Here is a 108,550-nt window from a genome sequence, read left to right on the forward strand (position 1 = left end):
CCCTGGATCGGGAAGGGCACGGTCACGCCCTCCGAGCCGAGGGCGGCCAGCAGCTCTGCGGGCATGGCGAGATCGGCGAAGGCCAGGGCGGCGGGAAGCGCGGGAGTGACCGTCTTCGGGAGGGCGAACTCGCCCTGGACCGCAGCGGGCCGGCGGCCGTAGCCGCCCGAACGGCTCGGACTTCCGGAACGGCTCGGGGTGGAGGAGCCGAAGCGGCCGCCCCGAGGCGAACCGGCGCCGCCCGCGCCGAAAGCGGAGCCGCCGGTGCGACCGCGGGTGCGAGAGGAACGGTCGTTCATACGTGTGCGGTTCATTCAGAACCTTCCTTGATGCGGCACATATCAAGGAATTCCCGCAGCAGAAACGCGGCGCGGGGAATCACAAGAACGGGCCGAATGGAATGCGAAAGCGACTCTGGCCTACAGGGATTCTGTACGGGCATATGCGCTGAGGTGGGTGGCGTCATGTGGACGCGAAACCAAGGAAAATCGAGGGGGCGAAGCGCCGAGCACGCTGTAACCCTGAATGCTTCGTCCTGCAGGTGGCATCACTGCGGGAAATGTGTGCAGCTGGGGCCCGCACCCCGAGGGATGCGGGCCCCAGCTACGAAATGCGCGCCAGTGTCAGGCGGGAACGATGTTCTCGGCCGTCGGGCCCTTCTGGCCCTGCGCGATGTCGAAGGTGACCTTCTGGCCTTCCATCAGTTCACGGAAGCCCTGGGCGGCGATGTTCGAGAAGTGGGCGAACACGTCAGCGCCGCCACCGTCCTGCTCGATGAAGCCGAAGCCCTTTGCTGCGTTGAACCACTTCACGGTGCCAGATGCCATGTCATATCTCCTTTGGGGCAGTACACCGGCACCCGCACTGTACGGACGCCGTGTCGCCGCGATGATGCCCCGCCGGAAAACGACCCGGAAATATGAAGCGCTCGAATGTGGCGCGGACGCCGGCTGGAGCGCTTGAAGTTTTTGGGTACCAAAACTGCAACCGAGATCGACAGTAGCATGCTGCAGCGGTTTGTGTGCGTTAAATATCTCCATCGTGTGCGGTACGGAAAAACTCTCCCTGCGGGGTCCATTAAACTCTCTGACCGCGGCGATAGATATTGATTCCCCTCGAGTGCAGCGTTCCGTGAGTAAGGGCGTCCGGCAGCTGCGACGGGCAGTCCAGGGGGGCGTGACCCGAGCCTGCGGGGTGGGTCTGCAGCGCCCTCCCGAAGGGATCCAGCTCGCAGGTGCTCCATGGTGGCCTCGGGGCGTCCACGGCAAGGCGGCGCGGCCGGCCCCGCACTCGCTACACGTCTGTTCCACAGCGCCTGACCGTCACTGCGGTCGTTCGCGAAGCCGCTCTCGCGGGTGGAGGAGAACCTCGGTGTCGGCGACGTCGACCAAGGCTGCCAACAGGACCCCACGTGAACGGCAGGACCAGCCGTGCCCGGTCGCTCTGCCGGACTGACCTGCTCAGGGTCACGAGTCCCGGTGCGCCGCTTTCTTCGAGACTTGCATCAGTGGGGGCCGGTGTGTGAAGCCTGTCCCGCTGAGAGGCGTGGCACTCGCGTCGCGAGCACCGCGGGGAAGGTGGCGTAGGTGATGGCTGAGCTGAAGTTCGAAACCCTCGTGTGCCCGCACTGCGCGGCCTGCCCGGCCGCTGGGCAGGCTCGTACCATCGCCGCCGACCGGCGCCGGGTGACGGTGACGTGGCACCTCCCTTCCTGCCCGCACTACGTCGCCGATCGCGTGTTGGCGGGTAAAGAGGACTAGGCAGTCCCGTCGAGGGCCCGAGCCAACCCCTCTGGCCAACCGCCCCTTTTTGAAAGCGAATTCACGCGACGGAGGCGGCGGTGTCACGCAGGTCATCGAGAACGCGTCTCGCGAGGCGAGATCGGCGTGGGCCCGTGTGGTGCAAGTGGTGCGCGGCAGACCCTCCGAGCAGGGCATTCCCTCCAGTTGGGGCACGCGGAGGGCACGGCAGGGTCTAACAGGTCTAGACAGCGACGAAGGCCCAGGTCTCTGACCTGGGCCTTCTCTCAAGAGCGGATGACGGGAATCGAACCCGCGCTATAAGCTTGGGAAGCTCATGTTCTACCATTAAACTACATCCGCATATCGATCCAGCTGCCTGGATCGGTATCTTCGGACACTCTACCCCATGATCGACCCCCGGTGAATCGGCCGCGGGGTCGTCGTCGTGTGTGGGGTACACGGAGGGTCGTGGGGGCGGGAGTTGGGGCGTACCGTACGGGTGCGCAGTGGTGCTCGAGGGCCGCTGGAGTGGCGGCTGGAGCAGGTCGCGATCATCCCCTAATGTGGCGATTCGTCGCAGTACAGCAGGTTGGGGAAAGGGACTCGATGGAGAACACCGTCGTCCGTTGTGCCGAAGGGCACGTTTTCAGTACCGCTTCGTTCCCGCTGCAGCACCTCGGTGCCGGCCGGATCGGGCCCGGGCGGCTGCTGCGGTGCCCGCGTTGTGCGCGGCTGCGCCATGCCGTGCCCGTCGGTGCGGCCGTCAAGCGATAGTCCGACAGGCGCGCGGGCGCCCGCTCTCGATTGCGGGAGGCCCGCGCGCACTGCGTATCCTCGGGACGTGCTTCTCTCAGACAAAGACATCCGGGCCGAGATCGACAGCGGACGGGTTCGCATCGACCCGTTCGAGGAATCGATGGTGCAGCCCTCCAGCATCGATGTACGTCTCGACCGCTTCTTCCGGGTGTTCGAGAACCACCGCTACGCCCACATCGACCCCGCCACCGAGCAGCCGGATCTGACCCGGATGGTCGAGCCGGACGGTGACGAAGCGTTCATCCTGCACCCGGGGGAGTTCGTACTCGCCTCGACGTACGAGGTCATCTCGCTGCCCGAGGACATCGCCTCCAGACTGGAGGGGAAGTCCAGCCTGGGCCGCCTGGGGCTGGTGACGCATTCGACCGCCGGGTTCATCGACCCCGGGTTCTCGGGGCACGTCACGCTCGAGCTGTCGAACCTCGCCACCCTCCCGATCAAGCTGTGGCCCGGGATGAAGATCGGGCAGCTGTGCATGTTCCGGCTCAGCTCGCCCGCCGAGTTCCCGTACGGGAGCGAGCGGTACGGATCGCGGTACCAGGGCCAGCGCGGCCCGACGGCCTCACGCTCCTTCCAGAACTTCCACCGCACCCAGGTGAGGCACGAGGCATGAGTGACGCAGTACGCGAGAACCTGAACTACGAGGGCTTCGGGCGCGCCGTCCGCGAGCTCGCTCAGACCATCGCCGACGACGGCTACGAGCCCGACATCATCCTGAGCATCGCCCGCGGCGGCGTCTTCGTCGCCGGCGGTCTGGCGTACGCGCTCGACTGCAAGAACATCCACCTGGTGAACGTCGAGTTCTACACGGGTGTCGGCACCACCCTGGTTGTCCCGAGCGCGACCTCGTGTAGTGATCACCGGGATGAACTCGGGACCACGTTGGTTGTCCCGAGTAAATCACACGGTCGGGCGTACGGGGGCGTGTCTCGTAAGGCCACCCGTCGCCCCGTTGCGGCTCGTCGCTGCACCCTCGGCCGCCCGTCGGCCGCTCGTACCTGAACCACCACAATGCGGCTCTCTGGGCTGCGGGAGACACCGTGAGCGACGTACGCGAGAACCTGAACTACGAGGGCTTTGGTCGGGCCGTGCGCGAGCTCGCGCAGACGATCGCCAATGACGGGTACGAGCCCGACATCATCTTGAGCATCGCCCGCGGCGGCGTGTTCGTGGCCGGCGGTCTGGCGTACGCGCTCGACTGCAAGAACATTCACCTCGTGAATGTTGAGTTTTACACCGGTGTGGGTCAGACGCTTGAAATGCCCGTTATGTTGGCCCCTGTGCCCGAGGCGATCGACTTCACCAATAAGAAGGTGCTGATCGCCGATGACGTCGCCGACACCGGGAAGACGCTCAAGCTCGTGCACGACTTCTGCCTCGGGCACGTCGCCGAGGTGCGGTCGGCTGTGATCTACGAGAAGTCGCACAGCCTCGTGAAGTGCGAGTACGTGTGGAAGAAGACTGATGAGTGGATCAACTTCCCGTGGTCCGTCGAGCCGCCCGTCGTGAAGCGCGAGGGTCAGGTGCTCGACGCCTGACCGGCGCCCGCCGCTGAACGTGACTCCGCCCGCCGAGCGCATCCTGCGCCGGCGGGCGGAGTCATGTTCAGGGGGCTAGATGGGGAGCGTCCAGCTCGCCCCGTGAGGTACGTCGAGCCAGACCTTTTGATTGTCCGGCGTGATCGTCATTCCGAAGGCGGACAGGTGCGGAGAGCCGTAGCTCTGCCACTGCACGAGCGAGTCCTCGATCGCAGCCCACAGGTTGAGCGGTCCACGCTGGACAACGATCCAGCCCGCGCCGTCGCCATCCGCGCGAGTCCGTACCTGCGAACCGGTGGCTACGTCGAGCAGGATCTGCTCGACTCCCGCGCCGAGGCGCTCGGCCGAGGGCGCGGCGAGCTGTGCGACGAATCGACCGGTCCAGTCGTCGAGCAGGGCAGGGTCGATCCGGCTCGGGCGTTCATCACCGGGCAGCAGCTCGAACGGGCCGTGCGGCGGCCGATCGTGGGGGCGGGCGATCATGAACGAGGTGTATCCGGGCAGGAAGCGGCCTTCCGCGACGCCGTTCGCCTCGACCGTGAGGCGAACGAGGCCGTGTGCGACTCCCCATCCGGCGATGGTGACGAGCAGGGTTCCGCCGGCCTTGATCTGATGTAGCAGGCCGTAGGGGACGTATCGCATCGAGCAGAACGCGATCACGATGTCGTATGGGGCTCGTTCGGGGTAGCCGCGCAGGCCGTCGGCCGTGATGAGCGTCGGGGCGTAGCCGGCCTCAGCAAGAGCCTTACGAGCGCGCTCTGCCGCGGCGGCGTCGGTCTCGATCGAGGTCACGTTCTCCTCGCCTGCCACCTCGCAGGCGTAAGCGGTCGACAGGCCCGTTCCGGCCCCGATGATCAGCACGCGCTTACCTCGGGCGACGCCCGCCTGCTCGATCATCCAGAGAACGACGCCCGGCAGGGTCGAGGATGACGTCGGGCTGCCTCCGGTCACGGGGCCGGTGGCGTCCTCGGCGAGCACGCCGTCGATCTGAGTCACCCACGTCTGATCCTGATAGGTGAGACGCAGCCACTCGTCGGCGGGCGTGTCGTCGCGGCGGGTGGGCGTCCAGACCGTGACGCCCGGGGGGCTGCTCGGCTTGTAGATCGCGGGGCCGAGGAACACCTCGCGGGGGACGGTCTCGGCCGCCCGTCGCACCTCGGGGTCGTGCAGCACGCCCTCGGCGACGAGCTGCTCGACGAGTCGGAGCCGCAGCGCGGCGGCGGTCTCAGTGGTCATGCGGTGTCGCCCTTCTGGAGGGTGTCGGCGAGTGCGCTCGCGATGGCACGGGTTGTCGGCTCGTCGACGAACGCCCACTGCCCATTCGGGTTGCATTCGAGGAACCACCATCGACCGTCGGCGTCGAGGGCGAAGTCGAAAGCGCCGAAGCTGAGCCCGAACGCATGAAGGAACGCGCGCACAGCCTCGCGAACTGAACAGGGGACCGCGATCGGGGAGCAGGTGACCAGGCTTTGGTCCTGGCGCCAATCGAGGTGATCGCCGGCGGTGTCGATCCGGGTCGCGAATGCGTCATCCCCGACGGCGGCGAGACGGATGTCGGCGATCTTAGGGACGCAGGCTTGGAAGAGATGGGGGCACAGTGCGATCGAGTCGTCGAGCTCGTCAGCTTGGACGGTGCGCACCCAGACAGTTCGGTTCCGTCCGTCCTCGCCGGCGAGGTGTACGCGGTGAACGGGCTTGTAGATCACGGCTCCGTGGTCGGCCGCGAACTTCCGGGCATCCGCCGGCACGTTCGTGATCAGCGTGTCAGGGAGGATGAAACCGAGGCGGGCGGCGGCGGCGAGCTGTAGCGCCTTGTTCTCGGCGTCACGGTTCCGCGAGGGGTGGTTGACGTACAAGGCCCCGGGAAGCGCGGTCAGTGCCCCCATGTAGCCGCGGCGCGATTGCTCGACCCCGAACCGCTGCTCGGGAGACTCGGCCGCCTGCGGGTCGCCGAAGGGGCTCGGGCGCCGCCAGTAGACGGAGCGGACGCCCGACAGGTCGAGGTGCCGAGTCGAGGTCGTGAGATCCCCGGTGAAGGCGCCCCGCTCGATCCGGGCGCTCATGCTGGCGGTGTTCAGGAAGTCGGCGGCGGGGTCGAGCCGTACGGCCGGGACATCCCGGCCGTACAGCTCTTCCATCACCAGATCCGCCGTGATGTCACCGAGTGCAGTGACGACGAGAACCGGTGCATCGGTCATGTCAGTCCGAGTCGCTGTCGTCGGTGAGGTCGGAGTCGGCGGGCGGGGGCGGGTTGGGGCCCCCGCCGTCGGACGACGTCGAGGTCGCGTTGGCCGTGGCCGTTCCGGTGCCGTGTCCACCCATCTCGACACGGTCGCCGTTCGCGTCGAAGTAGCGGGTCGTCTGCGTGTCCGGGTCGATCTCCGTTCGGACGTACGGCACTGCGGTGATGCTGGGGTACAGCGCTAAGCGCTTGGTCCCCCACGGTGCTACTGCGGTGGTCATCGTGTCTCCTGATCTCTGATCAACGGTCACATGCTCTGAGTTGCCATACGGTGCGCCCTCCTCAGCGCGGCGACAAGGCCGCGCCGAGGCGGTTCCCCGCGCCGGGGAGGCGGCGAGCCGCTCCCCCGATGCGGGAGTTCTGGTGCGACCCTGACCCGGATGGTCGCCATGGGCGCCGCAGCGCGGCGAGGGGTGGAGCAGTGCCCGGACGGTGGGGGCGCGCTTGACCGACTGTCCGGGCGCGGTTCACTCGGGGAGCTCCGGCCGGTACGGATAGAGCACCTGTCGGTCGTAACAGGCGTCTTCATCCGCGCAGACGACGGAGGAGAACCAGACGTCATCGATGTCATCGAGTTCGCGAGCGATGACGAGATCGTCTACGCGCGCCGCGACGTCGCAGGATGTGCACTTGACCACCCGGGCGCCTGGGGGAGGTTCGACGCCCACGGGCAATGAGCCCCCGAGGCGCTCCCATGCATCCGGGGTGTTGGTCCGGAGGAAGCAGGCAGCCGCATCTCGGCAAGAGCGGCGTTTCGCGACCCGCTCGCGTTCGTCCTCATCGAACCAAATGAACGTCCCCGACTCGACCTCGTCGTGCGGCACGAGCGCCTTGCAGAGTCCGCACCGTTCGAGTACGGCGGCCCTATCCACGGTGAACCACCGGGACCGGTGGCTGCACGTACGGGCGCAGGAAGAAGGCGTGTCCGTCGATCGGCGCCAGTCGGGCGCGAACGTGGTAAGGGAGCGGCCGGCGGGCATAGGCGGGAGGCGGAGGGAGGACCGAGGCGAGGCGCGGGGAGGGCGCCGGACGCCTGCGGCACTCGGATAAGCGCCGACGCGCGGTGCAGAGGGTCCGGCAGATGCCCGGCCCTAACCAGATCCAGAGGCAGGCGATAAAGTCGCGCATGTGTCGTCATCAGCTCCTTGTTAGCTGTTGGCGTCGCTGCCCGGCGGTCGTGTCCGCGGCCGTCGGGTCTTTGGATGTAGTGGCGAGAGTTGATCCGTCGGCGTCAGACGGGCGGACCACCTGCTCCGATGAACTTCCGGGAGGGCTCGGCCCGGGTCTTTCCGAGGAACAGCCGTCCGCGCTGCGCCCCGTCCGACACGTACGGCCTGACGGCATCGAATGGCGTGCGCGGTAGCAGGGGGTCGAACCCGACTGCTACGGCTACCGGGGCACCGGCCGTGACGAACCTCGACCACTCGGTGCTCACCGGGACATAGAGCGCGGTCTGACAGCCATCGAGACTCAGTACCGCGTATCGACCGTGAACGGCGAGCCGAGGCCCGATGTCGGGAAGCTGCGCCGAGGGGTGGGCTAGTTCCAAAGCCGAGGCGAGCCCCCGCATGCGGCCCTCGATGACTGCCGGCGACTCGCCTTCCCGACGAACGGGCGGATGGGCAAGCAGCAGGAACGCGACGTGACCAACCTCGGTGAGGTCAATCCAGAACCAAACGCCAAGCGAGGCCAGCAGGCCGGCCGTCGGTACGGGCACGCTTTCGATCAGCACGGGATCACGCCGATTGGTGTTTTGCTCTCCTGCGTCTTGAACTCCGTCCATACGGTCTTGCCGCACGGGTGGTGCGGCTCCACCCCCCATCCGTCCGCCAGTGACGACACGATCAGCAGCCCTCGCCCGTCCGTGTCGTCATCACTCGGCCGCCCGAGACGGGGAGCCCCCGCCCCTGCGTCGTGCACCTCGACACGCAGGCGGCAGTCGTCGAAAGAGACCTCGACGACGAAGCCACCGCGTGCGGCGTGGCGAACCGCGTTGGTCGCAAGCTCGGAGAGGCAGAGCACCGCGTCGTCGGAGCGGTCGCAAATCGCCCACTCCGCCAGTACGCCGCCTAAGAAGGAACGCGCCTCGGGTACCGCGCCGTCTGCACGCGGGAACCGCTGCGCCACCGATCTCGGCATGAGTTCAACCCCCTTGCCTGCGCCGTTGGTTCGAGCAACTAGGCAACCGCGGGGCGGACAGCGGGGGTACCGTCATGGGGGGTGGCAAAGGGTGGCACTTGAACGACCGTGCCTGTCGAAGGGGTAGGTACCGAGCATGACGTCGCCAAACACTGATCTTGCGCGGTGGCTGGAACGATCCGGCATGAGCAACAAAGAGTTGGCTCGCCGGATCAAAACCGCAGCTCAGGTATGGGGTCAGCCGCACGTTCAGCCCGACGCTACGGCTGTCCGGCGATGGCTGAACGGCCTTCAGCCGCGCCCGCCCGTGCCCGAGATCATCGCCGACGTCATCTCGGCGAGCGTTGGGTTCCGGGTCACTACGTACGATTTGGGCTTTCCCGAAGGCGGATCGGCAGACCGCGCGCTCGCCTACAACTCCTCTTTCGCCGTTACGGTTGAAGCCGTTGCCGATTTGGGGAGGGCCGACGTGGACCGTCGAAAGTTCCTGGCCGCGGCGCCCTTTGCCGCTGTCGCCGCTGTGGGGCCGTCGCGAGACTGGCTACTCAACACGCTTGACCAGCAGCCCGAGCCGGGCCGGCGCGTCCGCCTTGAAGACGTGTCCGCCGTCAAGAACATGTTCGGCGAGTTCCAGAAGATGGACGTACTGCAAGGCGGCGGCTCGGGCCGTCTCATCCTGGCTCAGTACATGAATCAACACGTCTACCCGCTGTTGCGTGAGACCCACTCCGAGGACGTTCGGCGGGCCTTGTGCGAGGCGGCAGCCGAGCAGACGTACCTACTCGGTTGGATGAGCTACGACAACGGGGAGCACGGGACCGCGCAGCGTTACTTGATCCAGTCGCTTCGGCTCGCCGAAGAATCCGGTAACGCAGCCCTCGGTGCACACGTCCTCGCCGGCATGGCTGATCAGACCACCCTGCTCGGCAACCCCACGGAGGGTCGGCGGCTCGCGCAGGCTGGTCGCGCTGGACTCGGCAAGGACACGTCGCCTGCGTGTATGGCTGATCTGTGGGCACTTGAGGCTCGGGCCCTCGCCAAGCTGGGCGAGAATTCCTCAGCAACCCGAGCGGTGGCTGAATCCGAAGCGGCTTACAGCCGGGTGCAGCTCAAGAACGAACCGGAGTGGGCGGCGTTCATCGACCCTGCGTACCTGCATGGCGAGCACGCGAACACCTTCCGCGACCTCAGCGACGCAGCAGCCGCCGAGGAACACGCACAACAGTCCATTGACTACGCCCGCAAGCAGCAGCGGGCCCGCCGCGGCGCGATGTCGCAGGCTGCCCTCGCCGTCTCGCATCTCCAGCGGAATGACCTCGAAGCGGCGCACTCGGCGGGGCTGCGAACGTTGTCTCTGTCGCGCCAGGTCAAGAGCTCGCGGTGTGTCGAAGCGGTGCAGGACTTGCAGCGCCGGATGCAGCCGTTCGGTACGCACCGCCTTGTCGCTGATTTCAACGAGCGCGCCCGGGAACTGGTTGCCGCGGCGTAGGGACCTCGCAACGACAAAGAGCGCCCCCGCAGCCGGCCCGAGGCCGGTCTGCGGGGGCGCTCTGAGTTCAGCGGGCGGCGGTCTGCCAGAGGGTGAGGGCGAGGCCGATCACGGCGACCATGGCGAGGACGCTTGGGAGCGGCCACCGGGTCTTTTCGAGCGCGTCGAGGCGAGCCTCGTGGTCGGCGAGCTGTCGATCGACTTGGTCGGATCGTTGCACGAGGAGCGCGAGCGAGCCGTCGATGCGGGCGAAACCCGCCTCGACGACGCCGCGCAGCCGTTCCAGTTCGAGGGCGACGTCGGACGGGGAAGGGTCGGTCACGGGCGCCCGTCCGGCCGACGGGCGAGGTCGAGCAGCTCGGCGTCGGCGCCCGGGGTGGCGCGCAGCCACTGCGGCAGCAGGGCCTCAACCAGGGGCAGCGCCATGACGCGGGTTACGCCACCTGCGACGGCGAGGGCGAGGCCGACGCCGGCGGCGGTCTGCGGGACGCCCGCGGCGTTGATGATCAGGGGGAGTCCGGCGGCGAGGGCGAGCACGGTCTGCACGATGGTGCGCACGGTGCGGCGGGAAGCGTCAGTCATGGGTGATTCCTTTTCCACAGGGTGGGGACGGCCCGCCCGCGATTGCGGGCGGGCCAGGGGGTGGGGGTCAGACCTTGGGGACCTTGAGCGCGGCCCACGAGGACGGGCCCGGCCATCCGTCGGCGTCGTCGCCGGAGTAGCCGAGGTGCCGCTGCCATGCGGCGTAGGACTGGCGATCGGACTCGGTCCACTGGGGGCCCGGTCCCTGCGAGTAGCGGCTGCACCCGACGGCGACGAGGCGGCGCCCCATGGCGGTGACCAGCGGCGAGCGGGGGTTCTGCTTGAACCATGTGACCCCGGGGAAGGGGGCGTACTGCGCGGCCGGCGGCTCGGTGGGCTTGGGCTGCTCGGGCGTGCGGCCGAGGCGGCGGTCGATGCGCACGCGCATGTCGTCCATGGACCAGCCGCGCGGGTCGCTCTTCCAATCCGACCACTCCTTGTGGCCGATCACGGATGCAGCCGACCATCCGTACGCGCGGCAGATCGCGGCCGAGGTGCGCTCGATCGCGTCGAGCTGCTCGGCGGGCCACGGGTCGCGGCCGTCGCCGAGGTTCACGCATTCGAACCCGTAGAAGTGGGCGTTACCGTCGATCGCGCCCGACGAGCCCTCGTGCTTGTTCGTCGCGGGCAGGGACTGCTCGGCGACGACGGCGGAGCGCACGCGGCCGTCGCCGCCTCCCGCGTGGTTCGCGCGGCCCGAACTGATCAGGTAAACGGTTCCGTCCTTGGCGATCACGCCGTGACAGAGCGGACCGGGCAGCTCGTCGTATCCGTCGTAGCAGAGCCGCACCGAGGAGTCGGTGCCGCTGGAAACGGTGTGGTGGATCATCACGCCGTTGATCGGGCCGAAGCTGCCCTTGTGGTTGCGGTTGTGGGTGCGCCAGTCGTCGACCTCGACGACGCGCACGCCCTCGGCGCGAAGGATCGAGACGAGTCGGTCAGGGCTGAAAGGGACTGCCATGTGTGGTGACTCCAGACATGAAAAAGGCCCCGGCCAGAGCGGCACGGGGCTTACGAGAAAGGGGAGTTAGGCGAGCGCGACCCAGAAGCGATTGGCGCCGTTCTCCATCGAGGCGACGGCGATCGTTGCGGGGGCCGCGGCGGCGCCGGCGGTGTAGACGCCGAAGCGGCGCACGGGGGTCTGCCCGAACACGTTCGGTGGGGCGCCGGCCCCGGATTCCGAGGCAAGGAGCATCGGCCCGTCGCCGGTGGTCGTGTTGTACTGCCACCTTGCGGCGACGTAGTACACGCCGGCGGGCGCCGCGTAGGACGCCGTCAGGGGCGAGCTGATCGTCGCCCCGCCCGCGGTATGGACCTCCGCCGGTTCGTACGTGGCGGTGGACATGTCGCCGGTCGCGGCCACGCGGGTACCGGCCGAGTCGTAGATCGCCGCCCACGATCCGGTGGTGAGTCCGCCCGCGTACCCGGTCGCGAACCACACGATCCGGGTCACGGTGACGGGTACGCGCAGGATCACGGCCGTGATCCGTATCGGTCCGCTACCGGGGTAGAGGGCGGTCGACTGGCCGAGGGCGGGGTCGAATGCCCACGTGAGCAGACCGTGATCGCTGGGCAGCCACTCGCCGCCCCCGAGCGCGTCAACGTACGACTTGCGGGCGAGGTGGTTCGCGGTGGTCGGCGCGGCCGTGGTCGAGGGAATGGCGCTGAACGTCTTTCCGCCGCTGATCGTCTGCGTTCCGGCGAGCAGGACGGCGGCCGAGGTCTGCGGGTACCGGGCGTCGGCGGCGGTCTGGTCGAGTGCGCCGACGTCTGTCGCGGTGAGGACGACGACGCCGGTTTTCGCGTTGACGGAGTCGACGGCGCCCCCGCCCGCGGCGGGGAGCTGCGCCGCGGGTACCTTGCCGTCGGCGCCGAGCGTGGCGACGCCGGATGGTGCGCCGGCCGCGGATGTTGCGACGGCGCCGACGTCGGCCGCGGTCAAGGTCACGGCGGCGGCGCTCTTGCCGTTCACGGACTGCACGACGCCGCCCGGTCCTGCGGCGCCGGTCGCGCCGGTCGCTCCGGTGTCGCCCTTGGGCCCGCGGAGATTGCCGACTGCGGTCCCCCACCCGCTTGCGCCGCGCTGCCACAGGTCCCCGGTATCGGTGCGCAGCAGCATGTCGCCCGGTCGGGTGCCGGTGCTCGGCGTGCTCGCCGTGTTGACGTACCAAGCGGCGCCGCGGACGTCGCCGCCGAGCTGCGTCCATGTTCCGGCGGTGCGCTGCCATGTCGAGACGGTCGTCGAGGTGACGCCGAGAACCGTCGAGGATTCATAGCGCACATAGAGGTCGCCGTCGACGCCGAGGCCGGCCGCGGGAGCGGCGGCGCCGCTGTAGATCCGCGACCCTGGGGTGCCGGTCGCACCCTGGGGACCGACGGGCCCCGGTACTCCGACGTAGTTCGGTTTCGCCGGATCGGTGGGGGCAATGTCGGCGAGGTCGGCCTCGGGCTGCGCCTTGGGCAACAGGATGTTGTACGAGCGGCCGATGGGGAGTCCGGCGAGCTGCTCGGTCACGATGTACGCCCACCCGGTCGGGTCCATGTCGGGGGCGTCGGTGGCGGGCAGGGTCACCTCGATCGATCCCTGCGCGTCGAGGGCGACGTTCACCGGTCCGCCGAGGATGACGTCGGCGGCGGGAAAGGTGAGCTGAGCGGGAGCGCGGAAGACGAGCGCCCCCGACAGCGGAGTGCCGTCGGGGGCGAGGTAGCGACCGCGCACGGTCACGGTGGGTATGGACGGGGGCAGCAGTGCGGGGCCCTCCTTAGTCTTCGATCGTGCGCAGCCCTGAGGGGGCGCGCACGGAGTCGAGCCGCTTGGGTTCGGCCGACGTCTCGCTCACAGAGGGGCCCGTTCCCCGTTGTGCGGTGGCCGTGGCCGTGGCCGTGGCCGTGGCCGTTGGGGGACGGGTCGGCACGCGGGGGGCCTCGTCGGGGGTATAGGTATGGCGGTAGAGGGCCGAGTAGAGCCGGGTCTCGATGTCTCGGCCCGCTTGAACGTTGCGGTGCTCGACCATCCACTCGACCCACTGCATGAACTCGACGTCGTGCATGGGCTGCGTAATGAACTTGTTGGTCCACGTGCCGGCCGGACAGTCGTACTCGGCGACCGTGATCGCGGTCCCGCCCTCGGGCCGCATGGTGACCTTGACCTGCCCGCCCCCGGCATTGGCGTAGGTGTACAGCTCGATCTCGGCGACCGCGTGGGTTGCCGGACCTGACCCCCACCATGCCGGCTGATAGGTGGTCTCGGGCGTGTTCTGCCGTTGGGTGGGGTGGAGTTGCAGGGGCAGCATGGGGCGGCCGAGGAATCGATCGCTGAACGCGTCATCCATGAGGATCGGGGTCGGCCGTTCCTTGTCGCGGCTCCAGATCCGGATCATCTGATCGTCTTCGAGGACGTCGTCGCCGACCGTGAGGGCTCGCGTTCCGTTGGCCCGACGGAGGAACAGCCCCCAGTCGCCTTGGGGCGTCTGGCCGACCTTGAAAGTCGCGATGCCCTCGGGCGTCTGGGCGATGAGCTGTCCACCCTCGCCGATGGTGATGTCGCCGTGCAGGATCTGATCGAGGGCGGGGCGCATGTTGGCGCGGCCGGTCAGCTCGCGCACCTTCCGTTCGAGATCGCGGATGCGGTCGAGCAGGTCAAGCGGGATTGCTGCCACTAGGCGGCCTCCAAGTAGAGCTTTGCGGTCTCGGGTCGGCCGCGCAGGGGGGGACTGATTGCGAGGCCGACGACGCGGTACCGCTGGTCGAGCCCTTCGGCCCACCACAGATCCCGGATGCGCACGCGGACGGTGGCGCCGAGTAGTGCGGGCGAGAGCGGCACGCGGTCGAGTGCGACGGTGAGTTCGGGAATCGGCCGCGGTGTGAGGGCGGCGGCGAGGTCGGCGCGGGCGTGCGCTGCGAGGGTGCCCGGATCGGTAACGGTGGTGTAGTCCGAGGTCCCGTCGAGGCGCGGCCATCCGGCGGCGAGCTGCTCGTCGTCGACGAGTAGCTCGGTCATCACGGGCAGGGACTCGGCGGCCTGGTTCTTGTTGTCGGACGCGCCGCGGGACTGCCAGACGTTGGCGCGCACGGTCGCGTCGATGGGCCAGTCGTAGGAGAGGATCGGGCCGGGGTGGTCGAGCACGATCTCGGACTCGCCCGTACGGATCACGGGAGTGCCGAGCTGCAAGCCCTTGATGCGTCGGCCGGTGTTTGGGTCGCGGTAGCTGGCGATCCGCCACTCGAACCCGTCCTCGACCGAGGCGAGTTGGTCGATGACCTCGCGGATTCGCGGCTGGTCATAGCGCCGGTACGTCCGGTCGCGCAGGACTCCCGAGAGCTGCTCGGCGTCGTACTCGATACCGATGTCGCCGCCGGCGAGGCTTGCGCTGTAGTCGATCAGCCCCCGCACGATGTCGAACTGATCGACTTGTGTCGCCTGCTGCGTGTGCAGGATCGCGCGATGGTCGAGGTAGCTAGCCCACCCGCCCGCCTGTACGCGCAGGCCGAGGTCGCCCCGCGCGTTGCTCGTGAGGCCGGCGGTCCATGGGATGCCGCCCCACCAAATGTCAGGGCCGCGCTCGATCCACATCGCGGTACGGCCGAGGTCGAGTGCGGAGCGGACGCGGGCGGCGATCTGTGCGTTCGGCAGGGGCACGGTCACGGCGGCCGACCCGATCTTGCCGAGGTAGTCGTCGAGCGACACGTCGCTCACGGGCAGGATGTCGAGGACTTGATCGGTGCGCAGGTCACACAGGACGACCCGGTACGCGGGGGCGATCATCGATCACCCCCTGTGCTGCTATCCGTCGAGCGGGTAGATCAGCCCCGATAGGGCCGCCCACGTGGTCAGGCTCGGGTTACCGACGAACTTGATGTGTCCGTCGCGCTGGCAGTCGACCTTGATCGGGACGCCGCCGGCCGCGATCGACGCCGAGGTGAGCAGCGCCGGCCGGACCGCGGCCGGCAGCGGCGCGGCAAGCGGCTGGCCACTGGCGGGCGGGGCGGCGTTGGTCGTCCATGACACGCCCCCGCGCCATTGCAGGTGGGGAACACCGCCGAGCGTGATCGCCCGGTACCGCAAGGGCCCTTGGCTGTTTCCGCCGTTGGTGTATCCGGCGGCGAGGGTGGGAGAGGTCCACCCGATGACCGGTTCGAGGGTCTGCCATGCCGCGCCGTCCCACCGATCCAACCCGCTGCCGTTGTCCCGGTACTGGCCCGGGTAGGCGCCGGCGAAGCTCAACCCCCAGCCTCGGGGGATGACCCCTCCGTATGCGGCGGTGTAGCGGCGGCGGTCGGCGAGCGCGCTCGCCCACGTGATCCCGCCGGTACCGGCGGAGGTGCCGGCCGGAACGGTGATCTCCCACAGGCGGAGCGTCGCGTTCGGCAGGTTGGGCGGGGTGGGGGTGGCGGTCGCGGCGCCTTGGATGATCTCGACGCGGGCGAGGGTCTGCTGCCCGTTGTCGTACTGCGGGTCGTAGACGCGCAGCACTACCGCGTCGATCCTTCCGTACTGTGCGTTCCCGTCGGCGATGGTGAGGGTTTCGGGGGCGGTGACGGCGACGGGGTAAGCGCCCTGCGCGTCGAGCCCTTGCACGAGGGCGCGGCCGACGGCGATCTGCACCTGCATGGCGCCGACGCCGGTCGCGGCGAGCGCGGTCCCGCCGGCGATCACGCCGTCGCGGGACGTCATTGCGGACTCGGGCGCCATGGCGCCGAGCGGCACGAGGCGGGTGTCTTCCCGGGTCTGGCCTGCGGGGAGCAGCCATCCGGCACGGACGGTCAAAGGGGGTCCCTCCTTACCAGTGGGCGGAGCGCCATCGGATCGAGCACGAGGCGCGGGCGTCGGCGACGCCGGGCGCCGAGCGAAAGAGGAGCGTCGTCGCGCCGGGGGCGAGGACGAACAGGTTCTCGGGCAGGCTGCGGGCGGTTGCGGTGTAGAGCCGTGCGGCGGTCGAGTTCAGCGTGACCGTGCCGGCGGCGGTGTCGACGAGCAGCTCGTCGTCGAGCGCGAGGTCGATGTCGTACTCGATCACGTCGCCCGTCCCGAGGTTGGTCAGGGAGGGGAGCGAGACCGGGCCCCGGATGACGATCACGGGATGGCTCGGTGCGTCGCCCGTGTTGACGGCGAGCAGCGCGCCCGTGCTGCCCGGGGTGCCGAATGCGAGCGGGTAGGTCAGTCGCTCCGGCCCGGGGCTCAGCTGCCAGTCGAGGCCCGGTTCGGCGATCGGCAATCCTGTTGTGGTCTGCTGCTCGGTGAGGCTGTACCGGCGCGGGTCGCTCGCCTCGAACTGGAGCGCCGCCCCCTGCACGACGCCGATCGCGTACCCGCCTACTCCGACGGGGATCGAGCGGCGCAGGCAGCGGGCGAAGGAGAGCAGCGGCGGCTCGTCGTCGAGCTGCACGACGAGTGGCTGCTCGTCGTCGCGCAGGGCGGTCGCCGCGCGCAGGGTGCGCACGGCGGCGCCCATCCGGCGCGGCTCGGTACGGATCACCATGTCGTCGAGGGTGATCGTCCGCGGCTGCGCGAGGAGTCGGCCGGGGTAGGCGCCGTGGGCGTCGGACCGGGCGACGGTGCCCGAGTCGACGCCGGGGGAGTCCTCCCACCCGGTGAGCGTCCGCCACCGGTAGGCGGTGCCGGGGCCGAGCAGCAGCTCGTCGCCGAACTGGACGTGTCCGGCGACGGCGACGCGATCACCTGCGGCCATCGCTCACCCCCTGCCCTTGGCGTGCCAGGCGAGCGCCGCCGCAGTCTGCTCCGCGGTCGCCGCTCCCGAGTGCCAGTTCTCGATATGGACAGCAGGGCCGCCCCAACCCCCGCCCGCGGTCGCGCCGTTGGCGGGCGCGCCCGCGGTGGCGAACTGCGGGGCGGCGGGCACGGTGACGAGTCGGCGCATGGTGCGGTCGATCGCGGGGGCGCCTGCTTTGATGCCCTCGACGATTCCCGCGGGAATGAACTTTCCGATCTTGTCGCGCATAAGGCGACTCGGAGAGTGAATTCCGAGTGCCTTAGCAATCGGCCCCGGGATCAGATTCTTAGCCCAAGACATCAGGGTTGAGCGCAGCCAACTACCCATTGCCCTTATGCCGTTCCACAGTCCCATGATCAGATCACGGCCGCTGTCGTAGAGCATCGAGCCAAAATTTCCGAAGTATCCCGCGATCATTCCGGGCAAGCCGCGGACCCAATCCAGCATTTCACCGGCCTTACGCACGGTGCCCGACTTGATCGAATCCCAGTGCTTGATAATCAGCCCTGGCAAAGTCCAGTTCAGGAAGAAGTCAACGATCCGGCCCGGGATGCCGCGCACCCATTCGACGGTTGCATTCCAGGCGGATACGGTGCCGCTCTTGATTGCGTCCCAGTGTTTGATAATCAGCCCGACCAACGTCCAGTTAAGGAAGAAGTCGAGGATCATCTGACCGACCCATTTGAGCTTGCCCCACACCCAATCCCAGGCGGCCGACGTCGCCGAAACGATGGTGTCCCAGTTGGCGACGACTAGCGCGACGATGCCGACTACGGCAGCGATGATCAGCCCTACCGGGCCCATGGCGATAAGCCAGGCCGCGGCCATGCGGGCGCCTTGGATCAGGCTTTGTGTGCCCATGAGCACCCATGCGCCGACCACCCGCAGGGCCGCAGCAGCCGCGCCCGCACCCTGCGAGAGCCAACCGGCGAGCATCATCACGTTGAGCGCGACGAACCGCGCCGCCGCTACTGCGCCGGCCGCGGTCTGTGTGGCCCATCCGGTGACAACGGCGGTGGTCGTGGTCCATGCGGTGATACCGAGCGCGACGAGCGTCGGGATCATCAGGATCGTGATCACGCCGGCGGCGATCGAGAGCGCCGTCGAGTGCTCGGAGATCCATCCGACGGACGCGCGCAGCGCGCCGCCGAGGCCACCCTCGCCGATGAAATCAGCGGCCTTTTCGAGGGCGGGTACAACGTAGTTTCCGAGGACGGTAACGACCTTGTCGATTGCCGCCCGCTTGAAAACCTCGAACTTTGTCGCGGCATTGTCGCGCATTGCGTCGCCCGCTGCGTCCGTCGCACCCTTCACGTTGCCGAGGGCAGCGACCGCGGTTTTCGGGTCGAGCTTGAAGAGCGCGGATTGCAGATCCTCGGCCTTGGTGCCGAACAGTGCGACCGCAGTTGCATTCCGTTCGGCAGGGTCCTTAATGGCCTTGATGCGGGTGAGGACTTCCCCAAGGGCTTTCGAGGCTTCCGGGCCGCCCTTGGTGAACGTCTTTGACATCGTGTCCGCGTTCAACCCGATGGCCTGGAAAGCCTCTACGCTTCCCTTGCTCATGTCCTTCGAGCGGATCGCGAACTCTTTCAGCGCGTCCGCGACCGTGTCGGCGTCGCGCGCACCCCCTTGCAGACCCTGCTGCATGAGGCCCATTGCGGTCTGAGCGTCAAGCCCCAAATCCTTGAACTGAATCGGATACTCGGCGAACGTGTCGAGCAAATCCTCAGCCGCATTGGTGCCCGACTGACTGCCCTTAACAAGGACGTCCATCGCCTCTTCGGCGTTCTTCGCGATGCCGGATTTCAGCATCACTCCGACCGCGCGACTGACCTTGCCGACGTCCTCGCCCATGACCGAGGCCGTGTCCGAGACACGGGTCGCCATGTCCTTGATCTGGCTCTGCGTCGCCTCGGGCGGCAGCAGACCCTGCTGCGCGATGCCGCGCAGGATGTCGGCGCCTTCCTCGACCGACTCGACGATCGCCCCGGAGTACAGAGCGCCGGCGGCCTTGCCGTATTCCTTGGCAACCGGGCCCGAACTGCCCATCTGCGCCTGTAGCTTCCCGGCGACCTTCCCGCGGTCCATGGCTTCGGCGATGCCGCCCATGAGCGCGGTGCCGATCGCGCCGCCGACCGCGGCGGCGGCGAAACCTTTCAGCGCGGCGCCCATACCGCCGGCCGCGCGGTCGGCGCCGTCGGCCGCTCCCTCGGCGAGACCGTCGCCGAGGGCATCGCCCGCTTCCTGTCCGGCCTGATCGGCGGCGGCCGCGATCTGGTCGCCGCCCGCCTGCACAGCCGCGCGGGCGCGCGCCATTCCGGCATCTGCGCCCGAGTCGTCGATCGTTATCGTTGCGGCGAGTTCGCCGACCATGAGGGCCACGGGTGGTCACCTCCTGGCGGTCGTGCCTCCCGTGGGGGAGGAGTCAGGCGGAGGGGTGAGCACCCGGGCGAGGCGAGACTCGGCCGAGAGAAGCGCGAGGATGCGTGTCCGCAGCCATCGCCAGGAACGGGCTTGCAGCAGCCCGGGGTCGCCTACGTCGATGCCGTAGACCTCGTGCAGATCAGCCTCGACGAGCGGCCACTCGGCGAGGATCGCCGCCCACGTCAGTGACGCTTGCGGCCCTTCTTGCCCGCGCCGCGGGCGGGTGCCGGGCGGGTACTCGTACCACTCGAAGAGCCCCGACTCGACGTCGAACTCGCCGCACCCGATTGGCTGCGGCGCGCCTGCCGGTTCGGGGCCAGACGAGAAGGGTCGCCGGCCGCGGTCCAGTAGCGCTCTGCGGCGGTCTTGTCCTGCGCGATCCACACCATGGCCGTGATTGCGGCGTGCTTGAGCGTCGGCCACTTCACGCCGTCGGCGATCATCTCGTCGTGAGCGGGGCCGAGTACGTCTCGGTACAGGTCGCGCTCGGCGGCGTCGCCGAGCACCTGCTCGTCGGCGCGCCCGCCGTCCGCGGCGACCGCCGCGGCATGGATGAGTGCCTGCGTCCGCAGGCCGATCTCGGCCGACGGCGCGGGCACGGTGTAGAGGCGACCGGCGATCGGCAGCTCGATCGACTCGTCGAGCAGTTCGCCGAGTTCCTCGAACGCCACTAGCTGTCACCCCCTGTCTTGGCCGCGAACGTTCCGCCACCGGCGGCGGGGTTGGTGATCTCGGCGAGCGGGCCGGACCCGGTCAAGGTGACCTTGATCGTGTCGACCTCGTCGGGGCCCCCGCCGTCCGGCTCCCACGTCACCAGGGCGAGGCCCTGCTGCGCGTCGTCCGCGCCGTTGCGGTCGTAGTAGCGGACGCTTACGTACGACTTGGCGCCGAAGCTGCGGGATGCCTTGCGCAGCGCCTCTTGGGCACTGTTGAACTTGCCGGTCACGGGGTGGGCGCGGTGGGCGATCGTGGTCTCGATGGACCACGCGAGCATGGTTACGGCCTGCTCGCTCCAGCCCTCGGCGTCGTAGGTCGTCACCTCCTGCTGCGTCGGCTCGATCTTCGGCGTGAACTCGGTGACCCCCGGAACGAGGGTCCAATTCGGGGTGCCGGGCGTCGTACCCATGTCCAGCTCAAGGCGGTAGCGGCGGGCGAGCGCGGTTACGGTCTCGGCCGGGGGCGTCGGGGTGCTCAAAGGGGGCGCCTCCTTATTCGAGGTGGGGGTGCGCCCGGTGGGCGCGGGCGTAGTAGTTGGCGGTCCGCTCCCAGCGACCGGCCGAGTCGGCACCGATCGGGGCGGCCGAGACGCGGTAGACGAGCTGCACGGGGACGGCGCCGAAGCGGTGCGGTCCGGACGCGTGCAGCACCTCGTGCACTTGGTCGTCGAGGGCGTCGACCTCGCGGGGGTCGACCCCCGCGCGGGTGCGCGCCTGAATCCCCGTGGTCGTGTCGGTGAGCACGGGGGAGTCGGTGACCGGGTAGGCGGCGAGGCAGATCACGCGGTCGGGGACCGGGGGAAGAGCGGCGATGGTGATCGCGGTCTCGCCCGCGGCGTACACGCCGTCGGGGCGGTAGATGCCGACACCCTGCTCGTGCAGCAGGCGGGCGAGACCGTCGAGCAAGTCGACGGTGTAGGTCATCGCAGCGCGCGCCGGATCTGCGCGGCGATCAGGGCCTGCACTTCGCCGGCGGTCTCGGGCAGCACGCTCTCGACGTACTTCGCGGAGCGGCCGGGGGAGTGCCGGGCGGTCATGTCCTCGTGCACGCGGGCGGCGTACGGGGTGTCGTAGGAGACGGCGGCGGTCATGGTGGCCTCGTCGACCGAGGTCGCGCCCGAGCGTTCGAGGGTGCCCTCGGCGATCGGCACGCGCTGCCTGCTCGCGGCGAGCACATGCTCGGCGCCGAGCAGCAGTCCACGGGTGGCGGCCTGCTTGATCGCCGCGGTGGCGGCGTCGCCGGTCCAGCGCAGGCGGGCACGGCTCACTCGCACATCACCTCCGAGCAGCTCGGTACGGGCAGGCCCGGGGCGGTGTGGCGGGTGATCGAGAGCGCGGTCGCCGTCCGGCCGTCGGGCAGGGTGACCCGCGATCCGGGCGGACAGGTGAGATCGGGCGCGGCGATGATCTGCGCGCTACTGGTGACCTCGCGTCCGTCGGGTGCGCGCACCATGCGGACGGCGGGCGAGACGAGGGCAGGTACTGCGGGGACGGGGGCGCCGTAGCGCGGCCCGTATGCGCCGTCGCCGAGGTACGGCTCGATCGTGATCCGGTGGCGCAGCAGCACCTCGGGGATACGGCTCACCATCCGATCACCCGCCCCGGGGTCAGACCCGCGCGGCGCAGCGCCCGGTCGGCGCGCGGAGCGAGTTCGACGCCGGCCGCCGCGGTGCGCGAGCTGCGCCCCGACAGGCTCACGGGGCCGATGCTGACCGAGTCCCACTGTCCGCCGGCGCCGGTCCCGTCGTCGCCGCCGGCGAGCTGGAACTCGACCTGCGCGCACGTGGCAGCGCTGAGTGCGGCGCTCACCTCGGGGTCGAGGGGGTCGCCGTCCTCGTCCACGGGGTAGATCGCGGTGAGCAGCGCCGAGTCGACGTCCTCGCCGGCCCGTGCGAGGAGTCGCTCGGCGTCCGCGGGGGCCGGTTGCCCGGTCCATGCGGCGAGCTGCTCGGGGGTCGCGTAGGGCTGGCGGGCCACGATCACCCCCTCTTGCTGCGGGCAGCAGAACGGCCCGTCGACGTGGTGTCGGCCGGGCCGTCCTGCTCGCTGCTCTGCTCGGTATCCGGCGGATCGTCGCCGAGGGGCTCGACGGTGTAGCCGGCCCCCTGGCAGTAGCCGATCACTGCGGGGTCGCTCGTGGTCGAGGTGCCGTCGACGAAGGGAATTCCGCCGGGGCCGTCGCCGGTGAAGTCGGCAACGGGTGCTGTGATGCGCATGATCACGGGCATCACGCGCTCTTGATGTTGCGCAGGACCGCGGCGGCCTTGGTCGCCTTGAGGACCGGGGCGACGGGCCCCATTTCGACTTCACCGGTCTTGACGGCGCCGGATCGGTCGAACTCGGGGAGCCACGTGCTCACGAGCGGCGAGCCGCCCCCGACCGAGGCGCCGTGGAAACCGTCGAGCCCGTACCGGACGGCGTACAGGTCGCCGAGACCGGTCACGTTCCCGCCCCCGCCGGCGCCGTCCGGGTCGCGGGTCACGAGGCCGATCACGTCGGCATTGCTTCCCGCCTTGCTCTTGAGGTCGACAAGGGGAATGCCGTTGTACGCGGTGACCGGGCGGCCGAACGAGTCGGTCGTCTTGTCGAGCTGCTCGGTCCATGCCGCAATCCGCTTGAAGAGCGACAGGGTCTTGCGGTTGCCGTAGATCACATCGGGGGCGTCATCCATCGCGGCGAGCCAGTTGTCGATGTGGGTCTGCGCGGCGAGCGCCGCAGCCTTGTCGTTGATCGCGGTCCAGTCGAGGAACCCCGCGGCGACGCCGTTCGCGAGCGGCAGGTACTCGGTCGAGCTGCCGGTGAGGATCTTCGAGAGACCGTCGAACCCGTTCGTCTCGACGGCCTTGTCGCCATTGATCACGGCATCGGCGAACCGCGCACGGCTCGCCTTGATGAGCTGCTGCATGTTGAGGGTGACAGCGCCCGACGCGGCCGGCCCGATGCGGGCGATCACGCGGTCGATCTGGAAGCTACCGCCGAGCGGCACGAGGTCGACCGTGTAGCGCTGCGTCTGGACCTCGGCCGGGGTGTACTCCGAATTGAGCGCGCGGAAGTCGGCCGAGCGCTGCGTGATCAGGCGCCGGTATCCGTAGGTGAGGGTGTCGCCGCCGGTCGGCGATACGACGTTGTCGAAGGTGAGGCGGTCGAGGATGTCGGACGACTTCCGGAACTCGTCGATCACCTGCACGTCGACGTCGTCCTGCGCGTTGTTCCGCGCCTCGGCAAGGGAGGTAGGCAAAGCGTTTCTCCTGGGGGGTTAGGCGCCGCTCATGCGGGCGGCGACGGCGTCGTGCAGCGTGGCGGCGCGGCGCTCGCCGGCCGGGGCGCCGTGGAACTCGGCGCCGCCGCGGGGCGGTCCTGCGGGCGCTGCGCGGTAGAGGTCGGGGTCGGCCGTGACTGCTGCGGTGATCGCGGCGGCGAGCTTGGTGTCGAACTCGGCCGCGGTCGGGTCGAGATCGGCGACCGAGGCGAGGAAGGCACGGGAGTTGAGCAGGCGGTCGCCGCGGGCGCCCTGGTCGGCCGCGGCGCGGGCGACTGCGAGTTCGACGCGGGCCGAGCGCAGTTCGCCGGCGTGCTCGGCGAGCAGCCGGTCGCGCTCGGCGACCGCCGCAGCGAGCTTGGCCGGGTCCTGCTCGGCCTCGCCCCCGTTCGGGTTGAGCGCCCGGGTCACGGCGTCGAGGGCGGCGCGCAGCTCGTCACGCTCGGCCGCAGCCTGCTCGGCGCGGTTCGTTGCCTCGGCGAGCTGCTGATCGCTGGCTGGATTCGCGGCGGGCGCGGCGGCGGGGTCGGCGTTCGGGGCGGTGGACGGGTCCGCGGCGGGCGCGGTGCCCGGGTCGCCGCCCTCGCCCGAGCCGCCCTTGATGGGCCAGATCGGGCGACCGTCGCGGCGGAAGCCGAGGGCATGCTCGCCCGTGCGGGGGTGGGTGGGCAGGGTGCCGGCGAGGGTGTTCTCGGGCATGGTGGGTCGGCCCTCCGGGGCTCGTGCGGGCATGAAAAAGGGCCGCCAGATCGGCGGCCCTATATAGGGGTGAGCGACTACGGGGCGGGCGGTGCGAGCTGCTGCTCGGCGGCGACGTAGCCGCGCACCCATGCGGCGCGCAGCAGCGGCTCGTCGCCGCGGTGCGGGCAGTCGGTTGCCGGGCGGCCAGCGACCGCGGCGGCGGCTCCCGCCTCGCGGGCGCGCACGGCGTCCTCGCGGAACCCCACGATCACCCCCTAGAACTTGTTGCGTTGGTCCTCGCGTGCGGCGCGTGCGGTGTCTCCTGCGGCGGTCCGGGCGCCGGTCACCTGCTCGGTGAACTCGGTGAGCGTGACGCGGGGCGAGACCTCTTCCCAGAAGCGGATCAGGTCCTCACTCGCTCTCGCGTAGGCGACGTGGGCGGGGCCGCTGAACAGGGAGAAGGGATCGACGCCGGCGGCGCGTGCCTTGCGGTTCAGCATGAATCCGCGGGTGTAGTCCTCGGCGGCGAGCACTTGCAGATAGACGTGCTCCCGGTACATCTCGCGGATTTCCTCGCGGCTGTACGCCTCGCGCGCCGCCCGCGCTTCGAGTTCCCGCTCGTACGCCCACCGTTCGACGGCGGACATGTGCTCGGTCCCGTCGGGACCTCGTTCGAGGTCGCGGCCGTAGGCGCCCCACTCGTCGGGGTCGGCCGGCGGCGGGTCGTCGAGGCGTACGGGCTGCATCGCCTCGTCGAGGGCGGCCCGGGTGGCGAGGGTGTCGGCGACCCGTGCGCCCGCAGGGGCGGGCGGCCGCGCGGCCGGGTACCGGCGGTCAATCTCGGCGGCGATCCGGGCGGCGTCCTCGGGGGAGGCGTAGCGCACCCCCCACACGAGCAGGTCATCACTGAACGGGGACAGATCGGCGGCGAGGTTACCCGTCGGTAGCAAAATCTCGAGCGCGGCTCGGCGGTGAATTTCGGCGCCGATCGCCGCCCGATCCTCGGGAACGTTGCGCGCTCGGGTGGCGAGGTCGCGCTCGGACATGCCGACGAGGTCGCGGCGGATACCCGGCATGGCGGCGTCGATGTCGCGCCGGTCCATCTCGCCCATGATCCGCAGCATGTCGTCGTCGCCGAGGTGGATAGAGACGCGGGCGAGCTCGTCGTCGCTGAACTCTGCGAGGTTGTCGACGAGTCGGCCCTGCGGCCGGATGCGGTCGAGCAGCACCTGCTCGTCGCGCCGGCCCGCCTCGCCGCGGATGCGATCGAGGTCGCGCTGATCGAGCACACCGGGCCGGATCGCCGCGCCGAGCTGCTCGTCGGTCATCTCCGGCAGGGTGCGCTCGTCGCCGGAGCGGACGCGCGCGGCCTCGAACGCGTCCTGCGGTGGGCGCGGCGCGGTGCTCGGCAGGTTGCCGGCGCCGGGCTGCTCGCGCTCGCGGCGCCGGATGAGTTCGGGGTGCTCGGCAAGGTGGGCGCGCTGCTTGGCCTGCCACTGCCTCACTTTGGCCTCGGCCGCCCGACGCGCCTCGGGGCTCGTCGCCGCGGCCGAACGGTTCTTGTACTTCCTGATCCCGCGCTCGATCGCCCGCTGCTTCTGTGTCGCCTCGTATCCGTCGGGGTCCTCGGACGCATCGACCGCGGCCCGGGTCACCCCGGGCAGGTAGGCGGCGACCGAGTGCCTGCAATTCGGGTGCTGGAAACCGCGCTGCCGCGCCTCGTCGAGGCTGCCCACGATGTCCACGCGGACGGTGCGGCCGTCCTCGACGGCGTGCTCGACCTCGACCGTGCGGGCGCCGCCCGGTCCGTCAAGGCTCAGCACCTTGCCCTCGAACGGCTTGCAGAGCGGGCACTCGTGCGGGGCGTTGCTGACGATCACGAGGTCGAGGCCAGCGGCGCGCAGCTTGTCGCCGTGCGCCTCGACCGCGGCCCTACCGACCGCCGTCCGTACGGCCATCTCGGCATAGCTCGTCATCTGCCAGGCGCGCCCGCCGCGGTCGACGAACGTCCGCAGCCCCCGATCGCTGAATCGCTCCATTGCGGATTGGGTGGCCTGCCTGCGGGTGTCGATGCCGAGCAGGGGAGTTGCGGACACCTCGGCGATCACCTGCCGGTATCCGTCCTCGACGCCGCGGAGAATCCCGCGGTGCGTGGCCGTGACGAGATCGAGGGTCTCGGCGGCGAGGCGGTCGACCGCCCGCGTGTTGGGCGTGGTGTCGGCGATCCGACGCAGGTCGTTGTCGTGCAGCGCGCCGAGTTCGGCGAGCCCGGATCGGGCGCCGACGTTGTACGCCTCGGCGACCGCGTCGAACACCTCCAACCGGGTGGCCTCGGCGAGGGCGTCGAGGACTCCCTGCGCACCGCGGCGCAGCGCCTGCACGTCCCTGAGTTTGTTGGTCGCCCACCCCGGGGCCTCGAACCCGTCGGCCAACTGGCGGGCCACGATGCCGAGCAGCCGCTGCTCGGCGTCCGCGTAGAGGTCGCGGACGCCGGCCGAGAGATCCTCGACCATTCCGGGGTGGATGGGCATCGCACCCCCTCACACGGTCAGACGAGGGCGCCGGCCTGCATGGGGTCGGGCACGGCCTGCCCGGTCTCGACGAGGATGCGGCCGACCTCGGCCTGCACCGCAGCCTCGTCCCACTCGGGGTGGATCATCCTCACTTTGGTGTCGACACTCACGGCCTGCGCCTGCTGGAACAGTGAGAGCGTCTGAGCGAGGGCGGCCGGGTCCTCGCGGACCGTGCTCCCGAAGTCGATCCGGGGACGCGCGGGCACGATGGCGCGGCCGAACATGAGGCGGTCGAGCAGCAGCATGACGTGCAGCATTTCGCCGAGCGGCGGGGAGTAATAGCGGACCTTCTTGCCCCTGGTCGTCATGCTCCGGCGCTGCTGCGCCTTGACCTCGGTCGCCGTGATCGCGGCGCCCTGGTCGTCGATGCCGAAGGTCTGCGCGCTGTATCCGGCGGACCGTACGGCCTGCCGGGTGGCTGCCTCGGACGTCCGCTCGTGCTCGTCGACCCTGATCGCGAACTGCGAAAGGGTGATCCCGCCGCCCTGCTCGGTGGGCGGGATGTTCAAGAGCTGCCAGATTTCCCGGTCGTCGTCGAACGAGGCGCCGCGGCCGGGGCCGTGGTCGCGCAGGTAGGCGTCGGGGATGATCAGGCGGGCGCGGGCGAGACGGATGTCGCGAATCCAACTCGTCCATGTCGTATCGAGGGCGTCGAGCACGTCGTACAGCGGGGCGGCATAGTCGGAGCGGCCGAAGTCCGAGCCGCGGTGCTTCCTGTTCGGGCCGATGTTGCGGACGTAGGCGGCGGTCAACCGGTCGATGCCGGTCTCGATCGACTCGCCGTCGGGGCCGAGGGCCTCGGCGAGTGAGGCGACCGCGGGGTGCTCGGTCAGCGGAACACGCCGGCCGAGGTTGTCGGTCGTGCCCTGGTAGAGGGCGTGCAGGATGCGACCGCGTTCGTGCCGTTCGAGGTGGCGGAGCACGGTCGCGCCGTCCGAGGCAAGCTCGTGCCAGAAGGTCACTGCCCGCAGGATGCCGAACGAGAACTCGGGTACCGCACTGTCGGGGTGCACGGTGGTGAGCAGCGGCCGGTCGACGAGCGAGTGATCCCACGTGATCCGCAGGTACACACCGCCAAGGGCGGCGGCGACCTCGGCGGATTCGAGCAACGTGTTCGCGATGCCGTCGGCGTCGGTCAGCTCGTCGAGCCGATCCTGAGTCGGGCGGTCCGGCACGGTGAACGTGGGCGGCTCACTGAACAGCAGGTCGGCGCTCGCGGTGGCGATGTCGCCGGCGAGGGGGATGTGCAGGCGGGCGTCGCGCTTGCCGGGCGTCGGGGTACGGCGGCGCCCCCACAGTCGCGAGGTGCCGTCCTTGCGCGTCGGGCTGTTGCCGTAGACGGCGGTCAGCTTCGCGGGGTCGCCCGAGTACCAAGCGTCATCGATGCGGATCTCGGCGAGGGTGGCGGCGAGGTGCTGCGGGGGCCACGGAACGTTGGCGTCAGGCAGCGGCACAGTCCACCCCCGTCCTGCTCCGAGCGCGCGTGCGGGCGCGGGTGCGCGCGGCCGTGCGGCAGGTGCGGCACTTGCGGGTGCCGTTGCCTGCTCGGTAGGTGTTGGCCTCGTCGAACGGGTGGCCATGGATGCACGCGGTCTGTCGGGCGCGGGCGGCGACATGCGACTCGCCTCGCAGTACGTTGACTCGCTGCGTGACCGGTTCGAGGTGGGCGGGGTTGACGCACCCGCGGTTGCGGCACAGGTGGTCGATCACGAGACCCTCGGGTATCGGCTCGACGAGGGCCTCGTACGAGGCGCGGTGCGCGTACTGGCGCTCGCCGCCGATGGTGATGCGGGCGTATCCGTTGGGCATGAGGTAGCCGGTCCACTGCCAGCAGCCGGCCGGGGTGTCGATGACGCGGGCGAGGAATCGGTCGGTGAAGTCGGCGCGCACGGGCGGCCCCCCTTGGGCATGGCAAAGCCCCCGCGCCAACTCGGCGGCGGGGGCCGGGTCGGATTGGGTTATGCGGCTTGGGCCAGCAGGGGGCGCCACTCGTGCGCCGTCGAATGGATCACGTAGCGCAGTGCGTCGACGCTGTGATCGTCCTTCTTCACCGGCTTGTCTTCACCGCGGGCGGCGGCCTCTTCGGACCACACGTAGTTGGGCAGTTCGCCGAGCAGCCCCTCGCACGAGCGATGGATGCGCAGCACGTCGGACGCGAGGGCGACCGACACGGACCTGATCCCGTCGATCACGTCGTTCACTGCGCGGGTGACCCCGGGGTGTCCGTCGGCCCAAAGCTGTGTGGAGTACGAGGCGGCGCTCGGGTCGATGAACGTCCATTCCGGCTGCACGTCCAGTCGGGCGAGCCAGTCGCGGACGGCGCGGCTGTATGCGGCGTCGGTCATCTGGCGGTGCGCGAGGCGGGAGTCGTGGCGCCATTCGCTCACCACGTACAGCCGGTCGTCGTCGCCGAGGCCGAGCAAGATCGCCGAGAAAGGGTTCGCGGTGCCGTAGTCGATGCCGACCCAATGGCGGCGCATCGGGGGCAGCTCGTCGACGACGTGCTGCTGCTCGTCGTAGGCGTCGAAGATCGCGCCCTCGGCGACGACCCACTCGCCGAGGATCATGCGCCGGCGCCAAAGGCCGGTGAACTCGGCGGCGAGCGCAGCGACGTACGCCTCGCTCAACGAGGGGTTGTCGGCGAGGCGGAAGTGAAAGGCGGCGAGGTCGAGGTCGCCGGCGCGGTCGAGGTAGTCGGTCCGCAGCCAATGCCGGGGACTGTCCGGGTTGGTGGTCCCGATCAGCTTTGCCCCGGGGACCGACAGGCGGGCGAGGAGCTGCCGGAAGAACGCGGCCGGCAGCAGCGTGACCTCGTCGCAGTAAGCGAGCGAGGCGGTCATGCCGCGCAGACGTCCCTCGGCCCGAGCGTCGGATGCGCCGACGAGGTGCACAACGCGTCCGAGGATGACGGCGGTTGTGGCGCCGCGGGTGTGGTGGACCTCGGCGGCGACGTCGCCGAACAGTTCCGCGTCGGCGAGGACGTCGAGACAGTTCCGCTCGATCGTCTGGAGCGAGCGCCCGCAGATGACGATCAGCCCGGACGCGGGGGCGCGCCGGATCATGAGCAGGAAGCAGACGAGCGAGGCAATCGTCTTCCCCGAGCGCACACTGCCGTGCCACAGGTTGATACGGGCGGTGGCGCCCCGGATCGACTCGATCTGTTTCGGGGAGAGCGGGGCGAGGGCGGTCACTAACCCCCCTCGTGGTCACCTCCGGCCGGGGGCCCGAGCAGGGCGTCGGCGAGGCGGTCGAGCATCGAGCCGCCGCTGCTTCCGCTGCTGCTGTGGCGGGCGAGTTCAGCGACGCGGGCGTGCACTTCGGTGAGGGCGCGGGCGGCGGTGGCATGGTCGCGGGCGTCGCGTGCGGTCTCGGCGGCGTTGGTGCGGGCGACCTGGCCGAGGGCGCCGTCGAGGGCCTCGTCGGCGAGCTGCTCGCGGCGTGCGCCGGCATCTGCTCGTCGGGCCTCGGTCGCCGCGGCGACGCGGGCGCCCCCTGCGAAGGTGAGCCCCTCGGCCTTGGCGATCTTGCTTACGGTCGCGGCGCTGCGCCCGGTGAGTCGGGCAATCTCGTTGCGGCTCTTGCCCTCGGAATGGAGGCGGCGCACTTGCTCGCGGTCGCGTTCGCGGATGGGCTCGGCCACGGGGTCACCTCCCGTCGGACATGCGTCCGCCCCGCCGCAGGGGGGGGCGCGGCGGGGCGGACGGGTTCGGGGGGTTTCCGGGCACGCCGGAGACGCCTCGAACAATAGGTCACGAACTGATAACGGCGCAAGTCCGTTCGGCGTCTACTCCTCCCGACTCCATCTCGGCGGCGAACCGAGCGAGCAGCACGCCCATGTCGGACCGCTCCCACACCCGGTGTCCGTCGAGGTCGAGGGGGGCCGGCGCCGAGCAGGACGGACCGCCCGAGCAGGTGATGCGCTGCACGTCCCCCGACGCCGAGTACGAGGTGAGAGGGGACGCGCACCACGGGCACGGGTACCGGCTGCTCGCCGACCGCTCGTCGTGGCGCAGGGTGCGCAGTACGCGGTCGGCGCACTGGCGGGCGACGCGGTGCGCCTCGTGCAGCGCCCACTCGGGCAGGGGGGCGAACAGCGGCTCGCCGAGCCCCTCGTCGTACTGGTCGTCGTAGGCGGTGAACTGGCCGAGCACGCGGCCCTCAACGAACACGCTCGCCCAGTGGGCGCCCTGCGCCCGTGATCCGGGCCCGTGCTGCGTGCTGTAGTTCCAGCGGTGCAGCTCGTCGAGGGGGGTGTGCTGCTGCGTCACAGCGGCGCAGGTGTCGGCGAGGTCGAAGAGCGCCCCCTCGACGGCGACCGCGGCATCGTGGGCGTCAAGGTTCAGCGGCGCGGGGTGCGCGCGCAGAGTGTAGGGGGGCCGGTCCTCGACGAGCAGCGGTGCCTCGGCGACCTTGTCGAGGAACGCGGTCGTCTCCCTCGGGGGCCAGTCGGCCGAGGTGGGCGGCGCCTCGATAGCGGCGCGCAGGTCGCCCCACTTCTCGCGCACGAGGCGCAGGGCGGCGACGGTCTGATCTGTGGCACGGGTCTGGTTCATCGGTCCCCCTTGGTGAGCTGCTCGCGCAGGGCCTCGGCCTCGGCGAGGGCGCCGTCGCGGTCTGCCTCGGTCTCGACGAGGGCCTGCTCGGCGGCCTCGATCCGCTTGTGCAGACGCATGGCCGCGGCCTGCTGTCCGCCGGCGCTGCGGCGGTGGGTGTCGCTCTCGGCGACCTCGGCCTCGACGTCGGCGCGCAGGGCGGCGCAGTCCTCGGGGGTGAGCACGCCGCGGTCGGCGCGGGCGAGGAGCAGCAGGAACCGCTCGCGACGGGCCTCGCGGGTGAGGTCGCGGACGAGGACTCGGCCGCGGCGGGAGTCGGTACGGGTACGGGCGTGCAGCGTCATGCGGGCGTGTCTCCGTTCGAGGCTCGGCGGTCGGCCGGCGAGCAGGCGGTGCAGTGGGGCGGGCAAGGGCGAGGGACGAGGGCTCGGGCCTCGCGGTCGAGGCGGCCGTCGAGCCGCACGGCGCCGGCGAGGACGGCGACGAGGACGAGGGCGGGCACGGCGACGAGGGCGAGCAGGACGTCGGTCATGCGGTTTCGTCTCCGTCCGCACGGGCACGGCGGAACCAACGGGAGAGGGAGCGCCGAGCGCGCGGCTTCCGCGCGCGAGGCGCGACCGGTCGCGCGTGGTTGCTGTTGATCTCCCATCCGTCGATGGCGAGGCGGTCGAGCAGGGATGCGGCGGTGAGCGTGGCGAGGTGGGGGTGCACGTCGAGCGTGTCGGTCAGGTGGGCGGCGATCGAGGCGCGGGCGGCGGGCGGGGTCATCGGTGCTGTCCTCCTGATGTGTGGCGGGCTCGGATTGCTCGGGGCGAGGGCGGGGTGCACATGAGGCGCACGAGGCGGTCGTGCTCGTCCTCGGCGTGGTCGGCGAGGATGCGGTCGCAGAACGCTGCGGTCAGTTCGGCGAGGTGGGCCTCGGCGCGGGCGCGGCGGGCGGCGTCCTGCTCGACGAGGCGTCGAAGGTGATCACTCACGCGGCAATCTCCTGTGCGGCTCGGATGCGGGCGGGGTGCGGCTCGGGCGCGGTGCAGTGCTGGCCGGGGGCGGCGCCACAGTCGGGGCAGGTGGTGACCTCGACGGCGTGGACGTCGCGGCGGCGGCCGTGGACGGTGCCTCGCAGCTCGACCCCTGCGCCCCGCTTGCAGAGTCGGCGGCGGCCGGCGCGGCAGGTTTCTACCGGGCACGGCACGGCGAGCGCGGGCAGTGCGGCCCGTTGGTTGGGCAGGGGCGCGCGCAGGGCGGACCGCTGCTCGGGAGTGATGTACGGGCGCGGTTCCTCGTCGACGGGGCGGCCGACTCCCGCGGCCAGTGCGAGGACGGCGGCCGGCGGGGCGGCGTCGAGTGCCTGCGTGATCGAGCGCGGGGGCAGGTGTCCGTCGGCCGCGGCGGCGAGCTGCTCGCGGCGGCGTGCGGTGAACTGCGCTCCGGTCTCGGTCGGGTTGCCGTCGTAGACCGGGTGGGCGGCGACGAGGCGGGCCTCGCGGATACGGGCGCGAATCCTGCGCACGTCCGCGGGGGTGGCTCGCTTCTCGGTCACGCCATAGTGGTCGGCGACTGCCTGTCGGGTGTCGTCGTCGAGGGGGAAGTCGCGCAGGGCGTAGGCCCATGCTCGGGCGTCCGCCTCACCGATGGTGCGCAGGTCGAACGCGGCGCACAGGGCGAGGACTTCGGCGGCGTCTGCGGGTGTCACTGGGCGTTCTCCTGTTCGCGGAGTTGGGCGGCGAGGTCGAGGCCGGCGCGCACCCGCTGATCGGTGGTCGAGGGGCGGGCGGCGCCCGGGTTGAGCGGAACGACGTTCGGGCCGGCCCCGGGTGCGCGCGGGGGCGGCGTCGGTAGGGAGCGCCACCCCGAGACGAAGTAGCGGGCGGAGCGGGGGCGGGTGCGTGCGGCCTGCCAGGCACCGCCGGCGTGGTCGACGAGGACCTGTACGCCGCACCGCTCGATCAGGGCGTGCAGCAGCAGCCACTCGGCGGATGACAGTTCCCAGGAGACGACCATTCCGGCGGCGCTCATGGCGTCGACGAGGGGCCGTACGGGCTCGGCGATCCGCGGTCCGTCGGGGCTAGCTTGTTCACCTCTACTTCCGAAGGAAGTAGAGGGGTAAGGCTTGGTGCTGGCTTGGGGGGCTGTGACGCTATCGACGGCGTCACGGTGTGACAGACCCTCTTGACCTGCGGATTCCTCCTGAAACGGGGGTACGTTTCGGTTCTGATTCGGCGCCGATCCGCGCTCATTTCGCGCACGATCCGCGGCCGATTCGCCGCCGATTCGAGCCTCGTTTCGCGTGCGGCTCTTCGCCTTGCGCTCCGCGGCGGCGGACCGGTTGGCCTCGACCTGCGCCCTCGTCGAGTTCCGCCCGCCCTCGAAAAAGTCGTGCACCATGAAGTCGCCGACGGGGGGCTGCGGGCAACGCGGGCAAGAATGACCGTGCTCGTGCCACAGACCGACCGCGACGAGCTTCCGGGCCTGCGGGGCGGTCCCGTACTGGCGAGCGACCACGGCGGGCACGGTGCCCTCGGTGAGGTGCTGCGCGGAGTAGGCGCCCGCCCGCACCCACAGACCGAGGGCGGCGTTACCCGCCTTGACGATCTTCGGGTGCATGTGCGAGCTGTCGTCGATCTTGAACCACGCCACGGTGGGTGACTCCTTCCTGATCTGCGGGGGGTGGGGTGCCTGGCTCGGGCCGGCCGGCGAGGGCGGCCGGGGTGTGCAGCGGGCAGCGGTAACCGGGCAGGTAGCGGCGGGCGCCCGGGGCGCCGCAGTAGCGACGCCCCGCCCCGCTCCAGTGCCGGCACCGGTAGTCGATGGCCGGCCCCGGGGTCACTGCGCGGCCGGCTCGGCGGCCTCGGGCCAACCGGCGAACTGCGAGGGCACGTCCTCGACCGACGACTGCTCGCCGCCCTGTAGGGACGGCTGCTCGACGATCTCGCCCTCGATGTACTCCCCGGGCACGTCGAGCCCCTCGGGCGTCGCATCGCGCCGTACGGTCCCGTCGTGAGCCACCGCGCGGGCGAGTTCAGCGGACTTGGGCAGCAGCTTGAAGAGCTGCCGTACGGCCGTCTTGCAGGCCATTGCGTCGTAGTCCGTGGACCACGGCCCGAAGTCCTTCGCCTTGCTCCGCTTACGGATCGCCTCGACGTCGTCGACGTCGAGCACGACGAACGCGCTACCGCCGTTGGCCAGTCGGGCAACGGCGTAGTAGTGCGTTGCCGGACCCCTCGCCGAGCCGCGCGCCGGAATGTGCCGCAGCTTGGGGTCGAGTCCGTACTCGTACTCGAACTCGTCGCCCTCGTGCACGGTGCCGGTGTCGAGGCCGGCGGCGAGCGGGTGCTGCCAAAACAGCTTGATCATGCCCTGATAGCCGATGACGAGCTGTACCTCGTACCCGCGGATCTTCTTGTTCCAGAACGGCAGCAGGTACGCCTCGCCGGACACGCCGCCCGGCTCCAGCCCGAGAGCCGAGCAGGTCATCAGGGCGCCGGCGAACGACTCGCGGCTGCACTCGGCGAGATGCTCGACCCTGCGCAGCTCGGTAAGCGCGATCCGGGCGATGCGGTCGGCGCCGCCCATGTGCGCGGGCAGCGCGCGCTCGATCTCCGGGCGCATCTGCTGCACGAACTGCACGAGCGTGGCGGTCGGTTGCGCGGCGCGGGTGGCGGGGACGGCGGGCGTACGGGTCTGCGTTGTACGGGCGGCGACGCGGTCGGCGAGATTGCTGGTCATGCTGCGGAACTCTCTTTCGGGACGACGAGGCGTCGGGCGCGGTGCGCCCGGAACTCGTCGGGGCGCTCGGCGGCGAGGCGCGCGGTATCGAGCGCGTCGACGCGGTGCGTGTACTGCTGCGCGAGGTCGGGGTGCGCGGCGGTGAATCGTTTCTGCGAGAGCGGCCCGTTCTGCTTCCACGTGAACGCGACGGCGCCCTGCGTCTTGACGACCTCGGCCCCGCCGGCGGCGGCTTTCAGGTGGTTGTCGACCTCGCGCAGCTCGTCGGCGGTCCGCTGCTCGCGCGCCTTGAGTTCGCGGCGGCGCTCCAGCAGCGGCAACACCTCGGCAGGGTCCGCCACGGCCACACCGCCGGCCGTGACCGAGTAGAGGTGATCGAGCAGGGCCTCGGTCGCCTCGGAACCGTCGATCGGCGGCGGAACGCGATCGAGCACGCCCTGCCAAAATCGGCCAACGATCTCGACGAGGTGCTCGACGAGGGCCTCGTCGCGCTCGACGCGGTGAATCAGCAGCCGGTTACCGCCGAGCAGCGCAGCGACGTGCGCGTGCCGGTACCCGGTGACGGCGAGGTACCAATGCGTCTGGAGCGCCGGGCCGTCCGGCACGCCGAGCAGCCACTCGTCGAGCTGGAACGCGCTACGGGTCTTGATCTCCAGCAGGCTCGACGGCGCCGAGGCGCCCTCGTCGAGCACGTACCGGTCGACGTTCGCCAGCATCCAACGGCGCTCGACGTGCGCGAGCGTCCCCGGACCCTCGACGACGCCGAGACCGGTCCGCGCCGAGAACACGCGGGCGACGGTCGGCTCGTGCTCGTGCCCCCAGAACGCGGCCTCGGCGAGAACCGGATCGAGCGGGCGGTCGAGCGGCAGCTCGCCGACCTTGTCGAGGTAGACCTCGGTCGGCGACGTGTACTTGCTCATTCCCAGAATCGCAGCGACCTCGGAGCCGCCAACTCCCGTGCGACGCACGGTCAACCACTGCTCGCGGTCGAGACCGGACGGTGCGACGACAACCCCCGTGGGGGTGACGAGCGACGGCGCCGCGGTGCCGCTCACTGCCCGCCCCCGACGTAGCGGGCATAGACCCGATGCTCGGTCGAGCCGCCCGAGGTGATCGTGCGGGCGACCGCCTCGAACGACCCTGGGGGCGAGTAGGAAGGAAGTCGGGCGTTACGGATGGCCTGCGCGGCAGATGCTGCGCGGGTGATGCTGGCCGGCTTCCCGACGACTCCCCAGACGTTCGGGTGCGCCCGAAGGTCTGCGGCGATAACGGCGTGCTTGGTGTTCCGCTGCTTGGGCGGCGGACCGACGAATTCAACGGTGCTCACGTGCTGCTCTCTCCTCACGCTGCGGACTGCTGCTCGGCTCGTGCTCGGTGGATGTGCGGGGCGAGGAGTCGGCGGATCAGGTCGATCTGCTCGGCACTCGGCGGCCCGGTCTCGTCCGGCTCGGTCGGCGTCTCTTCAGCGGTCACGGCTCCCCCTCCGTGTGTTGCATGACTCGAACAACCAAGGGCATGAACCAGTGCATAGCGCCCGGTTGGTTGTTGCAGATGTCGAACAAGGGCAACGGTAGGCGGCCGAAAAGTGCACGTCAACGACTTACTTCGGTGTGCAGTTCGGGGTAATGGCTGATTAGATGAGAGTGTTCGAGTTGTGCAACAAGAACAGGAGTAAGAGAGTGTCGGAGACCGACACCCCCTTCCGCGCCCCGTACGGCACCCCGTTTGGGGACCTGCTGCGCGCTGCGCGAGAAGAGACGGGGCTTTCGTACCGCAAGCTCGCCGCGCGGGCGATCGACCCGACGACCGGGGTCGAGGTGGGATACACGACTCTGCACCGCATAGCGGCGAACAAGTCGATCATGCTCTCGCCCGGCGTCGTGGGCGCCGTTGCCGCGGCCATCGGCCGGCCCGAGCGCGACGTTCGAATCGCCGCATCGCAGCAATACTGCGGACTCGTCGCCGACGACCCGTTCGGCATGAGCGACGACGAAACAACCGTCGTCGTCGTGCACGCCCCGGGGATGGGGCGCAGGGACATGCCGAGGGTCGAGGAACTACTGCGGCGCTATGCGGCGGGTGAGCTTCCGCCGGAACTTTCAGAGGGTGATCGCTCGTCTTCCTAAATGATCACTAGCTGTCGTATGCGCGTGACCTGCGGTGTTGGGTTGAGTAAGGTGGTTCGGGCGCCTTGACTCGTGCAAGTGTTCGAGTCGAGGTTCGTCATGCCACGAGGGGGGCACCACCTTGATCCGCGTTATCCGCACCCAACTCGATACCGGAGCGATCACCGTAGTCCGCGCCACCGAGCACGGACTCACGATCGACATGGACGGCCGCCACATCACCCCCACAGGTGCGGCAAGCCTCCAGCAAGCCCTGAACGGCCTCGCCCCCCACGCGGACGCCGAACCAGGAGACCAGCGCTCACGCCAGTCCGACGGCGACATATAGCGCAGGTGACGAAAAGGGCCGCACGGCGTACGCCGCGCGGCCCTTTCGCTGTCTGCCCTCTTACGCCGCCTTGGTGAGCTGCCCCCGCTCTGTGACGGTCGGCCGCAACGACTTGCGGACCACGGTCACGTACGAGCTGATCGCCACCCCCGCGCGACTGTGCCGGCCCTTCCCGACCGGGTGCAGCTTGATTTCGAGCAAGGACTCGATGACGAGCCGCTGCTGCGGAAGCGTGAGCCGCTTCCAAGCCTCCTCGACTTCCTTGCGCGACGGGGCCACGAGATCCTTCACCACATCAGGTGTCCGCAGCGATGCGGCGACCTTCTCGGCCTCGGCGATCTTCGGGGCGAGTCCGGCCTCGATCGCCGCGAAGCTGTCCGCAGACAGCTCGCCCGCGATGGCCTTGTCGCGGAACTCGACCAACCGGGTGTTGAGCAGCTCGGCGTCGGCCTCGGCCTCGGCGATCTTCTCCTGCAACTCCTTGTCGCCCGCGGTATACGCCTTGATGAAGTCGGGCGAGGACAGCCACCCGAACAGCTCGCCGAGCACGTACGCGTCGATTGGCTCCTGCTTCCCGCTGACGTGATACCCCGTGGCGCCGTTTTCCCCCCGGGTCTTGCACTGGTAGTTCATCCCCCAATCCGTCGGATTGGAGACCACCGGAACCCGGCACTCTGAGCAGCCCATGATCGACGACAGGAGATACCGCGCCATGCCGGGCCGTGAGTTGGTCGGCTTGCTCGCCCGCGCCTTGATCACGGACTGGCACTTGAGGTAGATCCGCTTCGACACGATCTTCGGCCATGCGCCGTCACTCGTCACGACCCCGTGGTGCGTACGGGCCCCGGTGTACCGGATGTCGGTCGCAAAATCCTTGATCGTCGCCCCATGCCAGACAGCAGCGATCAGCGGCTCGTCACGCTCGTTGAAGTCCTGCGCGATCGCGAGGCTCTCCTCGCCGCGGGCGAGCCGCGCCACGGCCTCTTCGAACAGCGCAGCGTGCGCCGCAACCACGGTTTGGAACCGCGACAAGCGCACGACCATGCCCTTAGTCCAGCGCAGCGCCGGCGCAGGTACGCACCGCTTCATAAGGTCGGTCGCGATGGTCTTGTACGCCTCACCGTTCGCGACGCGGGTGCAGATTTCCTTGACGATGGGTGCCTGCTGCGGGTCCTTCTCCTCACGCAGGAACGCCCCCGTCTTCTCGTCGTAGACGCGTCGGTACCCGTACGGAGAGATCCCGTGCGGCCGGCCCGTGACGGCGTTCGCGCGCAACGTCCGCTTGACGTTGTCGCGCAGCTCGTCGACCTCTCGCTCACCGATCAGAGCGTCGAGGCCAGTGCGGAAACGGTCGTCCTTGTTCGACAGGTCGTAGACCTTGCCGCCGTAGCACCACAGGACGCCGTGCTTCGCACACGCGTTACGCAGTCGCGTATACACGTCTAGCTCGCGCTGGAGTCGGGTGGACCCCCAAGCGAGAACGATGTCGAGCTTTCCCTGCTCGACCCACTCGATCATGCGCTCGAACTCTTCGCGCTCGCGGTCCCGGAAGCGAGAAGCCGAACGGTCATCGTCGACGAAGTCCTCGACGAGGTTTACGCCGAGGCGGTCGGCGTCGTCCTGCGAGCCTGCGAGCTGCTCGCGCACCGAGAACCCTCGGCGCCCGTTCTTCCCCCGGTAGGCACTCTTACGTGCGTACCTGCCACCGCGCAGACCGGCGAGAGACCGAGGGCCCTCGCCCCCACCCCGGTTTAGAACCAGCGAGCCGGGGACCTCGCGCTGACCAGCAACAACGGATGTTGTCATTGACCCACCCTCACACTTCAGGACTGGGTCTTGCACGGGATTACTCTCGAGATGCCGGTCATGCTGGCGCCCGTGCCCGAGGCGATCGACTTCACCGACAAGAAGGTCCTCATCGCCGATGACGTGGCCGACACCGGGAAGACGCTGAAGCTCGTCCACGACTTCTGCCTGGGCCACGTCGCCGAGGTCCGGTCCGCGGTGATCTACGAGAAGTCCCACTCGCTCGTGAAGTGCGAGTACGTGTGGAAGAAGACCGACGAGTGGATCAACTTCCCGTGGTCGGTCGAGCCGCCCGTCGTGAAGCGTGAGGGTCAGGTTCTCGACGCCTGATTCCGATGGATGCGAGAAGGGCCCCGGTGCTTTTGCGCCGGGGCCCTTCTCACGTCTCGTTGCCTACAGCGTGCCCAGCTTGATGATCGACAGCAGTGCGACCAGCTGGATCGCGGACGCGCCCAGCGCCTTCGGCCACGGCAGGTCGTGCGACTTGCTGACGAGCGAGGTGAACAACGCGCCGGCCGCCAGCCAGGTGACCCAGCCCAGCACCTGCACCAACATGTTGTCCCCGCCCAGGAACACGGCGAAGAGCAGACGCGGCGCGTCCGTGATGGACATGACCAGCATCGACAGGCCGACGGTCGGCTGCCACGCGCCGTCGCCGCCCAGCTGGCGGGCCAGGGTGTGCGTGACGGCGCCCAGGATCAACCCGCAGATGACGAAGGCCACGCCCGCGCTGAGGACGATCGGTACGGCGTTGGCGAGGGTGGCGTCCATGACGTCCTTGCGGGCGTCGTCGAGGCCGAAGACCGCGAGCAGGCCGTACAGGAACGTCACGATCAGCGCAGGGCCCCAGACGGCGTAGTCGCGCATCTGCAGGAACGTCGGCCCCGGCCGCATCACGATGCCGCGGAGCAGCTCCTTCCACGGCAGCCGCGGGCCCGTCGGCGCGGCCGCCGCGGCGCCCGCGTGGTAGGTCGCGCCCTGGCTGTACGGGTCCTCGCCGTACGCGAAGACCTGGGTGTGCCCCGGGTTGTCGTTCGCGTACGAGCCGCCGCCCGCGCCCCCCTGGCCGTACGGGGGTTGCTGCTGCCCTTGGGGAGGCTGCTGCTGTCCGTACGGCTGTCCGTACGGGTCGAAGTACTCGGGCTCGCCATGGCCTCCGGCGGCGGGCTGCTGAGGCCACTGCTGCTGGGGAGGGTAGGGCTGCTGGCCGTACGGCGCCTGCTGCGGTTGCTGCTGACCGTACGGCTGCTGCCGCGGGGGTTGTTGGGGAGCGCGGTTGTTGTCCCTGCCGCGTCCGATCCTGAATCCAGCCACGTGATCGAACGTACCTGGTCCGGGGAGCGGTGGTGGGCGGGCCGCCGGAATAAGCACTCTTTGCGGCTGACCTGTGACATCCCCTAGGGGAACCCCGGGGGGCTGTCCCCAGCCCGGGGGAGAGGTAGAAATTGTCTGGTTTACGCGGTTGTGAGGGAGCTTGCAGTAGTTCGTTACGTTGCCGACGGATTACGTAGATGTGGGGTCCGTAGCTTCGGTCCTGTCGCCGATCAGCCATCAGCCATCAGCTATCAGCACTGAGCACTGAGCACTGAGCACCGAGCTACGAGAAGAGCCCCCACATGCGCAGCGCCCGCCGTACCGCCCTTCGTACCGCCGCCGTCTTCGCCGGCGCGGCCACCGTTCTGGCCCTCCCGGTCGGGTCCGCGTTCGCGGACTCGCCGTCCGGGCCGGAGGCGGAGGTTCTGCCCGGGATCGAGCAGCCCGCGACCGACCCTGTGCCGCCGGTGGATCCGGTGGATCCGACGGTGCCGGCGGTGGACCCGACCGCGCCGCCGGTCGAGCCGGAGAAGCCGACGCGGGCCTTTGTGACCACGGTCAAGCTCGCGGACGGGTCGATCGCCAAGGTCTACAAGACCGGCAACGACCGCTTCGAGGCCGAGATCTTCGTCGGGCCGACGAAGCTGGACACTCTGGTCAGCAAGGGCGGCAACCCGGCGTACGGGCAGAACAACGGCATGCACGTCGTCCTGCAGCCGAACGGAACCGTGACGTCGTGGGTGGAGGGCGAGCCGAAGCCGAAGCCCACGCCGAAGCCGAGGCCGGTGGAGAAGCCGAAGCCCGTCGAGAAGCCGAAGCACGAGGTCAAGAAGGAGAGCTGGGTCCGGATCGCCATGCCGGACGGTCGGATCGCGAAGCTGATCGACGGCCCGAGGGGCAAGCGCGTCGAGATCTCGATGCCGAACGGGAACCTGCTCGGGACGGTCGACCTGAAGCACCCGAGCGCGCAGAACGACGGCTGGACGTACCGGATCGTCCAGGACGGGAAGCGCGTGAAGTTCGTCGTCATCGACGGGAAGGGCGGCGGGAGCAGCTGGGTGTACGGCTTCGACGGGAAGCTGATCGAGAAGTACGCCGTGGAGGGCAGGGCCGCGGGTGCCAAGGCGGCGGGGGAGCGGGTGGTGCCGAAGGGTGGCGTGAAGGCCGGGGCGGAGGGGGTTTCCACGGGTGACACGCCGATGGTGGTTGCCGCCGGCGGGGGGATGGCTGCCGTGGGGGCGGCGGGGCTGGGCTTCGCCCTGCTGAAGCGGGGGCGCGCCGACGGGTCCTGACGGGGCGGGGCCGGGGCCGGGCCGGCCGCCGCGCGGGGCCTTCCCCCCTACCCCGCCCCCTTCCCGGCTGGGCAGCATGTGCGGCTCCGCCGCGTGGGGTTCAGCCCCGGGACCGGGGCCCCTGAACGCCGAACGGCCGGCCCCTGAGCGGGGACCGGCCGTTCCGTCGTTCGCGTCGTACGGACGGGCTACTTGGCGCTGCCGCCTTCGGCCGAAGCCTTCGGCTCGGCCTCGGCGGCCTCTGCTTCCGGCTTCGCCTCGGCCTGGGCCTCGACCGAGGCTTCCGCCTCGGCGGCAGCCTCCGGCTCGGCTCCGGCCTGCGCCTCTGCAGCGGCCTCCGGCGTTGCGACGGCCGCAGCGGCCGTCTCGGCCTTCGCCTCCGCCTTCGCGGTGGCCTCCGGCTCGGCCTCGGCCTTTGCCGCAGCTTCGGGCTCTGCCTCGGCTTCGGCGTCGCTTTCCGCCGGAGCCTCGGCTCCCGCGTCCGCCTTGGCCTCGTCCTCCGCCTTGGCCTCGACGGCCTCAGCCTCGGCCTCGGCCTTCGCAGCAGCCTCCGCCTCTGCGGCGGCCGCAGCCTCCGCCTCGGCTTCCGCCTTCGCGGCAGCAGCAGCCTCGGCTTCCGCCTTCGCCTTGGCCTTCGCAGCAGCCTCGGCCTCCGCCTGCTCAGCGGCCAGCGCCTCGGCCTCCGCCGCCAGTTCCGCCTCCGTCGGGGCCGGAGCCTTCACCGACTCGAGCAGGAGCTGGGCCACGTCGACGACCTGGACGGATTCCTTCGCCTGGCCGTCGTTCTTCTTGCCGTTCACCGAGTCCGTCAGCATCACCAGGCAGAACGGGCAGGCCGTCGAGACGATGTCCGGGTTCAGGGACAGGGCCTCGTCGACGCGCTCGTTGTTGATGCGCTTGCCGATCCGCTCTTCCATCCACATCCGCGCGCCACCGGCGCCGCAGCAGAAGCCCCGCTCCTTGTGGCGGTGCATCTCCTGCTGGCGCAGCCCCGGCACGGCCGACATGATCTCGCGCGGCGGCGTGTAGACCTTGTTGTGCCGACCCAGGTAGCAGGGGTCGTGGTACGTGATCAGGCCGTCCACCGGCGTGACCGGCGTCAGCCGGCCCTCGTCGATCAGGTGCTGGAGCAGCTGCGTGTGGTGGATGACCTCGTACTCGCCGCCCAGCTGCGGGTACTCGTTCGCGATGGTGTTGAAGCAGTGCGGGCAGGTGGAGACGATGCGCTTCGCCGACTTCGGCTTCTTCGTCTCCGGGTCGTCGTCGTCCTCGCCGAAGGCCATGTTCAGCATGGCCACGTTCTCCTGGGCCAGCTGCTGGAACAGCGGCTCGTTGCCCAGGCGGCGCGGGGAGTCACCGGTGCACTTCTCGTCGCCGCCCATGATCGCGAACTTGACGCCCGCGATGTTCAGCAGCTCGGCGAAGGCCTTCGTCGTCTTCTTCGCGCGGTCCTCGAGAGCGCCCGCGCAGCCGACCCAGTACAGGTAGTCGTACTCGGAGAGGTCCTCGGCGTCCTTGCCGACGATCGGGACCTCGAAGTCGACCTCCTTGGTCCACTCCACGCGCTGCTTCTTGGCCAGACCCCAGGGGTTGCCCTTCTTCTCCAGGTTCTTGAGCATCGTGCCCGCCTCCGACGGGAACGCGCTCTCGATCATCACCTGGTAGCGCCGCATGTCGACGATGTGGTCGATGTGCTCGATGTCGACCGGGCACTGCTCCACGCACGCACCGCACGTCGTGCAGGACCACAGGACGTCCGGGTCGATGACGCCGTTCTCCTCGGCCGTGCCGATGAGCGGGCGCTCCGCCTCCGCCAGCGCCGCCGCCGGGACGTTCGCCAGCTGCTCCGCCGTCGCCTTCTCGTTGCCCTCCATGTCCTTGCCGCCGCCGGCGAGCAGGTACGGGGCCTTGGCGTGCGCGTGGTCGCGCAGCGACATGATCAGGAGCTTCGGCGACAGGGGCTTGCCGGTGTTCCAGGCCGGGCACTGCGACTGGCAGCGGCCGCACTCCGTGCACGTGGAGAAGTCGAGGATGCCCTTCCAGGAGAACTGCTCGACCTGGGAGACGCCGAAGACGTCGTCCTCGCCCGGCTCCTCGAAGTCGATCTCCTTGCCGCCGCTCGTCATCGGCTGGAGCGCGCCCAGCGCGGTCGCGCCGTCGGCGTTGCGCTTGAACCAGATGTTCGGGAAGCCGAGGAAGCGGTGCCAGGCCACACCCATGTTGGTGTTGAGCGAGACGACGATCATCCAGATCAGCGAGACGCCGATCTTGATCATCGCGGTGAAGTAGATCGCGTTCTGCAGGGTGCCGAGCGAGAGGCTCTTGAACGCCAGGACCAGCGGGTACGAGGCGAAGTACGCCGGCTCGTACGAGTCCACGTGGTGGATCGCGCCCTCGAGGCCGCGCAGCGTGAGGATCGCGAGGCCGATGGTGAGGATCACGTACTCGACGAAGTACGCCTGCCAGGCCTTGGAGCCCGTGAAGCGCGACTTGCGGCCCGCCCGGGAGGGCAGCGACAGCAGGCGGATGGCGATCAGCACGGCGATGCCGAGGATCGTCATGATGCCGATGAACTCGATGTAGAGCTCGAACGGCAGGAAGCCGCCGATGATCGGGAGCGTCCAGTCGGCCTGGAAGAGCTGGCCGTACGCCTGGACCAGCGTCGGCGGCAGCGTCAGGAAGCCGATCGCGACGAACCAGTGCGCGAAGCCGACGATGCCCCAGCGGTTCATCCGGCTGTGGCCGAGGAACTCCCGGACGAGGGTGAGCGTTCGTGCCTTCGGGGCGTCCGTACGGCTGCCTGCCGGTACGGGTTGTCCGAGCTTCACGAACCGGTAGATCTGCGCCACGGCTCGGGCGAGCAGCGCGACGCCGACCACGGTCAGGACCAGCGACACGATGATCGCGGCGAGTTGCATGGGAGGGCTCCTCGGGCGGGACTTACTAAGCGGTAACTTATTGAGTCAAGGCTTGAGGTTACCCATTCTCCGCGCTGCAATGTAGGTGGGCGTGCGGTGATCTGTGTCGCTCAGGCATGCCTCTGTCGGCACCGCTGTCGGTAGGCCGCCCGAGGGGTCTGAGCCAGGATCGCGAGATCCATCCCCAGCCAATGGCTCTCCACATAGTGCCGGTCCAGCAGGGCCATCTCCTCCCAGGGGAGGTCGGATCGTGCGCCGACCTGCCACAAACCGGTCATTCCGGGCCGTACGAAGAGCCGGTCGGCCCGGTCCGTACGCGGCTCCGCCCGCGGCCCGACCAGCGACATCTCGCCGCGGAGCACGTTCAGCACTTGCGGGACCCCGTCCAGGGCGCACCGCTCCACGGCCGCGCCGAGCCGCCCCGCCGCGTCCGTGCGCAGCCGCCAGGTCCGGAACGGCCGTCCGGCCAGCCCGGCCGCCGGCTCCCGTACGAAGACCCGGCCGCCCTGCGTTGCGTACAGCAGGGCGGCGACGACCAGCAGCGGCACCGCGAACAGCCCGAGCAGCACCACGGCCCCGAGGAGGTCGACCACCCGCTTCGCCGGGAGGGCCGGGCGGTACGGGAACGCGAACGGGCGTGGAGTCGCGGTTCGCCGCCGCACGGGGCGCCGGATCGGGGGGAGCGTGAGCGGCGGCAGCGGCATGGGGGCACCCTGCATGCGCCTCCGGCGGTTTCCGCGGTGCCGCGCAGTGGACCGGCCGAGCATCGCCCGCTCGGCCCCCCGCGCCGGGGTCGCCACCGGCTGCCGCTCGGTCGGCTTCGAGTGGTCCTGGAGCGCGTACCGGCCGGCCGCCGCAGGGGGCGTTTCCGCAGGTGGAGCCGCTGCGGCCGGGCGTTCTGCCGCTGCGCGTCGCCGCCCGGGCGCCCCGTGTGAGCGTAAGACCGGGATAAAAGTTGAGCCCCCTCGGCTCACCTCTGTTGACGTCGGCGCGGCGTTACGGCATGGTTGAGTCTGTTCCACTCAAGTCAGCTGGAGGAAATCAAAATGGCACGTGCGGTCGGCATCGACCTGGGCACCACTAACTCCGTCGTCAGCGTTCTCGAAGGCGGCGAGCCCACCGTCATCACCAACGCCGAGGGCGCCAGGACCACGCCGTCCGTCGTCGCCTTCGCCAAGAACGGCGAGGTCCTCGTCGGCGAGGTGGCCAAGCGCCAGGCGGTCACGAACGTGGACCGGACCATCCGCTCCGTCAAGCGCCACATGGGCACTGACTGGAAGATCAACCTGGATGGCAAGGACTTCAACCCGCAGCAGATGAGCGCCTTCATCCTGCAGAAGCTGAAGCGCGACGCCGAGGCCTACCTGGGTGAGAAGGTCACGGACGCGGTCATCACCGTCCCGGCCTACTTCAACGACTCCGAGCGTCAGGCGACGAAGGAAGCCGGTGAGATCGCGGGTCTGAACGTCCTGCGCATCGTCAACGAGCCGACCGCCGCCGCCCTGGCCTACGGCCTGGACAAGGACGACCAGACCATCCTCGTCTTCGACCTCGGTGGCGGCACCTTCGACGTGTCGCTCCTCGAGATCGGCGACGGCGTCGTCGAGGTCAAGGCCACCAACGGTGACAACCACCTCGGTGGTGACGACTGGGACCAGCGCGTCGTCGACTACCTGGTGAAGCAGTTCGCCAACGGCCACGGCGTCGACCTGTCCAAGGACAAGATGGCCCTGCAGCGTCTGCGCGAGGCCGCCGAGAAGGCGAAGATCGAGCTGTCCTCCTCCACGGAGACCACGATCAACCTGCCTTACATCACGGCGTCCGCCGAGGGCCCGCTGCACCTGGACGAGAAGCTCACGCGCTCGCAGTTCCAGCAGCTGACCGCGGACCTGCTCGACCGCTGCAAGACCCCGTTCCACAACGTCATCAAGGACGCCGGCATCCAGCTGTCCGAGATCGACCACGTGGTCCTGGTCGGCGGCTCCACCCGCATGCCGGCCGTCGCCGAGCTCGTCAAGGAGCTCACCGGCGGTCAGGACGCCAACAAGGGCGTCAACCCGGACGAGGTCGTCGCCATCGGCGCCACCCTCCAGGCCGGTGTCCTCAAGGGTGAGGTCAAGGACGTCCTGCTCCTCGACGTGACCCCGCTGTCCCTCGGCATCGAGACCAAGGGCGGCATCATGACCAAGCTGATCGAGCGCAACACCACGATCCCGACCAAGCGGTCCGAGATCTTCACGACGGCCGAGGACAACCAGCCGTCCGTGCAGATCCAGGTCTACCAGGGTGAGCGCGAGATCGCGGCGTACAACAAGAAGCTCGGCATGTTCGAGCTGACGGGCCTGCCGCCGGCCCCGCGCGGCGTCCCGCAGATCGAGGTCTCCTTCGACATCGACGCGAACGGCATCATGCACGTCACGGCCAAGGACCTTGGCACGGGCAAGGAGCAGAAGATGACCGTCACCGGCGGCTCCTCGCTCGGCAAGGACGAGGTCGACCGCATGCGCCAGGAGGCCGAGCAGTACGCGGAGGAGGACCACCGCCGCCGCGAGGCCGCCGAGTCCCGCAACCAGGGCGAGCAGCTCGTCTACCAGACGGAGAAGTTCGTCAAGGACAACGAGGACAAGGTCCCGGCCGAGGTCAAGACCGAGGTCGAGGCCGCCGTCTCCGAGCTGAAGGAGACCCTCAAGGGCGAGGACACGGCCGCGATCCGCACCGCGACCGAGAAGCTCGCCGCGGTCAGCCAGAAGCTCGGCCAGGCCATCTACGCCGACGCGCAGGCCGCCTCGGGCGCAGCCGGTGCCGGTGAGGGCCAGCAGGCCAAGCCCGAGGACGACGTCGTCGACGCCGAGATCGTGGACGAGGACAAGCCGAAGGGCGGCGCTGCCTGATGTCGGAGGAGACCCCGGGTTTCGACGAGAAGCCCGAAGTCCCCGCCGGCGCCACGCCTGACGACGCCGCCGAGCCGAAGGCCGCAGCTTCCTCCGAGGAGGAGGCCGCGGCCCCGGCCGGGGACTCCGGAGCACCGTCCGCTCAGGAGACGGCTCTGCTGGCGCAGCTGGACCAGGCCCGTACCGCGCTCGGCGAGCGCACCGCGGACCTCCAGCGGCTCCAGGCGGAGTACCAGAACTACCGCCGCCGGGTGGAGCGGGACCGGATCGCCGTCAAGGAGATCGCGGTCGCGTCCCTGCTGACGGAACTGCTCCCGACCCTGGACGACATCGGCCGGGCGCGGGACCATGGCGAGCTGGTCGGCGGCTTCAAGTCGGTGGCCGAATCGCTGGAGACCGCCGCGGCCAAGATGGGGCTGCAGCAGTTCGGCAAGGAGGGCGAGCCCTTCGACCCGACGATCCACGAGGCCCTGATGCACTCGTACGCACCGGACGTCACCGAGACGACCTGCGTGGCGATCCTGCAGCCGGGGTACCGGATCGGCGAGCGTACGATCCGCCCCGCGCGGGTCGCGGTGGCCGAGCCCCAGCCCGGGGCGGCCCCCAAGTCCGAGTCCGCGGACGGCGACACGCCTTCGGACAAGGACGCGGATGCCCCCGACAAGGGCTGACGCAGCAACCGTAGAGGTACGAGAGGAGGGACACCGGGGATGAGCACGAAGGACTTCGTCGAGAAGGACTACTACAAGGTCCTCGGTGTCCCGAAGGACGCCACCGAGGCCGAGATCAAGAAGGCGTACCGGAAGCTCGCGCGCGAGTTCCACCCGGACGCCAACAAGGGCGACGCCTCGGCCGAGGAGCGCTTCAAGGAGATCTCCGAGGCGAACGACATCCTCGGCGACGCCAAGAAGCGCAAGGAGTACGACGAGGCCCGCGCCCTGTTCGGCAACGGGGGCTTCCGCCCCGGTCCGGGCGGGGGCGGCTCGTTCAACTTCGACCTGGGCGACCTCTTCGGCGGTACCCAGCCGGGTGGCGGCGCGGGCGGCGGCTTCGGCGGCGGCGGTCTGGGCGACGTCTTCGGCGGACTGTTCAACCGCGGCGGCGCGGGCCCCGGGACGCGGGTCCAGCCGCGCCGCGGCCAGGACATCGAGTCGGAGGTCACCCTCTCCTTCACGGAGGCGGTGGACGGGGCCACGGTCCCGCTCCGGATGTCCTCCCAGGCGCCCTGCAAGGCCTGTTCGGGCACCGGCGACAAGAACGGCACGCCGCGCGTGTGCCCGACCTGCGTCGGCACCGGCCAGGTCTCGCGGGGCAGCGGCGGCGGCTTCTCGCTGACCGACCCCTGCGCCGACTGCAAGGGCCGCGGCCTGATCGCGGAGACCCCCTGCGACGTCTGCAAGGGCAGCGGGCGGGCCAAGTCCTCCCGCACCATGCAGGTCCGGATCCCGGCGGGCGTCTCCGACAACCAGCGGATCCGGCTGCGCGGCAAGGGCGCTCCGGGCGAGCGCGGCGGTCCCGCCGGCGACCTCTACGTGGTCGTCCACGTGGACGGCCACCCGGTGTTCGGCCGCAAGGACGACAACCTGACGGTCACCGTCCCGGTGACGATCGCCGAGGCCGCCCTGGGCGCCGACATCAAGGTCCCGACCCTGAACGGCCCCTCGGTGACGCTCAAGCTCCCGCCGGGCACCCCCAGCGGGCGCACGATGCGCGCCCGCGGCAAGGGAGCGGTCCGCAAGGACGGCACCCGCGGGGACCTGCTGGTGACGGTGGAGGTCTCGGTTCCGGCCACGCTGTCGGACAAGGCCCGCGAGGCGCTGGAGATGTACCGCGACGCGACGGAGTCGGAGGACCCGCGCGCCGTGCTGTTCGAGTCCGCGAAGGGAGCATGACATGGACGGCCGCCGCCGCCCGCCCCGGTTCGGCAACGGGGCGTACGAACTGACCGACGAGACCCCGGTCTACGTGATCTCGGTGGCCGCCCAGCTCTCGGGCCTGCATCCGCAGACCCTGCGCCAGTACGACCGCCTCGGCCTGGTCTCCCCGGACCGGACGGCCGGCCGCGGCCGGCGCTACTCGGCCCGCGACATCGAACTGCTCCGCACGGTGCAGACGCTGTCCCAGGACGAGGGCATCAACCTGGCCGGCATCAAGCGGATCATCGAGCTGGAGAACCAGGTCACGGCGCTCCAGCAACGCGTGGCCGAGCTCTCGGCGGCGGTGGACGGCGCGGCGGCCGTGCTCCAGCAGCGCGAGGCGCAGGTGCACGCCTCGTACCGGCGAGATCTGGTCAAGTACCAGCCGCCGGTGGCGGGCAACGCCCTGGTCGTCTGGCGCCCCGCGCCGAAGCGCCAGGGCGACTGACGAGCGACCGAACGCACAGGCCCCGCCCGGTTCCCCGGGCGGGGCCTGTGCGTTCCGGTGCGCTTCAGTCGCCCTCGTCCTCGAGGATCCCGGAGCGGGCGATGAGGAAGCCGAGTTGGGCGCGGCTGCCGCTGCCGAGGGTGCTGGCGAGCTTCGCGATGTGCGCGCGGCAGGTCCGTACGTTCATGCCCAGCCGGCGGGCGATGGCCTCGTCGACGTGGCCCTCGATGAGGAGCTGCGCGATGGTGCGCTGCACGCCCGAGATGCCGCCGCGGGTGTGCTGGTACGTGACTTCCTCCTGGAGCGGCACGGCGCGGTGCCACAGCTGCTCGAACACCTTGATGAGGTAGTCGACCAGCCCCGGGTGGCGCAGCTCCAGGGCGACCTGGCGGTCGTCGCTGGCCGGGATGAAGGCGACGGTCCGGTCGAAGATGATGAGGCGCTCGAAGAGCTCCTCCAGCGTGCGCACCTCGACCTTGCCCGCCTTGAGGAGGTCGACGTACGCGAGCGTGCCGCGGCTGTGCCGGACGGTGTGCTGGTAGAGGGTCCGGATCCGGACACCGCGGTCGGTCAGCGGCTGGTCGCGCTCCAGGGCCTCCGTGAGCTCGAGGCTGGGGCGGGCACCGCCGGGCTGGATGGTCAGCATCTCGGTGTGGCACTCGGCGGTGGCGAGGTTGAGGGCCGCGTTGATGGGGTCGAAGCCTTCGAGCACGGTGATGGCGTGGGTGCTTGCCGGATTCTGTGCACTGATGGCGAGAAACGGCTCGAAAGCTTCGGACAGTTCGAGAGAATCCCGGCGCCTGTCGCGGATCTCCCGTTCGATCGGATGCAGCCGCTGTGCGAGTGCCACCGCCGGTGGAACCGGACGGAGCGAATTGGCGTCATCAGGATCTGGCTGCAACAACGCCAGATCGAGCAAACAGGGTGCCGTTTTGACATCCCCACGTGCGATACGTCCGGTCCGCAGCGCGCTCGTGTAGAGCCGTGCCCCCTCGCTGCACAGCTCCGTGACCGAGTGGGGATGTGTCGCTTTTGTTCTGTTTATGGTCAAATCTCCACCCCCCAGGGTCCTGAACATGCAAGAACATGATGCATCGTCCCTGTGGCAGTGATGTGCCTGAATGAGCCATCGTCTGACAGGCGGGGGAGAGGATTTCATCAAGTGAGGACGAAGCCGACCATGAACAAGAGAATGCTTCGCTCGGCGCTTGCCACCGTCATCTTCTCGGCTGTGGCCGGTCTGGGACTTGCCGGGGTCACCCTGGGGGGCGCCGAAGGGGGTGCCGCAGGCCTCCAGGCGGCGCCGCTCGAGGACAGCGGATGGCGCGCGGCACCGATGGACAGCGGATGGCGCTCGGCCCCCGTCGACTCCGATGCCGACACCCTTGCTGTGGAGACCGCGGTATGACCCCCGACGACCGCGGATTCCGTCGCGAAATGGCCTCTGCCTACCGCTCCGGCTGGCAGTTCATCGACCTCGCCACGGCCATCCCCCACCCTGGCGACTCGTTGATGGTCACCCTGTTCGGACAGCCCATCGTCATCACGCGCGAGGAGGACGAGGACGTCCGGGCGTACCGGTGCCTGCGCCGCCCCCGCGGCGCGCCGCAGCCCGTCCGCTGCGAGGTGCGCTACGGAATGGTCTTCGTCAACCTTGATCAGCGCGACCACCAGCTCTTCGAACCCGATATCACCACCGCCACCCCCCGCAGTGCCTGAAGCGATTCCCCCGTCGTTGCAGATCGCTCCAGGTGCTCCCCCACACAACGGCGCCATCGTGGACCTGACCACGATGGCGCCGTTGTGATGTCCGCGTCCAGTGCTTGAACCGGACAAGGTGAAAGCTGAACTTGTCTGCGCCGGGTTCAGGCGCGGCCCATCGCCCGGTCGAGGGTGATCTCCATGACGACCCGGTCCGGGTTGGGCGAGGGCGTGCGCCCGTAGCGGTCCGCGTACCGCGCCACCGCCTCGGCGACCGACGCCTCGTCCGTACGGATCACCGCGTGGCCCTCCAGGGTCGCCCAGCGGCGCCCCGCCATCTGGCACACCGCCACCCGGGCCGGGCCCTGCTCCGTCGCCTGGGCCGCCAGCACGTTGCGGATCTTCTTGCTGTTCTTGTTGCTGATCACCCGGGCCAGGCCGGCCTCCGGGTCGTACGTGACACCCACCGGTACCACGTGCGGGGTCCCGTCGGGGCGCGGGGTGGTCAGCGTGCAGACGTGCTTCTCCCGCCAGAAGGCGAGGTACTCGGGCGTCGGGTTGAGTACGTCAAGAGCCATGGGCTGAGGGTACGACGCGGGTACGATCTCAGCCTTGAGTGGAATAGACTCAACTTTGCGTACGCTGACATACTCAAAGCACGAGACTCGAGCCTTCCGAGACCTGTCTGACCCGTCTGAGAGGAGAAGTCGCACGTGGATGCCGAGCTGACCAACAAGAGTCGGGACGCGCTGAACGCGGCCACCAGCCGGGCCGTGAAGGACGGCCACGCGGATCTGACCCCGGCGCACCTGCTGCTGGCCCTGCTCGCCGGCGAGGACAACGAGAACATCACCGACCTCCTCGCGGCCGCGGAGGCCGACCAGGCCGCGGTGCGCAACGGCGCCGAGCGGCTGCTGGCGGCCCTGCCCAGCGTCACGGGCTCCACGGTCGCACCCCCGCAGCCCACCCGTGAGCTGCTCGCCGTACTCGCCGAGGCCGACCAGGAGGCCGGCAAGCTCGGCGACGAGTACCTCTCCACCGAACACCTCCTCATCGCGATCGCCGCCAAGGGCGGCGCGGCCGGTGAGGTCCTTTCCACCCAGGGCGCGACGGCGAAGAAGCTGCTGGACGCCTTCGAGAACGCACGAGGAGGACGGCGGGTGACCACCCCCGACCCCGAGGGCCAGTACAAGGCCCTCGAGAAGTTCGGCACGGACTTCACGGCGGCCGCGCGTGAGGGCAAGCTCGACCCGGTCATCGGCCGCGACCAGGAGATCCGGCGCGTCGTCCAGGTCCTGTCGCGCCGTACGAAGAACAACCCGGTGCTCATCGGCGAGCCCGGCGTCGGCAAGACGGCCGTCGTCGAGGGCCTCGCGCAGCGCATCGTGAAGGGCGACGTCCCCGAGTCCCTGAAGAACAAGCGGCTGGTCTCCCTCGACCTCGGCGCGATGGTCGCGGGCGCGAAGTACCGCGGCGAGTTCGAGGAGCGGCTGAAGACGGTCCTCGCCGAGATCAAGTCCAGCGAGGGCCAGATCATCACCTTCATCGACGAGCTGCACACCGTCGTCGGCGCGGGCGCCGGCGGGGATTCGGCCATGGACGCGGGCAACATGCTCAAGCCCATGCTGGCCCGCGGCGAGCTGCGCATGGTCGGCGCGACCACGCTCGACGAGTACCGCGAGCGGATCGAGAAGGACCCGGCGCTGGAGCGGCGCTTCCAGCAGGTGCTGGTCGCCGAGCCGTCCGTCGAGGACACCATCGCGATCCTGCGCGGGCTCAAGGGCCGCTACGAGGCCCACCACAAGGTCGTCATCAACGACAGCGCGCTGGTGGCCGCGGCGACCCTCTCCGACCGGTACATCACCTCCCGCTTCCTCCCCGACAAGGCCATCGACCTGGTCGACGAGGCCGCGTCCCGGCTGCGCATGGAGATCGACTCCTCGCCGCTGGAGATCGACGAGCTGCAGCGCTCGGTCGACCGCCTGCGGATGGAGGAGCTGGCGCTGAAGAACGAGTCCGACCCGGCCTCGCTGGAGCGCCTCGACAAGATCCGCAAGGACCTGGCGGACCGGGAGGAGGACCTGCGGGGCCTGACCGCCCGCTGGGAGAAGGAGAAGCAGTCCCTCAACCGCGTCGGCGAGCTCAAGGAGCGGCTGGACGACCTGCGCGGGCAGGCCGAGCGCGCGCAGCGCGACGGCGACTTCGACACCGCCTCCAAGCTGCTCTACGGGGAGATCCCGACGCTGGAGCGCGAGCTGGCGGAGGCCACCGAGGAGGAGGAAGAGGCCTCCAAGGCCGGCGCCTCCAAGAACACCATGGTCAAGGACGAGGTCGGCCCCGACGACATCGCGGACGTGGTGGGCGCCTGGACGGGCATCCCGGCGGGCCGCCTGCTGGAGGGCGAGACGCAGAAGCTGCTGCGCATGGAGGACGAGCTGGGCCGGCGCCTGATCGGCCAGGGCGAGGCCGTACGGGCCGTCTCGGACGCCGTACGCCGCACCCGGGCCGGGATCGCGGACCCGGACCGCCCGACCGGCTCGTTCCTCTTCCTGGGCCCGACGGGCGTGGGCAAGACGGAGCTGGCCAAGGCCCTCGCGGACTTCCTCTTCGACGACGAGCGGGCCATGGTCCGCATCGACATGTCGGAGTACGGCGAGAAGCACTCCGTGGCCCGCCTGGTCGGCGCCCCGCCCGGCTACGTCGGCTACGAGGAGGGCGGCCAGCTGACCGAGGCCGTCCGCCGCCGCCCGTACTCCGTGGTGCTCCTGGACGAGGTCGAGAAGGCCCACCCCGAGGTCTTCGACATCCTGCTCCAGGTCCTGGACGACGGGCGCCTCACGGACGGCCAGGGCCGCACCGTGGACTTCCGCAACACGATCCTGATCCTGACCTCGAACCTGGGCAGCCAGTTCCTGATGGACCCGGCGACCTCGGCGGAGGACAAGAAGGCCAAGGTCCTGGACGTGGTGCGGGCCTCCTTCAAGCCGGAGTTCCTCAACCGCCTGGACGACCTGGTGGTCTTCTCGGCGCTGACCGAGGACGAGCTGGCCCACATCGCCGAGCTCCAGATCGGCCGCCTGGCCAAGCGCCTGGCCGACCGCCGCCTGACCCTGGACGTCACCCCCGACGCCCTGGCCTGGCTGGCGGACAAGGGCAACGACCCGGCGTACGGCGCCCGCCCGCTGCGCCGCCTGATCCAGACGGCGATCGGCGACCGCCTGGCCAAGGAGATCCTGGCGGGCGAGGTCCGCGACGGCGACACCGTACGGGTCGACGTGGCGGGCGAGGACCTCATCGTCGGCAAGGCGCTCTGAGCTGCGCTGACACGGCTTCGGGGCGCTCCCGGGAGCTTCGGAGCCGCCTTGGGTCCCGGCCCGCGGCCGCCCGCGCCGACGCGGCCGGGGCCCTCACCCGTGGTACGCGACGAACCGCACCACGACGTCGTACCCGGCCTGCTGCTCGACGCTGATCTCCACCCGTGTCGCCTGCCCGGGCACGGCGTCGGGATGGTCGACGGTGACGCACCGGTCCCCGGCCTCCGGGTCGTACCCCGGACCCGGCCTCGGGCAGACCGCCGGACGCCCGCCGCGCCCGTGCTCCTGGGCCTGCGGGAAGGAGGCGGTCAGCCACCCGTCCAGCCCGGCCCTGTCCATCCGGAAAGATCCGGTCACGGTGGTGTCCGGCCGGTCGGTGCGCCCGCACCGCTGGTCGCGGGCGTCCCCGGGCAGGCTCCCGCGGGCGAACTGCAGGGCCTGCGCGCAGCTGGTCTTCGTACGGGTGTCGGGGCCGTCCGGGGCGTCGGCCCAGTGGTCGAAGGCCAGCCACAGCCAGACGGCCCCGCCGATGCCGAAGACCAGCGGCGCGGCCAGCACCGCGATCCCGAGGCCCGATATTCCGCTGCGCCCTGCCATCCGTCCCCCTCCTGGCCTTATAGAGGGCTTACTCCTGTCCGCCCTGCGCGGATCGTACGTGCGGGGGTGGACAGGGGGTGGGAGCAATGGGGGAGGATGACATCATCCGCACGAAGGGAAATCACGGTGAGCATCGACCCGGCCTCGATTCCGAACTTCGGAGGGCAGCAGCCCGATCCGCAGGCCACAGGACCGGCGGGCCCCGTCGTCCCCGACCAGGATCTGGTCAAGCAGCTGCTGGAACAGATGGAGCTCAAGTACGTCGTCGACGACGAGGGTGACCTCGCGGCGCCGTGGGAGGAGTTCCGTACGTACTTCATGTTCCGCGGCGAGGACGAGCAGCAGGTCTTCTCGGTGCGGACCTTCTACGACCGTCCGCACGCGATCGAGGACAAGCCCCAGCTCCTCGAGTCGATCGACGACTGGAACCGTCGCACCCTGTGGCCGAAGGTCTACAGCCACACGCACGACGACGGCTCCGTCCGCCTGATCGGCGAGGCGCAGATGCTGATCGGCACCGGCGTCAGCCTGGAGCACTTCGTTTCCTCCACGGTCAGCTGGGTCCGGGCCTCCATCGAGTTCGACAAGTGGCTCGTGGAGCAGCTCGGACTGGAGAAGGAGATCGACTCCACCGACGGTGACGACAAGGACGGGGACGACGCCTAGGCGTCGCCACCCGTCACAGCGGCACGCGGGCGATGAGCAGCAGGTACAGCCCGTAGCCGTACGAGAGCCCGGCCAGCCCCGCGGTCACCACGACCGCGGAGCGCGGCCGGGCTCGCGCCATTGCGGCGGAGACCGGCAGGAGCAGTGGGAACGCCGGCAGCAGGAAGCGCGGTTTCGACTCGAAGTAGCCGGCCCCGCCGTAGGTGATCAGCAGCAGTACGGCCGTGTACACGAGCAGCGCCGGCGGCATCCGGTCGAGCAGCAGGAGCACCGCCAGGAGCCCGGCCGCGGCCAGCACGGCCACGGTCACGACCGTGGCGAGCGGTACGTGCCCGCCGGTCAGCACCCGCCAGACGGTGCCCGTCGTGTACGAGCCGAAGTCGAAGCGGGAGCCCCAGCGCCGCTGCACGGTGAAGTACCCGGCCGGATCCCCCGTGCGTATCCCGACGGCCGTGACGTACGCCGCCCAGCCCGCCGGGGCCAGCAGCGCGGCCGCCCACACCTCGGGCGCGCGGGATCCGCGGACGAGCAGCGCGTGCAGGGCCATGGCGGACACGGCGGCCCCGACGGCGATCCCGGTCGGGCGGGTCAGCCCGGCGAGCACGGCGAGGCCCGTGGCCCACAGCCAGCGCTCGCGCAGTACGGCGTACAGGGCCCAGGCGGCGAGCGCGGCCAGCAGTGGCTCGGTGTAGGCGAGGGTCAGCACCACCGCGTGCGGGGTCGCCGCCCACAGCGCCACCAGCAGCACCCCGACCCGCTCGCCGAGCAGCAGCTCCCCGACCCGGTACACCCCGACGGCGGCCACCGCCGCGGCGCTCCAGGCCACCAGCAGCCCGGCCCAGGGGGTGGCTCCCGCCAGCCGTACGAGCAGCGGGTACAGCGGGAAGAAGGCGTAGTCGCTCTGCACCAGCCCGGACCCGGCCCACATCTGGGTGCGGCCGTAGCCGTGCACGGCGATGCCGAGGTACCAGACGGAGTCCCAGGAGTGCCCGAGCACGCGGACGGGGCTCCGCCCGGCCCACCAGGCCCCGACGGTGAGCACCAGAGCCCCGCCGGCCCGGACGGCGGCGAACACGCCGAGCGCGACGAGGGCCGCGGGCGCCCTGCCGGTCTGGAGCTCCTGCGGCCGCACGGAAACCGACGCACTGCCCGTCGCCGTCATGAACCCCGTCTTTCCCGCGCTGCGTGCGTACGCCCATCCCGACGAGGAGAGCCTCGGGCACCCTAAAGCCCACCCCCTGCCCGCAGGCGTGAATGCCCCCGGAATCTCCGGTGAAATCAGCCCGCCCCCGAGGCGTCCCCCTGATGGGCCCCGGGTCAGAGCCGCCGCAGGCGGTCCGCGGCCTCTTCGAGGACCTCGGTCTTCTTGCAGAAGGCCCAGCGGACCTGGGTGGCTCCTGCGGACCGGTGGTCGTAGAAGACCTGGTTCGGGATGGCGACGACGCCGCAGCGTTCCGGGAGGGCGCGGCAGAACGCGAGGCCGTCCTTCTCGCCGAGCGGCGTGATGTCCGTGGTGATGAAGTACGTGCCCTGGGGGCGGAAGACCTCGAAGCCGGCCGCCGTGAGGCCGTCGGCGAGGATGTCGCGCTTGGCGGCCAGGTCGGCGCGGAAGCCCTCGTAGTAGCTGTCGGGGAGGTGCAGGGCCTCGGCGATGGCGTACTGGAAGGGGCCCGAGGAGACGTACGTCAGGAACTGCTTCGCCGAGCGGACCGCCGAGACGAGCTCCGGCGGGGCGGTGATCCAGCCGACCTTCCAGCCGGTGAAGGAGAACGTCTTGCCGGCCGAGCTGATGGTGACCGTGCGCTCGCGCATGCCGGGCAGCGAGGCCAGCGGGACGTGGGCGCCCTCGAAGACGAGGTGTTCGTAGACCTCGTCCGTGACGACGAGGAGGTTCCGCTCCACCGCCAGTTCCGCGATCGCCGCGAGCTCGGCCGGGGTCAGGACCGTGCCCGTCGGGTTGTGCGGGGTGTTCAGCAGGAGCAGCCGGGTGCGCGGGGTGACCGCGGCGCGCAGTTCGTCGAGGTCGAGCGTGAAGGCTCCGGCGTCCGGGCGCAGCGTGACCGGCACGCGGGTGGCGCCGGCCATCGCGATGCAGGCCGCGTACGAGTCGTAGTACGGCTCCAGGGCGATGACCTCGTCGCCCGGTTCGAGCAGGGCGAGGAGCGAGGCGGCGATGGCCTCCGTCGCGCCGGCGGTGACCAGGACCTCGGTGTCGGGGTCGTGGGCCAGGCCGTAGAACCGCTGCTGGTGCCGGGCGATCGCGGTGCGCAGCTCGGGGATGCCGGGGCCCGGCGGGTACTGGTTGCCCAGGCCCGAGAGCACGGCGCGGGAGGCGGCCTCGGCGATCTCGGCGGGGCCGTCCGTGTCGGGGAAGCCCTGGCCGAGGTTGATCGACCCGGTGCGGGCGGCCAGGGCCGACATCTCCGCGAAGATCGTCGTACCGAAGGAGGCCAGGCGGCGGTTCAGGAGGGGGCGGCTGCCGCCCACGGGTGCGCTCATGGGCGCCATCCTGCGGGGAACCTCTGGACTTGCTCAAGTGTGCTTTGGCCCGGGTGGCGTGCGGGCATCCCCCCTTCACACCCCGGGGGACCGGGGCGAGAACGTGAACGGGGGTTGGGTGTCATGTCTGTCTTCGTCTTGGGGTTCGTGGCGCTGGTCGTCCTGGGCTTCGTGCTCCTGGTGCGGAAGGTGGTCCGCGCCTGGACCGGCGCCGATTCCGGCTCGGGCTCCCGCTCGTCGTGGTGGGCGAACGGCGGCGGGTCGTCCAGCTCGTGCGGGGGCGGCTCGTCCTGCGGTTCCTCCTCGTCGTGCGGTTCCTCCTCGTCGTGCGGTGGAGGATCGTCCTCCTGCGGCGGTGGAGGATGCGGTTCCAGCTGACACGGGGCAGCTGGCGCCGCGTGCGTCGGGGCGTCCGGCGGTGCTAACTGCCGTCGGACGCCCTCATGTTCGGGCTTCCCGCTCCGCCGCGGTGCGACGCGCGGGACGCCTGGGGTTGAACACGTGAACTGTGTAGCCCCCGGGGGGATGTAAACCCAATCAAGTTGGGTAAAAACGCTGTGAGTGCCGTGCCTTTCATGATTCCCTCGGTTGAGTAGACCAGTCCTCGGACCTCCCTGGACTTCCTGTGGACCCGTGCCGGTGTCCCCCCACCCGTTGACTACCGCTGGCGGGCCCCGGCCCATCTCCCTCGCGCGTTTGCGGAGCCGACTCATGCTCACGACCCTCCAGACCACCTACACCGACACGCGTGCCGCCGATCTCGCCTGGGCCCTGGGTCGGGAGCGGCTGCCCGCCCTGGCCGTACTGAACCTCGAGCTGGCGGGCGCGAAGGTGGAGTTGCGCCTGCTCGGCGCCTCGCACCAGGTGCTCCTCGAGGAGGGCAGGGTGCTCTGCTCGGAGACCGTCGCCTGCATGCCCGGCAGCAGCACGCCGCTGCCGCTCGGCGTGGCCAAGCGGATGGGGGACTGGGAGTACGAGTTCGCCGCGCGGGTCGAGACCCTGTCGCAGGGCTCCTTCGCGGGGCGTGCGCAGGAGCTGCTGGCGCTGGTCGCGGATCACCCGAACGGATTGGCCGGGACCTTTCCCGGCAGCCCGCACGCCTTCACCGCCATGCTCGCGCAGCGCCACGAGGGCCAGGTGCGCTGGCGGACCTGGCACGCGTACCCGCAGGAAGGCCAGTTGGTGGCCACTCGTACGAGGGTCGGTGTGCGCACGGGCGCACCCGCCGGGACCCTGGAGTCCGCCGCGCGGTAGGGCGGGACTGGGCTGGGCGTTCCGGGGCGCGGGCGCCGCGCGCGTCCCCACGCGGTTACGCCAACTGGCTGGAACCGTACGCCACTTGCACCCATGTGGGTGACGGGATGCGAGTGGGCGGTGACGTACCGTTCGCTTCATGATCGACCGTTCCGTCCCGCGCCGGGTGCTCCCGGCTCCGGAGCCGCGGGGCGTGGCGACCCTCCCGGCCGCCCTGCCCGTACGGCCCCGGACCGGCCGACTCCTCGTCCTGGCCACCGTGTTCGTCTGCGCCGCCTGCGGACTCGTGTACGAGCTGGAGCTGCTCGCCCTCGGCTCCTACCTCATCGGCGATTCCGTCACCCAGGCGTCCGTCGTGCTGTCCGTCATGGTCTTCGCGATGGGGGTCGGCTCCCTGCTGGCCAAACGGCTGCGCAGACGGCCCGCGTTCGGATTCGCCGTCATCGAGGCGGGCCTCGCCCTGCTCGGCGGGCTCTCGGCGATAGCGCTGTACGCGAGCTTCGCGTGGCTGGGCGAGTCCCGGCCCGCCCTCGTGGCCTTCTCCTTCGCGATCGGCGTGCTCATCGGAGCCGAGATCCCGCTGCTGATGGTCCTCATCCAGCGGATCCGCAGGCAGGACGCGGGCGGCGCCGTCGCCGACCTGTTCGCCGCCGACTACGTGGGCGCCCTGGTCGGCGGGCTGGCCTTCCCGTTCCTGCTGCTGCCGGTGCTCGGCCAGCTCACCGGCGCCATGCTGACCGGCACCGTCAACGCGGTCGTCGGCGCGGGCCTCGTCCTGTGGCTGTTCCGCCGCGATCTGAGCCGGCGCTCCCGCTGGCTGCTGATCGCCGCGAACGTCACCGTCCTGGCCGTCCTCGCCAGCGCGACCGTCCTCGCCGACGACTTCGAGCGGGTCGCCCGGCGGGCCGTCTACGGCGGCGAGGTCCGGGTCGCACAGCAGACCGGCGTCCAGGAGCTCGTGCTGACCGGCCCCGCCACCGGCTCCCCGCGCTCCCTCGACCTGTTCCTCGACGGCCGGCTGCGGGTCAGCGGCTACGACGAGTACCGCTACCACGAAGCCCTCGTGCACCCCGCGATGACCGGCCCGCACGCCCGGGTCCTGGTCCTCGGCGGCGGCGACGGGCTCGCCGCCCGCGAGGTGCTGCGCTACCGCGACGTCGCCTCCGTCACCGTCGTCGAGCTCGACCCCGGCGTGGTCCGGCTCGCCCGCACCGACCCGATGCTGTCCGCGCTCAACGGCCGGGTGTACGAGGACCCGCGCCTCGGGGTCGTCACGCAGGACGCGTTCCACTGGCTGCGGGGGCCGGCCGCCCGGGACCGCTACGACGTCATCCTCTCCGACCTCCCCGACCCGGGCATCACCCCCAGCACGAAGCTGTACTCGCAGGAGTTCTACGGGCTCGCAGCCCGGGCCCTGCGCCCCGGCGGGCGGCTCGCCGTGCACGCCGGACCGCTGGCCACGCGCCCGCGTACGTACTGGACGGTCGAGGCCACCCTGCGTGCGGCCGGCCTGCGCACCGCGCCCTACAGCGCGGGCGGCCGGCTCTCCGGCTTCGCCGCCGGCCCCGACCGCAGCCTCGGCACGACCGACGCGCCACCGCAGGACTGGGGCTTCGTACTGGCCGGCCGGGACCAGGTCCCCGAGCTGCGCGTCGACCGCGACACGCCGGGGCTGCGCTCGCTGTCCACGCAGTCCCTGCGGGACGCCGCGCGCGACGCCGAGCGCACCAGGGTGGCGGGCCTGCCGCCGTCGACGCTCCCGCACCCGCGGTATTCGTAAGCGCCGGACCGGGTGCGGGAGGGTCTCTCGTCGGTAGGCTCGACCACATGGAGCATCAGGTGTTCGTTCCGGTACCGGCAGACGACCTGCGCGCCGTGTTGCGCGACCCCGCCCGCGTGGCCCGCTGCGTGCCCGGGCTCCAGCAGGACGCCGACGCCGCGTCCGGTCCCGTGTCGGGCCGCCTCAAACTGCGGGTCGGCGGGAACACCGTCACCTACCGCGGGGCCCTGTCCGTCACCGAACGGGATCCGTACGTCTTCACCGTGACCGGTGAGGGCACGGAGATCCGCGGCAGCGGGACCGTCAAGCTGTCGCTGGCGCTGCTGCTGACCCCGGTGGACGACGGGACCCGGCTGGGGTTCACCGCCGAGGCCGCCGCCGACGGGCGGGCCGCCGCCTTCGCGCCGGAGGCCACCGCGACCGCCGTCCAGCGGCTCCTGGACCGGGCCGCCGAGCAGCTGGCGGCGCTGGCGGCCGAAGCCGCGGAGCCGGTGACCGACGTCATCGCCGAGGCCGAGGAGGCGGAGGGCGACGCACCCGGCGCGCAGGACGGGGAGGACGGCGGCGTCACGGAGGTCACGGCCTCCGTCTTCGACACCGAGGTGCCGCCCCCGTCCCTGGACCCCTTCATGGACGGTGACTTCGAGGGCCTCCCGGACTTCGGCCAGGTCGGGCAGAGCAGCGGGACCGGGGAGATCGACGGGTTCGGCGCGGCCGCGCAGCCCCCCGCCGAGGCCGCCCACGCCCGCCGCACGATGATCGGCCGCAGCGCCGAGGAAGTGGACCACGCGCCCCCGCGCGGCCGCTACGCCCCCGTCCCCGCCCCCGCGAGCTCCAGCGCCGGCGCGAACCTGCGCTGGATCGCCCCGGCTGCCGCCCTGGCGCTGGCCTCGGCAGTCGTGGTCGGCCGGGCCCTGCGACGCCGCCGCTGATCTCTGCCCCCAGGGGGCGTCGTCAAAGTCCCGTCTGGCCGGTGGGGCCCGGCACGCGCGCTCGCCGCGTTGTCGTCGGTCGACGACGCGAGCGTCGCCTCCCTCCTCCGCCTTGCGATCACACGCACCAGACCCCGCCGGCCCCGCCCTCACGGGCGGACGACGCTACTTAGACGACACCCCCTAGAGTCGCCTGCATGAGTACGCAACTGAGCGCGGGCGGCGCCGAGGTGACCGTCGACCAGGAGAACGGCTGCCGGATCAGCAGCCTGCGCATCGACGGCACGGAGCTGCTGCGCCAAGGCGCCCCTTACGGATGCTTCCCGATGGTCCCGTGGTGCGGGCGCACCGCGAACGGACGGTTCCAGGACGGGGCCGTCGTCCACCAGTTGCCGCTCAACCATCCGCCGCACGCCATCCACGGCTTCGGCCGCGACGCGTCCTGGCGCCCCGCCCGGGTCACCGCCACCGAGGCGGCGTTCACGTACGACCTCGCCGAGCCCTGGCCGTACCCGGGCCGCGTCACGCAGATCGTCGAGCTGGGCCCCGACTCGCTGACCCTGACCCTGGGCGTCGAGACGTACGGGGACTCCTTCCCGGCCCAGGCGGGCTGGCACCCCTGGTTCCACCGCAACCTCGGCGCCGGCGGCGAGGACGTACGCCTCGACTTCGCCCCCGCCTGGCAGGAGGAGCGCGGCGCCGACCACCTGCCCACCGGCAAGCGCATCGACCCCCTGCCCGGCCCCCGGGACGACTGCTTCGGCATGCCGGAGGGCGTCGAGGCCACCCTGACCTGGCCCGGCGCGCTCGAACTGAAGATCAGCAGCCGGGCGGAATGGGTGGTCGTGTACGACGAGCAGCCCGAGGCCGTCTGCGTGGAGCCGCAGTCCGGCCCGCCGAACGGGCTGAACACCCTGCCGCGCCTGGTCAGCCCCGTGGACCCGCTGGAGATCTCCACGACGTGGACCTGGCGGCGGCTGTCCTAGCCCGGGTCGCGGCGCAACTAAGCTCGGGGCCATGAGTGACGTACGGGATGCGCTTCTGCAGCAGATCAAGGACAAGGCCGTCGTGCACGGCAAGGTGACCCTCTCCTCCGGCAAGGAGGCCGACTACTACATCGACCTCCGCCGGATCACCCTGGACGGCGAGGCCGCCCCGATGGTCGGCCAGGTCATGCTCGACCTCACCGCCGACCTGGACTTCGACTGCGTCGGCGGTCTGACCCTGGGCGCCGACCCGGTGGCGACCTCGATGCTCCACGCGTCCGCCGCGCGCGGGGGACGCCTCGACGCCTTCGTCGTCCGCAAGGCGCAGAAGGCCCACGGCATGCAGCGCCGTATCGAGGGCACCGACGTGAAGGGCAAGCGCTGCCTGGTCGTCGAGGACACCTCGACCACCGGCGGGTCCCCGCTGACCGCCGTCGAGGCCGTCCGCGAGGCCGGCGGCGAGGTCGTCGCCGTCGCCACGATCGTGGACCGCGGGGCCGCGGACGCCATCGCCGAGGCGGGCCTGCCGTACCTCACCGGGTACCGGCTCGCCGACCTCGACCTGGCCTGATCCCGTCCGATCGCGCCTGATCTCGCATTCTGGCCTCCCGGAGAACCGGTGACTCAGGTCCCCGGGGCTCCGGGCACAGGCCCTGACCTGCTCTTTCCCGGCCGGACCGAATGTTTCACGTGAAACGGTCCCGCCCGCACGGGTGGAGTGTCGCGCAGAGTCTGGAAGGATGAGCCCGACGGTTACGTCGCCCCCAGGTCAGGGCCAGCAATCGCACACTCCCCGCACATCCAAGGAGCGGACAGATGCCCATCGCAACCCCCGAGGTCTACAACGAGATGCTCGACCGGGCGAAGGCAGGCAAGTTTGCCTACCCGGCGATCAACGTGACCTCGACCCAGACCCTGCACGCTGCACTGCGCGGCTTCGCGGAGGCCGAGAGCGACGGCATCATCCAGATCTCCACCGGTGGTGCGGAGTTCCTGGGTGGCCAGTACAAGAAGGACATGGTCACGGGCGCGGTCGCCCTGGCCGAGTTCGCGCACATCGTGGCGGCGAAGTACGACGTCACCGTCGCGCTGCACACCGACCACTGCCCCAAGGACAAGCTGGACGGCTACGTCCGCCCGCTTCTCGAGGTCTCCGCCGAGCGCGTGGCCCGTGGTCTGAACCCGCTCTTCCAGTCGCACATGTGGGACGGCTCCGCCGAGACCCTGGCCGACAACCTGGCCATCGGCCAGGAGCTGCTCGCCAAGGCCGCCGCCGCGAAGATCATCCTCGAGGTCGAGATCACCCCGACCGGTGGCGAGGAGGACGGCGTCACGCACGAGATCAACGACGAGCTGTACACCACCGTCGACGACGCGATCCGCACCGCCGAGGCCCTGGGCCTGGGCGAGAAGGGCCGCTACCTGCTGGCCGCGTCCTTCGGCAACGTGCACGGCGTCTACAAGCCGGGCAACGTCGTCCTGCGTCCCGAGCTGCTGAAGGACCTGCAGCAGGGCGTCGGCGAGAAGTACGGCAAGACCAGCCCGTTCGACTTCGTCTTCCACGGCGGCTCCGGCTCCTCCGAGCAGGAGATCGCCACCGCGCTGGAGAACGGCGTCGTGAAGATGAACCTCGACACCGACACCCAGTACGCCTTCACTCGCCCGGTCGCGGACCACATGTTCCGCAACTACGACGGTGTCCTGAAGGTCGACGGCGAGGTCGGCAAGAAGTCCACCTACGACCCGCGCACCTGGGGCAAGCTCGCCGAGGCGAGCATGGCCAAGCGCGTCACCGAGGCGTGCGCGAACCTGCGCTCGACGGGCACGAAGCTGAAGTAACACCCCGCTCCACCTGCTTCACCCGCTCCACGCGCTCCACCTGCTGTGCCGAAGGGCCCGGCCCCCGTCCCGCGACGGCGGGCCGGGCCCTTCGTCAGCGGGTGGCCAGGGTCGGGTGGTGGGGGCGCGGGCGGCGGACCAGGCTGTGCCGCGCGGGAGCCTGGGGCACCGCCGGCTCCAGGCAGCGGGCCGCGTGGGCCACCGAGGCGAGGGTCACGTGCCGGTGCCAGCCCGGCAGGGAGCGGCCGGAGAAGTCCCGGAGCCCGATCTCCTGCACGCTGAGGCCGGCCGCCGCCGACACCCGGTGCGCCGTCTTCGTCATCCGCACCAGCGCCCCCGGGTCCGTCCGCACCATGTCCGTGACCCACAACTGCGTCGGCAGCCGCCGGGCCGACTCCCACTCGCCGAACAGCAGCACCTCGCGCCGCCGCCCCGGTGCCGGATCCGGCACCATCACCCGGACCGCCGCCACCAGCGAGGTCCGCCGCGCCCCCGGAGCGTCCGGAGCCGCCCACTCCACCGGCATCCGCAGCCCCCTGACGCTCTGCAGGATGTCCCGCGCGGCGAGCGTGCCCGCGCCGAAGCCCGGCAGCCGCGGGTCCGTCACCAGCAGCCGCGCCTCGGGGCTGATCCGCCCCACCACCGGCACCCGCGCCTCCGCGAACCGGTTCAGCGTGGCCCGCGTCGCGATGTCCCGGATGTCGAGCACCACCGGCCGCGTCGCCAGGCCCGACTCCCGCAGGGTGTCGAGCACGCCCGTCACCGCGCACTCCTCGTAGCCCTCGTACTCCTCGGTCCGAGCGGCCTCCGGCTCCTCGCCGAGGAACAGCCGCCAACCCACCGGCGTGGCCACCCCCGGGGAGGTGAACCACATCCCGAACGCCTGCTGCCCGCGGAACATCTGCCCGCGGTGCGGGTCGAAGCGGTGCCCCGCCCCCACCGAGTGCTCCCCGCCCTTCGGGATCGCCATCGGCTGCGCGACCCACACGTTGAGCGGAGCCGCCTGCCCCAGGTACTGCGCCAGGGCCGCGCGGATCGGCTGCCAGTCCCAGGTCGACGCCGCGATGAAGTGGTGCAGGCTCTGCTCCGCCGCCGTGGCGCCGGGCCCCGCCCCCAGCTGCTGCGCGATGTTACGGATCGACTTGCGGCCCTCGGCCCCGAGCAGCCCGCGTACGTACTGGCGTCCCCGCTCCCGTTGGTCCTTGCGCCGCAAGGACGTGAACACCGCCGCGCACAGCTCCTCGACTGCCTCGTCCGCGAGCTTCCGTCGTCCCGCCCGGACACCCTGGTACGTGCTGCTGCTCGGGCTGCTGATGGTGGTGTTCACGACTCCCCCTTCGTCGATGGCCCTCCTACCGTCCGCCCGTGGCCCCCTCGCAGGGGAGGTGTGCCGGGCACACGACTGGGCCGACTGGTGGTGGGGCGCCCACCACCCGCCACCCACGGGAGCCGCAGCGGTGGTTGGACCACCGTCCGTACGCGCCACCGCCGCACCGCGGAGGGGCCGGATACCCCAGACTTGGACCATGTCCATTCACCAGAACCTGCTCGGGGGCCCCGCCCCCACCCACCTCCCCGACGAGCCGGGCCGCGAGGCCCTCGCCACGGGCACGCCCGCCGTCGAGGTGGCTGCCGCGCACCCGACCTCCTCCCTCGCCTGGGCGACCCTCGCCGACGAGGCGTTCGCCGCCGGCCGCACCGTCGAGTCGTACGCGTACGCCCGTACGGGCTACCACCGCGGCCTCGACGCCCTGCGCCGCGCGGGCTGGAAGGGCCACGGCCCGGTGCCGTGGGAGCACGAGCCGAACCGCGGCTTCCTGCGCGCCCTGTACGCCCTGTCCCGTGCGGCCGGGGCGATCGACGAGAAGGAGGAGTACGAGCGCTGCTCGACCTTCCTGCGCGACTCGTCCGAGACGGCGGCGGACGTCCTCGGCGCCTGAGCCGCGCGCACAGGACGTGGTCGGGGCCCCGCACCGGGGCTCCGACCGGCCGTAGTGTCCCAAAAGTGACCGTGACCCCGGTCACACCGCGCTGGAGGGAGTCCCGCAACCGGTCCTATGATGCGGACAGGGGACCGGGGCTCCACTCACCCATCGGAAGGAGCGGACCGCTACCCGGAAGCACGTGTCGAGGAGACAGCGATGTCGAACACCCTTGATGCCTCCGGAGCCGGTTCGGACACCCCGAACCTCGACTTCGCCGGCACGACCCCGTACGAGGACTACGTCCAGGCGGACGTCCTCACCCACCTCCAGCACCTGCGCTCGGACGACCCGGGCGAGATGGTCTTCCTGGTGACGACCCAGGTCATGGAGCTGTGGTTCACGGTCATCGTCCACGAATGGGAGACGGCCGCGAAGGCCCTCCGCGAGGACCGCATCCCCGTCGCGATGGATGCGCTGAAACGATCCCTCCGCGAGCTCGAGGCCCTCAACGCCTCCTGGCGCCCGCTCGCCCAGCTCACCCCGGGCCAGTTCAACGCCTACCGCGCCGCCCTCGGCGAGGGCTCCGGGTTCCAGTCGGCGATGTACCGCCGCATGGAGTTCCTGCTCGGCGAGAAGTCGGCCTCCATGCTCGTCCCGCACCGCGGCGCCCCGCGCGTCCACGCGGAGCTGGAGAAGGCCCTCCAGGAGCCCAGCCTCTACGACGAGGTGCTGCGCCTGCTGGCCCGCCGCGGCCTGCCGGTCCCGGCCGAGGTCCTGGACCGCGACCTCTCCCAGCGGTACGAGCCGTCGCCCGAGGTCGAGGCCGTCTGGACCTCCCTGTACGCGGACCCCGACGCCCAGCTCGACCTCCACCGCCTCGGCGAGGTCCTCACGGACGTCGCGGAGCTCGTCTGGCGCTGGCGCAACGACCACCTGGTCGCGACCCGCCGCGCGATGGGCGCCAAGACCGGCACGGGCGGCTCGGCCGGCGTGACCTGGCTCGAGAAGCGCGCCACGAAGAACGTCTTCCCCGAGCTCTGGACGGCGCGAAGCCATGTCTGAGCTGACGAGGACCGACCTGGCGGCCCGCGCCGCGGAACTGGACACCGCCGACGAGCTCGGCAAGCTCCGCGACCGCTTCACCCTCCCCGACGGCGTCGTCTACCTGGACGGCAACTCCCTCGGCGCCCTCCCGACCGGCGTCGCGCAGCGCATCGCCCAGGTCATCACCCACGAGTGGGGCACCGAGCTCATCCAGTCCTGGAGCAACGGCACCTGGTGGACCGCCCCCGAGCGGATCGGCGACAAGCTGTCCCCGCTCATCGGCGCCGCCCCCGGCCAGACGGTCGTCGGCGACTCCACCAGCGTCAACCTGTTCAAGGCCCTGGTCGGCGCCGCCCGCCTGGCCCGCCCCGGCCGCACGCAGCTGCTGGTGGACGCGTCCACCTTCCCCACCGACGGCTACATCGCCGAGTCGGCCGCCCGGATGACCGGCCTCACCGTCGTCCCGGTCGACCCGTCCCACGCGGCCGAGGCGATGGGGGAGGACACCGCCGTCGTCCTCCTCAACCACGTCGACTACCGCACCGGCCGCCTCCACGACCTCCCGGCCCTCACCACGGCGGCCCGCGCCGCCGGGGCCGTCACCGTCTGGGACCTCTGCCACTCGGCCGGCGCCCTCCCCGTCAACCTCGACGAGCACGCCGTCGACCTCGCGGTCGGCTGTACGTACAAGTACCTGAACGGCGGCCCCGGTTCCCCGGCGTACCTCTACGTCGCCGCACGCCACCAGGCCGCCTTCGACTCCCCGCTCCCCGGCTGGAACGGCCACGCGGAACCCTTCGCGATGACCCCGGACTACGCCCCGGCCGCCGGTGCGATACGTGGCCGGGTCGGCACCCCGGACATCCTGTCCATGCTGGCCCTGGAAGCGGCGCTCGACGCCTGGGACGGGGTCCCGGTGGAAGCCGTACGGGCCAAGTCCCTCGCCCTGACGGACTTCTTCCTGGAGTGCGTGGCGGCGTACGTCCCGGCCGGCAAGGTCGAATCGGTCACCCCGGCCGAGCACGACCGGCGCGGCAGCCAGGTCTCGCTGCGCACCGAGAACGCCCGTGAGGTCATGGACGACCTGATCTCCCGCGGTGTGATCGGGGACTTCCGCGCCCCGGACGTCCTGCGCTTCGGTTTCACCCCGCTCTACGTCGGATTCGCCGATGCGGAGCGTGCCGCCCGGACACTGGGTCACATTTTCGGGTGATGTAGGGGCGAAACGTCACGGCAACCGGGCGGGCGGGGCTTCGGCTCCGTCCGCCCCCGCACATCCCGTCCGTGGCCGCCGCCCGCCACGGAAGGTCGTGTTCCGGCCTGATACGGTCCCGCTCTGCCGGAACACCAGTCCCACGCGTTACCGAGAGGTTGAGCCGATGACGGACCCCGCAGTCGAACGGGACGCCGCCGAGGCCGCCTCGGCCTTCGCCCACCCGCCGGTCGCCCCCGACGCGACCGGGTCGTACGGGGGCCACCCCGACCAGGTGATCGACTTCTACGCCCCGCGCGGCGACACCGCGGCGGGCGCTGCCCCGCTGGTCGTGGTCCTGCACGGCGGTGCGTGGCGGGCCCCGTACGACCGGCACCACATCACCCCGCTCGTGGATTTCCTGGCCCGCCGGGGTTTCGCCGTCGCCAACGTCGAGTACCGGCGCGGCAGTTCCCTGCCGCGCCAGAACGCCGAGGGCCATGTGGCCGGCCGCTGGCCGGAGACCTTCGACGACGTCGCCGCCGCGATGGACGCCCTGCCGCACCTGGCCTCGTCCCACCTCCCGCAGGCCGACCCCCGCCGTACCGTCATCACCGGCCACTCCGCGGGCGGCCACCTCGCGCTGTGGGCGGCAGCCCGGCACGTCCTGCCGCCCGAGTCCCCGGCCGCCTGGAGGCTGCCTTCCCCACCGCTGCTGCGCGGCGTGGTGGCACTGGCCCCCATCGCGGACTTCGTGGCCGCGGAGGAGTTGGGCGTGTGCGGCGGCGCGTCCGCGCAGCTGCTCGGCGGCGCGGACCAGTGGGCTGAGCGCCTGCCGTTCGCGGATCCGGCGGCCCTGCTGCCGACGGGGATCGCGACGGCGGTCGTCCACGGCCGCGAGGACATCGTGGTCCCGCCGTCGGTGGCCGAGTCGTACGTGGCCGCCGCGGCCAAGGCGGGTGAGACCGTGGGTCTGACCCTGCTGGACGGCGTCGGTCACTTCCCGCTGATCGACCCCGCCGCGGACGCCTGCGCGGTGGTGGCCGAGGAGATCTCGCAGCTGGCCTGGTAGAGGCCGGCGGCCCGGTACAGCAGCAGGGCGTGCACGAACCGGTCCTCCCGCGTCGGCGGGCACCGCCAGGCCAGCGGCCAGGCGCCGTCGAGGGCCGGGACGGGGATGTACGTGGTCCTGCGCGGCCCTGACGCGAGCCGCGTGAAGCCCGGTGGCCAGATCCGGTACGCGGCACTCCCGACCGGGATCAGGAAGTACACGGGCCGCTTCCCGTTGGCCTGGACGACGATCGGCCCGGGGTCACCGCCAGTGAGCGTGACGAGGAGATCGGCCAGGTCCCGTCCCATGTCACCGTCCACACGTACGGCGTCAAATAGCACTCCTGCCTTGCGAATTCCGATGCCGGCGGCCGGAATCCAGCTGGGCGTGCGGGAGTTGGGCGCGTGACTTTCAGTGTTCATGACCCAAGCGTGATGGCTCAGGTCTACCGTTTTCTACGTCTCGGACTTGATAGGTGAGAAGTCTGGGAGGGCGCACCGTGCGCTGGAGACCATTTGAGTTCACTTCGTTTCGGGGGTGTTCACCATGCCGAAGGCTGCCGCCAACAAAGGCAAGGAAAACGACAGCGAAGACGAGCGACCGACGACGTCGTACGTCGCGGAGATCGCCCGCATCCTCCGGCTGGAGAAGAACCTGACGCAGGTGGCGGTGGGGGAGATGACCGGCTACACCGGCTCGGCGATCAGCGCCATGGAAACGGGCGCGCAGCCGGTGAGCGACAAGATGCTGGTGGGCTTGGAGGTGGCGATCGGCGACCGCCGCGGCTTCTTCGAGACCGCGCGGAAGTACGTCCTGATGGAGAAGTACCCGGTCCGCTTCCGGAAGTTCTCGCAGGTGGAAGCCGATGCCCTCATGCTCTCGTCGTACCAGACGATGGTGATGGACGGCCTGTTCCAGACGGAGTCGTACGCCCGGGCGGTGTTCAAGGGCAGCTATCCGCCGGTGTCGGACGCCCGGGCGGAGGAGCTGGTGGAGGCCCGGATGGCGCGCAAGGCGCTGTTCGACCGCGACCCGATGGCAATGATCGAACTGATCGTCGAAGAAGGGATTCTTGAGCGTCCGTACGGGAGCTGGCACGTCCAACGAGGGCAGCTTCTGTCGCTCGCAGAGGATGCGCAACGCGACAACGTCACGGTGCAGGTCCTGTCCAAGCGCCGGGGTCTGAAAGGCTCCCACGCGGGCGAGCGCGGCCCGATGAAAGTGGTGGAGACCGGGGAGCACGAGCACGTCGTCTACATGGAAATCAACGACGAGGGCATCCTCATCAGTAACCCGGCAAAGGTGTCCCGACTGGCGCAGCGGTATGCGAAGATCCGCTCCCAGGCACTGAGCCCCGAGGAATCCCTGGAACTCATCCAACGGTTGGCAGGAGTACGGAAATGAGCACCAGCACCCTGCAGTGGTTCAAGTCGAGCTACAGCGACGGCGGCGGTGGGGACTGCGTCGAGGTGGCCGCCTGTCCGAACGCCGTGCACGTCCGGGACTCCAAGGACCTCACCGGCCCGACCCTGGCCGTGGCCCCCACGGCCTGGGCCGACTTCGCCGGCTGGGCCGCGGGGGCGTAAGGGGGGTAGCCGGAGCCGGCTACTGCACGAAGTCCCAGGTCTGGCCGGTGGTCACGCCGCACTGCGCCATGATGACCCAGCCCCGCTCGACCGTCAGACAGTGACCGCCGTCGTGGTTGACGATGCCTTGGCGCTCCGCGTTCCACTTCTGACTGCGGCTGCCGTCGCAGTCGGCGAGGACCACTTCTTCGTACTCGGCGCTCGCCAGGCAGGCTCCCGTCGCGGAGCTGCGGATGGTCACGTGATCGGGGCTGTACCACCGCTGTCCCGGGGAGCTGCTGCAGCCGTACACGGAGACGTCGTGGTCGCCGTTCCATTCCAGGCACACGTTCAGCTCGGAGTTGACCAGCTTGAAGCGGGAGGCGTCGATGTCCCGCGGCGTCGGCACTGCCGCCTGCGCGGCCGTGGTGGTGAGCACGACCGTGGTGAGTACCGCGAGGGTACGGAGGGTTTTGGTGAGCACACCCGAGTTGTAGGGCTGCGCTGATCACCGGGGAAGGCGGACCGGCCCCGTGCTCACCCGACTGGGCGGCCAGGTTCACCCGACGTGCTCCGCTGCGTTCGGCAACAGGTCCCCGACACCGGGAACCCCTACCGCGGCGCCCACGGGACCGGCCGGTCCGGGCCGGAGCTGTTCGTCACGAAGCCCCGGCTCCTGCCGCCGGTGGTACCGCCTTCCCCCGCCTCCACACGCCTCAGCGGGATGCGCGGGATGCGCGGGCGGCCAGGGCGCGCAGGAAGCGCACGTACGGCGACCAGCGCGCCGGGCTGACCACCCTGCCCGTGCAGGCGAGCTCGGCGCGGTCGAGGCCGTCCTCCAGGCAGGCGTCGTGCAGGGGCCGCCAGGCCAGTGGCCAGGTGATGCGGGCCAGGCCGCTCGTGGACATCGAGAGGGTGTGGTGCAGCCGGGTGCTGTCCGGTCCTGCGGGCAGCACGGCCAGCTCGTGGTGGCCGTGGAACCCCCGTGGCCCGGTGAACTCGAAGCGGATCCAGCGCCCGGGCGCGTACCCGGTCACCGTGTAGCGCACCGGTCCGTGGCCCCCCGCCGCACCGGGCCCCAGCGGGCGGTCGAACTCCATCGGGGACCAGTCCCGGCCCGGCCACAGCAGGTCGTCGTCCCCGCTCGCCAGGGTGTCGATGAGCGCGCTCACCTCGCTGCCCTTCGCGGGCAGCAGGCGCTCGTGCACGTTGTGGACGCCCATGCGTCCTCCCCTCACCATTATTAGAGGGATCCCTCTAATAAATTGGAGAGTACTCTCTGATTCATGGCACGACCACCCCGCTTCGACACCGACCAGCTCCTCGACGCCGCCGTCCGGCTCGCCGCCGCCGGAGGGCCGGCCGCCGTCACCATGTCCGCGGTCGCCCAGGCCGTCGGCGCACCCAGCGGCTCGGTCTACCACCGCTTCGCCGGGCGCACGGTGCTGCTCGCCGAGGTGTGGCTGCGGACCGTGGAGCGGTTCCAGCAGGGCTACTTGGCCGTGCTCGACGGCGAGGACGATCCTCGCCGGGCGGCGCGCGCCGGATCCCGGTACGTGGTGGGCTGGAGCAGGGCGAACTCGGAGGAAGCCTCCCTCCTCCTCTACGGCGCCGCCGACTTCGGCCGCACCGGCTGGTCCGAGGAGCACACCGCGCGCGCCGACGCCGGCAACGGGCGGGTGTTCGCCGCCCTTGGCGGCCTCGCCGAGGCGCTGGGCGCCGCGGATGAGCAGGCCCGGGACCGGGTCGTCGTGGCCCTGGTCGACCTGCCGCTCTCGGTGGTCCGCCGCCACCTGCGCGCGGGCGCCCCCCTGCCGCCGCACGCCGAGGACCTCACCGAGGAGTGCACGGCGGCCCTCCTGGGTTAGGGCCTGTCTTTTGGATCAGGCCGGGTCGGGGAGCGGGGCCTGGTGCGTGCGATCGCAAGGCGGAGGAGGGAGTCAACGCGGTGGGGGCACCTCCCAGCGGTAGCTGGGGGACGTTGGCGAGTGACGACGACGCGGCGAGCGCGCGTGCCAGGCCCCGCGAGCCCGGCATGATCCGAAAGGCAGGCCCTAGGCGGTGGCGGCCAGGCGGGCCGCGAAGGTGGCGAGGCGCTCGCCCTGGTAGCGGGCGGCGATCAGGGTCTCCTCGCTGACGGCGCCGCTGCTGGCCGGGTGGGAGGTGCCGTACGGGTTGCCGCCGGCGCCGAAGACGACCGGGTTGGTGAAGCCCGGCGAGACGATGACCGAGCCCCAGTGGTGGAAGGTGTTGTAGAGGGCGAGCAGCGTGGACTCGTTGCCGCCGTGCGCGTTGTGCGCGCTGGTGAAGCCGGTGGCCGGCTTGTCGGCGAGGACGCCCTGCTGCCAGAGGCCGCCCGTGGTGTCGAGGAACTGCTTGAGCTGGCCCGAGATGTTCCCGTACCGGGTCGGCGAGCCGATCGCGTAGGCGTTGGCCCAGGCGAGGTCGTCCAGGGTGGCGACCTCGACGTCCTTGGTGTCCTCGACGTGCGCCCGCCACGCCGGGTTGGAGTCGATGGCCGCGTCGGGGGCGAGTTCGGGCACCCGCCGCAGGCGGACCTCGGCGCCCGCCTTCTCGGCGCCTTCGGCCACGGCCTTCGCGAGTTCGTGGACGTTTCCGGTGGAGGAGTAGTAGACGACCGCGACCTTGGCGCTCATGGTGTGGACCCCATCTGTAAGCGGATTGCTATCCGGTTCAATGAGGGAGAGTAAACCGGATAGTCATCCGCTTGGCAAGGGGTCCGGTAACCTCTGGGTATGAGCCGCATCGAACTCCCCGTCACGGGACAGGCCCCGCCCGAGCGCGCGGACGCCGCCAGGAACAGGCGGAAGATCCTGGACGCGGCCGCGCGGCTGGTCGCCGAGCAGGGGCCGGACGCCGTGACCATGAACGCGGTCGCCCACGCCGCGGGCATGGGGGTCGGGACGGTCTACCGCCGCTTCGGCGACGTGAGCAGCCTGCTGTTCGCGCTGCTCGACGACGACGAGCGGCGCTTCCAGGAGGCCTTCATGAGCGGGCCGGCTCCGCTCGGCCCCGAAGCGCCGCCCGAGGTCCGGCTGCGCGCCTTCCTGCACACCCTGGCCGAACGGCTCGTCGAGCAGCGTGCGGTGATGGCCGTGGCCGAGGCCGCTTCACCGGGCGCCCGGTACACCAGCGGCGCGTACCTGACCATGCACACGCACGTCGCGATGCTGCTGCGCCAAGGCCGCCCGGAGGCAGACGCGCCGGTCATGGCGCATCTGCTCCTGGCCCCGTTCGTGCCGAGCCTGTTCGAGCACCTCACGGCGCGGGAAGTCCCGCTCGCCCAGATCAAGGCCGCCCTTGACGCCCTGCTCGGTTTCGGGCAGGAACCCTGAGGATCAAGCCGCTGACACGGTCCGTGCTCCGGTGCTCATTCCCCGGCCTGGACCGGGCTTATCTCGAAGGCCCCGCACACCTTCAGGCGGTACGGGATCTGTTCGGCGACGCCGCTGTTCGGCGGGTAGACCTTGATGTAGGTCGACGTCTGCCGACAGCTCGGCACGACGCCCCGGCTGTTGGTGCGCAGGACGGCGGTCACGGTCTCGCTGGGGACGAGGGTCACGGTCTCGTACGACTCGCCGGTGCGAATCGCGGAAGTGCCGATCTGGCGGTGCTGGACATCCACGACACTGACGCCCGGGTACCCGCGCAACGCGCAGTTGTGGGTGGTGGTGTTGGTGAACTGGATGGGGTAGTAGAGCGACCCCGCGGCGCCGTCCGGCTCGCCGATGGACAGGTCCAGGTCGGCCACTCGGCAGGTCGGGGTCCTCGGCACGGCGGATGCCTGGGTGGCGCCGACCGAGGCGCCGGTGGTCGCGAGGAGGGCTGTGCAAGCGAGGGTCGCAGCCCGGGTCAGGACGTTGCTCATGGGCCAACTCCTGTGCCAGTGAAGGAATCTGTCCGCATCCGGGCACGACGGAATCCACGCGACGAGGTCCAGGGGAGTCGGTGTCCGGTGGTGTTCCGGTTCGACGTGCCGTCTACGGGAGAAGTGCTCGCACTCTCGCGGATGCCCGACGGGCGGTGCGCTCCCGCGGTGGAAAACTCCCGCGGCTGAAGAGTGCGGGCCTGATGGCACCATTCTAGCGGCCCGGGGTCTTCGCGACCTTTCGGCGGCGCTCACGCCGAAGGGGCGGTGCGCCGTACGGCACACCGCCCCCTCGTCATTGCCGCAGGCCGGCGCCCGGCACTCCTGCCGGATCCGGCCTGTCCGTCAGACCTTGTTGTAGGTGCCGGTGGCCCACAGGGCGCCGCCCTTGCCCGGGCCGCCGCTCTTCTTGTAGACGACGAAGTTGCCGTCGTCCTGGAGCAGGCCGTAGGCGCCGGCGTTGCCCCCGGTACCGGTGCGCCAGCGGACCGTCTGGTTCGGTCCGCTCTCGCGCAGGGTCAGGTCGCCGTTGTCGCCCATCTCCAGGCTCAGGCCGTTACGGTTGCCCCAGGTGCCGCTGCTCCAGATGGCCTTGCCGTCGCTCTTGCGGTACATGACGAGGTTCTTGTCGTGCTGGAGCACCAGCCAGACGGTCGCGGACTGGGCCCAGTTGCCCCGGATCCAGGAGGCGTCGGACGAGCACACCTTGTTGGGCTGCTCGCTGGTCTCGGTCGACCAGTACCAGTCCTCGCTGCGGCCGCTGACACTGAACTCGCCGTCATCCCTGATCGAGGCACGGATGTAGGAGTTGGCCCGGTTGCCGTAAGTCGCGGTGTCCCAGATGGCGCCGCCGGCCTGGTCGCTGCCGCCCTGGCGGTAGATGACGAAGTTGCCGTCCTCCTGCATGGTGGCGTACGCGCCGGGGTTGCCGTACGTGCCGCTGCTCCACAGCGGAAGCTTGGGCCCACCGGGGTAAGTGGTCGCGTACACGACGAGGTTGCCGTCGGACTGCATGATCAGCTCGGGCTTGCCGGGAGTGGGTACCAGGCTCTGGCCGGACTCGAGGCGCTGGCCGGGCCGCAGGTCCGACGAGTAGCCGCCGCCGCCGGTCCGGCACTGGCCGGGTTCGACGGCCGTCGCCACGGCCGGGACCAGGGCGGTCAGGGCGGAGGCGGCGAGCAGGGTGACGAGCGCTCTGCCGAGCAGGTGGTGTCGCATGGGTGGATTCCCCCCGTGGTGAATCAGATCTTGTTGTAGGTGCCGGTGGCCCAGAGGGCGCCGCCCTTGCCGGGGCCGCCGTCCTTCTTGTAGACGACGAAGTTGCCGTCGTCCTGGAGGAGGGCGTAGGCGCCGTCGTTGCCGGCCGTGCCGGTCCGCCAGCGCGTCGCGAAGTTCGGGCCGTAGTCGCGCACGACCAGGTCGCCGCTCCGAAGCATCTCCAGGTACACGCGACCGTTCTCGGCTGTGGAGGCGTGCCAGGTGCCGCTGCTCCAGATGGCCTTGCCGTCGCGCTTGCGGTACATGACGAGGTTGTTGTCGTTCTGGAGCACCAGCCACACGGAGGCGGACTCTGCCCAGTGGCCCTGGTCCCAGTGCGGCTGCATACCGCTCGGCGGGTTTGCACACAGTTTCGCGTGGTGCTTGTTGGTGCCGCTGTCCCAGTTCATGGGGTTGTTACCGCTGCCGCTTCCGCGGCCGGACACCGACAGCCTGCCGGAGTCGGAGAACCAGGCGCCGAGGTTCGCGCCCGTCCGGTCACCGTACGTGCCGGTGGCCCAGAGGGCGCCGCCCTTGCCGGGGCCGCCGTCCTTCTTGTAGACGACGAAGTTGCCGTCCTCCTGCATCAGGGCGTACGCGCCCGGGTTGCCGTACGTGCCGGTGCTCCACAGCGCGAGGTCGGGCCCACCGGGGAGGCCGACCGCGTAGATGACGAGGTTGCCGTCCTCCTGCATGACGAACTCCGGCTTGAGCGGCGTGGGGACCACGCGGGTGCCCGGGTCGATGCGCTGGCCGGGGGCGAAGAACGTGCTGTTGCCGGCGGTGAAGTCGTCGCATTCGGTGGGGTCGGAGGCCGACGCCGTCGCCGGGACCAGGGCGCTCAGGGCGGCGGCGGCGAGCAGGGTGACGAACGTTCTGCGGAGCGCACGGGTGTGCATGGTGTGGTTCCCCCCAGGGAGCGAGTGCCTGGCCGGAAACGGCCGGCATGCGTGATCTCTTTCTACCCTGCCGCCCCGGGACCGGTTCAACCGGTATATGCGTTGCCCGGCCGCACCCGGGCAGACGTGAGGGGCGGGGCTCCTTGCGGAGCCCCGCCCCTCATGTGCGGTTCGACCTGTGGCCTACAGGAACGAGTTGATCTCGATCGTCTCGGTGCGGCCGGGGCCGACGCCGATCGCGGAGATCGGGGCGCCCGACATCTCCTCGAGGGCCTTCACGTACGCCTGGGCGTTCTTCGGCAGGTCCGCGAACGTCTTGGCCTTGGTGATGTCCTCGGACCAGCCGGGGAGGTTTTCGTAGATCGGCTTCGCGTGGTGGAAGTCCGTCTGCGAGTACGGGAGCTCCTCGACGCGCTTGCCGTCGATCTCGTACGCGACGCAGACCGGGATCTGCTCCCAGCCGGTCAGCACGTCCAGCTTGGTGAGGAAGAAGTCCGTCAGACCGTTCACGCGGGTGGCGTAGCGTGCGATCGGCGCGTCGAACCAGCCGCAGCGGCGGTCGCGGCCGGTGGTCACGCCGCGCTCGCCGCCGATGCGGCGCAGGTCCTCGCCGTCCTGGTCGAACAGCTCGGTCGGGAACGGGCCGGCGCCGACGCGGGTCGTGTAGGCCTTCAGGATGCCGATGACGCGGCTGATCTTCGTCGGGCCCACGCCGGTGCCGGTGCAGGCGCCGCCGGCGGTCGGGTTCGAGGAGGTGACGAAGGGGTACGTGCCGTGGTCGACGTCCAGCAGGGTGCCCTGGCCGCCCTCGAACAGCACGACCTTGTCCTCGTCGAGCGCGTTGTTGAGGATCAGCGTGGTGTCGGCGACGTACGGCTTGATCTGCTCCGCGTACTGGAGCATCTCCTCCACGATCGCGGCGGCCTCGATGGCGCGGCGGTTGTAGAGCTTGGCGAGGAGCTGGTTCTTGCCCTCGAGCGCCGCTTCGACCTTCTGGATGAGGATCGACTCGTCGTACAGGTCCTGGACGCGGATGCCGATGCGGTTGATCTTGTCCGCGTACGTCGGGCCGATGCCGCGGCCGGTCGTACCGATCTTGCGCTTGCCGAGGAAGCGTTCGCCGACCTTGTCGAGGGTGACGTTGTACGGCGTGATCAGATGTGCGTTGCCACTGATCAGCAGCTTGGAGGTGTCGATGCCGCGCTCGTTCAGACCGCGCAGCTCGGAGAGCAGGACGGCCGGGTCGACGACGACGCCGTTGCCGATGACAGGGGTGCATCCGGGGGACAGGATGCCGGAAGGGAGAAGGTGCAGTGCGTACTTCTGGTCGCCTACGACGACCGTGTGGCCGGCGTTGTTGCCGCCCTGGTAGCGCACCACATAGTCAACGGATCCACCGAGCAGGTCGGTGGCCTTTCCCTTGCCCTCGTCACCCCACTGAGCTCCGAGCAGCACAAGAGCGGGCACAGGCGTACACCTCTTCCGGATGGGGCATGTCCAAGGTCAGGGGGCGTACGACGATGTACACCGCAGGCTGAGCCGTCGGACCGGTACCCCGGAATAGACGAAGGCCCTGGCGCAATAGCGCAAGGGCCTCTTGCACAAAGATGCTACCCGAGGAAGGACCGAGGTGTCGGCTCCAGAGCCCACCATGAGCCATGCGGGCGCGCCGGTAGGCGGCCTGCTCGTGCTCGTCGACCCGGTCGCCCGCCGTCTTGACGGCGAGTCCGTGCGGATCGCGAAGGATGTCCTGTCAGCGGGCGCGGCAGCGAAAATCTGCCTCCCGGACTCGCAGGAGGAGTTTGCGCGGGCACTTGCCCGCCGGGGTCATCGGCAGCCGGTGATCGTGGGCGACGACCGGGCGCTGGTCCGGGCCGTGGGGCTGCTGCACCGGGAGCGGGGGCTGGGCGAGGGCGCCCTGTCGCTGGTCCCGGTCGGGCCCGCGGGCTCGCTGGGGCTGGCCCGGTCCTTGGGCGTGCCGCTGTCCGCGGTGGCGGCGGCGCGGTCGGTGCTGGACGGGGCCGTCCAAACGCGGGACCTGCTGGTGGACGACAGCGACGGGGTGGTGCTCGGGGATCTGCGGATTCCACCCGTCCGGGCGGTACCGAGGCCGTCCGTCTGGAGTGCGTACCGCTCGCTGGTGCGGACGCTGGTCCCGTCGGGGGTCCCGGCGGGGCACCGGCTCCGGGTGGAGGTGGACGGGCGGGTCCTGGTGGACGTGGACCGGCTGGTGGAGGACCTCCGGGTGGTGCCGGTGTCGTCCGACGGTGTGGCGGAGGTGACGGTCCGGGTGGCCGGCGGGCCTTCGCTGCGGGCGCGGGCGGGTTCGGTGACGGTGTCGGGCTCGGACTTCCGCTACCGGGCGGACGCGCTGGTGGCGGGCCCGGTCCGCCGCCGTACCTGGACCCTCCGCCCGGCGGCCTGGTCCCTGACGCTGCCGCGCTGAGCTGCTCCGGCCCGGCCAACCCGGCCCGGCCAACCCGGCCCGGCCAACCCGGCCCGGCCAACCCGGCCCGGCCAACCCGGCCCGGCCAACCCGGCCCGGCCCGGTGCCGGACTCGGCCCCGCCGGCGTTTGAGGCGCGGGGGCCGTGGCCCGGTCCGTACCCGGACCGGGCTACGGGAGGTTCAGGCCGGCCCGGTGGGCCCGCCAGCGGTCCATCATCCCGGCCATCTCGCCCTGCAGGAACTCGAAGAACTCCGCGGTCTCCGCCATCCGCACCCCCGCCGGGCTGTCCGCGCCGAGCCCGGCGACCCCGTCGCGCAGCGTCTTCTCGAAGAGGCTCAGCGCCTGGTCCCGCCGGGTGAACGTCTCGTACCAGAGCTCGTTGTGCAGGACGTACCGGTCCCGCCGCGAGCCCGGCTCCCGCTCCCGGCTGACCATGGTCACCTGCGTCAGGTACGCCACGGCCCCCGACACCGCCGCCGGACTGATCTGCAGCGCCTCGCTCAGCTCCGCCGAGGTCATCGATCCGCTGTCGCTCGCGAGGAGCTGCGCGAAGACCCGCGAGGCCATCCGCTGCATTCCCGCCTCGGTCAGCTGCGCGGCGAACCGCTCCACGAAGCGGGAGACCGCCTCGTCGTTCCGTACGTCCATGTCGTCCACCACCTTGCCGACTTTATACGTTTTCCGAGCTTCACAAGTTTGTGAAAGTAGCGTACGTTCAGAAACATGACGAAGGCAATCAGTGTCGCCGGACTGCACAAGGCGTTCGGCCGCACCCATGCGCTGGACGGACTCGACCTCTCCGTCGCCCCCGGTGAGGTCCACGGCTTCCTCGGCCCCAACGGCGCCGGCAAGTCCACCACCATCCGGGTCCTGCTGGGCCTGCTGCGCGCCGACTCCGGAACCGCGGAGCTGCTCGGCGGCGACCCCTGGGCCGACGCCGTGGAACTGCACCGCCGCGTCGCGTACGTCCCCGGTGACGTCACCCTGTGGCGCAACCTCTCCGGCGGCGAGGTCATCGACCTCTACGGGCGCCTGCGTGGCGGCCTGGACCGGGCCCGGCGCACCGAGCTCGTCGAGCGGTTCGAGCTGGACCCCACCAAGAAGGGGCGTACGTACTCCAAGGGCAACCGGCAGAAGGTCGCGCTCGTCGCCGCCTTCGCCTCGGAGGCCGAGCTGCTCATCCTCGACGAGCCCACCTCCGGCCTGGACCCGCTGATGGAGGAGGTCTTCCAGGGCTGTGTCGCCGAGGCGCGCGCCGCCGGGCGGACCGTCCTGCTCAGCTCGCACATCCTCAGCGAGGTCGAGACCCTCTGCGACCGGGTCAGCATCATCCGCAAGGGCCGCACGGTCGAGACGGGCACGCTGGCCGATCTGCGGCACTTGACCCGTACGTCGATCAGCGCCGAGCTCGCCGGCCCGCCGAACGGCATCGCGCACCTGCCGGGCGTGTACGACGTGGAGGTGCAGGGGCTGAAGGTCCGCCTCCAGGCCGACACGGACAAGCTGGACGCCGTACTGCGTTCGCTCGCCGAGTCCGGTGTGCGGTCGCTGACTTCGACGCCGCCCACGCTCGAGGAGCTCTTCCTGCGGCACTACGCGGACGACGTGCACGGCAACGGTGCCGGCGGGAACGCGAAGGCGGGCGTGTCGTGATGAAGAACCAACTGGCCGGCACCGGGACGCTGCTGCGCCTCGCGCTCCGCCGCGACCGCGTGATGATGCCGGTCTGGATCATGGTCGTGGCGATGCTGGTGCTCAGCCTGCCCGCCTCGCTCGAGTCGGTGTACGGGACGGACGCCGAACGGGCCCGACTGCTCGGCACGATGAACACCAACGGCTCGCTGCGCGCCCTGTACGGACCGGTGTTCGGCGACTCCGTCGGCGCCCTGACCGCTTGGCGCGGCGGGATCTTCGCCGGCGTGCTCGCCGGGATCATGAGCCTGGTCGTCGTGGTCCGGCACACCCGCGAGGAGGAGGAGACGGGCCGTCAGGAGCTGCTCTCCGCGGCGATGGTGGGGCGGCGGGCGCCGCTGACGGCCGCGCTGCTGGCGGCCCTGACGGCCAATGCGCTGGCCGCGCTCCTGGTGACGGGCGGACTCGCCGGGCGCGGTGCGGGCGGTGCACTCGCCCTCGGACTGGGCATCGGCGCCACCGGGATGCTGTTCGCGGCCCTGGCCGCCATCGCGGCGCAGCTCACCGAGAGCGCACGGCTCGCGAAGGGGCTCACGGGTGCACTGATCGGCGCGGCGTTCGTGTTGCGCGCCGCCGGGGATGCCGGGAGCGCCGGGGGTTCGAGCGCGCTGACCTGGGTGTCGCCGCTGGGCTGGCTGGAACACGTACGGGCCTACGCGACCGAACGCTGGTGGGTGCTCGGCCTGTTCGCGGCGGCGGTGGCGGTGCAGGTGGCGGCGGCGTACGCGCTGGCCGGCCGCCGTGACCTCGGCATGAGCTTCCTGCCGGCCCGTCCGGGCCCCGCGGAGGGCCGGCTCGGCAGCGCGGGGGCGCTGGCCTGGCGGCTCCAGCGGGGCAGCCTGATCGGCTGGAGCCTCGGGTTCCTGGCGGCCGGGGTGGTGTTCGGCGGGATGACGGACGGGGCCACGCAGCTGGTCGGCGACAACGAACGGACCCGCGAGATCATCGAGCGGATGGGCGGGCAGAGCGGGGTCGCCGATGCCTTCCTCGCGACGATGGCCGGGATGCTCGGCATGGTCGCCGCCCTGTACATCGTCTCGGCGGTGCTGCGGCTGAGCGGCGAGGAGTCGGGGCAGCGCGCCGAACCGCTGCTCGCGAACGCGGTGGGCCGGCTGCGGTGGGCCGGCGGCCACCTGGCCGTGGCGTTCGGCGGCTCGGCGCTGATCCTGCTGCTGGCCGGACTGGGCCTGGGCGTCGGGCACGGCCGGGACGTGGGCCCGGCGGTCGGCGCCTGCCTGGCCCAACTCCCGGCGGTGTGGGTGATCGGCGCCCTCGCGGCCCTCCTGCACGGCGCCGCCCCGAGGTACGCGGTGGCCGCCTGGGCGGTGGCCGGGACCGCGCTGACGCTGGGCTGGATCGGCCCGGCGCTGAACCTGCCGCAGGCCGCCCTGAACCTGTCGCCCTTCGCCCACCTGCCCAAGCTGCCGGGCGCGGAGGCCCTGACCTGGGCCCCGATGCTGGTGCTGACCGGCCTGGCGGCAGCCCTGCTGGCGGCCGGCCTGGCGGCACTCCGCCGCCGAGACCTGGCCGCGTAGGGGAGGTCCGTCAGAACTCCACGAGGAGTTCTTCCAGACCGCGGATGACGTACCCGTCCCGCCACCGGGGCTCCCGTACGAGCTTCAGGGGTGGGACGCCGTCCGCCAGCAGGGCCCCGAACGAGGCGGTCAGCTCGCGCCGCGCGAGCGGGGCGCCCAGGCAGTAGTGGATCCCGGCCCCGAAGCTCAGGTGCGGATTGTCGGCCCGTACGAGGTCCAACGCGTCGGGGTCGTCGAACCGGGCGGGATCCCGGTTCGCGGAGCCGAAGAGCAGCGCGACCTCGGCTCCGCGCGGGATGACCGTGTCGCCGATCCGGATGTCGTCCAGCACCCAGCGCTCGAACATCTGCAGGGGTGTGTCGTAGCGCATGAGTTCATCCACAGCTGTGGACAACTTTTCGGAATCGAGCGAGGCGCGCTGCTCGGGGTGCCGGAAGAGGGTCCACCAGCCGTTGACGGTGGTGTTCACGGTGGCCTCGTGGCCGGCGTTCAGCAGGAGCACGCAGGTGGAGATCATCTCCTGCTCGCTGAGCCGGCCCTCCTCATCGTGGGCGGCGATCAGACCGGAGATCAAATCCTCGCCGGGCTCCTTGCGCCGCTCCGCGATCAGCTCGCGCAGATAGGCGCTGAACTCCACGCTCGCCCGTACCGCCCGCTGCGCGGTCTCCTCGTCCGGCCGGAGCTCGAACATCCCGCAGATGTCCGCCGACCAGGGCCGCAGCAGCGCCCGATCCGCCTCGGGCACCCCGAGCAGCTCGGCGATCACCGCCACGGGCAGGGGCTCGGCGACGACGGTCAGCAGGTCCCCGCCCCCGTCGGCCAGGAGCTGCCCGACCAGCTCCCGGGCGAGCCGATCCACAGCGGGTGCGAGCTGCTCCACGGTCCGCGGGGTGAACGCCTTGGACACCAGCCGCCGCACGCGTGCATGGGCGGGATCCTCCAGGTCCAGCAGGCCGTTCCCGTTGAGGACGTGGAAGGGCTCGTGCTCCGGGGGCGGCGCCTCGCGCCCGAACTCCTCGTGCGAGAACCGGTGCAGGTAGGTCCGGCCCAGCCGCCGGTCACGCAGCAGCGCGCTCACATCGGCGTAGTGCGGCACCAGCCACTGCCCGGTGGCCTCGAACCACAGGGCACGGCCCTGCGCGCGCAGCTCCCGGTATGCGGGGTACGGATCGGCGACAAACGCGGCGTCCCACGGATCAAAACCCATCCCCGAAGCCTAGGGGGTGCTTGCCGCAGGCGATGTGACTCGTCGTCATGTTGCCTACGCCGGAGTCACCAGGCGGGTCTCATAGGCGAAGACCGCTGCCTGGGTGCGGTCGCGCAGGCCCAGTTTCACCAGGATCCGGCTCACGTGCGTCTTGATCGTGGACTCCGCGACGATGAGCCGGTCCGCTATCTCGGCGTTGGACAGTCCCTGCGCGATCAGCACCAGCACCTCCGTCTCCCGCTCCGTCAGCTCCCCGACCCCCGCCGGATCCGCGAGCTTCGGCGGGGTCGAGAGCTTCGAGAACTCCAGGATCAGCCGCTTGGTGACCGCGGGCGCCAGCAGCGCCTCACCGGACGCCACCACCCGCACCCCGTCGGCCAGCTGCCGGGCCGAGGCGTCCTTGAGCAGGAACCCGGAGGCCCCGGCCCGCAGGGCCTGGTACACGTACTCGTCGAGGTCGAAGGTCGTCAGGACCAGCACCTTCGCGTCCGTGTCGGAGGCGACGATCTCCCGGGTCGCCTCCAGCCCGTTCATCACCGGCATCCGGATGTCCATCAGCACCACGTCCGGCCGCAGCGCCGCCACCTGGGCGATGGCCTCGCGGCCGTCCACCGCCTCGCCGACCACCTCGATGCCGTCCATCGCGTTCAGCAGGACGGAGAAGCCCTCCCGGACCATCATCTGGTCGTCGACGATCAGAACCCTGATCGTCATGCCGACTTCCCCGACTCGTGCCCCGACTCGTGCCCCGACTCGTGCCCGGATTTCTGCGCCGTCTCCTGCGTCGCCGCGTCCTGCCGCCCGCGCACCGGTATGAACACCGCCACCTCGTACCCGCCCGCCTCGGTCTGCGCGGCCGTCATCTCCCCCTCCAGCATGGCCACCCGCTCCCGCATCCCGGTGATCCCGTGCCCGGCGCCCGGCGAGGGCCGTACGTCCCCGGTCGCCGCCGCATTGACGACCCGTATGCCCAACCCTCCCAGCACGTACGAGACCTCGACCGAGGCCGCCGCCCCCGGTGCATGGCGCAGGGTGTTGCTCAGCGCCTCCTGGATGATCCGGTACGCCGACAGCTCGACGCCCGGCGGCAGCTCCCGCACCGCACCCGTGACCGTCTTCTCCACGCTCAGCCCGGCCTCCCGCACATTGGCCAGCAGCCCGTCCAGCGAGGCCAGCGTCGGCTGCGGGGCGTCCGGCGCCTCGTAGTCCGCGGAGCGCACCACACCCAGCACCCGGCGCAGTTCCGTCAGCGCCGCCACCGCGTTCTCCCGGATGGTGACGAACGCCGCCTCCAGCTCCGGCGGCGGATTCTTCACCCGGTACGGCGCGGCCTCCGCCTGGATCGCCACCACCGACATGTGGTGGGCCACCACGTCGTGCAGCTCCCGCGCGATCGTCGTCCGCTCCTCCAGCAGCGTCCGCCGGTCCCGCTCGACGGCCGTCACCTCCTGCTGCGCGCTGACCTCCTGCTCCGCCTCCCGGCGGATGTTGCGGACCGTGACCACCAGCAGGGAGACCGCCAGGAGGAAGGCCATCGGCATGATCTCGACGGGCTCCCCCCGGCCGAGCACGGCCGGTATCGCGAGCCCCGTTCCCAGCGTGATCAGCCACATCCAGCCGGCCGCCCGGGGCCTGGTGCGCATCGCCGCGATGGTCACCGTGACGAAGTAGGAGGCGAAGGCACCCGGCGACCAGGGCCACACGTCGTTGTTGGAGCCGACCACCGCGAGCACCCCGGTGACGACGCCGGCCGCCCAGAACGCCCCCACCGGCCGCACCAGAGTCATCAGCACCGGCGTGGCCGCTATCAGCCCCATCACGAGCGAGCTGCTCGGTGCGACGAAGTCGCCGCTGCTGGTGGACGTGAGCATCACCACGAGGAAGGCCAGGAAACCCACGACCGCATGCGGCAGATGGGCCAGCGACGGCCGTATCCGCTCCGGCAGCCGCCGCGTCACCGGCCCGTCGGTGCGCATCCGCGGCAGCGGCCGGTACGCGAAGGCATCCGTGATCAGATCCCTGCGCAGGCTCTGGAGCAGGCCGGAGGCCATCCGGAACTCGGGTGTCCGGGGGGTCGCCCGGGAGGTCGTCTCGCTCATACACACACCGTAGGTCGGCCGCCCCCTCGTCCGCGTCGCCGCTGAAGGGGATATCCCGGCCTCCCTCTCAGGTACTACTCCGGCTACTCAGTAGCCCGTCGGACGGACCAGACCCGTCTCGTACGCGAACACCGCGGCCTGGGTGCGGTCCCGCAGGCCCAGCTTCACCAGGATCCGCCCCACATGCGTCTTCACCGTCTGCTCGGCCACGACCAGGTGCCCGGCGATCTCCGCGTTGGACAGGCCCTGCGCGATCAGCGACAGCACCTCGGTCTCCCGCTCGGTCAGCTCGTCGATCCGCGCCTTCGAGGGCGCCCGCGGGGCCCCCATCCGGGAGAACTCCGTGATCAGCCGCTTGGTGATGTTCGGCGAGAGCAGCGCCTCGCCGGCCGCCACCACCCGGACCGCCTCCGCGAGCTGGTCGGCCGACGCGTCCTTCAGGAGGAACCCGGAGGCCCCGGCGCGCAGCGCCTCGTACACGTACTCGTCGAGGTCGAAGGTGGTCAGCACCAGCACCTTGACGATGGCGTCCGGGGCGGCCGTGATGACGGAGGTCGCCTCGATGCCGCCCATCCCGGGCATGCGGATGTCCATCAGGACCACGTCCGGGCCGAGTTCGGCGACCTTCGCCACCGCATCGGCGCCGTCCACGGCCTGGCCGACGACCTCGATGTCGGGCTGGGCGTTGAGGAGGACGGTGAAGCCCTGCCGGACCATCATCTGGTCGTCGGCGATCATCACCCTGATCGGGTCGGCCGGAGTGCTCATGCGTCCTGTTCGTCCTTCTTCTTCTCGGGATCCATGGGGAGCACGGCGCTCACCTCGTACCCGCCGCCGGGGCGCGGACCGGCGGCGAGCTCGCCCCCCAGCATGCCCGCCCGCTCCCGCATCCCCAGCAGACCGTGCCCGGCGCCGTGCGAGGGCGGGGCCGGCCGGGTCGGTGCGCTGTTGGCGATGCACAGGTGCAGTTCGCGCGGCCCGTACGCGACGCCGACCTCCACCCGCGAACCGGGCGCATGGCGCAGACAGTTGCTCAGCGCCTCCTGCACGATCCGGTAGGCGGTGAGCTCGACGCCCGGGGCGAGCGGCCGCCGGATGCCCGCGATCTCGGTAGTGACGGCCAGCCCTGCGCTGCGCACGTTGTCCACGAGGCCGTCCAGTTCGGCGAGGGTGGGCTGCGGATGATGCGGGTTCGCCGGATCGTCCGGCTGCTCGGAGCGCAGCACGCCCAGGACCCGGCGCAGTTCCGTCAGCGCTTCCAGGGCGTTCTCCCGTATGCCGGCTAGGTTCTCCTTCAGCTCCTCGGAGGGGTTCTCCACCAGGTGCGGGGCGACCTGCGCCTGGATGGAGATCACCGACATGTGGTGGGCGACGACGTCGTGCAGTTCGCGGGCGATCCGGTTGCGCTCCTCGAGCAGGGTGCGCTGGGCACGCTCCTCCTCGGTGAGCGTCTCCTGCTCGACGAGCTTGCCGCGGGCCAGGCGCGTGGCCCGCAGGGCGTACCCGAGGATGCCCGCGAATCCGAACAGGACGGCCACGCCCGCGACGACGGTCTGGCTCTGCGGGGGCCTGAACACGGCCTCGGCCAGTCCGGACAGGGCGAGCGTGATGCCGATGACCCAGACGGTCACGCGGGGCGGCACCCGCAGCGCGACCATCAGGATCAGGGGCGCGAACGTGACCGGCCCGGCGGGCGTCCACGGCCAGGCCTGCCCCTGACCGACGTGGTCGTGGATGGTCCAGGCGACCAGGGCCGCGGTGACGAGGCCGAGCCACCAGGCGGCGATCGGCCGGAACATGCTGAGCAGGACCGACGCGGACGTCAGCAGCGACAGCCCCAGCACGGCCGTGCCGACGACCTTGTAGTGGTCGTTCAGCTGCATCCCCGTCAGGACCCCGCACGGGATGGCCGCGTAGGTGAGGACCACGTGCGGCAGCCAGGCAAGCCAGCGGGGCCGCGACATCTTCGGGAGGGGATCCCGCTTCAGGGTGAACAGCTCCCGGGCCAGGCCGTGCAGCAGGACGGGGCGGTGCTCGGCGGCGGGCGGCTCGGTCTGCTGGTTCACGTCGTCCAGGCTAAGGCGGGCCCTAGACATGGCTGACTTCCTTGGCGGGGGCCGGCCGGGGCCGGGGGACGGCGCCGGCAGGGACGGCGGCCTTCGGCCGCCTGGCCTGCTCGTACGTACGGAAGGCGGCCCAGCAGACGCCCAGCGTGGCGGCGAACACCGGCAGCCACAGCAGCCGGGCGGCTATCCACTGCGCGGAGTCGGGCACGGTGTGCAGTCCGGGCAGATCGGCGGGGGCCAGCAGCCCCAGGGCGGTGACGGCCATCATCGCGGTCTGGTGCCACAGGAAGATGGTCATCGCGGACAGGTTCATCAGGGCCACCTTCGCCCAGGCCCGGGGCCGCCGCATGGCCCGGTCCAGCGGCCCGCGGAGCAGCAGGGCCAGCCCGCACTGGGCCAGGCCGAACGCGGCGGCGGCCAGCGTCGGCGGGTTCAGGTTCGATATCGGGGCCCCGGGGACACCGACCATGGACGCCGGATACCCGCCCCACAGCACCAGCGCGGTGGCGGCCGCGCCCCCGCCCACCAGCAGCACGGCCGGGGTGCGCCGGGCGAACGCACCGCGGGACCAAGCGGCGCCCAGGGTGTAGGGGACGAGCCAGCCGGCGGCCACATTGACCCAGCCGATCCACTCGGGCCCGCCGAGGCCGAACCGCCACACGTCCACGCCCGCCACCACCGCCAGCGGCCAGAGCGGATTGAGCCGGGCCACGAGCGGGGTGGCGGCGGTGAGCACGGCGAAGACGAGGAGGAACCAGAGGGGGGAGAGGACGAGCTTGACCAGGGTCTGCACGGTGCCCAGTTCGGCTCCGCCGAGCAGCATCCCGCCCGCCGTGACGGCCCAGAGGACGAGCACCGCGGCGACCGGGCGGAACAGCCGGGACAGCCGCTGCCGGACCCACGCCCCGTACGGGACCCCGCGCTCCCGCGCCGAGGCATGGCCGCGGGCGCCGACATGGCCGCCGACCAGGAAGAACACGGACAACGTCTGGAACAGCCAGGACACCGGTGCCAGCCAGGGCAGGTGGGCCAGCGGACTGGTCGTGCTCAGGCCGCCGTCGGCGGTGGTCAGGGCGGTCACCAGCCAGTGGCCCAGCACCACGCCGAGGATGGCGAAGGCCCGCAGCGCGTCCACGGTCCGGTCCCGGTCGGGCGGTGTGCCGGCGTCGATGCGGTCCGCGAGGACGGACCAGCGGGCGCGGAGCTTACGCACGGGGTACCTCCGGGGTGGTCGGTGCGGCAGTGGCCAAGGCGATGCGGGTCAGGCTGTCGAGGGACGCGGTGCCGGGCTTGAGGTAGTCGCTGTGCCCGCCGGGGCCGGCATTGAAGGACCGGGCTCCGAAGGCGGGGTCGACGGGGTCGGTGCCGAATCCGACCCCGCCCAGGCGGACATGGGGGACATGGCCGATCCAGTCGGCGCCGCCCCGCCCGGCCCACACTCGGGCGCCGGTCGGCAGCTCGGCGGCAGATCCGGCGCCCGTGCCCGGACTGCCGAACAGGGCGATGTCGGTGACCTGGGGGCCGGTACCGGTCCGGGCGCAGACCACGGAGCCGTACGAGTGGCACAGCAGCGAGAGCCGGGCACCGGGTGCAGCAGCTTGCCCCAAGCGGTCGAGGAAGGGGCCCAGTTCGGCGGCGGCCGCGTCCGCCCGGTCCGCGGTCAGGACGGTCGCGCTGACCGTGTTGGGGGTGTCGTACCCGAGCCAGGCGACCACGGCGGAGCGCGGGTGCTCGGCCTGGAGGCGCTGCTGCAGGGCGACCGCCCCGGCACGGAATCTCTGGTAGGTGTCCAGCGTGGTGTCGGAACCGGGCACCAGGACGGCGACCCGGTCGGCGGTGTCCAGATCGCCGAGCACCTCGACGGCCCGCCCCTTGCCGCGGCCGTCGAAGGCGAGGAACCGGGCCGTCCCTTCCGCCCCCATGGCGCGCAGCTTCGCGGCGCGGCCCGTGCGGCCGGCGTCCTGCGCCATGCGGGCCGCCTCGGCAAGGTTGGCGCGGTTGCCGGCGTACCGGTCCGGGAGCGCGGTGTGTTCGGCGAAGGCGACGGGCCCGGGCGCCGGGACATCGGGAGAAGCGGCGGCGGACACGGGGAGCACGACGGCCGCGGCGACGAGGCCGGCCAGCAGGGTGCGACGCAGCCGGCCGCGCCGGTGTCCGGCACGGCGGCCTTTGGGGCGACCTCCTGTGCGTCGTCCTGCGAAGCGTCCTGCGGGGCGGGTCATGTCGGGTCCCTTTTCCTTCGCTCGGTCCAGAGGGGCTGAACTCGCGAGGGGCTGACCTCGCGTCTTCTCTGGTGACGAAGTTAGGAATTGAGGGGCCTCGTCGGCGTCCCGCTGGGGAGCGGCCTTTGTGGGTAGCTCTCAGGTATGACAGGGGAAACCTGAGAGCCACAGGCGCAGCCGCCGACCATCCCCCGGGCGGTATCCCACGGGCGGTCGACTAGGGTCCCGGGATGACCAACGGCAACGCCCGCAGCCACGGCAACAACGGGAACCACAACGCCAGTCACCCCGCCGACTGGCGCAACGACCGCATAGGCAGCGCGCATCGCGGCGAGAACCCGACCGTCCTGCGCCGCCTCGACCAGGGGTTCGCCGTGATCGGCGACCGGCAGTTCCTCCCCGGGTACGCGGTCCTGCTGACCGACGACCCGTCGGTGACCCGGCTCTCGGACCTGCCCCGGGCGCGCAGGACGGCGTACCTCGCCGACATGGACCGCCTCGCCGAGGCCGTCGAACGGGCCTGCCGCCGGCTCGACCCCGCCTTCCGCCGGGTGAACATCGAGATCCTGGGCAACACCGACCCGTACCTCCACGCCCACGTCTGGCCGCGCTACGAGTGGGAGCCCGCCGACATGGTCCGGATGCCGGTGTGGCTGTACGAGCAGGAGGAGTACTGGAGGGGGAGCCGGTACGAGCTGGCGGACCGGCACGACGCGCTGCGCGTCGCCATCGGGGAGGAGCTGGACCGACTGGGCGACGGCTGACGCCCCCAAGCCCCAAGCCCCAACCCCAAGCCCCCGCCCCCCGCCGGCCGTACGCCCCGAGTACCACGGCCGCTACGGCGTCGTCGCCACGCGGATGCCGAAGCCGATCAGGACCACGCCCGTCGCCCGGTCCAGGGCACGGCGGACGCGCGGCCGCGCGAAGAAGCGCCGGGCGCGCGAGAGGACGTACACGTACGTGCCGAGCCAGGCCACCGTCAGGACGAGGTGGATCAGGACGAGCAGCGCCATGCCGGTGGCCGGCCGGAGGCCGGACGGGGCGAGGGCGGGCAGCAGGCCGGTGTAGAAGACGGCGATCTTGGGGTTGAGGGCATTGCTGACCAGGCCCGTCCGCCAGGCGCTGCCCGCGGAGCCGCGTACGGGGGCCGGCTCCGCGCCGGGCCGGCGCAGGGACTGGACGCCGAGGAAGCAGAGGTACGCGGCACCCGCGAGCTTCACCGCCAGGTACACCTCGGCCGAAGCGGCGAGCAGCGCGGCGAGTCCGGCGACGGTGAGGGCGCCCCACAGGAGGAGCCCGGCGGTGATCCCGGCGACGGTGCGCAGCCCGTCGGCGCGGCCGCGGGAGACCGCGCGCTTCGTCACGACGGCCATGTCGGGGCCGGGGACGAGGGTGAGCAGTGCCAGGACGCCGGTCGCGGTCAGGAGTTGCGTGAGCACGCGGCTCAGTCTGCCAGCAGGGGCTCCGCGAGCGGTTCGACGAGGCCCGCGCGCCAGCGGGGGGCCGGGTCCTGGCCGGGGCTGGTCCAGTACTCGCGCGCGCCGACGATCTCTCCGTCCTGGACGGTCCACAGGGACACGGCGCGGTAGACCACGTGCTCCTGGGGGATCTCGACCTCGGTGACGACGAGGTCGCCGTCCGCGAGGATGCGCAGGAGTTTGACGGATCTCTCGTCCGTATACGCCTCGTCGCTGTTCACGGCGATGAAGTTGTCCCGGCCGACGATGCGTTCGCCGCTGACGGGCCATTCGATGACTGCGTCTTCGGCGATGAGGCGGGACACGGCGGGCCAGTCGCGGGCGTCGATTCGCTCCCACAGTCGGGTTATTACGGTGAGCGGCTCCATGGGGGGCAGTGTGCGGCGGGGTCGGCGGGGGCAACAAGCCTTGCCCGCAGGATTATTGACCTCGACACAATCCGTACGGCGGCCGCCCGCCGCCCCGCATCACGCGTCGGCCAGCAGCGTGTCCAGGGCCTTCGTGAGGCGGTCCAGGACCTCGACCGTTTCCGCGAACGCGACCTCGCCCAGTTCATCGGCCAGGCGGGCGGCCAAGGCGGCGTGGGCCGGGGTGATGCGGGCGACCGCGGCGCGGCCCTCCTCCGTCGGGCGGAGCAGTTTCGCGCGGCGGTGGGCCGGGTTCGGGACGTACTCCGCGAGGCCCTTGGCCGCCAGCAGGTCCGCGATGCGCTGGACGCTCTGCCGGGTGATGCCCATGACCCGGGCGATGCCCGCCACCGGCAGGGGCTCCTGGAGCACCGCGCCGAGCACCTGCCACCAGGCCGCGGTCAGCCCGGCCGGCCGGGCCAGTTCCTCCGAGAGCGCGAGGAACCGGCCGTTCAGCCCGAACACTCCGAGCGCGGTGCGGCTCAGCAGGTCCTGTCGGGCCCGTACCGACGCAGCAGGAGGCGGAGAATCAGGCATCGCCGCGCTCCGCAGCCGCCATCAGCACCGGGAACGCGCTCGCGTCCGAGTCGTGGAACAGGCGGTACCAGGCGTCCAGGACGTCCGGCTCGTAGACGTCCAGCCGGGCGAAGACCTCCCGGGCGAAGGCCACCGGCTCCGTCGGGCCGGCCGTGATCAGGTCGCCGTCCGTCACCGCGTCGGCCTCGACGTACCGCTCGGCGCCCGCGTACCCCGGCTGGTGCGCCAGGTAGACGGCGGCCGCGCTGGTGTGGTCGTGCGCGTCGAGCACGCCTTCCCGGGCGAGACCTGCCGTGGCCCCGCAGATCGCGGCGACCGGGACCCCGGCCGCCAGGAACTCGCGCGCCTTCGCCGCGAAGGGGGCCAGGTCGTCGCCGGAGTCCCAGAGCGAGGCGCCGGACAGGATGAGGAGCGAGGAGTCCTCGGGGGAGAGGTCCGCCAGGGCCAGGTCGGGCTGGATGCGGACGCCGCCCATGGTGGTGACCGGCGCTCCGGCGGCGAAGCCGACCGTACGGACCTGGTGACCGCGCTGGGCCAGATGTGCCGTGGTGTGCCCGGTCTCCCAGTCCGCGTACGTGTCGTAGACCGCCAGATGGACCGGCTTGGTGGTGGGAGTGGTCATCTCGTCGCCTCCTCCGTCTGCACTTCATCGGATATGACAGTAGGCTGCCATATCGACAGCATGCTGTCAATCGAGGCTGTCCATCGATGCGGCCAATCAGTGCTGTCAATCAATGCCTTCCGTGCAGGTACGAGCAGACATGTGCAGACAGACTGCCGAGACCCGGCCCCCACCCGCAGACAGTCCGCCGATATCCCTTCCCACCTGCGCACTTTTAGCGTGGCCGCATGACCCCTCACTCCGCCCCCGACGCCTCCGGCACCTCCCGCGCCGACGGCGCGGCCGTCAAGGCCGCCGACCGCGCCCACGTCTTCCACTCCTGGTCCGCCCAGGCCCTGATCGACCCGCTCGCCGTCGCCGGGGCCGAGGGGTCGTACTTCTGGGACTACGACGGCAACCGCTTCCTCGACTTCTCCTCCCAGCTCGTGAACACCAACATCGGTCACCAGCACCCCAAGGTCGTCGCCGCGATCCAGGAGCAGGCCGCCCGGCTCTGCACCCTCGCGCCCGGCTTCGCCGTCGACGTCCGCTCCGAGGCCGCACGCCTCATCGCCGAGCGGACCCCGGGCGACCTGGACAAGGTCTTCTTCACCAACGGCGGCGCCGAGGCCGTCGAGAACGCCGTACGGATGGCCCGGCTGCACACCGGCCGCCAGAAGGTGCTCTCGACGTACCGCTCGTACCACGGGGCCACCGCCGCCGCGATCAACCTGACCGGCGACCCGCGCCGCTGGCCCTCCGACACGGCCGCGGCCGGGGTCGTGCACTTCTGGGGCCCGTTCCTCTACCGCTCGCCGTTCCACGCCACCACCGAGGCCGAGGAGTGCGAGCGCGCCCTCGCGCACCTCGCCGACACGATCGCCTTCGAGGGTCCGGCGACCATCGCCGCGATCATCCTGGAGAGCGTGCCCGGCACCGCCGGGATCATGACCCCGCCGGCCGGCTACCTCGCGGGCGTACGCGAGCTCTGCGACCGCCACGGCATCGTCTTCATCCTCGACGAGGTCATGTCCGGCTTCGGCCGGACCGGCAAGTGGTTCGCCGCCCAGCACTGGGACGTCACCCCTGACCTGATCACCTTCGCCAAGGGCGTGAACAGCGGGTACGTACCGCTCGGCGGAGTCGCCATCTCGGCCGCCATCGCCGAGACGTTCGCCACGCGCCCCTACCCCGGCGGCCTGACGTACTCCGGCCACCCCCTGGCCTGCGCGGCCGCCGTGGCGACGATCAACGCCATGGAGGAGGAGGGCGTCGTCGATCACGCCGCCCACCTCGGCGAGAACGTGATCGGCCCGGCGCTCGCCGAGATCGCCGAGCGGCACCCGTCGGTCGGCGAGGTCCGCGGCCTGGGCGCCTTCTGGGCGCTGGAGCTCGTACGGGACAAGGAGACGCGCGAGCCGCTCGTCCCGTACAACGCGGCCGGCGCCGACAACGCGCCGATGGCCGAATTCGCGGCGGCCTGCAAGGCCTCCGGCCTGTGGCCCTTCGTGAACATGAACCGGACGCACGTCGTCCCGCCCTGCACCGTCACGGAGGCCGAGGCCAAGGAGGGTCTGGCCCTGCTGGACGAGGCGCTGACGGTCGCGGACCGGCACACCACGTCCGCGTGATCGGCGGCAGCTGACCGGCAACGGTCCGCGAACGGTCCGCGTTCGATCGGTTTCAGCCGCGCTGCCTGGCCTAAGGTGTCCGAAGTTCACTTAAGGAGACGGACCCTTATGCCAGGCAGCGGCGCTGTCACCCGCAACACACTTCGCCGGCAGATCGCGGACGCGCTGCGTGACGAGGTGCTCGCGGGACGCCTGCCACCGGGCACCGAGTTCACGGTCAAGCAGATCGCCGAGCAGTACGAGGTCTCCGCGACCCCCGTACGCGAGGCACTCGTCGACCTCGCGGCCCAGGGGCTGCTGGAATCGGTCCAGCACCGGGGTTTCCGCGTGCGCGTCTACACCGTGGACGACTACCGGGGGATGATCGAGGCCCGTACGCTCATCGTGGACGGGATCTTCCGGCGGCTCGTCGAGCGCGGCACCGCGCCCGGCTCCGGCGAAATGCTGGTGTCGGTGCGCCGTCGTGCCGAGGAGGCGTGCCGGGCCGCGCAGAGCGGCTCGCTCGAAGTGCTGATCGGCTACGACCTGCGCTTCTGGAGGGAGCTGAGCGGGCTGGTCGGCAACACGTACATCTCGGAGTTCCTGCACAGCATCCGGGTGCAGTGCTGGGTCTTCGCGGTACCGCACCTGAAGGCGGCTCCGGATCTCCACACCGGACTGTGGTCCGGGCACAACGAACTGGTCGACGCGGTGACCCGCGCCGACGCCGACGAGGTACGCAGCCTCGTGTACGCGTACAACCAGCACGGGCTGGACTGGGCCGCGGGCCTGAAGACGGTCGGCGCATGAGCGGCGTGAGCGGCATCAGCGCCGGCACCGACGCGAACGGCACCGACGCGAACGGCACCCACGCGACCGGCACCGAAGCGGCCCCGGCCTGGCTGGGCTCCGTCGGGCTCTCCGTGGTCATCCCCGCCCACGACGACGAGCACCGGATCGGAGCGACCCTCGACGCCGTCCGCGAGCACCTCGACGCCCGCCTCGGCACCGGACCCGGCGACTGGGAGCTCCTCGTCGTCGACGACGGCTCCGCCGACGCCACGGCCGCCGTCGTCGAGGCCGCGGCCGCCGACGAGCCCCGGATCCGGCTGGTCCGCTCCGAGGACCACCGCGGCAGGGGCGCCGCGCTGCGCGCCGGCGTACTGGCCTGCGCCGGGGAGCGGGTGCTGCTGACCGACGCCGGGCTCAGGACGCCCCTGGCCGAGCTGGACCGGCTGGAGCAGGCCCTCGGCCGGGAGAGCCGGGAGAACCAGGAGGCCCGGGAGGACCAGGAGCACCAGAGCGGCGGCGAGCCCCCTGCCGCCGCCCTCGGCCGGACGGGAAACCGCCTGGTCCGCGCCCTGGGCATCCCCGGGATACCCGGCTTCCGCTCCGACACCTGCGGCTTCGCGCTCTTCGACGGTGACCGGGCGCGCGCCGCCTTCGGCGCCTGCGTCCTCGACGGCCCGGCCGTCGACGCCGAGGTGCTGCGCCGGGTGCGCCGCCAGGGCTGGCACGTGGCCGAGGTGCCCGTGCGCCGCGCTGCGCAGCCGGCGGCGAAGCCCACGTCCATGTCCACACCCACGTCCAAGCCCAAGGCCCGCCGGACCCCCGGTGACCGGCGCCGCGCGCTCGTGGAGCTGTTCAGGCTGAACGCCGGCGGCCTCGCCGTCGCCGCCGTCTTCCTCCTGCTCTCCGCGTACGTTTTCCACGGCCTGTGGGCGGACCTCGACGGCCGCTACCTCAAGGACGCGCTCCAGGACCAGAACCAGTGGGAGTGGTTCGTCGGCGTCGCCACCGACAACATCGCCCACCTGCGCAATCCGCTCTTCACCACCGCCCAGGGCATGCCCGACGGCGTGAACCTGATGGCCAACGCGACCATGCTCGGCCTGACCGTCCCGCTGATCCCGGTCACGCTGCTGTTCGGGGAGACCGTCACCTTCGCCCTGGTCCTCACGCTCGGCATGGCCGCCAGCGCCTGGACCTGGTACTGGCTGATCCGCCGCCGCTTCGTGCACAGCCGCTGGGCCGCCGCCGCGGGCGGGGCGCTCGCCGCGTTCGCGCCGCCGATGGTCTCGCACGCCAACGGCCATCCGAACTTCGTCGTCCTCTTCATGATCCCGCTGATCATCGACAGGGCACTGCGCCTGTGCGAGGGGCGAAACCAAGGTCGCAACGTGGTCCGGGACGGTGTCCTGCTCGGCCTGTTCGCGACATACCAGATCTTCCTGGGCGAGGAGCCGCTGCTCATCGCCGCGCTCGGCATGCTGGTCTTCTCGCTGGCGTACCTGCTGGTCGACCGCCGGCGCGCCCTCGAGGCCGCGCGGCCGCTGGGCCTCGGCCTGCTCATCGCCGCCGGCGTCTGCGTGCCGCTGCTGATCTTCCCGCTGTACTGGCAGTTCTTCGGCCCGCAGAGCTACCACTCGGTCCTGCACGGGGACAACGCCGGGAACAGCCCGCGCGCCTTGGTCGAGTACGCCGCCCGCTCCCTCTTCGGCAACGCCGAGACGGCGGACCGGCTCGCCATGAACACCACCGAGCAGAACGCCTTCTACGGCTGGCCCCTGCTGGCGTTCGGCGTGGCCGTGTGCGTGTGGATGTGGCGGCGTACGGTCGTCCGCGTGCTCGCGATCACCGGCGGCGTGGCGCTGCTGCTGTCGCTGGGGCCTTGGGTGCCCGTACCGCACACGGACGTCGTGCTGGCGGGGCCCTGGCGGCTGATGGCCGAGCTGCCGCTGTTCGAGTCGGTGATCGAGGGGCGCCTGGCGATGGTGTGCGCCCCCGTGCTGGGCGTGCTGCTGGCGCTCGCGCTGGACCGGATCGTACGGATGAGGACGCGCGAGCTGCGCACGCTCGGCCTGCTCGGAGTGGCGGCCGCGCTGATCCCGGTGCTGCCGCTGCCGCTGGCCGTACGGGAGCGGGCGCCCGTGCCGGCGTTCATCGCCTCGGGCGCGTGGAAGGGCTACGTCAAGAACGGCGAAGCACTCGTTCCGGTACCGCTGCCCGACCCGGGCCAGGCGGACGCGCTGCACTGGCAGGTCGAGGCCGACTTCGGCTTCCGGCTGGCCGGCGGCTACTTCAACGGCCCGTGGGGGCCCGACCGGATCGGCATCTACGGGGCCACCCCGCGGCACCTCTCGAACCTCCTGAGGGACGTCCGGTACGGGGCGCAGCCGCCGGAGATCACCCCCGAGTGGCGGGAGCAGGCCCGGCAGGACCTGGAGTTCTGGAAGGCGGGCGCGGTCGTGCTGCCGTTCCAGGAGAGGGAGGCCGAGCTGCGGAACATGATCAGCGAGCTGGTCGGGCGGCAGCCGGAGAAGGTGCAGGACGTATGGGTCTGGAGGGTGGGTCCGGGGCAGGTGTAGCGGGCGGCTCAGGCGCGGGTTCCGCCTGGTCGTGGCCCGTCTTGCGCCGCAGGTTCGCCAAGGGTTCCGCCCCAGGTTCTGCGCAGCCCTTCGCGGAGGGTGTTCGGCGCACTACGCTGGCCGGATCGGCGACAACGACTGATCGGAGCCCGCGTGGCCTGTGACCTGTGGCTGGTCCCCCTTGTCGACGTGCTGTGCCACAGCCCCGACAACCCCTTCGCGGAAGAGATCGCCTCGTACGACAAGGCGCTGGGCGAGGCGGGGCTGCCGTCCGTGCCCGTGTTCGCGTACATGCCGGGTCTGAGCGGGGACGTGGCCCCCGTCGCCGGCTTCGACTACGACGCCCTGCACTTCCTGCGGCGGGCCTACCTGCTGCAGATCTGCGGACTGCCGGTGACGCCGGTGGACGAGCTGGGCGGGGACTACGAGCAGCTGCTGGAGATGTTCGAGCCGACGGCGCAGCAGTCGCACCTGGTGTGGCACTACGACCACGCCGGGGCGTACGTGCCGGTGGACTTCGCGGTACCGCTGGCGAACGAGGAGCTGTTGGCCGGGGGCGGACCGCTGGGGTCGGCGCAGGGGTTGCTGCGGGAGCTGATGGTGGTGGCGCCGGCGATCGGGATCGACCCGGGGAATCCGCCGGTGGCGCCGGTGGCGCCGGGGCGGCCCACGTCGTTGGAGGAGCCGGCGGGGCCGATTCCTTATGACGAGAGTCCGTTTGCGCGGGAGCGGCACGTCTGGCTGGGGCTGCACGCGGCTGCGACGCGGAGCCTGGGGCAGGGCTCGATGATCATCTTCAGCTGAGCGCCGCCGCCTCGGCCGCCGGGGCGGGGTGCCGGGTTCCGCTGCGCGGAGCCTTCTCCCCGCCCCGCCGTTTCTCCGTGCCCCGGGGCCCCCGGCCCCGGACCCCGCGTCCGGGCGCGGCGCCGTTGCGGGGGCCGCTGCCCCGGGCCCCCGCGCCTCGAACGCCGGCGGGGCCGATTCTGCCGGGCCGGTCAGCGGGGCTGTTCCGGGGGGCGTTGGCGGGGCATGTTGGGGCGGGTGCCCGGGGGGAGGGGGAAGCGGGTCGGCGGGAGGCCCGCATCGGCCCGGGACGACGGGGCGCCGAGCGACTGCATCACCAGCGGCGCGGGGCCCGAGGAGAACTCCACCATCCACTCCGCGGTCTCGGAGCGCACCAGCTCCGTCACGTCCTCCGAGAAGCGACGCAGCACGGTGAGGCAGCGCTCCGCCGCCTCGCTCGCCGTGCCCTCCGTGGGGCCCAGGACCTCCCGTACGTTCTCCGAGGCCCAGTCGAACTGGAGCGTCTGGAGACGCCGCTGGACCGCCTGCGCCGTGGCGACGTCCCGCATCCAGCCCGAGGTCAGGCCGAAGAACCGGTCACAGGCCAGGCACGCCGCGGCCAGGAGCAGCGAGAGGTAGCCGTACGGCATCGCGCCCGAGGCGGATCCCGTCAGCTCCAGCAGCGGCATCGAGGCTCCGGCGATCGCCCCCGCCGCCGCGCCGACCCGCAGGATCCGAGCGCCCCGGCGCTTCCACGCCCGGTCGGACAGATACCACTCCGCGGTGCGCAGTGCATCGGCCTCGACCCGCCGGTAGAGCTCGTCCAGCCGCTCGGCCGGCTCGCCCCAGTCCCCGAGGGGGAACGGTCCGCCGGTCAGGTCGCCCGCCGCCATCGGTCCGCCGCCCTCCTCCCGGGAGTCCCGGGGTTCCCGGGGATCCCGGGGTGGCCCCTCGGGCTGCATCTCCGGCTGGCTCACCCGGCACTCCCTCTGCCTGCGCTGACGTGTGGTGGTGCGCGTGTGCGCAATGATGCGCATGCTCTTCCTACCTTCGAATGGCGGCCGATGGGCGACGAATCCCCGGTTTTCCGCCCGCAAGGAGGTCTCCATCAGGTACGCGCACGCCCCGTCTCTCACTCGAAAGAGTTGGTCCTCACGGCGTAGGGCGCGCCGCGCGGGGAGCACGTAGGCTCGGATTGACCAAGCTGCCCCAGTCTTGGACCGACGTGACGGAGTGAGTGACCTGTGATTCCCGGTGGTGGCCAGCCCAACATGCAGCAGCTGCTCCAGCAGGCCCAGAAGATGCAGCAGGACCTCGCCGCGGCCCAGGAAGCGCTTGCGCAGGCCGAGGTCGAGGGCCAGGCCGGCGGCGGCCTCGTGAAGGCGACCGTCACCGGTTCCGGTGAGCTGCGTGCACTGGTGATCGACCCGAAGGCGGTGGACCCGGCAGACACCGAAACCCTCGCCGACCTGGTCGTCGCGGCGGTCCAGGCGGCCAACGAGAACGCCCAGGCGCTCCAGCAGGAGAAGCTGGGCCCGCTGGCCCAGGGCCTGGGCGGCGGCAGCGGCATCCCCGGTCTCCCGTTCTAATCCGACTCCCCCCACCCCTACCGAAAGAAGGCAGTCCGTGTACGAAGGCGTGGTCCAGGACCTGATCGACGAACTGGGCAGGCTGCCCGGCGTCGGGCCCAAGAGCGCGCAGCGGATCGCCTTCCACATCCTGCAGGCCGAGCCCACCGACGTCCGCCGCCTCGCGCACGCGCTGCTCGAGGTGAAGGACAAGGTCCGGTTCTGCGCCGTGTGCGGGAACGTGGCGCAGGAGGAGCGGTGCAACATCTGCCGCGATCCGCGCCGCGACACCACGGTCATCTGCGTGGTCGAGGAGCCGAAGGACGTCGTCGCGATCGAGCGGACCCGCGAGTTCCGGGGCAGGTACCACGTCCTCGGCGGCGCGATCAGCCCGATCGAGGGCGTCGGCCCGGACGACCTGCGCATCCGCGAGCTGCTGGCGCGCCTCGCGGACGGCGAGGTGACCGAGCTGATCCTCGCCACCGACCCGAACCTGGAGGGCGAGGCGACCGCCACGTACCTCGCCCGCATGATCAAGCCCATGGGCCTGAAGGTCACCCGCCTGGCCAGCGGGCTCCCCGTCGGGGGAGATCTGGAGTACGCGGACGAGGTCACGCTGGGGCGGGCCTTTGAAGGAAGGCGACTTCTCGATGTCTGACGCAACGCTGCACGCCCTGGGTCAGGATCCGGACGACTTCGCCGTCCAGATCGCGGACCAGATCGAGTCCTTCATCGTCGCGGTCACCGAGGTGGCCAAGGGCGAGGACCCGGACAGCGCGGTGCCCTTCCTCCTCCTGGAGGTGTCCCAGCTGCTGCTGGCGGGCGGCCGGCTGGGCGCGTACCAGGACGTCCTGCCCGACGAGCGCTACGAGCCCGACCTCGGCCCGGAGCCGGACGTGGAGGAGCTGCGCGAGCGGTTCGCCTACATGCTGGAGCCGGTCGACGTGTACTCCGAGGTCTTCGACCCCTACGAGCCGCGCAAGGCCCCGGTCGCGCACCGGATCTCCGACGACGTGGCCGACGTGGTGGCGGACCTGCGGCACGGGCTGGGGCACTACCGCGCGGGCCGGACGACCGAGGCGCTGTGGTGGTGGCAGTTCTCGTACTTCACCAACTGGGGTCCGACGGCCTCGGCCACCCTGCGGGCCCTGCAGTCGCTGGTCGCGCACGTACGGCTGGACCAGCCGCTGGAGGCCCTGGACGGCCTGGACACCGACGAGGACCTGGCCGAGGACGACCTCGCCGAGCAGGCCGGACGGGTGATGGCCGAGGAAATCGGTGCCCGGCTGGGCGTGCACGGGAAGTAGGGCCACGGGAAGTGGGAAACCCCGTCGGGAACCGCCGAACGGGGAACCCGGGCTTTGATCTGTTCGTCTCATGATGTGGTACGAAGCGGTCGGATCACGGCCGCTCGTTACACTGCACCAGCAATGAGACGGACTGAGCGAGGAGCGCACGTGGGCCTTGTCGTGCAGAAGTACGGAGGCTCCTCCGTAGCCGATGCCGAAGGCATCAAGCGCGTCGCCAAGCGAATCGTGGACGCCAAGAAGAACGGCCACCAGGTGGTCGTCGTGGTATCCGCGATGGGCGACACGACGGACGAGCTGATCGATCTCGCCGAGCAGGTATCCCCGATGCCTGCCGGGCGCGAATTCGACATGCTGCTGACCGCCGGAGAGCGTATCTCCATGGCCCTGCTGGCCATGGCGATCAAAAACCTGGGCCACGAGGCCCAGTCGTTCACCGGTAGCCAGGCAGGCGTCATCACCGACTCGGTCCACAACAAAGCGCGCATCATCGATGTCACGCCGGGCCGGATCCGCACTGCGCTGGACGAGGGCAACATCGCCATCGTCGCCGGCTTCCAGGGCGTGTCGGCGGACAGCAAGGACATCACCACCCTCGGCCGGGGCGGCTCGGACACGACCGCCGTCGCGCTCGCCGCGGCGCTGGACGCCGAGGTCTGCGAGATCTACACCGACGTCGACGGCGTCTTCACCGCGGACCCCCGCGTCGTGAAGAAGGCCCGGAAGATCGACTGGATCTCGTCCGAGGACATGCTGGAGCTCGCCGCCTCCGGTTCCAAGGTGCTGCTGCACCGCTGTGTCGAGTACGCACGCCGATACAACATCCCGATCCACGTCCGCTCGTCCTTCTCGGGACTGCCGGGCACCTGGGTCAGCAACGAGAATCCGCAAGGGGACGAGCAGGTGGAGCACGCCATCATCTCCGGAGTCGCTCACGACGTCTCCGAAGCCAAGATCACGGTCGTCGGCGTCCCGGACAAGCCGGGCGAGGCCGCGGCGATCTTCCGCGCCATCGCGGACGCCGAGATCAACATCGACATGATCGTGCAGAACGTGTCCGCCGCGTCCACGGGCCTGACGGACATCTCCTTCACCCTCCCCAAGGCCGAGGGCCACAAGGCCATCGAGGCCCTGGAGAAGGCGAAGGGCAAGATCGGCTTCGACTCCCTGCGCTACGACGACCAGATCGGCAAGATCTCCCTGGTCGGCGCGGGCATGAAGACGAACCCGGGCGTCACCGCCTCGTTCTTCCAGGCGCTGTCCGACGCGGGCGTGAACATCGAGCTGATCTCGACCTCCGAGATCCGCATCTCGGTCGTGACCCGCCAGGACGACGTCAACGGGGCCGTCCGCGCCGTGCACACGGCCTTCGGCCTCGACTCCGACAGCGAGGAGGCCGTCGTCTACGGAGGCACCGGACGATGACCGCGACCCGGTCGACCCCGGCTCCGGCGCTCGCCGTGGTCGGGGCGACCGGAGCAGTCGGCTCCGTGGTGCTCCAGATCCTGTCCCAGCGGGCGGACATCTGGGGCGACATACGCCTGATCGCCTCCCCGCGCTCGGCCGGCCGCATGCTGGCCGTGCGCGGCGAGGAGAGCGAGGTGCTCGCCCTCACCGAGGACGCCTTCGACGGCTTCGGGCAGGGCGACGTGGTGCTGTTCCTGACCCCGGCCGAGGTCTCGGCCCGCTGGGCTCCCGTCGTCGTCACGCGTGGAGCCGTCGCCGTCGATCAGTCCGCGGCCTTCCGGGAGGACCCCGAGGTGCCGCTGGTGGTGCCCGAGGTCAATGCGCAGGCCGTACGGATGCGGCCGCGCGGGATCGTCGCGAGCCCGGACTGCGTCACCGCCTCGATGATCGCGGCCCTGGGTGCGCTGCACGCCGAGTACGCGCTGGCCGACCTGACCGTGTCTTCGTACCAGGCCGCGAGCGCGGCCGGCCGGGCCGGGTCCGAGGCGCTGCGCCGCCAGCTTTCGCTGGTCGCCGGGACCTCCCTGGGGGAGCACACCGGGGACGTGCGCCGTGCCGTGGGCGAGGACGCCGGCCCGTTCGCGGCCCCGCTCGCCCTGAACGTGGTCCCCTGGTCCGGTGAGCTCCGGGACGGCGGCTGGTCCTCGCACGAGCTGGCCGTACGGGCGCAGACCCGCCGGGTCCTGCACCTGGACGCGCTGCCGGTGGCGGTGACCTGCGTCCAGGTGCCCGTGCTGACCGGGCACTCGCTGAGCGTACGGGCGCGGTTCGAGGCCGAGGTGGACGCCTCGCACGCCCGGGAGATCCTGGAGGCCGCACCCGGCGTGGTCGTCGTGGACGACCCGGCGGCGGGGGAGTTCCCGACTCCGGTGGACGCGGCCGGGACGGATCCGGCATGGGTGGGGCGGCTGCGGGCTTCGCTCGACGATCCGCGCTCCCTCGAGTTCTTCGTGTGCGCCGACAATCTCCGCAACGGGGCCGCGCTGAATGCCGCTCAGATCGCGGAACTGATCGCTGGTGAATTCGCGTAATTCACTTTGTAGGATCAGTGCTGATCCCTTGATCAAGGTGATGGCCTGACTGCCGCCTGGGGACGGGCGGGGCAATCAGGAAGAGCGGGTACGCATGAGGGCAATGGGGATTTTGCTGGTGAGGCTGCCTCGCGCGTACAACCCTGGTAGGGGGACGCGTGTCCAACTGGCGTGGCAGAGGCACTTCTCGACTTCGCCGTCGTACCGGCGCGCAGCGCAATCAGTGCGCCGCGCCGGCGTTCCCGTGTGCCCGCGTCCGGTGGCTGCCCGGTGATCGTTCCCGTCCCGCAGTCCGCGGTACCGCCGATCGCTGCGCCCGCCGCCGTACCGACCCGGGGCGGCCGCGTGCCCGCGCCCCGCGATAGCGCGGAGGCCGCGGGGAGCGGGGAGGAGGCGTCCACCGCCGCCGAGCCGGTCGCCGCCGAGCCGGCCGTCGTCGTCGGCACCACGGTCGACCACCTCACCCAGACCTACCAGGCCCACTACCGCTCGCTGCTCGGCCTGGCCGCGCTGCTCCTCGACGACACCGCCTCCTGCGAGGACGTCGTCCAGGAGGCGTTCATCCGCGTCCACTCGGCCCGCAACCGGGTTCGCGATCGGGACAAGACACTGGCGTATCTGCGCCAGACCGTCGTCAACCTCTCGCGCTCCGCGCTGCGCCGCCGCATCCTCGGCCTCAAGCTGCTCTCCAAGCCGATGCCGGACATGGCCAGTGCCGAAGAGGGCGCGTACGACCAGCTGGAACGGGACGATCTCATCAAGGCGATGCGCGGACTCCAGCGGCGCCAGCGCGAGGTGCTGGTGCTGCGGTACTTCGCGGACATGACGGAGGCCCAGGTCGCCGAGACGCTCGGCGTCTCGCTCGGCTCGGTCAAGGCGTACGGATCGCGGGGCATTGCCGCGCTGCGGGTGGCGATGGAGGCTGCGCAGTCATGATGGACGACCACACTCCGCCGGGCGGCGCGGGCGAGGAGCAGGCGCTGCGGAGCCTGCTGCGCGGGGCCGTCGAGGGCCTGGAGCCCTCCGAGGGCGCGCTCGAGCGGCTGCGGTACGCCGTCCCCGTCCGCAGGACCCGCAAGCGGCAGGCCCTCGTCGGGGCGGCGGCGGCCGTGCTGCTGGCCGGGACGGCGATCCCGGCGGCCCTGCACCTGCACATCACCGGCGGCGAGGGCGGCACGGCCGACCACTCCGCCATGGCCGGGCACGGCGAGGAGCCCGGCGCCGCGGCGGGCGGAAGCACCTCCGACCCGCACCAGAACGGCTCGGGCTCCCCGTCCAAGTCCGCCGAGACCGCCGGCAAGGGCATGGAGACGGGCGGCGCGGGCGAGCACCGGGACCTGGAGTACGGAGGGTCCCCGACCGGCGGCGGTACGGCAGGACCGGACACCGCGGGAAGCTCGGCGGGCGCCTCGGCCGGCACCGGCCCGATGCCCCCCGCGGCGGCCACCGGACTGCCCGGCTGCAGCGCGGAGCAGCTCGGTGTGCAGGGCACTGCCAAGGCCCCGGAGGCCGACGGCAAGGTGTACGGCAGTTTCAAGGTCACCAACGTCTCGGCGCGCGGCTGTACCGTCACCGGCCCGGACACCGTGACCGCGGCCTCGGTGACGGCCTCGGCGCCCGGCCAGGGCTCGGGGGTCAGCGTGGTCGGCCACACGGAGGGGGATCCGGCGGCCGGACTGCCCGACCCCTCGGCGGAGGCGCCGCTGCTGCTGCTCCAGCCGCACACGGCGTACGAGGTCCGCTTCGCGTGGGTGCCCTCGGCGCAGTCCTGCCCGGCGGCCTCGCCCGACCCGGGGCCCAAGCCCCCGGTGGACGGCGCCCAGGACACCGGCCAGCGCACCTCGGGCGCCGCTGCGGCGGGCCCGGTGCCGGACAGCGGCGGTACCGCCCCGGACACCGGGGTCGAGGTGACCCACACGCCGAACACGGCGCTGCCGGGGGCGCCGACCACGCAGACGACGATCCCCGCCGCGTGCGGGGGAACGGTCTACCGGACGGGCGTCATTCCGCTGGACGCGCCGAAGCCGTAGCCGGGGCGGGCGTCGGTTGCCGTACGGCAGACTCCGGCAGCAGCCCCGCCTCGGCGTCGCGCAGGGTCTCCACCTCGCGGCGGTAGAGCCGGAACCACATGAACAGCACGAAGGCGGCGAAGACGAACCACTCGCCGGTGTAGCCGAGGTTCTGGAAGGCCTTCAGGTCGAGCCCGGTGTTGACCGGCGCCTGCGCGGGCACCGGGGTCAGCCCGTCCGCCGGGGTCTGCACCGTCAGCCAGGCGTCGTACAGCCCGTACGGAACGAGGTTGACCAGCGAGGCCGCCCCGATCACCCCGAGCTGCCCGGCCGGGAGCCCGCCCGAGGCGTACACGCCCTTGCTGCCGGCGCTCTCCGAGGCCTGCAGCGCGCCCGTCACCTCGACCCGCCCGGTCGGTGCGGCCGGAGCCCGCGCCGCGTCCGCAGCGCCCGGCAGCCAGCCCCGGACCACCGG

Annotated in this window: 117 protein-coding genes, 1 tRNA gene and 3 pseudogenes (1 of these 121 cut by a window edge); 45 read left to right on the forward strand and 76 right to left on the reverse strand. The window is 71.0% G+C overall.

From position 1 onward, the window contains the following. A pseudogene (locus tag ACZ49B_RS28880) lies at positions 1-314 on the reverse strand (DEAD/DEAH box helicase); the annotation flags it as partial. Positions 315-623: 309 nt separating this feature from the next. Beyond that, positions 624-827: a cold-shock protein gene (locus ACZ49B_RS28885; RefSeq protein WP_254382355.1), complete on the reverse strand. Its 204-nt coding sequence runs from the start codon at positions 825-827 to the stop codon at positions 624-626. Positions 828-1,589: 762 nt separating this feature from the next. On the opposite strand from ACZ49B_RS28885, the gene ACZ49B_RS28890 reads away from it, so the two are divergent. After that, positions 1,590-1,760 carry a hypothetical protein gene (locus ACZ49B_RS28890; RefSeq protein ID WP_468311460.1) on the forward strand — a complete coding sequence of 57 codons (171 nt, stop codon included), beginning with the start codon at positions 1,590-1,592 and terminating at the stop codon, positions 1,758-1,760. 271 nt (positions 1,761-2,031) lie between these two features. Here the strand turns inward: ACZ49B_RS28890 and ACZ49B_RS28895 are convergent. Further along, positions 2,032-2,102: transfer RNA gene (locus ACZ49B_RS28895), tRNA-Gly, on the reverse strand. 481 nt (positions 2,103-2,583) lie between these two features. On the opposite strand from ACZ49B_RS28895, the gene dcd reads away from it, so the two are divergent. The 3 genes from dcd to ACZ49B_RS28910 are packed head-to-tail and all read left to right on the forward strand — an operon-like array spanning position 2,584 to position 4,096. Further along, positions 2,584-3,171: a dCTP deaminase gene (gene dcd, locus ACZ49B_RS28900; RefSeq protein WP_468311461.1), complete on the forward strand. Its 588-nt coding sequence runs from the start codon at positions 2,584-2,586 to the stop codon at positions 3,169-3,171. Beyond that, a complete protein-coding gene (locus tag ACZ49B_RS28905; RefSeq protein ID WP_468311463.1) occupies positions 3,168-3,560 on the forward strand; it encodes a phosphoribosyltransferase in 393 nt (130 codons plus the stop codon). The genes dcd and ACZ49B_RS28905 overlap by 4 nt, the downstream gene beginning before the upstream one ends. A 38-nt stretch (positions 3,561-3,598) precedes the next feature. Beyond that, positions 3,599-4,096: a phosphoribosyltransferase gene (locus ACZ49B_RS28910; RefSeq protein WP_033214615.1), complete on the forward strand. Its 498-nt coding sequence runs from the start codon at positions 3,599-3,601 to the stop codon at positions 4,094-4,096. A gap of 75 nt (positions 4,097-4,171) precedes the next feature. Here the strand turns inward: ACZ49B_RS28910 and tgmC are convergent, their stop codons facing one another. The 6 genes from tgmC to ACZ49B_RS28940 form a co-directional block, all read right to left on the reverse strand. Further along, positions 4,172-5,332, reverse strand: a complete 1,161-nt coding sequence (tgmC, locus tag ACZ49B_RS28915) for an ATP-grasp peptide maturase system methyltransferase (protein WP_468311465.1) — start codon at positions 5,330-5,332, stop codon at positions 4,172-4,174. Beyond that, on the reverse strand, positions 5,329-6,294 hold the full coding sequence (tgmB, locus tag ACZ49B_RS28920; RefSeq protein WP_468311466.1) for an ATP-grasp ribosomal peptide maturase: 966 nt from the start codon (positions 6,292-6,294) through the stop codon (positions 5,329-5,331). Before tgmB ends, tgmC begins: the two co-directional genes overlap by 4 nt. Position 6,295: 1 nt before the next feature. Further along, the gene (tgmA, locus tag ACZ49B_RS28925; protein ID WP_468311468.1) at positions 6,296-6,559 is read right to left on the reverse strand and encodes a putative ATP-grasp-modified RiPP; all 264 of its coding nucleotides are present in this window, start codon (positions 6,557-6,559) and stop codon (positions 6,296-6,298) included. A 246-nt stretch (positions 6,560-6,805) separates the two neighbouring features. Then, positions 6,806-7,210 carry a hypothetical protein gene (locus ACZ49B_RS28930; RefSeq protein WP_468311470.1) on the reverse strand — a complete coding sequence of 135 codons (405 nt, stop codon included), beginning with the start codon at positions 7,208-7,210 and terminating at the stop codon, positions 6,806-6,808. Positions 7,211-7,569: 359 nt separating this feature from the next. Beyond that, on the reverse strand, positions 7,570-8,070 hold the full coding sequence (locus ACZ49B_RS28935) for a hypothetical protein (protein WP_468311472.1): 501 nt from the start codon (positions 8,068-8,070) through the stop codon (positions 7,570-7,572). Continuing rightward, positions 8,064-8,477 carry an ATP-binding protein gene (locus tag ACZ49B_RS28940; RefSeq protein WP_468311474.1) on the reverse strand — a complete coding sequence of 138 codons (414 nt, stop codon included), beginning with the start codon at positions 8,475-8,477 and terminating at the stop codon, positions 8,064-8,066. The genes ACZ49B_RS28935 and ACZ49B_RS28940 overlap by 7 nt, the downstream gene beginning before the upstream one ends. A gap of 136 nt (positions 8,478-8,613) precedes the next feature. Between ACZ49B_RS28940 and ACZ49B_RS28945 the strand changes: the two genes are divergently transcribed. Beyond that, a complete protein-coding gene (locus ACZ49B_RS28945) occupies positions 8,614-9,966 on the forward strand; it encodes a transcriptional regulator (RefSeq protein WP_468311476.1) in 1,353 nt (450 codons plus the stop codon). Positions 9,967-10,033: 67 nt separating this feature from the next. Here ACZ49B_RS28945 and ACZ49B_RS28950 read toward each other — a convergent pair whose 3' ends face one another. From ACZ49B_RS28950 to ACZ49B_RS29120, 35 genes are all read right to left on the reverse strand, one after another. Then, complete coding sequence (locus tag ACZ49B_RS28950; RefSeq protein WP_468311477.1) at positions 10,034-10,288, reverse strand: hypothetical protein; 255 nt, start codon at positions 10,286-10,288, stop codon at positions 10,034-10,036. Continuing rightward, positions 10,285-10,548, reverse strand: a complete 264-nt coding sequence (locus ACZ49B_RS28955) for a hypothetical protein (RefSeq protein ID WP_468311479.1) — start codon at positions 10,546-10,548, stop codon at positions 10,285-10,287. Before ACZ49B_RS28955 ends, ACZ49B_RS28950 begins: the two co-directional genes overlap by 4 nt. Before the next feature lie 67 nt (positions 10,549-10,615). After that, on the reverse strand, positions 10,616-11,509 hold the full coding sequence (locus tag ACZ49B_RS28960; RefSeq protein WP_468311481.1) for a peptidoglycan-binding protein: 894 nt from the start codon (positions 11,507-11,509) through the stop codon (positions 10,616-10,618). 66 nt (positions 11,510-11,575) lie between these two features. Continuing rightward, complete coding sequence (locus tag ACZ49B_RS28965) at positions 11,576-13,273, reverse strand: hypothetical protein (RefSeq protein ID WP_468311484.1); 1,698 nt, start codon at positions 13,271-13,273, stop codon at positions 11,576-11,578. 37 nt (positions 13,274-13,310) lie between these two features. Next, positions 13,311-14,207, reverse strand: a complete 897-nt coding sequence (locus ACZ49B_RS28970) for a hypothetical protein (RefSeq protein WP_468311486.1) — start codon at positions 14,205-14,207, stop codon at positions 13,311-13,313. Further along, complete coding sequence (locus ACZ49B_RS28975; RefSeq protein ID WP_468311487.1) at positions 14,207-15,313, reverse strand: hypothetical protein; 1,107 nt, start codon at positions 15,311-15,313, stop codon at positions 14,207-14,209. The genes ACZ49B_RS28970 and ACZ49B_RS28975 overlap by 1 nt, the downstream gene beginning before the upstream one ends. A gap of 18 nt (positions 15,314-15,331) precedes the next feature. Continuing rightward, on the reverse strand, positions 15,332-16,315 hold the full coding sequence (locus tag ACZ49B_RS28980) for a hypothetical protein (protein ID WP_468311489.1): 984 nt from the start codon (positions 16,313-16,315) through the stop codon (positions 15,332-15,334). 13 nt (positions 16,316-16,328) lie between these two features. Then, positions 16,329-17,237 (reverse strand): phage distal tail protein, encoded by a 909-nt coding sequence (locus tag ACZ49B_RS28985; RefSeq protein WP_468311491.1) that lies wholly within the window; start codon positions 17,235-17,237, stop codon positions 16,329-16,331. Between the two features lie 3 nt (positions 17,238-17,240). Further along, positions 17,241-19,652 (reverse strand): phage tail tape measure protein, encoded by a 2,412-nt coding sequence (locus ACZ49B_RS28990; RefSeq protein WP_468311643.1) that lies wholly within the window; start codon positions 19,650-19,652, stop codon positions 17,241-17,243. A 233-nt stretch (positions 19,653-19,885) separates the two neighbouring features. After that, positions 19,886-20,374 (reverse strand): DUF7426 family protein, encoded by a 489-nt coding sequence (locus tag ACZ49B_RS28995; protein WP_468311493.1) that lies wholly within the window; start codon positions 20,372-20,374, stop codon positions 19,886-19,888. Further along, positions 20,374-20,898: a phage tail tube protein gene (locus tag ACZ49B_RS29000; RefSeq protein ID WP_468311495.1), complete on the reverse strand. Its 525-nt coding sequence runs from the start codon at positions 20,896-20,898 to the stop codon at positions 20,374-20,376. The genes ACZ49B_RS28995 and ACZ49B_RS29000 overlap by 1 nt, the downstream gene beginning before the upstream one ends. A 13-nt stretch (positions 20,899-20,911) precedes the next feature. Further along, positions 20,912-21,343: a minor capsid protein gene (locus tag ACZ49B_RS29005; protein ID WP_468311497.1), complete on the reverse strand. Its 432-nt coding sequence runs from the start codon at positions 21,341-21,343 to the stop codon at positions 20,912-20,914. Next, the gene (locus ACZ49B_RS29010) at positions 21,340-21,687 is read right to left on the reverse strand and encodes a hypothetical protein (RefSeq protein ID WP_468311499.1); all 348 of its coding nucleotides are present in this window, start codon (positions 21,685-21,687) and stop codon (positions 21,340-21,342) included. The genes ACZ49B_RS29005 and ACZ49B_RS29010 overlap by 4 nt, the downstream gene beginning before the upstream one ends. Continuing rightward, on the reverse strand, positions 21,684-22,007 hold the full coding sequence (locus ACZ49B_RS29015) for a hypothetical protein (protein WP_468311501.1): 324 nt from the start codon (positions 22,005-22,007) through the stop codon (positions 21,684-21,686). Before ACZ49B_RS29015 ends, ACZ49B_RS29010 begins: the two co-directional genes overlap by 4 nt. Then, on the reverse strand, positions 22,001-22,396 hold the full coding sequence (locus ACZ49B_RS29020; RefSeq protein WP_468311503.1) for a hypothetical protein: 396 nt from the start codon (positions 22,394-22,396) through the stop codon (positions 22,001-22,003). Before ACZ49B_RS29020 ends, ACZ49B_RS29015 begins: the two co-directional genes overlap by 7 nt. Before the next feature lie 2 nt (positions 22,397-22,398). Continuing rightward, positions 22,399-22,635, reverse strand: a complete 237-nt coding sequence (locus ACZ49B_RS29025) for a hypothetical protein (protein WP_468311505.1) — start codon at positions 22,633-22,635, stop codon at positions 22,399-22,401. A gap of 11 nt (positions 22,636-22,646) precedes the next feature. Then, a complete protein-coding gene (locus ACZ49B_RS29030) occupies positions 22,647-23,657 on the reverse strand; it encodes a major capsid protein (RefSeq protein ID WP_468311507.1) in 1,011 nt (336 codons plus the stop codon). Positions 23,658-23,675: 18 nt separating this feature from the next. Next, entirely contained in the window at positions 23,676-24,377 is a 702-nt protein-coding gene (locus ACZ49B_RS29035) for a hypothetical protein (RefSeq protein ID WP_468311509.1), read from the reverse strand. Positions 24,378-24,454: 77 nt separating this feature from the next. After that, positions 24,455-24,625 carry an Rmf/CrpP fold protein gene (locus ACZ49B_RS29040; RefSeq protein ID WP_468311511.1) on the reverse strand — a complete coding sequence of 57 codons (171 nt, stop codon included), beginning with the start codon at positions 24,623-24,625 and terminating at the stop codon, positions 24,455-24,457. A gap of 9 nt (positions 24,626-24,634) precedes the next feature. Next, positions 24,635-26,890 (reverse strand): phage minor capsid protein, encoded by a 2,256-nt coding sequence (locus ACZ49B_RS29045; protein ID WP_468311513.1) that lies wholly within the window; start codon positions 26,888-26,890, stop codon positions 24,635-24,637. A 17-nt stretch (positions 26,891-26,907) separates the two neighbouring features. Beyond that, complete coding sequence (locus ACZ49B_RS29050) at positions 26,908-28,386, reverse strand: phage portal protein (protein ID WP_468311515.1); 1,479 nt, start codon at positions 28,384-28,386, stop codon at positions 26,908-26,910. Further along, a complete protein-coding gene (locus ACZ49B_RS29055; RefSeq protein WP_468311517.1) occupies positions 28,373-28,822 on the reverse strand; it encodes an HNH endonuclease signature motif containing protein in 450 nt (149 codons plus the stop codon). The genes ACZ49B_RS29050 and ACZ49B_RS29055 overlap by 14 nt, the downstream gene beginning before the upstream one ends. A 68-nt stretch (positions 28,823-28,890) precedes the next feature. Beyond that, the gene (locus tag ACZ49B_RS29060) at positions 28,891-30,123 is read right to left on the reverse strand and encodes a PBSX family phage terminase large subunit (RefSeq protein WP_468311519.1); all 1,233 of its coding nucleotides are present in this window, start codon (positions 30,121-30,123) and stop codon (positions 28,891-28,893) included. Then, on the reverse strand, positions 30,123-30,572 hold the full coding sequence (locus ACZ49B_RS29065; protein ID WP_468311521.1) for a helix-turn-helix domain-containing protein: 450 nt from the start codon (positions 30,570-30,572) through the stop codon (positions 30,123-30,125). Before ACZ49B_RS29065 ends, ACZ49B_RS29060 begins: the two co-directional genes overlap by 1 nt. Before the next feature lie 109 nt (positions 30,573-30,681). Continuing rightward, entirely contained in the window at positions 30,682-31,485 is an 804-nt protein-coding gene (locus ACZ49B_RS29070; RefSeq protein ID WP_468311523.1) for a hypothetical protein, read from the reverse strand. After that, positions 31,482-31,829 (reverse strand): hypothetical protein, encoded by a 348-nt coding sequence (locus ACZ49B_RS29075; protein WP_468311525.1) that lies wholly within the window; start codon positions 31,827-31,829, stop codon positions 31,482-31,484. Before ACZ49B_RS29075 ends, ACZ49B_RS29070 begins: the two co-directional genes overlap by 4 nt. Next, entirely contained in the window at positions 31,826-32,017 is a 192-nt protein-coding gene (locus ACZ49B_RS29080; RefSeq protein WP_468311526.1) for a hypothetical protein, read from the reverse strand. The genes ACZ49B_RS29075 and ACZ49B_RS29080 overlap by 4 nt, the downstream gene beginning before the upstream one ends. Continuing rightward, positions 32,014-32,253, reverse strand: a complete 240-nt coding sequence (locus ACZ49B_RS29085; protein WP_468311528.1) for a hypothetical protein — start codon at positions 32,251-32,253, stop codon at positions 32,014-32,016. The genes ACZ49B_RS29080 and ACZ49B_RS29085 overlap by 4 nt, the downstream gene beginning before the upstream one ends. After that, positions 32,250-32,462, reverse strand: coding sequence for a hypothetical protein (locus ACZ49B_RS29090; RefSeq protein WP_400006177.1), 213 nt, complete (start codon positions 32,460-32,462; stop codon positions 32,250-32,252). The genes ACZ49B_RS29085 and ACZ49B_RS29090 overlap by 4 nt, the downstream gene beginning before the upstream one ends. Next, positions 32,459-33,178 (reverse strand): zinc finger domain-containing protein, encoded by a 720-nt coding sequence (locus ACZ49B_RS29095; RefSeq protein WP_468311530.1) that lies wholly within the window; start codon positions 33,176-33,178, stop codon positions 32,459-32,461. The genes ACZ49B_RS29090 and ACZ49B_RS29095 overlap by 4 nt, the downstream gene beginning before the upstream one ends. Beyond that, complete coding sequence (locus tag ACZ49B_RS29100; RefSeq protein WP_468311531.1) at positions 33,175-34,122, reverse strand: mucin-2; 948 nt, start codon at positions 34,120-34,122, stop codon at positions 33,175-33,177. Before ACZ49B_RS29100 ends, ACZ49B_RS29095 begins: the two co-directional genes overlap by 4 nt. 186 nt (positions 34,123-34,308) lie before the next feature. Then, positions 34,309-35,211 (reverse strand): recombinase RecT, encoded by a 903-nt coding sequence (locus tag ACZ49B_RS29105; RefSeq protein WP_468311533.1) that lies wholly within the window; start codon positions 35,209-35,211, stop codon positions 34,309-34,311. After that, entirely contained in the window at positions 35,208-36,266 is a 1,059-nt protein-coding gene (locus tag ACZ49B_RS29110; RefSeq protein WP_468311535.1) for a YqaJ viral recombinase family nuclease, read from the reverse strand. The genes ACZ49B_RS29105 and ACZ49B_RS29110 overlap by 4 nt, the downstream gene beginning before the upstream one ends. Beyond that, positions 36,263-36,538: a hypothetical protein gene (locus ACZ49B_RS29115; RefSeq protein ID WP_468311537.1), complete on the reverse strand. Its 276-nt coding sequence runs from the start codon at positions 36,536-36,538 to the stop codon at positions 36,263-36,265. Before ACZ49B_RS29115 ends, ACZ49B_RS29110 begins: the two co-directional genes overlap by 4 nt. A gap of 14 nt (positions 36,539-36,552) precedes the next feature. Beyond that, entirely contained in the window at positions 36,553-36,684 is a 132-nt protein-coding gene (locus ACZ49B_RS29120) for a hypothetical protein (RefSeq protein WP_351147781.1), read from the reverse strand. 206 nt (positions 36,685-36,890) lie between these two features. Here ACZ49B_RS29120 and ACZ49B_RS29125 point away from each other — a divergent pair, with 206 nt between their 5' ends. Then, entirely contained in the window at positions 36,891-37,337 is a 447-nt protein-coding gene (locus tag ACZ49B_RS29125) for a helix-turn-helix domain-containing protein (protein ID WP_468311539.1), read from the forward strand. Between the two features lie 121 nt (positions 37,338-37,458). Further along, complete coding sequence (locus ACZ49B_RS29130) at positions 37,459-37,665, forward strand: hypothetical protein (RefSeq protein ID WP_468311541.1); 207 nt, start codon at positions 37,459-37,461, stop codon at positions 37,663-37,665. Between the two features lie 60 nt (positions 37,666-37,725). Here ACZ49B_RS29130 and ACZ49B_RS29135 read toward each other — a convergent pair whose 3' ends face one another. Continuing rightward, positions 37,726-39,471: a recombinase family protein gene (locus tag ACZ49B_RS29135; protein WP_468311543.1), complete on the reverse strand. Its 1,746-nt coding sequence runs from the start codon at positions 39,469-39,471 to the stop codon at positions 37,726-37,728. 36 nt (positions 39,472-39,507) lie between these two features. Between ACZ49B_RS29135 and ACZ49B_RS29140 the strand changes: the two are divergent. Continuing rightward, positions 39,508-39,801, forward strand: a pseudogene (locus ACZ49B_RS29140) (phosphoribosyltransferase); the annotation flags it as partial. A gap of 63 nt (positions 39,802-39,864) precedes the next feature. Here the strand turns inward: ACZ49B_RS29140 and ACZ49B_RS29145 are convergent. Then, positions 39,865-40,785 (reverse strand): Yip1 family protein, encoded by a 921-nt coding sequence (locus tag ACZ49B_RS29145; protein ID WP_468311545.1) that lies wholly within the window; start codon positions 40,783-40,785, stop codon positions 39,865-39,867. A gap of 302 nt (positions 40,786-41,087) precedes the next feature. Between ACZ49B_RS29145 and ACZ49B_RS29150 the strand changes: the two genes are divergently transcribed. Beyond that, the gene (locus ACZ49B_RS29150; RefSeq protein ID WP_468311547.1) at positions 41,088-42,077 is read left to right on the forward strand and encodes a hypothetical protein; all 990 of its coding nucleotides are present in this window, start codon (positions 41,088-41,090) and stop codon (positions 42,075-42,077) included. Between the two features lie 710 nt (positions 42,078-42,787). Here the strand turns inward: ACZ49B_RS29150 and ACZ49B_RS29155 are convergent. Beyond that, positions 42,788-44,995 (reverse strand): annotated as a pseudogene (locus tag ACZ49B_RS29155) ((Fe-S)-binding protein); the annotation flags it as partial. A gap of 110 nt (positions 44,996-45,105) precedes the next feature. Then, on the reverse strand, positions 45,106-45,699 hold the full coding sequence (locus tag ACZ49B_RS29160; RefSeq protein ID WP_468311548.1) for a sugar transferase: 594 nt from the start codon (positions 45,697-45,699) through the stop codon (positions 45,106-45,108). Positions 45,700-46,041: 342 nt separating this feature from the next. Here ACZ49B_RS29160 and dnaK point away from each other — a divergent pair, with 342 nt between their 5' ends. From dnaK to ACZ49B_RS29180, 4 genes are read left to right on the forward strand one after another with little or no spacing between them, the layout of a single operon-like run. After that, positions 46,042-47,886, forward strand: a complete 1,845-nt coding sequence (dnaK, locus tag ACZ49B_RS29165; protein WP_468311550.1) for a molecular chaperone DnaK — start codon at positions 46,042-46,044, stop codon at positions 47,884-47,886. Continuing rightward, positions 47,886-48,557 carry a nucleotide exchange factor GrpE gene (gene grpE / locus ACZ49B_RS29170; protein ID WP_053789605.1) on the forward strand — a complete coding sequence of 224 codons (672 nt, stop codon included), beginning with the start codon at positions 47,886-47,888 and terminating at the stop codon, positions 48,555-48,557. The genes dnaK and grpE overlap by 1 nt, the downstream gene beginning before the upstream one ends. Before the next feature lie 39 nt (positions 48,558-48,596). Beyond that, positions 48,597-49,778 carry a molecular chaperone DnaJ gene (dnaJ, locus tag ACZ49B_RS29175; RefSeq protein ID WP_468311552.1) on the forward strand — a complete coding sequence of 394 codons (1,182 nt, stop codon included), beginning with the start codon at positions 48,597-48,599 and terminating at the stop codon, positions 49,776-49,778. A 1-nt stretch (position 49,779) separates the two neighbouring features. Next, on the forward strand, positions 49,780-50,250 hold the full coding sequence (locus ACZ49B_RS29180) for a heat shock protein transcriptional repressor HspR (protein ID WP_468311554.1): 471 nt from the start codon (positions 49,780-49,782) through the stop codon (positions 50,248-50,250). 64 nt (positions 50,251-50,314) lie between these two features. On the opposite strand, the gene ACZ49B_RS29185 is transcribed toward ACZ49B_RS29180, so the two are convergent. Continuing rightward, positions 50,315-51,328: a helix-turn-helix transcriptional regulator gene (locus ACZ49B_RS29185; RefSeq protein WP_078987796.1), complete on the reverse strand. Its 1,014-nt coding sequence runs from the start codon at positions 51,326-51,328 to the stop codon at positions 50,315-50,317. A gap of 326 nt (positions 51,329-51,654) precedes the next feature. Here ACZ49B_RS29185 and ACZ49B_RS29190 point away from each other — a divergent pair, with 326 nt between their 5' ends. Beyond that, positions 51,655-51,969: a Rieske (2Fe-2S) protein gene (locus tag ACZ49B_RS29190; protein WP_030299141.1), complete on the forward strand. Its 315-nt coding sequence runs from the start codon at positions 51,655-51,657 to the stop codon at positions 51,967-51,969. A gap of 146 nt (positions 51,970-52,115) precedes the next feature. Here ACZ49B_RS29190 and ACZ49B_RS29195 read toward each other — a convergent pair whose 3' ends face one another. Further along, positions 52,116-52,529: a pyridoxamine 5'-phosphate oxidase family protein gene (locus ACZ49B_RS29195; protein ID WP_468311557.1), complete on the reverse strand. Its 414-nt coding sequence runs from the start codon at positions 52,527-52,529 to the stop codon at positions 52,116-52,118. Between the two features lie 135 nt (positions 52,530-52,664). Between ACZ49B_RS29195 and clpB the strand changes: the two genes are divergently transcribed. Continuing rightward, positions 52,665-55,265 (forward strand): ATP-dependent chaperone ClpB, encoded by a 2,601-nt coding sequence (clpB, locus tag ACZ49B_RS29200; RefSeq protein ID WP_468311558.1) that lies wholly within the window; start codon positions 52,665-52,667, stop codon positions 55,263-55,265. A 93-nt stretch (positions 55,266-55,358) separates the two neighbouring features. Here clpB and ACZ49B_RS29205 read toward each other — a convergent pair whose 3' ends face one another. Then, on the reverse strand, positions 55,359-55,862 hold the full coding sequence (locus tag ACZ49B_RS29205) for a hypothetical protein (protein ID WP_468311560.1): 504 nt from the start codon (positions 55,860-55,862) through the stop codon (positions 55,359-55,361). A 126-nt stretch (positions 55,863-55,988) separates the two neighbouring features. Between ACZ49B_RS29205 and ACZ49B_RS29210 the strand changes: the two genes are divergently transcribed. Continuing rightward, positions 55,989-56,528: a type III secretion system chaperone family protein gene (locus tag ACZ49B_RS29210; RefSeq protein ID WP_030299148.1), complete on the forward strand. Its 540-nt coding sequence runs from the start codon at positions 55,989-55,991 to the stop codon at positions 56,526-56,528. A gap of 13 nt (positions 56,529-56,541) precedes the next feature. On the opposite strand, the gene ACZ49B_RS29215 is transcribed toward ACZ49B_RS29210, so the two are convergent. Both ACZ49B_RS29215 and ACZ49B_RS29220 read right to left on the reverse strand, forming a co-directional pair. After that, positions 56,542-57,690 (reverse strand): hypothetical protein, encoded by a 1,149-nt coding sequence (locus tag ACZ49B_RS29215; protein WP_468311562.1) that lies wholly within the window; start codon positions 57,688-57,690, stop codon positions 56,542-56,544. A 155-nt stretch (positions 57,691-57,845) separates the two neighbouring features. After that, a complete protein-coding gene (locus tag ACZ49B_RS29220; RefSeq protein ID WP_468311564.1) occupies positions 57,846-59,036 on the reverse strand; it encodes a pyridoxal phosphate-dependent aminotransferase in 1,191 nt (396 codons plus the stop codon). Positions 59,037-59,738: 702 nt separating this feature from the next. On the opposite strand from ACZ49B_RS29220, the gene ACZ49B_RS29225 reads away from it, so the two are divergent. The 6 genes from ACZ49B_RS29225 to fbaA all read left to right on the forward strand — a co-directional run bounded on the left by ACZ49B_RS29225 (position 59,739) and on the right by fbaA (position 65,818). After that, positions 59,739-60,281 (forward strand): DUF2617 family protein, encoded by a 543-nt coding sequence (locus tag ACZ49B_RS29225; RefSeq protein ID WP_468311566.1) that lies wholly within the window; start codon positions 59,739-59,741, stop codon positions 60,279-60,281. Positions 60,282-60,420: 139 nt separating this feature from the next. Further along, positions 60,421-62,061 carry a polyamine aminopropyltransferase gene (locus tag ACZ49B_RS29230; RefSeq protein ID WP_468311568.1) on the forward strand — a complete coding sequence of 547 codons (1,641 nt, stop codon included), beginning with the start codon at positions 60,421-60,423 and terminating at the stop codon, positions 62,059-62,061. A 47-nt stretch (positions 62,062-62,108) separates the two neighbouring features. Then, entirely contained in the window at positions 62,109-62,993 is an 885-nt protein-coding gene (locus ACZ49B_RS29235) for an SRPBCC family protein (protein WP_468311570.1), read from the forward strand. Between the two features lie 197 nt (positions 62,994-63,190). Beyond that, the gene (locus ACZ49B_RS29240) at positions 63,191-63,979 is read left to right on the forward strand and encodes an aldose epimerase family protein (protein WP_468311572.1); all 789 of its coding nucleotides are present in this window, start codon (positions 63,191-63,193) and stop codon (positions 63,977-63,979) included. Positions 63,980-64,010: 31 nt separating this feature from the next. After that, entirely contained in the window at positions 64,011-64,550 is a 540-nt protein-coding gene (gene pyrE / locus ACZ49B_RS29245; RefSeq protein ID WP_266665490.1) for an orotate phosphoribosyltransferase, read from the forward strand. 245 nt (positions 64,551-64,795) lie between these two features. Beyond that, the gene (gene fbaA / locus ACZ49B_RS29250; RefSeq protein WP_030152875.1) at positions 64,796-65,818 is read left to right on the forward strand and encodes a class II fructose-bisphosphate aldolase; all 1,023 of its coding nucleotides are present in this window, start codon (positions 64,796-64,798) and stop codon (positions 65,816-65,818) included. 94 nt (positions 65,819-65,912) lie between these two features. Here the strand turns inward: fbaA and ACZ49B_RS29255 are convergent, their stop codons facing one another. Next, the gene (locus ACZ49B_RS29255) at positions 65,913-67,145 is read right to left on the reverse strand and encodes an IS701 family transposase (protein WP_468311573.1); all 1,233 of its coding nucleotides are present in this window, start codon (positions 67,143-67,145) and stop codon (positions 65,913-65,915) included. Positions 67,146-67,344: 199 nt separating this feature from the next. Here ACZ49B_RS29255 and ACZ49B_RS29260 point away from each other — a divergent pair, with 199 nt between their 5' ends. From ACZ49B_RS29260 to ACZ49B_RS29275, 4 genes are all read left to right on the forward strand, one after another. Further along, entirely contained in the window at positions 67,345-67,758 is a 414-nt protein-coding gene (locus ACZ49B_RS29260) for a DUF3151 domain-containing protein (RefSeq protein WP_468311574.1), read from the forward strand. A gap of 201 nt (positions 67,759-67,959) precedes the next feature. Next, positions 67,960-68,805 (forward strand): tryptophan 2,3-dioxygenase family protein, encoded by an 846-nt coding sequence (locus ACZ49B_RS29265; protein WP_030299170.1) that lies wholly within the window; start codon positions 67,960-67,962, stop codon positions 68,803-68,805. Then, positions 68,798-70,000, forward strand: coding sequence for a kynureninase (gene kynU / locus ACZ49B_RS29270; protein WP_468311575.1), 1,203 nt, complete (start codon positions 68,798-68,800; stop codon positions 69,998-70,000). Before ACZ49B_RS29265 ends, kynU begins: the two co-directional genes overlap by 8 nt. 166 nt (positions 70,001-70,166) lie before the next feature. Then, entirely contained in the window at positions 70,167-71,051 is an 885-nt protein-coding gene (locus tag ACZ49B_RS29275; RefSeq protein WP_468311576.1) for an alpha/beta hydrolase family protein, read from the forward strand. Here the strand turns inward: ACZ49B_RS29275 and ACZ49B_RS29280 are convergent. Next, complete coding sequence (locus ACZ49B_RS29280; RefSeq protein ID WP_468311578.1) at positions 70,976-71,452, reverse strand: hypothetical protein; 477 nt, start codon at positions 71,450-71,452, stop codon at positions 70,976-70,978. The genes ACZ49B_RS29275 and ACZ49B_RS29280 overlap by 76 nt on opposite strands. 124 nt (positions 71,453-71,576) lie before the next feature. Between ACZ49B_RS29280 and ACZ49B_RS29285 the strand changes: the two genes are divergently transcribed. Next, entirely contained in the window at positions 71,577-72,434 is an 858-nt protein-coding gene (locus ACZ49B_RS29285) for a helix-turn-helix domain-containing protein (protein WP_468311645.1), read from the forward strand. Beyond that, positions 72,431-72,616, forward strand: coding sequence for a DUF397 domain-containing protein (locus ACZ49B_RS29290; RefSeq protein WP_468311579.1), 186 nt, complete (start codon positions 72,431-72,433; stop codon positions 72,614-72,616). The genes ACZ49B_RS29285 and ACZ49B_RS29290 overlap by 4 nt, the downstream gene beginning before the upstream one ends. Positions 72,617-72,635: 19 nt before the next feature. Here ACZ49B_RS29290 and ACZ49B_RS29295 read toward each other — a convergent pair whose 3' ends face one another. Further along, the gene (locus ACZ49B_RS29295) at positions 72,636-73,079 is read right to left on the reverse strand and encodes an RICIN domain-containing protein (protein WP_468311581.1); all 444 of its coding nucleotides are present in this window, start codon (positions 73,077-73,079) and stop codon (positions 72,636-72,638) included. Between the two features lie 232 nt (positions 73,080-73,311). Beyond that, positions 73,312-73,818, reverse strand: coding sequence for an SRPBCC family protein (locus tag ACZ49B_RS29300; protein WP_468311583.1), 507 nt, complete (start codon positions 73,816-73,818; stop codon positions 73,312-73,314). A gap of 63 nt (positions 73,819-73,881) precedes the next feature. On the opposite strand from ACZ49B_RS29300, the gene ACZ49B_RS29305 reads away from it, so the two are divergent. Next, positions 73,882-74,463 (forward strand): TetR/AcrR family transcriptional regulator, encoded by a 582-nt coding sequence (locus tag ACZ49B_RS29305; protein WP_468311585.1) that lies wholly within the window; start codon positions 73,882-73,884, stop codon positions 74,461-74,463. A 186-nt stretch (positions 74,464-74,649) separates the two neighbouring features. Here the strand turns inward: ACZ49B_RS29305 and wrbA are convergent, their stop codons facing one another. Continuing rightward, complete coding sequence (gene wrbA, locus ACZ49B_RS29310) at positions 74,650-75,252, reverse strand: NAD(P)H:quinone oxidoreductase (RefSeq protein ID WP_468311587.1); 603 nt, start codon at positions 75,250-75,252, stop codon at positions 74,650-74,652. Between the two features lie 99 nt (positions 75,253-75,351). On the opposite strand from wrbA, the gene ACZ49B_RS29315 reads away from it, so the two are divergent. Further along, on the forward strand, positions 75,352-75,951 hold the full coding sequence (locus ACZ49B_RS29315) for a TetR/AcrR family transcriptional regulator (protein ID WP_468311589.1): 600 nt from the start codon (positions 75,352-75,354) through the stop codon (positions 75,949-75,951). A gap of 35 nt (positions 75,952-75,986) precedes the next feature. On the opposite strand, the gene ACZ49B_RS29320 is transcribed toward ACZ49B_RS29315, so the two are convergent. From ACZ49B_RS29320 to ACZ49B_RS29335, 4 genes are all read right to left on the reverse strand, one after another. Next, entirely contained in the window at positions 75,987-76,484 is a 498-nt protein-coding gene (locus tag ACZ49B_RS29320; RefSeq protein ID WP_468311591.1) for a DUF4232 domain-containing protein, read from the reverse strand. Between the two features lie 345 nt (positions 76,485-76,829). After that, on the reverse strand, positions 76,830-77,702 hold the full coding sequence (locus tag ACZ49B_RS29325; RefSeq protein WP_468311593.1) for a hypothetical protein: 873 nt from the start codon (positions 77,700-77,702) through the stop codon (positions 76,830-76,832). A 23-nt stretch (positions 77,703-77,725) separates the two neighbouring features. Further along, the gene (locus ACZ49B_RS29330) at positions 77,726-78,640 is read right to left on the reverse strand and encodes a hypothetical protein (RefSeq protein WP_468311595.1); all 915 of its coding nucleotides are present in this window, start codon (positions 78,638-78,640) and stop codon (positions 77,726-77,728) included. A gap of 183 nt (positions 78,641-78,823) precedes the next feature. After that, complete coding sequence (locus tag ACZ49B_RS29335) at positions 78,824-80,107, reverse strand: adenylosuccinate synthase (protein ID WP_363175862.1); 1,284 nt, start codon at positions 80,105-80,107, stop codon at positions 78,824-78,826. 184 nt (positions 80,108-80,291) lie between these two features. Here ACZ49B_RS29335 and ACZ49B_RS29340 point away from each other — a divergent pair, with 184 nt between their 5' ends. Next, positions 80,292-81,086 (forward strand): diacylglycerol kinase catalytic domain-containing protein, encoded by a 795-nt coding sequence (locus tag ACZ49B_RS29340; RefSeq protein WP_468311647.1) that lies wholly within the window; start codon positions 80,292-80,294, stop codon positions 81,084-81,086. Between the two features lie 170 nt (positions 81,087-81,256). Here the strand turns inward: ACZ49B_RS29340 and ACZ49B_RS29345 are convergent, their stop codons facing one another. Continuing rightward, complete coding sequence (locus ACZ49B_RS29345) at positions 81,257-81,736, reverse strand: GbsR/MarR family transcriptional regulator (protein WP_468311649.1); 480 nt, start codon at positions 81,734-81,736, stop codon at positions 81,257-81,259. Between the two features lie 75 nt (positions 81,737-81,811). Here ACZ49B_RS29345 and ACZ49B_RS29350 point away from each other — a divergent pair, with 75 nt between their 5' ends. Continuing rightward, positions 81,812-82,741, forward strand: coding sequence for an ABC transporter ATP-binding protein (locus ACZ49B_RS29350; RefSeq protein ID WP_468311597.1), 930 nt, complete (start codon positions 81,812-81,814; stop codon positions 82,739-82,741). Then, complete coding sequence (locus ACZ49B_RS29355) at positions 82,741-84,315, forward strand: ABC transporter permease (protein WP_468311651.1); 1,575 nt, start codon at positions 82,741-82,743, stop codon at positions 84,313-84,315. The genes ACZ49B_RS29350 and ACZ49B_RS29355 overlap by 1 nt, the downstream gene beginning before the upstream one ends. Before the next feature lie 10 nt (positions 84,316-84,325). On the opposite strand, the gene ACZ49B_RS29360 is transcribed toward ACZ49B_RS29355, so the two are convergent. The 7 genes from ACZ49B_RS29360 to ACZ49B_RS29390 all read right to left on the reverse strand — a co-directional run bounded on the left by ACZ49B_RS29360 (position 84,326) and on the right by ACZ49B_RS29390 (position 91,909). After that, positions 84,326-85,522, reverse strand: a complete 1,197-nt coding sequence (locus ACZ49B_RS29360; protein ID WP_468311599.1) for a cytochrome P450 — start codon at positions 85,520-85,522, stop codon at positions 84,326-84,328. Positions 85,523-85,576: 54 nt separating this feature from the next. Further along, positions 85,577-86,236, reverse strand: coding sequence for a response regulator (locus ACZ49B_RS29365; RefSeq protein WP_468311601.1), 660 nt, complete (start codon positions 86,234-86,236; stop codon positions 85,577-85,579). Then, the gene (locus ACZ49B_RS29370) at positions 86,233-87,621 is read right to left on the reverse strand and encodes a sensor histidine kinase (RefSeq protein WP_468311604.1); all 1,389 of its coding nucleotides are present in this window, start codon (positions 87,619-87,621) and stop codon (positions 86,233-86,235) included. The genes ACZ49B_RS29365 and ACZ49B_RS29370 overlap by 4 nt, the downstream gene beginning before the upstream one ends. An 87-nt stretch (positions 87,622-87,708) precedes the next feature. Then, positions 87,709-88,389, reverse strand: coding sequence for a response regulator (locus ACZ49B_RS29375; protein WP_468311605.1), 681 nt, complete (start codon positions 88,387-88,389; stop codon positions 87,709-87,711). Further along, entirely contained in the window at positions 88,386-89,687 is a 1,302-nt protein-coding gene (locus tag ACZ49B_RS29380; RefSeq protein ID WP_468311607.1) for a sensor histidine kinase, read from the reverse strand. The genes ACZ49B_RS29375 and ACZ49B_RS29380 overlap by 4 nt, the downstream gene beginning before the upstream one ends. Positions 89,688-89,709: 22 nt before the next feature. After that, positions 89,710-90,900, reverse strand: a complete 1,191-nt coding sequence (locus ACZ49B_RS29385; RefSeq protein ID WP_468311609.1) for an acyltransferase family protein — start codon at positions 90,898-90,900, stop codon at positions 89,710-89,712. Then, positions 90,893-91,909, reverse strand: coding sequence for an alpha/beta hydrolase (locus ACZ49B_RS29390; RefSeq protein WP_468311611.1), 1,017 nt, complete (start codon positions 91,907-91,909; stop codon positions 90,893-90,895). The genes ACZ49B_RS29385 and ACZ49B_RS29390 overlap by 8 nt, the downstream gene beginning before the upstream one ends. 230 nt (positions 91,910-92,139) lie before the next feature. Here ACZ49B_RS29390 and ACZ49B_RS29395 point away from each other — a divergent pair, with 230 nt between their 5' ends. Then, the gene (locus ACZ49B_RS29395) at positions 92,140-92,673 is read left to right on the forward strand and encodes an HIT family protein (RefSeq protein WP_468311613.1); all 534 of its coding nucleotides are present in this window, start codon (positions 92,140-92,142) and stop codon (positions 92,671-92,673) included. Between the two features lie 72 nt (positions 92,674-92,745). On the opposite strand, the gene ACZ49B_RS29400 is transcribed toward ACZ49B_RS29395, so the two are convergent. The 4 genes from ACZ49B_RS29400 to ACZ49B_RS29415 all read right to left on the reverse strand — a co-directional run bounded on the left by ACZ49B_RS29400 (position 92,746) and on the right by ACZ49B_RS29415 (position 94,953). Next, positions 92,746-93,348: a LysE family translocator gene (locus ACZ49B_RS29400; RefSeq protein ID WP_053784970.1), complete on the reverse strand. Its 603-nt coding sequence runs from the start codon at positions 93,346-93,348 to the stop codon at positions 92,746-92,748. Positions 93,349-93,353: 5 nt separating this feature from the next. Further along, the gene (locus ACZ49B_RS29405) at positions 93,354-93,755 is read right to left on the reverse strand and encodes a nuclear transport factor 2 family protein (RefSeq protein ID WP_468311615.1); all 402 of its coding nucleotides are present in this window, start codon (positions 93,753-93,755) and stop codon (positions 93,354-93,356) included. A gap of 99 nt (positions 93,756-93,854) precedes the next feature. Next, positions 93,855-94,331: a MarR family winged helix-turn-helix transcriptional regulator gene (locus ACZ49B_RS29410; RefSeq protein WP_468311617.1), complete on the reverse strand. Its 477-nt coding sequence runs from the start codon at positions 94,329-94,331 to the stop codon at positions 93,855-93,857. Next, entirely contained in the window at positions 94,324-94,953 is a 630-nt protein-coding gene (locus tag ACZ49B_RS29415; protein WP_468311619.1) for a DJ-1/PfpI family protein, read from the reverse strand. Before ACZ49B_RS29415 ends, ACZ49B_RS29410 begins: the two co-directional genes overlap by 8 nt. Positions 94,954-95,180: 227 nt before the next feature. Between ACZ49B_RS29415 and ACZ49B_RS29420 the strand changes: the two genes are divergently transcribed. From ACZ49B_RS29420 to ACZ49B_RS29435, 4 genes are all read left to right on the forward strand, one after another. Beyond that, the gene (locus tag ACZ49B_RS29420; protein WP_468311621.1) at positions 95,181-96,563 is read left to right on the forward strand and encodes an aminotransferase class III-fold pyridoxal phosphate-dependent enzyme; all 1,383 of its coding nucleotides are present in this window, start codon (positions 95,181-95,183) and stop codon (positions 96,561-96,563) included. A gap of 108 nt (positions 96,564-96,671) precedes the next feature. After that, complete coding sequence (locus ACZ49B_RS29425) at positions 96,672-97,352, forward strand: GntR family transcriptional regulator (RefSeq protein ID WP_468311623.1); 681 nt, start codon at positions 96,672-96,674, stop codon at positions 97,350-97,352. Continuing rightward, positions 97,349-99,910 carry a glycosyltransferase gene (locus tag ACZ49B_RS29430; protein WP_468311624.1) on the forward strand — a complete coding sequence of 854 codons (2,562 nt, stop codon included), beginning with the start codon at positions 97,349-97,351 and terminating at the stop codon, positions 99,908-99,910. The genes ACZ49B_RS29425 and ACZ49B_RS29430 overlap by 4 nt, the downstream gene beginning before the upstream one ends. A gap of 153 nt (positions 99,911-100,063) precedes the next feature. Further along, positions 100,064-100,714, forward strand: a complete 651-nt coding sequence (locus tag ACZ49B_RS29435) for a hypothetical protein (protein ID WP_468311626.1) — start codon at positions 100,064-100,066, stop codon at positions 100,712-100,714. Positions 100,715-100,905: 191 nt separating this feature from the next. On the opposite strand, the gene ACZ49B_RS29440 is transcribed toward ACZ49B_RS29435, so the two are convergent. Next, a complete protein-coding gene (locus ACZ49B_RS29440) occupies positions 100,906-101,670 on the reverse strand; it encodes an SLATT domain-containing protein (RefSeq protein WP_468311628.1) in 765 nt (254 codons plus the stop codon). Between the two features lie 267 nt (positions 101,671-101,937). On the opposite strand from ACZ49B_RS29440, the gene ACZ49B_RS29445 reads away from it, so the two are divergent. From ACZ49B_RS29445 to ACZ49B_RS29475, 7 genes are all read left to right on the forward strand, one after another. Continuing rightward, the gene (locus tag ACZ49B_RS29445) at positions 101,938-102,282 is read left to right on the forward strand and encodes a YbaB/EbfC family nucleoid-associated protein (RefSeq protein WP_078621772.1); all 345 of its coding nucleotides are present in this window, start codon (positions 101,938-101,940) and stop codon (positions 102,280-102,282) included. 37 nt (positions 102,283-102,319) lie between these two features. Further along, positions 102,320-102,919: a recombination mediator RecR gene (gene recR, locus ACZ49B_RS29450; RefSeq protein WP_030152816.1), complete on the forward strand. Its 600-nt coding sequence runs from the start codon at positions 102,320-102,322 to the stop codon at positions 102,917-102,919. Further along, the gene (locus ACZ49B_RS29455; RefSeq protein WP_266996116.1) at positions 102,912-103,568 is read left to right on the forward strand and encodes a DUF5063 domain-containing protein; all 657 of its coding nucleotides are present in this window, start codon (positions 102,912-102,914) and stop codon (positions 103,566-103,568) included. Before recR ends, ACZ49B_RS29455 begins: the two co-directional genes overlap by 8 nt. 150 nt (positions 103,569-103,718) lie before the next feature. After that, positions 103,719-104,993, forward strand: coding sequence for an aspartate kinase (locus tag ACZ49B_RS29460; protein ID WP_468311631.1), 1,275 nt, complete (start codon positions 103,719-103,721; stop codon positions 104,991-104,993). After that, positions 104,990-106,066 (forward strand): aspartate-semialdehyde dehydrogenase, encoded by a 1,077-nt coding sequence (locus ACZ49B_RS29465; RefSeq protein ID WP_468311633.1) that lies wholly within the window; start codon positions 104,990-104,992, stop codon positions 106,064-106,066. Before ACZ49B_RS29460 ends, ACZ49B_RS29465 begins: the two co-directional genes overlap by 4 nt. A gap of 171 nt (positions 106,067-106,237) precedes the next feature. Further along, positions 106,238-107,002: a SigE family RNA polymerase sigma factor gene (locus ACZ49B_RS29470; RefSeq protein ID WP_468311635.1), complete on the forward strand. Its 765-nt coding sequence runs from the start codon at positions 106,238-106,240 to the stop codon at positions 107,000-107,002. Continuing rightward, positions 106,999-108,096: a hypothetical protein gene (locus tag ACZ49B_RS29475; RefSeq protein WP_468311637.1), complete on the forward strand. Its 1,098-nt coding sequence runs from the start codon at positions 106,999-107,001 to the stop codon at positions 108,094-108,096. The genes ACZ49B_RS29470 and ACZ49B_RS29475 overlap by 4 nt, the downstream gene beginning before the upstream one ends. Here the strand turns inward: ACZ49B_RS29475 and ACZ49B_RS29480 are convergent. Continuing rightward, positions 108,068-108,550 carry the 3' portion of an SURF1 family protein gene (locus ACZ49B_RS29480; RefSeq protein ID WP_468311639.1) on the reverse strand. Its footprint extends 330 nt past the window's final position, so only the last 483 of its 813 coding nucleotides appear in the window; the start codon falls outside the window, past its right edge; it ends in the stop codon at positions 108,068-108,070. The genes ACZ49B_RS29475 and ACZ49B_RS29480 overlap by 29 nt on opposite strands.

It is taken from the genome of Streptomyces sp. NPDC031132, assembly GCF_055570595.1.

What these genes read in the sequence shown, in the direction of transcription:
- ACZ49B_RS28885 (WP_254382355.1), bottom strand. Translation starts at nt 827, where the DNA reads ATGGCATCTGGCACCGTGAAGTGGTTCAACGCAGCAAAGGGCTTCGGC.
- ACZ49B_RS28890 (WP_468311460.1), top strand. Translation starts at nt 1,590, where the DNA reads ATGGCTGAGCTGAAGTTCGAAACCCTCGTGTGCCCGCACTGCGCGGCC.
- ACZ49B_RS28905 (WP_468311463.1), top strand. Translation starts at nt 3,168, where the DNA reads ATGAGTGACGCAGTACGCGAGAACCTGAACTACGAGGGCTTCGGGCGC.
- tgmC (WP_468311465.1), bottom strand. Translation starts at nt 5,332, where the DNA reads ATGACCACTGAGACCGCCGCCGCGCTGCGGCTCCGACTCGTCGAGCAG.
- tgmB (WP_468311466.1), bottom strand. Translation starts at nt 6,294, where the DNA reads ATGACCGATGCACCGGTTCTCGTCGTCACTGCACTCGGTGACATCACG.
- tgmA (WP_468311468.1), bottom strand. Translation starts at nt 6,559, where the DNA reads ATGACCACCGCAGTAGCACCGTGGGGGACCAAGCGCTTAGCGCTGTAC.
- ACZ49B_RS28940 (WP_468311474.1), bottom strand. Translation starts at nt 8,477, where the DNA reads ATGCCGAGATCGGTGGCGCAGCGGTTCCCGCGTGCAGACGGCGCGGTA.
- ACZ49B_RS28945 (WP_468311476.1), top strand. Translation starts at nt 8,614, where the DNA reads ATGACGTCGCCAAACACTGATCTTGCGCGGTGGCTGGAACGATCCGGC.
- ACZ49B_RS28955 (WP_468311479.1), bottom strand. Translation starts at nt 10,548, where the DNA reads ATGACTGACGCTTCCCGCCGCACCGTGCGCACCATCGTGCAGACCGTG.
- ACZ49B_RS28960 (WP_468311481.1), bottom strand. Translation starts at nt 11,509, where the DNA reads ATGGCAGTCCCTTTCAGCCCTGACCGACTCGTCTCGATCCTTCGCGCC.
- ACZ49B_RS28975 (WP_468311487.1), bottom strand. Translation starts at nt 15,313, where the DNA reads ATGATCGCCCCCGCGTACCGGGTCGTCCTGTGTGACCTGCGCACCGAT.
- ACZ49B_RS28985 (WP_468311491.1), bottom strand. Translation starts at nt 17,237, where the DNA reads ATGGCCGCAGGTGATCGCGTCGCCGTCGCCGGACACGTCCAGTTCGGC.
- ACZ49B_RS28990 (WP_468311643.1), bottom strand. Translation starts at nt 19,652, where the DNA reads ATGGTCGGCGAACTCGCCGCAACGATAACGATCGACGACTCGGGCGCA.
- ACZ49B_RS29005 (WP_468311497.1), bottom strand. Translation starts at nt 21,343, where the DNA reads ATGACCTACACCGTCGACTTGCTCGACGGTCTCGCCCGCCTGCTGCAC.
- ACZ49B_RS29015 (WP_468311501.1), bottom strand. Translation starts at nt 22,007, where the DNA reads ATGGTGAGCCGTATCCCCGAGGTGCTGCTGCGCCACCGGATCACGATC.
- ACZ49B_RS29025 (WP_468311505.1), bottom strand. Translation starts at nt 22,635, where the DNA reads ATGCGCATCACAGCACCCGTTGCCGACTTCACCGGCGACGGCCCCGGC.
- ACZ49B_RS29035 (WP_468311509.1), bottom strand. Translation starts at nt 24,377, where the DNA reads ATGCCCGAGAACACCCTCGCCGGCACCCTGCCCACCCACCCCCGCACG.
- ACZ49B_RS29045 (WP_468311513.1), bottom strand. Translation starts at nt 26,890, where the DNA reads ATGCCCATCCACCCCGGAATGGTCGAGGATCTCTCGGCCGGCGTCCGC.
- ACZ49B_RS29070 (WP_468311523.1), bottom strand. Translation starts at nt 31,485, where the DNA reads ATGAACCAGACCCGTGCCACAGATCAGACCGTCGCCGCCCTGCGCCTC.
- ACZ49B_RS29075 (WP_468311525.1), bottom strand. Translation starts at nt 31,829, where the DNA reads ATGACGCTGCACGCCCGTACCCGTACCGACTCCCGCCGCGGCCGAGTC.
- ACZ49B_RS29080 (WP_468311526.1), bottom strand. Translation starts at nt 32,017, where the DNA reads ATGACCGACGTCCTGCTCGCCCTCGTCGCCGTGCCCGCCCTCGTCCTC.
- ACZ49B_RS29085 (WP_468311528.1), bottom strand. Translation starts at nt 32,253, where the DNA reads ATGACCCCGCCCGCCGCCCGCGCCTCGATCGCCGCCCACCTGACCGAC.
- ACZ49B_RS29105 (WP_468311533.1), bottom strand. Translation starts at nt 35,211, where the DNA reads ATGACCAGCAATCTCGCCGACCGCGTCGCCGCCCGTACAACGCAGACC.
- ACZ49B_RS29135 (WP_468311543.1), bottom strand. Translation starts at nt 39,471, where the DNA reads ATGACAACATCCGTTGTTGCTGGTCAGCGCGAGGTCCCCGGCTCGCTG.
- ACZ49B_RS29150 (WP_468311547.1), top strand. Translation starts at nt 41,088, where the DNA reads ATGCGCAGCGCCCGCCGTACCGCCCTTCGTACCGCCGCCGTCTTCGCC.
- ACZ49B_RS29160 (WP_468311548.1), bottom strand. Translation starts at nt 45,699, where the DNA reads ATGCCGCTGCCGCCGCTCACGCTCCCCCCGATCCGGCGCCCCGTGCGG.
- dnaK (WP_468311550.1), top strand. Translation starts at nt 46,042, where the DNA reads ATGGCACGTGCGGTCGGCATCGACCTGGGCACCACTAACTCCGTCGTC.
- grpE (WP_053789605.1), top strand. Translation starts at nt 47,886, where the DNA reads ATGTCGGAGGAGACCCCGGGTTTCGACGAGAAGCCCGAAGTCCCCGCC.
- dnaJ (WP_468311552.1), top strand. Translation starts at nt 48,597, where the DNA reads ATGAGCACGAAGGACTTCGTCGAGAAGGACTACTACAAGGTCCTCGGT.
- ACZ49B_RS29180 (WP_468311554.1), top strand. Translation starts at nt 49,780, where the DNA reads ATGGACGGCCGCCGCCGCCCGCCCCGGTTCGGCAACGGGGCGTACGAA.
- ACZ49B_RS29185 (WP_078987796.1), bottom strand. Translation starts at nt 51,328, where the DNA reads ATGTTCAGGACCCTGGGGGGTGGAGATTTGACCATAAACAGAACAAAA.
- ACZ49B_RS29190 (WP_030299141.1), top strand. Translation starts at nt 51,655, where the DNA reads ATGACCCCCGACGACCGCGGATTCCGTCGCGAAATGGCCTCTGCCTAC.
- ACZ49B_RS29195 (WP_468311557.1), bottom strand. Translation starts at nt 52,529, where the DNA reads ATGGCTCTTGACGTACTCAACCCGACGCCCGAGTACCTCGCCTTCTGG.
- ACZ49B_RS29205 (WP_468311560.1), bottom strand. Translation starts at nt 55,862, where the DNA reads ATGGCAGGGCGCAGCGGAATATCGGGCCTCGGGATCGCGGTGCTGGCC.
- ACZ49B_RS29215 (WP_468311562.1), bottom strand. Translation starts at nt 57,690, where the DNA reads ATGACGGCGACGGGCAGTGCGTCGGTTTCCGTGCGGCCGCAGGAGCTC.
- ACZ49B_RS29220 (WP_468311564.1), bottom strand. Translation starts at nt 59,036, where the DNA reads ATGGCGCCCATGAGCGCACCCGTGGGCGGCAGCCGCCCCCTCCTGAAC.
- ACZ49B_RS29225 (WP_468311566.1), top strand. Translation starts at nt 59,739, where the DNA reads ATGCTCACGACCCTCCAGACCACCTACACCGACACGCGTGCCGCCGAT.
- ACZ49B_RS29230 (WP_468311568.1), top strand. Translation starts at nt 60,421, where the DNA reads ATGATCGACCGTTCCGTCCCGCGCCGGGTGCTCCCGGCTCCGGAGCCG.
- ACZ49B_RS29235 (WP_468311570.1), top strand. Translation starts at nt 62,109, where the DNA reads ATGGAGCATCAGGTGTTCGTTCCGGTACCGGCAGACGACCTGCGCGCC.
- ACZ49B_RS29240 (WP_468311572.1), top strand. Translation starts at nt 63,191, where the DNA reads ATGAGTACGCAACTGAGCGCGGGCGGCGCCGAGGTGACCGTCGACCAG.
- pyrE (WP_266665490.1), top strand. Translation starts at nt 64,011, where the DNA reads ATGAGTGACGTACGGGATGCGCTTCTGCAGCAGATCAAGGACAAGGCC.
- fbaA (WP_030152875.1), top strand. Translation starts at nt 64,796, where the DNA reads ATGCCCATCGCAACCCCCGAGGTCTACAACGAGATGCTCGACCGGGCG.
- ACZ49B_RS29260 (WP_468311574.1), top strand. Translation starts at nt 67,345, where the DNA reads ATGTCCATTCACCAGAACCTGCTCGGGGGCCCCGCCCCCACCCACCTC.
- ACZ49B_RS29265 (WP_030299170.1), top strand. Translation starts at nt 67,960, where the DNA reads ATGTCGAACACCCTTGATGCCTCCGGAGCCGGTTCGGACACCCCGAAC.
- kynU (WP_468311575.1), top strand. Translation starts at nt 68,798, where the DNA reads ATGTCTGAGCTGACGAGGACCGACCTGGCGGCCCGCGCCGCGGAACTG.
- ACZ49B_RS29275 (WP_468311576.1), top strand. Translation starts at nt 70,167, where the DNA reads ATGACGGACCCCGCAGTCGAACGGGACGCCGCCGAGGCCGCCTCGGCC.
- ACZ49B_RS29280 (WP_468311578.1), bottom strand. Translation starts at nt 71,452, where the DNA reads ATGAACACTGAAAGTCACGCGCCCAACTCCCGCACGCCCAGCTGGATT.
- ACZ49B_RS29285 (WP_468311645.1), top strand. Translation starts at nt 71,577, where the DNA reads ATGCCGAAGGCTGCCGCCAACAAAGGCAAGGAAAACGACAGCGAAGAC.
- ACZ49B_RS29290 (WP_468311579.1), top strand. Translation starts at nt 72,431, where the DNA reads ATGAGCACCAGCACCCTGCAGTGGTTCAAGTCGAGCTACAGCGACGGC.
- ACZ49B_RS29300 (WP_468311583.1), bottom strand. Translation starts at nt 73,818, where the DNA reads ATGGGCGTCCACAACGTGCACGAGCGCCTGCTGCCCGCGAAGGGCAGC.
- ACZ49B_RS29305 (WP_468311585.1), top strand. Translation starts at nt 73,882, where the DNA reads ATGGCACGACCACCCCGCTTCGACACCGACCAGCTCCTCGACGCCGCC.
- wrbA (WP_468311587.1), bottom strand. Translation starts at nt 75,252, where the DNA reads ATGAGCGCCAAGGTCGCGGTCGTCTACTACTCCTCCACCGGAAACGTC.
- ACZ49B_RS29315 (WP_468311589.1), top strand. Translation starts at nt 75,352, where the DNA reads ATGAGCCGCATCGAACTCCCCGTCACGGGACAGGCCCCGCCCGAGCGC.
- ACZ49B_RS29320 (WP_468311591.1), bottom strand. Translation starts at nt 76,484, where the DNA reads ATGAGCAACGTCCTGACCCGGGCTGCGACCCTCGCTTGCACAGCCCTC.
- ACZ49B_RS29325 (WP_468311593.1), bottom strand. Translation starts at nt 77,702, where the DNA reads ATGCGACACCACCTGCTCGGCAGAGCGCTCGTCACCCTGCTCGCCGCC.
- ACZ49B_RS29330 (WP_468311595.1), bottom strand. Translation starts at nt 78,640, where the DNA reads ATGCACACCCGTGCGCTCCGCAGAACGTTCGTCACCCTGCTCGCCGCC.
- ACZ49B_RS29340 (WP_468311647.1), top strand. Translation starts at nt 80,292, where the DNA reads ATGAGCCATGCGGGCGCGCCGGTAGGCGGCCTGCTCGTGCTCGTCGAC.
- ACZ49B_RS29345 (WP_468311649.1), bottom strand. Translation starts at nt 81,736, where the DNA reads ATGGACGTACGGAACGACGAGGCGGTCTCCCGCTTCGTGGAGCGGTTC.
- ACZ49B_RS29350 (WP_468311597.1), top strand. Translation starts at nt 81,812, where the DNA reads ATGACGAAGGCAATCAGTGTCGCCGGACTGCACAAGGCGTTCGGCCGC.
- ACZ49B_RS29355 (WP_468311651.1), top strand. Translation starts at nt 82,741, where the DNA reads ATGAAGAACCAACTGGCCGGCACCGGGACGCTGCTGCGCCTCGCGCTC.
- ACZ49B_RS29360 (WP_468311599.1), bottom strand. Translation starts at nt 85,522, where the DNA reads ATGGGTTTTGATCCGTGGGACGCCGCGTTTGTCGCCGATCCGTACCCC.
- ACZ49B_RS29365 (WP_468311601.1), bottom strand. Translation starts at nt 86,236, where the DNA reads ATGACGATCAGGGTTCTGATCGTCGACGACCAGATGATGGTCCGGGAG.
- ACZ49B_RS29370 (WP_468311604.1), bottom strand. Translation starts at nt 87,621, where the DNA reads ATGAGCGAGACGACCTCCCGGGCGACCCCCCGGACACCCGAGTTCCGG.
- ACZ49B_RS29375 (WP_468311605.1), bottom strand. Translation starts at nt 88,389, where the DNA reads ATGAGCACTCCGGCCGACCCGATCAGGGTGATGATCGCCGACGACCAG.
- ACZ49B_RS29390 (WP_468311611.1), bottom strand. Translation starts at nt 91,909, where the DNA reads ATGACCCGCCCCGCAGGACGCTTCGCAGGACGACGCACAGGAGGTCGC.
- ACZ49B_RS29395 (WP_468311613.1), top strand. Translation starts at nt 92,140, where the DNA reads ATGACCAACGGCAACGCCCGCAGCCACGGCAACAACGGGAACCACAAC.
- ACZ49B_RS29405 (WP_468311615.1), bottom strand. Translation starts at nt 93,755, where the DNA reads ATGGAGCCGCTCACCGTAATAACCCGACTGTGGGAGCGAATCGACGCC.
- ACZ49B_RS29410 (WP_468311617.1), bottom strand. Translation starts at nt 94,331, where the DNA reads ATGCCTGATTCTCCGCCTCCTGCTGCGTCGGTACGGGCCCGACAGGAC.
- ACZ49B_RS29415 (WP_468311619.1), bottom strand. Translation starts at nt 94,953, where the DNA reads ATGACCACTCCCACCACCAAGCCGGTCCATCTGGCGGTCTACGACACG.
- ACZ49B_RS29420 (WP_468311621.1), top strand. Translation starts at nt 95,181, where the DNA reads ATGACCCCTCACTCCGCCCCCGACGCCTCCGGCACCTCCCGCGCCGAC.
- ACZ49B_RS29425 (WP_468311623.1), top strand. Translation starts at nt 96,672, where the DNA reads ATGCCAGGCAGCGGCGCTGTCACCCGCAACACACTTCGCCGGCAGATC.
- ACZ49B_RS29430 (WP_468311624.1), top strand. Translation starts at nt 97,349, where the DNA reads ATGAGCGGCGTGAGCGGCATCAGCGCCGGCACCGACGCGAACGGCACC.
- ACZ49B_RS29455 (WP_266996116.1), top strand. Translation starts at nt 102,912, where the DNA reads ATGTCTGACGCAACGCTGCACGCCCTGGGTCAGGATCCGGACGACTTC.
- ACZ49B_RS29465 (WP_468311633.1), top strand. Translation starts at nt 104,990, where the DNA reads ATGACCGCGACCCGGTCGACCCCGGCTCCGGCGCTCGCCGTGGTCGGG.
- ACZ49B_RS29475 (WP_468311637.1), top strand. Translation starts at nt 106,999, where the DNA reads ATGATGGACGACCACACTCCGCCGGGCGGCGCGGGCGAGGAGCAGGCG.